At 42.6% G+C, this 115,343-nt stretch carries 106 protein-coding genes (2 of these 106 running past the window's edge); 61 read left to right on the top strand and 45 right to left on the bottom strand.

Annotated elements, in window-relative coordinates; all coding sequences use genetic code 11:
• Positions 1–593: the 3' portion of a lycopene cyclase family protein gene (locus tag BUC10_RS11935; RefSeq protein ID WP_073179848.1), read on the top strand. It extends 550 nt beyond the left edge of the window; only the last 593 of its 1,143 coding nucleotides appear in the window; its start codon lies off the left edge, out of view; its stop codon occupies positions 591–593.
• Here BUC10_RS11935 and BUC10_RS11940 read toward each other — a convergent pair.
• On the bottom strand, positions 590–1,573 hold the full coding sequence (locus BUC10_RS11940; RefSeq protein ID WP_073179850.1) for a polyprenyl synthetase family protein: 984 nt from the start codon (positions 1,571–1,573) through the stop codon (positions 590–592). The two genes, BUC10_RS11935 and BUC10_RS11940, sit on opposite strands and share 4 nt — an antisense overlap.
• Before the next feature lie 146 nt (positions 1,574–1,719).
• Between BUC10_RS11940 and BUC10_RS11945 the strand changes: the two genes are divergently transcribed.
• From BUC10_RS11945 to BUC10_RS11970, 6 genes are all read left to right on the top strand, one after another.
• Complete coding sequence (locus BUC10_RS11945; protein WP_073179853.1) at positions 1,720–2,268, top strand: RNA polymerase sigma factor; 549 nt, start codon at positions 1,720–1,722, stop codon at positions 2,266–2,268.
• A gap of 4 nt (positions 2,269–2,272) precedes the next feature.
• Positions 2,273–2,695 (top strand): hypothetical protein, encoded by a 423-nt coding sequence (locus tag BUC10_RS11950; RefSeq protein WP_073179855.1) that lies wholly within the window; start codon positions 2,273–2,275, stop codon positions 2,693–2,695.
• 216 nt (positions 2,696–2,911) lie between these two features.
• Entirely contained in the window at positions 2,912–3,517 is a 606-nt protein-coding gene (locus BUC10_RS11955; protein ID WP_073179857.1) for a TetR/AcrR family transcriptional regulator, read from the top strand.
• A complete protein-coding gene (locus BUC10_RS11960) occupies positions 3,518–4,852 on the top strand; it encodes a TolC family protein (RefSeq protein WP_073179859.1) in 1,335 nt (444 codons plus the stop codon).
• Between the two features lie 18 nt (positions 4,853–4,870).
• Positions 4,871–6,061 (top strand): efflux RND transporter periplasmic adaptor subunit, encoded by a 1,191-nt coding sequence (locus tag BUC10_RS11965; protein ID WP_073179861.1) that lies wholly within the window; start codon positions 4,871–4,873, stop codon positions 6,059–6,061.
• Positions 6,062–6,120: 59 nt separating this feature from the next.
• Positions 6,121–9,630: an efflux RND transporter permease subunit gene (locus BUC10_RS11970; protein ID WP_073179863.1), complete on the top strand. Its 3,510-nt coding sequence runs from the start codon at positions 6,121–6,123 to the stop codon at positions 9,628–9,630.
• A 70-nt stretch (positions 9,631–9,700) separates the two neighbouring features.
• Here the strand turns inward: BUC10_RS11970 and BUC10_RS11975 are convergent, their stop codons facing one another.
• Entirely contained in the window at positions 9,701–10,051 is a 351-nt protein-coding gene (locus BUC10_RS11975) for a toxin-antitoxin system YwqK family antitoxin (protein ID WP_073179865.1), read from the bottom strand.
• 375 nt (positions 10,052–10,426) lie between these two features.
• On the opposite strand from BUC10_RS11975, the gene aspS reads away from it, so the two are divergent.
• The 5 genes from aspS to BUC10_RS12000 all read left to right on the top strand — a co-directional run bounded on the left by aspS (position 10,427) and on the right by BUC10_RS12000 (position 16,163).
• Complete coding sequence (aspS, locus tag BUC10_RS11980) at positions 10,427–12,175, top strand: aspartate--tRNA ligase (protein WP_073179868.1); 1,749 nt, start codon at positions 10,427–10,429, stop codon at positions 12,173–12,175.
• A gap of 10 nt (positions 12,176–12,185) precedes the next feature.
• Entirely contained in the window at positions 12,186–13,763 is a 1,578-nt protein-coding gene (locus BUC10_RS11985) for a hypothetical protein (RefSeq protein WP_073179871.1), read from the top strand.
• Positions 13,764–13,933: 170 nt separating this feature from the next.
• A complete protein-coding gene (locus BUC10_RS11990) occupies positions 13,934–15,634 on the top strand; it encodes a chloride channel protein (protein ID WP_116465773.1) in 1,701 nt (566 codons plus the stop codon).
• A gap of 2 nt (positions 15,635–15,636) precedes the next feature.
• Entirely contained in the window at positions 15,637–15,888 is a 252-nt protein-coding gene (locus tag BUC10_RS11995) for a hypothetical protein (RefSeq protein WP_073180135.1), read from the top strand.
• 80 nt (positions 15,889–15,968) lie between these two features.
• Positions 15,969–16,163: a cold-shock protein gene (locus BUC10_RS12000; RefSeq protein WP_073179873.1), complete on the top strand. Its 195-nt coding sequence runs from the start codon at positions 15,969–15,971 to the stop codon at positions 16,161–16,163.
• Between the two features lie 71 nt (positions 16,164–16,234).
• On the opposite strand, the gene BUC10_RS12005 is transcribed toward BUC10_RS12000, so the two are convergent.
• The 3 genes from BUC10_RS12005 to BUC10_RS12015 all read right to left on the bottom strand — a co-directional run bounded on the left by BUC10_RS12005 (position 16,235) and on the right by BUC10_RS12015 (position 18,429).
• Complete coding sequence (locus BUC10_RS12005; protein ID WP_131819075.1) at positions 16,235–16,600, bottom strand: hypothetical protein; 366 nt, start codon at positions 16,598–16,600, stop codon at positions 16,235–16,237.
• A gap of 190 nt (positions 16,601–16,790) precedes the next feature.
• Positions 16,791–17,240, bottom strand: a complete 450-nt coding sequence (locus BUC10_RS12010; RefSeq protein ID WP_073180137.1) for a nucleoside deaminase — start codon at positions 17,238–17,240, stop codon at positions 16,791–16,793.
• A gap of 103 nt (positions 17,241–17,343) precedes the next feature.
• Positions 17,344–18,429 carry a hypothetical protein gene (locus tag BUC10_RS12015; protein ID WP_073179877.1) on the bottom strand — a complete coding sequence of 362 codons (1,086 nt, stop codon included), beginning with the start codon at positions 18,427–18,429 and terminating at the stop codon, positions 17,344–17,346.
• 134 nt (positions 18,430–18,563) lie between these two features.
• Between BUC10_RS12015 and dxs the strand changes: the two genes are divergently transcribed.
• Entirely contained in the window at positions 18,564–20,345 is a 1,782-nt protein-coding gene (dxs, locus tag BUC10_RS12020) for a 1-deoxy-D-xylulose-5-phosphate synthase (protein WP_073179879.1), read from the top strand.
• Positions 20,336–21,394, top strand: a complete 1,059-nt coding sequence (locus tag BUC10_RS12025) for a DUF3078 domain-containing protein (RefSeq protein ID WP_073179881.1) — start codon at positions 20,336–20,338, stop codon at positions 21,392–21,394. Before dxs ends, BUC10_RS12025 begins: the two co-directional genes overlap by 10 nt.
• Here the strand turns inward: BUC10_RS12025 and dgt are convergent.
• A complete protein-coding gene (gene dgt / locus BUC10_RS12030; RefSeq protein ID WP_073179883.1) occupies positions 21,391–22,749 on the bottom strand; it encodes a dGTP triphosphohydrolase in 1,359 nt (452 codons plus the stop codon). The two genes, BUC10_RS12025 and dgt, sit on opposite strands and share 4 nt — an antisense overlap.
• A gap of 150 nt (positions 22,750–22,899) precedes the next feature.
• On the opposite strand from dgt, the gene BUC10_RS12035 reads away from it, so the two are divergent.
• Genes BUC10_RS12035 through BUC10_RS12045 form a run of 3 tightly spaced genes read left to right on the top strand, consistent with a single transcriptional unit; the run spans position 22,900 to position 27,004 of the window.
• On the top strand, positions 22,900–25,179 hold the full coding sequence (locus BUC10_RS12035) for an inorganic phosphate transporter (RefSeq protein WP_073179886.1): 2,280 nt from the start codon (positions 22,900–22,902) through the stop codon (positions 25,177–25,179).
• Positions 25,180–25,184: 5 nt separating this feature from the next.
• A complete protein-coding gene (locus BUC10_RS12040; RefSeq protein WP_073179888.1) occupies positions 25,185–25,898 on the top strand; it encodes a DUF6503 family protein in 714 nt (237 codons plus the stop codon).
• Positions 25,895–27,004 carry a glycoside hydrolase family 130 protein gene (locus BUC10_RS12045; RefSeq protein WP_084732634.1) on the top strand — a complete coding sequence of 370 codons (1,110 nt, stop codon included), beginning with the start codon at positions 25,895–25,897 and terminating at the stop codon, positions 27,002–27,004. Before BUC10_RS12040 ends, BUC10_RS12045 begins: the two co-directional genes overlap by 4 nt.
• Before the next feature lie 23 nt (positions 27,005–27,027).
• Here the strand turns inward: BUC10_RS12045 and nadD are convergent, their stop codons facing one another.
• From nadD to BUC10_RS12075, 6 genes are all read right to left on the bottom strand, one after another.
• Entirely contained in the window at positions 27,028–27,612 is a 585-nt protein-coding gene (gene nadD, locus BUC10_RS12050; protein WP_073179890.1) for a nicotinate (nicotinamide) nucleotide adenylyltransferase, read from the bottom strand.
• Between the two features lie 3 nt (positions 27,613–27,615).
• The gene (gene gmk / locus BUC10_RS12055; RefSeq protein ID WP_073179893.1) at positions 27,616–28,215 is read right to left on the bottom strand and encodes a guanylate kinase; all 600 of its coding nucleotides are present in this window, start codon (positions 28,213–28,215) and stop codon (positions 27,616–27,618) included.
• Positions 28,212–29,069 (bottom strand): YicC/YloC family endoribonuclease, encoded by an 858-nt coding sequence (locus tag BUC10_RS12060; RefSeq protein WP_073179895.1) that lies wholly within the window; start codon positions 29,067–29,069, stop codon positions 28,212–28,214. Before BUC10_RS12060 ends, gmk begins: the two co-directional genes overlap by 4 nt.
• A gap of 77 nt (positions 29,070–29,146) precedes the next feature.
• On the bottom strand, positions 29,147–29,872 hold the full coding sequence (locus BUC10_RS12065) for a 3-keto-disaccharide hydrolase (RefSeq protein WP_245812828.1): 726 nt from the start codon (positions 29,870–29,872) through the stop codon (positions 29,147–29,149).
• A 35-nt stretch (positions 29,873–29,907) separates the two neighbouring features.
• Positions 29,908–30,669, bottom strand: coding sequence for a 3-keto-disaccharide hydrolase (locus BUC10_RS12070; RefSeq protein ID WP_073179900.1), 762 nt, complete (start codon positions 30,667–30,669; stop codon positions 29,908–29,910).
• Complete coding sequence (locus BUC10_RS12075; protein ID WP_073179902.1) at positions 30,666–31,718, bottom strand: sugar phosphate isomerase/epimerase family protein; 1,053 nt, start codon at positions 31,716–31,718, stop codon at positions 30,666–30,668. Before BUC10_RS12075 ends, BUC10_RS12070 begins: the two co-directional genes overlap by 4 nt.
• 142 nt (positions 31,719–31,860) lie before the next feature.
• On the opposite strand from BUC10_RS12075, the gene BUC10_RS12080 reads away from it, so the two are divergent.
• Entirely contained in the window at positions 31,861–33,564 is a 1,704-nt protein-coding gene (locus BUC10_RS12080) for a GMC oxidoreductase (protein WP_073179904.1), read from the top strand.
• Positions 33,565–33,573: 9 nt separating this feature from the next.
• Positions 33,574–34,038, top strand: a complete 465-nt coding sequence (locus BUC10_RS12085; protein ID WP_073179907.1) for an ASCH domain-containing protein — start codon at positions 33,574–33,576, stop codon at positions 34,036–34,038.
• A 46-nt stretch (positions 34,039–34,084) separates the two neighbouring features.
• On the opposite strand, the gene BUC10_RS12090 is transcribed toward BUC10_RS12085, so the two are convergent.
• From BUC10_RS12090 to BUC10_RS12110, 5 genes are read right to left on the bottom strand one after another with little or no spacing between them, the layout of a single operon-like run.
• Positions 34,085–35,221, bottom strand: a complete 1,137-nt coding sequence (locus BUC10_RS12090; protein ID WP_073179909.1) for a Gfo/Idh/MocA family protein — start codon at positions 35,219–35,221, stop codon at positions 34,085–34,087.
• A 13-nt stretch (positions 35,222–35,234) separates the two neighbouring features.
• Entirely contained in the window at positions 35,235–36,410 is a 1,176-nt protein-coding gene (locus BUC10_RS12095; protein WP_073179911.1) for an MFS transporter, read from the bottom strand.
• 21 nt (positions 36,411–36,431) lie between these two features.
• Positions 36,432–37,658, bottom strand: a complete 1,227-nt coding sequence (locus BUC10_RS12100; RefSeq protein WP_073179913.1) for a nucleoside permease — start codon at positions 37,656–37,658, stop codon at positions 36,432–36,434.
• A gap of 7 nt (positions 37,659–37,665) precedes the next feature.
• A complete protein-coding gene (locus BUC10_RS12105) occupies positions 37,666–38,109 on the bottom strand; it encodes a DinB family protein (protein WP_073179915.1) in 444 nt (147 codons plus the stop codon).
• Between the two features lie 21 nt (positions 38,110–38,130).
• Entirely contained in the window at positions 38,131–39,114 is a 984-nt protein-coding gene (locus BUC10_RS12110) for a sugar phosphate isomerase/epimerase family protein (RefSeq protein WP_073179918.1), read from the bottom strand.
• Between the two features lie 126 nt (positions 39,115–39,240).
• Between BUC10_RS12110 and BUC10_RS12115 the strand changes: the two genes are divergently transcribed.
• The 3 genes from BUC10_RS12115 to BUC10_RS12125 all read left to right on the top strand — a co-directional run bounded on the left by BUC10_RS12115 (position 39,241) and on the right by BUC10_RS12125 (position 43,294).
• On the top strand, positions 39,241–40,959 hold the full coding sequence (locus BUC10_RS12115; protein WP_073179919.1) for a GMC oxidoreductase: 1,719 nt from the start codon (positions 39,241–39,243) through the stop codon (positions 40,957–40,959).
• The gene (locus BUC10_RS12120; protein WP_073179921.1) at positions 40,959–41,609 is read left to right on the top strand and encodes a gluconate 2-dehydrogenase subunit 3 family protein; all 651 of its coding nucleotides are present in this window, start codon (positions 40,959–40,961) and stop codon (positions 41,607–41,609) included. Before BUC10_RS12115 ends, BUC10_RS12120 begins: the two co-directional genes overlap by 1 nt.
• Before the next feature lie 173 nt (positions 41,610–41,782).
• Positions 41,783–43,294 (top strand): Kelch repeat-containing protein, encoded by a 1,512-nt coding sequence (locus tag BUC10_RS12125; RefSeq protein WP_073179924.1) that lies wholly within the window; start codon positions 41,783–41,785, stop codon positions 43,292–43,294.
• Between the two features lie 288 nt (positions 43,295–43,582).
• On the opposite strand, the gene BUC10_RS12130 is transcribed toward BUC10_RS12125, so the two are convergent.
• Positions 43,583–46,060 carry a ribonucleoside-diphosphate reductase subunit alpha gene (locus BUC10_RS12130; protein WP_073179926.1) on the bottom strand — a complete coding sequence of 826 codons (2,478 nt, stop codon included), beginning with the start codon at positions 46,058–46,060 and terminating at the stop codon, positions 43,583–43,585.
• Between the two features lie 129 nt (positions 46,061–46,189).
• Positions 46,190–47,176 carry a ribonucleotide-diphosphate reductase subunit beta gene (locus tag BUC10_RS12135; protein WP_073179928.1) on the bottom strand — a complete coding sequence of 329 codons (987 nt, stop codon included), beginning with the start codon at positions 47,174–47,176 and terminating at the stop codon, positions 46,190–46,192.
• Between the two features lie 903 nt (positions 47,177–48,079).
• Here BUC10_RS12135 and BUC10_RS12140 point away from each other — a divergent pair.
• The gene (locus BUC10_RS12140) at positions 48,080–48,814 is read left to right on the top strand and encodes a LytR/AlgR family response regulator transcription factor (protein WP_073179930.1); all 735 of its coding nucleotides are present in this window, start codon (positions 48,080–48,082) and stop codon (positions 48,812–48,814) included.
• Between the two features lie 15 nt (positions 48,815–48,829).
• Positions 48,830–50,797: a tetratricopeptide repeat protein gene (locus tag BUC10_RS12145; protein ID WP_245812822.1), complete on the top strand. Its 1,968-nt coding sequence runs from the start codon at positions 48,830–48,832 to the stop codon at positions 50,795–50,797.
• Here the strand turns inward: BUC10_RS12145 and BUC10_RS12150 are convergent.
• A complete protein-coding gene (locus BUC10_RS12150; RefSeq protein WP_073180141.1) occupies positions 50,787–51,359 on the bottom strand; it encodes a DUF3109 family protein in 573 nt (190 codons plus the stop codon). The genes BUC10_RS12145 and BUC10_RS12150 overlap by 11 nt on opposite strands.
• Positions 51,360–51,466: 107 nt before the next feature.
• Here BUC10_RS12150 and BUC10_RS12155 point away from each other — a divergent pair, with 107 nt between their 5' ends.
• On the top strand, positions 51,467–52,045 hold the full coding sequence (locus BUC10_RS12155; RefSeq protein WP_073179933.1) for a MarC family protein: 579 nt from the start codon (positions 51,467–51,469) through the stop codon (positions 52,043–52,045).
• Between the two features lie 18 nt (positions 52,046–52,063).
• Positions 52,064–52,267 carry a hypothetical protein gene (locus BUC10_RS12160; RefSeq protein WP_073179935.1) on the top strand — a complete coding sequence of 68 codons (204 nt, stop codon included), beginning with the start codon at positions 52,064–52,066 and terminating at the stop codon, positions 52,265–52,267.
• A 53-nt stretch (positions 52,268–52,320) separates the two neighbouring features.
• On the opposite strand, the gene BUC10_RS12165 is transcribed toward BUC10_RS12160, so the two are convergent.
• The 4 genes from BUC10_RS12165 to BUC10_RS12180 form a co-directional block, all read right to left on the bottom strand.
• Positions 52,321–53,946 carry a S41 family peptidase gene (locus tag BUC10_RS12165; protein WP_073179937.1) on the bottom strand — a complete coding sequence of 542 codons (1,626 nt, stop codon included), beginning with the start codon at positions 53,944–53,946 and terminating at the stop codon, positions 52,321–52,323.
• A 16-nt stretch (positions 53,947–53,962) separates the two neighbouring features.
• A complete protein-coding gene (locus BUC10_RS12170) occupies positions 53,963–54,400 on the bottom strand; it encodes a deoxycytidylate deaminase (RefSeq protein WP_073179939.1) in 438 nt (145 codons plus the stop codon).
• Between the two features lie 85 nt (positions 54,401–54,485).
• Positions 54,486–55,070 carry a HupE/UreJ family protein gene (locus BUC10_RS12175; protein WP_073179941.1) on the bottom strand — a complete coding sequence of 195 codons (585 nt, stop codon included), beginning with the start codon at positions 55,068–55,070 and terminating at the stop codon, positions 54,486–54,488.
• Positions 55,071–55,136: 66 nt separating this feature from the next.
• The gene (locus BUC10_RS12180; protein WP_073179943.1) at positions 55,137–55,877 is read right to left on the bottom strand and encodes a TerB family tellurite resistance protein; all 741 of its coding nucleotides are present in this window, start codon (positions 55,875–55,877) and stop codon (positions 55,137–55,139) included.
• A gap of 124 nt (positions 55,878–56,001) precedes the next feature.
• On the opposite strand from BUC10_RS12180, the gene BUC10_RS12185 reads away from it, so the two are divergent.
• The 4 genes from BUC10_RS12185 to BUC10_RS12200 all read left to right on the top strand — a co-directional run bounded on the left by BUC10_RS12185 (position 56,002) and on the right by BUC10_RS12200 (position 59,382).
• A complete protein-coding gene (locus BUC10_RS12185) occupies positions 56,002–56,412 on the top strand; it encodes a BrxA/BrxB family bacilliredoxin (protein ID WP_073180145.1) in 411 nt (136 codons plus the stop codon).
• 97 nt (positions 56,413–56,509) lie between these two features.
• Positions 56,510–57,250: a lysophospholipid acyltransferase family protein gene (locus BUC10_RS12190; RefSeq protein WP_073179945.1), complete on the top strand. Its 741-nt coding sequence runs from the start codon at positions 56,510–56,512 to the stop codon at positions 57,248–57,250.
• A complete protein-coding gene (locus BUC10_RS12195) occupies positions 57,247–57,897 on the top strand; it encodes an HD domain-containing protein (protein WP_073179947.1) in 651 nt (216 codons plus the stop codon). The genes BUC10_RS12190 and BUC10_RS12195 overlap by 4 nt, the downstream gene beginning before the upstream one ends.
• A gap of 60 nt (positions 57,898–57,957) precedes the next feature.
• The gene (locus BUC10_RS12200) at positions 57,958–59,382 is read left to right on the top strand and encodes a Gfo/Idh/MocA family protein (RefSeq protein ID WP_073179950.1); all 1,425 of its coding nucleotides are present in this window, start codon (positions 57,958–57,960) and stop codon (positions 59,380–59,382) included.
• Between the two features lie 4 nt (positions 59,383–59,386).
• On the opposite strand, the gene BUC10_RS12205 is transcribed toward BUC10_RS12200, so the two are convergent.
• The 3 genes from BUC10_RS12205 to BUC10_RS12215 are packed head-to-tail and all read right to left on the bottom strand — an operon-like array spanning position 59,387 to position 61,400.
• Positions 59,387–60,628 carry an RNA polymerase sigma factor gene (locus tag BUC10_RS12205; protein ID WP_073179952.1) on the bottom strand — a complete coding sequence of 414 codons (1,242 nt, stop codon included), beginning with the start codon at positions 60,626–60,628 and terminating at the stop codon, positions 59,387–59,389.
• A 54-nt stretch (positions 60,629–60,682) separates the two neighbouring features.
• On the bottom strand, positions 60,683–61,036 hold the full coding sequence (locus tag BUC10_RS12210) for a YciI family protein (RefSeq protein WP_073179954.1): 354 nt from the start codon (positions 61,034–61,036) through the stop codon (positions 60,683–60,685).
• 10 nt (positions 61,037–61,046) lie between these two features.
• Positions 61,047–61,400, bottom strand: coding sequence for a YciI family protein (locus BUC10_RS12215; RefSeq protein WP_073180147.1), 354 nt, complete (start codon positions 61,398–61,400; stop codon positions 61,047–61,049).
• Between the two features lie 157 nt (positions 61,401–61,557).
• Between BUC10_RS12215 and BUC10_RS12220 the strand changes: the two genes are divergently transcribed.
• Positions 61,558–62,220: a hypothetical protein gene (locus BUC10_RS12220; RefSeq protein WP_073179957.1), complete on the top strand. Its 663-nt coding sequence runs from the start codon at positions 61,558–61,560 to the stop codon at positions 62,218–62,220.
• Here the strand turns inward: BUC10_RS12220 and BUC10_RS12225 are convergent.
• From BUC10_RS12225 to BUC10_RS12255, 7 genes are all read right to left on the bottom strand, one after another.
• Entirely contained in the window at positions 62,217–63,290 is a 1,074-nt protein-coding gene (locus tag BUC10_RS12225; protein ID WP_073179960.1) for a PA0069 family radical SAM protein, read from the bottom strand. The two genes, BUC10_RS12220 and BUC10_RS12225, sit on opposite strands and share 4 nt — an antisense overlap.
• A gap of 77 nt (positions 63,291–63,367) precedes the next feature.
• Positions 63,368–64,924, bottom strand: coding sequence for a hypothetical protein (locus BUC10_RS12230; RefSeq protein WP_084732636.1), 1,557 nt, complete (start codon positions 64,922–64,924; stop codon positions 63,368–63,370).
• Positions 64,925–64,947: 23 nt separating this feature from the next.
• Entirely contained in the window at positions 64,948–65,730 is a 783-nt protein-coding gene (locus BUC10_RS12235) for an enoyl-CoA hydratase/isomerase family protein (RefSeq protein WP_073179962.1), read from the bottom strand.
• Positions 65,731–65,749: 19 nt separating this feature from the next.
• Positions 65,750–67,156, bottom strand: a complete 1,407-nt coding sequence (locus BUC10_RS12240) for a sensor histidine kinase (RefSeq protein ID WP_073180151.1) — start codon at positions 67,154–67,156, stop codon at positions 65,750–65,752.
• A gap of 160 nt (positions 67,157–67,316) precedes the next feature.
• On the bottom strand, positions 67,317–67,862 hold the full coding sequence (locus BUC10_RS12245; protein WP_073179964.1) for a CopD family protein: 546 nt from the start codon (positions 67,860–67,862) through the stop codon (positions 67,317–67,319).
• A 50-nt stretch (positions 67,863–67,912) separates the two neighbouring features.
• Positions 67,913–69,688, bottom strand: coding sequence for a MutS-related protein (locus BUC10_RS12250; protein ID WP_073179966.1), 1,776 nt, complete (start codon positions 69,686–69,688; stop codon positions 67,913–67,915).
• A gap of 91 nt (positions 69,689–69,779) precedes the next feature.
• Entirely contained in the window at positions 69,780–72,914 is a 3,135-nt protein-coding gene (locus BUC10_RS12255) for a WD40/YVTN/BNR-like repeat-containing protein (protein WP_073179968.1), read from the bottom strand.
• Positions 72,915–73,003: 89 nt separating this feature from the next.
• Here BUC10_RS12255 and BUC10_RS12260 point away from each other — a divergent pair, with 89 nt between their 5' ends.
• The 12 genes from BUC10_RS12260 (at position 73,004) to BUC10_RS17770 (ending at position 85,910) form a co-directional block, all read left to right on the top strand.
• A complete protein-coding gene (locus BUC10_RS12260) occupies positions 73,004–74,128 on the top strand; it encodes a DmpA family aminopeptidase (protein ID WP_073179971.1) in 1,125 nt (374 codons plus the stop codon).
• Between the two features lie 64 nt (positions 74,129–74,192).
• Complete coding sequence (locus tag BUC10_RS12265; protein ID WP_073179973.1) at positions 74,193–75,326, top strand: SPFH domain-containing protein; 1,134 nt, start codon at positions 74,193–74,195, stop codon at positions 75,324–75,326.
• A 3-nt stretch (positions 75,327–75,329) separates the two neighbouring features.
• On the top strand, positions 75,330–76,421 hold the full coding sequence (locus BUC10_RS12270; protein WP_073179975.1) for a TFIIB-type zinc ribbon-containing protein: 1,092 nt from the start codon (positions 75,330–75,332) through the stop codon (positions 76,419–76,421).
• Between the two features lie 4 nt (positions 76,422–76,425).
• Entirely contained in the window at positions 76,426–76,926 is a 501-nt protein-coding gene (locus BUC10_RS12275; RefSeq protein ID WP_131819076.1) for a hypothetical protein, read from the top strand.
• A 47-nt stretch (positions 76,927–76,973) separates the two neighbouring features.
• Complete coding sequence (locus BUC10_RS12280; RefSeq protein WP_073179979.1) at positions 76,974–77,735, top strand: LytR/AlgR family response regulator transcription factor; 762 nt, start codon at positions 76,974–76,976, stop codon at positions 77,733–77,735.
• A gap of 93 nt (positions 77,736–77,828) precedes the next feature.
• Positions 77,829–80,054, top strand: coding sequence for a DUF5916 domain-containing protein (locus tag BUC10_RS12285; RefSeq protein ID WP_073179981.1), 2,226 nt, complete (start codon positions 77,829–77,831; stop codon positions 80,052–80,054).
• Between the two features lie 8 nt (positions 80,055–80,062).
• A complete protein-coding gene (locus BUC10_RS12290) occupies positions 80,063–80,518 on the top strand; it encodes a hypothetical protein (RefSeq protein WP_073179983.1) in 456 nt (151 codons plus the stop codon).
• A gap of 14 nt (positions 80,519–80,532) precedes the next feature.
• On the top strand, positions 80,533–81,000 hold the full coding sequence (locus BUC10_RS12295) for a nuclear transport factor 2 family protein (RefSeq protein ID WP_073179986.1): 468 nt from the start codon (positions 80,533–80,535) through the stop codon (positions 80,998–81,000).
• 84 nt (positions 81,001–81,084) lie between these two features.
• Positions 81,085–82,473, top strand: coding sequence for an MBL fold metallo-hydrolase (locus tag BUC10_RS12300; protein ID WP_073179988.1), 1,389 nt, complete (start codon positions 81,085–81,087; stop codon positions 82,471–82,473).
• 6 nt (positions 82,474–82,479) lie between these two features.
• Complete coding sequence (locus tag BUC10_RS12305) at positions 82,480–83,592, top strand: alpha/beta hydrolase (RefSeq protein WP_165614895.1); 1,113 nt, start codon at positions 82,480–82,482, stop codon at positions 83,590–83,592.
• Positions 83,593–83,683: 91 nt separating this feature from the next.
• Positions 83,684–84,943 (top strand): SMP-30/gluconolactonase/LRE family protein, encoded by a 1,260-nt coding sequence (locus tag BUC10_RS12310; protein WP_073179992.1) that lies wholly within the window; start codon positions 83,684–83,686, stop codon positions 84,941–84,943.
• Positions 84,936–85,910 carry a TolB family protein gene (locus tag BUC10_RS17770; RefSeq protein ID WP_165614896.1) on the top strand — a complete coding sequence of 325 codons (975 nt, stop codon included), beginning with the start codon at positions 84,936–84,938 and terminating at the stop codon, positions 85,908–85,910. Before BUC10_RS12310 ends, BUC10_RS17770 begins: the two co-directional genes overlap by 8 nt.
• Here BUC10_RS17770 and BUC10_RS12320 read toward each other — a convergent pair.
• Positions 85,907–87,004 carry a lactonase family protein gene (locus tag BUC10_RS12320; protein ID WP_073179996.1) on the bottom strand — a complete coding sequence of 366 codons (1,098 nt, stop codon included), beginning with the start codon at positions 87,002–87,004 and terminating at the stop codon, positions 85,907–85,909. The genes BUC10_RS17770 and BUC10_RS12320 overlap by 4 nt on opposite strands.
• Before the next feature lie 82 nt (positions 87,005–87,086).
• On the opposite strand from BUC10_RS12320, the gene BUC10_RS12325 reads away from it, so the two are divergent.
• From BUC10_RS12325 to BUC10_RS12335, 3 genes are all read left to right on the top strand, one after another.
• Complete coding sequence (locus BUC10_RS12325) at positions 87,087–88,106, top strand: helix-turn-helix domain-containing protein (protein WP_165614897.1); 1,020 nt, start codon at positions 87,087–87,089, stop codon at positions 88,104–88,106.
• A 74-nt stretch (positions 88,107–88,180) separates the two neighbouring features.
• The gene (locus BUC10_RS12330; protein WP_073180000.1) at positions 88,181–89,353 is read left to right on the top strand and encodes a PQQ-dependent sugar dehydrogenase; all 1,173 of its coding nucleotides are present in this window, start codon (positions 88,181–88,183) and stop codon (positions 89,351–89,353) included.
• Between the two features lie 2 nt (positions 89,354–89,355).
• Positions 89,356–89,781, top strand: coding sequence for a nuclear transport factor 2 family protein (locus BUC10_RS12335; protein ID WP_165614898.1), 426 nt, complete (start codon positions 89,356–89,358; stop codon positions 89,779–89,781).
• 5 nt (positions 89,782–89,786) lie between these two features.
• On the opposite strand, the gene BUC10_RS12340 is transcribed toward BUC10_RS12335, so the two are convergent.
• Both BUC10_RS12340 and hemH read right to left on the bottom strand, forming a co-directional pair.
• On the bottom strand, positions 89,787–91,172 hold the full coding sequence (locus tag BUC10_RS12340) for an MATE family efflux transporter (RefSeq protein ID WP_073180153.1): 1,386 nt from the start codon (positions 91,170–91,172) through the stop codon (positions 89,787–89,789).
• Between the two features lie 79 nt (positions 91,173–91,251).
• On the bottom strand, positions 91,252–92,283 hold the full coding sequence (gene hemH / locus BUC10_RS12345) for a ferrochelatase (protein WP_073180005.1): 1,032 nt from the start codon (positions 92,281–92,283) through the stop codon (positions 91,252–91,254).
• A 133-nt stretch (positions 92,284–92,416) separates the two neighbouring features.
• On the opposite strand from hemH, the gene BUC10_RS12350 reads away from it, so the two are divergent.
• Positions 92,417–93,262: an N-acetylmuramoyl-L-alanine amidase-like domain-containing protein gene (locus tag BUC10_RS12350; RefSeq protein WP_073180007.1), complete on the top strand. Its 846-nt coding sequence runs from the start codon at positions 92,417–92,419 to the stop codon at positions 93,260–93,262.
• Here the strand turns inward: BUC10_RS12350 and BUC10_RS12355 are convergent.
• Positions 93,248–93,994 (bottom strand): ThuA domain-containing protein, encoded by a 747-nt coding sequence (locus BUC10_RS12355; protein WP_073180009.1) that lies wholly within the window; start codon positions 93,992–93,994, stop codon positions 93,248–93,250. The genes BUC10_RS12350 and BUC10_RS12355 overlap by 15 nt on opposite strands.
• Positions 93,995–94,004: 10 nt before the next feature.
• The gene (locus BUC10_RS12360) at positions 94,005–94,883 is read right to left on the bottom strand and encodes an AraC family transcriptional regulator (RefSeq protein ID WP_073180011.1); all 879 of its coding nucleotides are present in this window, start codon (positions 94,881–94,883) and stop codon (positions 94,005–94,007) included.
• A gap of 211 nt (positions 94,884–95,094) precedes the next feature.
• Here BUC10_RS12360 and hemA point away from each other — a divergent pair, with 211 nt between their 5' ends.
• Genes hemA through BUC10_RS12420 form a run of 12 tightly spaced genes read left to right on the top strand, consistent with a single transcriptional unit; the run spans position 95,095 to position 105,660 of the window.
• A complete protein-coding gene (gene hemA / locus BUC10_RS12365) occupies positions 95,095–96,351 on the top strand; it encodes a glutamyl-tRNA reductase (protein ID WP_073180013.1) in 1,257 nt (418 codons plus the stop codon).
• Positions 96,348–97,274 carry a hydroxymethylbilane synthase gene (gene hemC, locus BUC10_RS12370; RefSeq protein WP_073180015.1) on the top strand — a complete coding sequence of 309 codons (927 nt, stop codon included), beginning with the start codon at positions 96,348–96,350 and terminating at the stop codon, positions 97,272–97,274. The genes hemA and hemC overlap by 4 nt, the downstream gene beginning before the upstream one ends.
• Positions 97,252–97,917, top strand: a complete 666-nt coding sequence (locus tag BUC10_RS12375; RefSeq protein ID WP_073180017.1) for a uroporphyrinogen-III synthase — start codon at positions 97,252–97,254, stop codon at positions 97,915–97,917. Before hemC ends, BUC10_RS12375 begins: the two co-directional genes overlap by 23 nt.
• Positions 97,910–98,935, top strand: a complete 1,026-nt coding sequence (hemE, locus tag BUC10_RS12380) for a uroporphyrinogen decarboxylase (protein ID WP_073180019.1) — start codon at positions 97,910–97,912, stop codon at positions 98,933–98,935. The genes BUC10_RS12375 and hemE overlap by 8 nt, the downstream gene beginning before the upstream one ends.
• A 12-nt stretch (positions 98,936–98,947) precedes the next feature.
• Positions 98,948–99,508, top strand: a complete 561-nt coding sequence (locus tag BUC10_RS12385) for a GNAT family N-acetyltransferase (protein WP_245812823.1) — start codon at positions 98,948–98,950, stop codon at positions 99,506–99,508.
• Positions 99,505–99,999 (top strand): DUF6973 domain-containing protein, encoded by a 495-nt coding sequence (locus BUC10_RS12390; protein WP_073180021.1) that lies wholly within the window; start codon positions 99,505–99,507, stop codon positions 99,997–99,999. Before BUC10_RS12385 ends, BUC10_RS12390 begins: the two co-directional genes overlap by 4 nt.
• Complete coding sequence (gene hemF / locus BUC10_RS12395) at positions 99,996–100,898, top strand: oxygen-dependent coproporphyrinogen oxidase (protein ID WP_073180023.1); 903 nt, start codon at positions 99,996–99,998, stop codon at positions 100,896–100,898. The genes BUC10_RS12390 and hemF overlap by 4 nt, the downstream gene beginning before the upstream one ends.
• 16 nt (positions 100,899–100,914) lie before the next feature.
• Positions 100,915–101,703, top strand: coding sequence for a PhzF family phenazine biosynthesis protein (locus BUC10_RS12400; protein ID WP_073180025.1), 789 nt, complete (start codon positions 100,915–100,917; stop codon positions 101,701–101,703).
• Positions 101,704–101,709: 6 nt separating this feature from the next.
• Positions 101,710–102,699 (top strand): porphobilinogen synthase, encoded by a 990-nt coding sequence (gene hemB, locus BUC10_RS12405; RefSeq protein WP_073180027.1) that lies wholly within the window; start codon positions 101,710–101,712, stop codon positions 102,697–102,699.
• Between the two features lie 9 nt (positions 102,700–102,708).
• Positions 102,709–104,031, top strand: coding sequence for a serine hydrolase domain-containing protein (locus BUC10_RS12410; RefSeq protein ID WP_073180029.1), 1,323 nt, complete (start codon positions 102,709–102,711; stop codon positions 104,029–104,031).
• 37 nt (positions 104,032–104,068) lie between these two features.
• A complete protein-coding gene (locus tag BUC10_RS12415) occupies positions 104,069–105,190 on the top strand; it encodes a CNNM domain-containing protein (protein ID WP_073180031.1) in 1,122 nt (373 codons plus the stop codon).
• A complete protein-coding gene (locus tag BUC10_RS12420; RefSeq protein WP_073180033.1) occupies positions 105,190–105,660 on the top strand; it encodes a methylated-DNA--[protein]-cysteine S-methyltransferase in 471 nt (156 codons plus the stop codon). The genes BUC10_RS12415 and BUC10_RS12420 overlap by 1 nt, the downstream gene beginning before the upstream one ends.
• Here BUC10_RS12420 and BUC10_RS12425 read toward each other — a convergent pair.
• On the bottom strand, positions 105,657–106,760 hold the full coding sequence (locus tag BUC10_RS12425; RefSeq protein WP_073180035.1) for a hypothetical protein: 1,104 nt from the start codon (positions 106,758–106,760) through the stop codon (positions 105,657–105,659). The genes BUC10_RS12420 and BUC10_RS12425 overlap by 4 nt on opposite strands.
• 81 nt (positions 106,761–106,841) lie before the next feature.
• On the opposite strand from BUC10_RS12425, the gene BUC10_RS12430 reads away from it, so the two are divergent.
• Positions 106,842–107,555: a 3'-5' exonuclease gene (locus BUC10_RS12430; RefSeq protein ID WP_073180037.1), complete on the top strand. Its 714-nt coding sequence runs from the start codon at positions 106,842–106,844 to the stop codon at positions 107,553–107,555.
• 12 nt (positions 107,556–107,567) lie between these two features.
• Here BUC10_RS12430 and BUC10_RS12435 read toward each other — a convergent pair whose 3' ends face one another.
• On the bottom strand, positions 107,568–109,760 hold the full coding sequence (locus tag BUC10_RS12435) for a S8 family serine peptidase (RefSeq protein ID WP_073180039.1): 2,193 nt from the start codon (positions 109,758–109,760) through the stop codon (positions 107,568–107,570).
• 160 nt (positions 109,761–109,920) lie between these two features.
• Positions 109,921–110,865, bottom strand: coding sequence for an endonuclease/exonuclease/phosphatase family protein (locus BUC10_RS12440; RefSeq protein WP_313785889.1), 945 nt, complete (start codon positions 110,863–110,865; stop codon positions 109,921–109,923).
• A gap of 94 nt (positions 110,866–110,959) precedes the next feature.
• On the opposite strand from BUC10_RS12440, the gene hflX reads away from it, so the two are divergent.
• Positions 110,960–112,171 carry a GTPase HflX gene (gene hflX / locus BUC10_RS12445; protein WP_073180041.1) on the top strand — a complete coding sequence of 404 codons (1,212 nt, stop codon included), beginning with the start codon at positions 110,960–110,962 and terminating at the stop codon, positions 112,169–112,171.
• 7 nt (positions 112,172–112,178) lie between these two features.
• On the opposite strand, the gene BUC10_RS12450 is transcribed toward hflX, so the two are convergent.
• From BUC10_RS12450 to BUC10_RS12460, 3 genes are all read right to left on the bottom strand, one after another.
• Entirely contained in the window at positions 112,179–112,601 is a 423-nt protein-coding gene (locus BUC10_RS12450) for a hypothetical protein (RefSeq protein ID WP_073180044.1), read from the bottom strand.
• Between the two features lie 35 nt (positions 112,602–112,636).
• Positions 112,637–113,608 carry a carboxypeptidase-like regulatory domain-containing protein gene (locus BUC10_RS12455; RefSeq protein ID WP_073180046.1) on the bottom strand — a complete coding sequence of 324 codons (972 nt, stop codon included), beginning with the start codon at positions 113,606–113,608 and terminating at the stop codon, positions 112,637–112,639.
• 142 nt (positions 113,609–113,750) lie between these two features.
• Positions 113,751–115,343: the 3' portion of a tetratricopeptide repeat protein gene (locus BUC10_RS12460; protein ID WP_073180048.1), read on the bottom strand. Its footprint extends 1,341 nt past the window's final position; only the last 1,593 of its 2,934 coding nucleotides appear in the window; the start codon falls outside the window, past its right edge; its stop codon occupies positions 113,751–113,753.

Here is a 115,343-nt window from a genome sequence, read left to right on the forward strand (position 1 = left end):
ATTTTTCCATCCCCCAAAAAGGCAATACGCGGTTCATGTACGTGCTTCCTTTTTCCGAAACCGAAGCCTTGTTGGAGTATACGTTGTTTTCAGAAACCCTTTTGGAAAAAAGCGAGTATGAAAATGCCATCAAGGATTACATTCAACATAAATTGGGCGGAGTGGGTTACGAAATTCTGGAAGTGGAACAGGGAAGCATTCCCATGACCTGTTATCCCTTCCATCATAAAAATTCAGAACGCATTTTTCATCTGGGCATTGCGGGCGGTTGGGCAAAGCCCAGCACTGGATTTACCTTTTACAATACCCACAGAAACGTCAAGCAATTGGTGGCTACATTAAAGCAAGGATCATCGCTTAAAAGATTTTATAGAAGGGACCGATTTTGGTTCTATGATTTGCTGCTGTTGGATATTTTGTACGAGAAAAACCACTTGGGAGGTGCCATTTTTGAATCCATGTTCAAAAAGCGAAAGGCATCACTGATCTTGAAATTTTTAGGGAACGAAACTTCGTTTTGGGAGGACTTGAAAATCATAAGTGCCTGTCCCAAAAAGCCGTTTTTGCGAGCTTTGCTAAGACGTCTCTTTTAAACGGTACGGCGCATCAGGTTTTCCCCAAACTGTTTTAGGTTGGTCTTGTTTTTATCTGAAATTGCAAGGCCTTCCAATTGGGCAAAGGCCTTTTCGGTGTAGTCTTGAATGAGCTGCTTGGCCACATCCACCGCTCCACTTTCCAAAAAGATGTTTTTGACCGTTTCAATCTTTATCAAGGCGTCTTTGGATTGAATGGAATACAGATGAAGCAACCCTTCGCGGTCTTCCTTGGGAGCCAGTTCCAGCGCTTTTAGGTACAGAAAGGTTTTTTTATTCTCCATAATATCTCCGCCAATCTGTTTCCCAAAAGTTTTGGGATCGCCGAAGGCGTCCAAGTAGTCGTCTTGCAGTTGAAAGGCAATTCCAAGGTTCAATCCAAAATCATAGATGGCATCCATATCCTTTTCTGATGCTTCTGCTATAATGGCACCCATTTTCATGGCCGCGGCAACCAATACCGCAGTTTTATAGGCAATCATTTTCAAGTACTCAGGGATGGTAACATCGTCCCGGGTCTCAAAATCCACATCATACTGCTGTCCTTCGCAAACTTCAATGGCGGTTTTGCTAAAAAGTGCCGTAAGCTGTTTGAAAACTTCGGGGGGATATCTTTCAAAACATTGATAGGCCTGGATCAACATGGCATCTCCAGATAAAATGCCTGTATTAATGTCCCATTTTTCATGCACGGTCACCTTCCCCCTTCGCAGCGGGGCATCGTCCATAATATCATCATGCACTAGGGAAAAGTTATGGAACACCTCAATGGCCAGGGCGGCATCCAAAGCGGAGTTCACATTTCCTCCAAACAGGTCACAGCTCATCAAGGTCAGTACAGGCCGCATGCGCTTCCCACCCAAACCAAGGATATAAGTAATGGGAGCATAGAGGTTCGCAGGATCCTTTTGGGTCTGATTTTGGGTTAAGTGCGAAATAAATAGGTCTCGGTAGTAACCTATGGCGTCTGAGTTCGTCATGTATCAAAAATACGGTCATTTTAAGGAGTATCCCAATCCTTTAAAAACAACAATTCAGCAAGAATTGAAAAAAGTTTCATCAAAAAACGCAATAGATTTGAAAGTCTTCGTCTTTATGTATGAAGACCGATAACAGGCTTTACTAAATGGCAGCCAACAAGGAAAACTATACAAGGCTTAGTGCTTTTTTTAACGAGGAATATCATTCGCTACGGGGGTATGTACAATCCCGAATCGATGATACCACGGAACGTGATGCAGAGGATATTGTCCAGGATGTTGCACTCCGATTGTTTTCAAAAGCCGCTGATTATTCACCTATAAACAATATTGGTGGGTTTGTATACAACTCCATTAGGAACAAAATCATTGATGTAATGCGTACCAAAAAAGAAACAGTGCATGAAACCGAAGGTTTTGAACGACAGTGGGCAGAATTTGCCGAGTTGTTTTATGGTGAAGCGGACAACAACTATTCTGAAAACCTCAAGCAAGCGTTGAAGATTGCCATAAAATCCCTAAAGCCCGTATACCAGGATATCATCTTGGCCGTGGACTTTGAAGGTTATTCCTATCGTGAAATTTCGGAAGAAACCGGAATTTCTCCTGGGACATTAATGTCAAGAAGGCACCGGGCACTCTCGCTGCTTTCCAAATATTTAGAAACAGAAAAAAACATGAGTAATAAAAAATAAGAATATGGAACCAAAAGAACGATACTACGAAAAGAGGGTGGAAAAGTATGTGACCAAAGGATTTAAAATCTTCTTTGCCGCAATATTCTTCATTGGACTTGTGCTCCTAGCAGGCTATGTGATGATGCTACTATGGAATTGGTTGATGCCAGATTTGTTTGGACTTACCACCATTGGATACTGGCAGGCACTTGGAATTATGCTACTGGCCAAAATAATCTTTGGTTTTGGAAACCATTCGTCAAAAAAGTCCAATTACAAATCCAAAAAACGTCATAGTAGTGACAGATTTTGCAGAACTAAAAAGGAATTCAGCAAATGGCAGCACTACGATCAATTCTGGAAAGAGGAAGGGGAAGATGCCTACAATGCATATCTAGAACGCATACAAAAGGAAAAATCAAATGAATCCGCGCAAGAGAACTAAGGCACTTCAAAAAATAGAGAACTACCGGCGCAGGGCTTTTTTCTGGCGCTCAACCCCTAATTCAACAACTCAGCCCCATGCGGTTACAGAATTACGTTCTCTTAATGTTGATTAGCGGCATATAATCTCTCATGATTAAACATTCGTTAAAAAAATGCAAAACCTTGGAAACTTTTTTTGTTTTTTAAGTTTCCAAGATTATTTTTGACGCCGATTATGAGAGAAAAGATTTTACATAAGGCAACGGATATGTTCTTGACCCTCGGTTTTAAGAGCGTTACAATGGATGATTTGGCCAATGAAATGGGGATTTCCAAAAAAACAATCTACTCCCATTTTGAGAATAAGACCAAGTTGGTGGAGGAAAGTGTGATGGACCTTTTCTGGTTTATCTCCAATGGTATTGATGAGATTGTATCTGTTCAGAAGGACCCCATTGAAGAGCTTTATGAAATCAAAAAGTTTGTCATGTGCCATTTAAAGGATGAAAAATCATCTCCACAGTACCAATTGCAGAAGTACTACCCCAAACTACACGACACTTTAAAAAAGAAGCAGTTTGAGGTAATGCAAAAATGCGTACTTGACAATATTAAAAGAGGTATAAAATTGGGAATATACCGTGACAACCTCAACGTTGAGTTTGTCGCCAGAATTTATTTCTCCGGGGTAATAAGTATAAAAGACCCCAGTCTTTTTCCTATGAGCATGTTTTCACACCCCCTATTGGAAGATAGCTTTTTGGAATACCATTTAAGAGGAATTGTAACTCCCAAAGGAAGAAAAAAATTAAACTCAATCATCAATTCAAATCAAGAATAAATGCGAACAACCATCACCAGTTTATTTTTAATCCTTACATGGCTTGTCCAAGCGCAGGAAAGCACACCATACAGCTTTAGCCTGGACCAAGCCATTGCACATGCGCTGGAGCATAATTACAGTGCCATTAATGCGAATAGGGATATTGTGGATGCCCAAAAGCAGAAATGGGAGACCATTGCAGACGGACTACCCCAAATATCGGGTGCCATTAGTTATCAAAACCAGTTGAAACAACCTGTGAGTCAGATTCCAGCGGAATTTTTTGGAGGGGAACCAGGTACTTTCCAAGAAGTTGTATTCGGCCAACCTCAATCTGCAAGTGCCACGGCAACCTTGACCCAACAAATATTTGACGGAAGTTATATTGTTGGCGTACAGGCAACCAAAGCCTTTTTGAGCTTCAGCCAGAACAACAAGGAAAAGACAGAGTTAGATGTGCGAAAATCAGTAGTTGAGGCCTATGGCAACGTATTGTTGGCGCAAGAAAGTGTTTTGATTTCAGAGAACAACAAGGCCACCTTGGAGAAGAACCTCTATGAAACCGAAAAGATTTTTGAAAACGGTTTGGGAGACGAAGAGAGCGTTGACCAGTTAAAAATCACGTTGTCTTCGGTAGAAAACCAGCTGAAGAACGCGAAACGTTTGGAAAAAATCACACTTCAAATGTTGAATTTGGTGTTGGGCCTTCCAATTGAGACAGCGACAGTTTTAACAGAAAATCTGGATGACCTTACCCAAAAGCAAATCGATTTTGGGCTATTGGATTCCGTCTTTAATATTGAGAACAACGTGGATTACAAGTTGGCCATCAACCAAGAGGAGCAACGTTACTTTGAACATAAATTGGCAAAAAGCAGGGCTCTTCCCACACTTAATGCCTTTGTTAACTACGGCGGAAACTCCTTCAGCGATCGTTTCAACTTCTTAAGCAATGGTCAGCAATGGTTTGGGTCTTCCGTTTTAGGTTTCGACCTTAACATTCCAATCTTTAGTTCCTTCAAAAGAAGCGCGGGCACACAAAGGGCCAAAATAGCTTTGGACAAGGCAAGAACACAACTCAATGAGGCGGAAGAGCAGATTCGACTGCAACTTGAAAGCGCAAAGAGCGATTATATTCTGTCCATTGAAGAATATGGGACATCCAAAGAGAACTTATCCCTTGCAGAGCGTATTGAAAACAAAAATCAGGTGAAATACACAGAGGGGTTGGCTACGAGCTTTGAATTAAGACAGGCACAGACCCAGTTGTATTCCACACAACAAGAATACCTTCAGTCCATGGTGGACGTCATTAACAAGAAAACCGAATTGGAAAATATCCTAAATAAATAGTATTAAACCATCTCAATCATGAAAAAAATAACATATATCGTACTTGCAGCAGTAATCCTTTCCTCTTGTGGAGGTGGTGACAAAGGTTCTGTTGAGAGTGTTTTGGCCGGAAACAATCTTGAGGCCATTCGCGCTAAACGAAGTGAGGTTTCAGATCAGCAGAAAGCCTTGGAACAACAACTTCATGCACTGGATTCGGCCATCGCCCAATTGGATGACAACGCCAAGCTTCCCTTGGTGACCACTATCGAGGCCAAGACAGAAAAATTTGATCACTATTTGGAACTGCAAGGTGATGTAATGACCAAACAAAACGTATTGGTGTATCCTGAAATGGGAGGAACCTTATATCGCGTTTATGTCAAAGAAGGCCAGAAGGTTTCCAAAGGACAGGTTTTAGCCTCTATTGACGACGGAGGCCTATCCAGCCAATTGGCCCAAATGAAAACGCAGGCCGCTTTGGCAAAGACCACTTTTGAACGTCAAAAAAGGCTTTGGGATCAAAGCATTGGTTCGGAAATCCAGTATTTGGAGGCCAAGACTTCTTATGAAGCCCAGGAAAGTGCCGTAAAACAGATGCAAAGCCAGGTTGGAAAATCAACCATCAGAGCTCCTTTCTCAGGTATCATAGATGATGTGATCAAAGATCAGGGCACCGTGGTAAGCCCAGGGCCTGGTTCCGAGGTGTTCCGAATTGTGAACCTTTCCAATATGTACATCGAGGTGGAGGTGCCCGAGAGTCACCTACCCAATGTAACCCCAGGAAAGAATGTCAATGTTTACTTCCCTGTTTTGGGTGATAGTGTATCCACTAAAGTAAGACAGACCGGAAACTTTATCAATCCAGGGAACCGTTCGTTCACGGCCGAGATTCCAGTACCTAGCCAAAATGGAAAAGTAAAACCAAATTTGACAGCCAAGGTAATGATCAATGACTACACCAATGAAAATGCTATTTTGATTCCTCAAAGTATCGTTTCTGAAAATGCAGAAGGAGAGCAATATGTGTATCTCGTGGAAGCTGATTCGGCCTCTTCCGATGCTATCGCCATAAAAGCCATCATTGAAACTGGAAAGACCCAAGGCGACTATGTTGAGGTCCTTGAAGGAGTTGAAAGTGGTGATGGTGTCATCAATGAAGGAGCAAGAAGTGTCAAAGAAGGACAAAAGGTTCGGATAAAAAATGGCGACCAAGGCCATGGAAAGTAGTCAGCAAACAACAACTATCAACTAATGTCTATCATCAATAGACTAAAGACCGACATAGAATGAGTAAGCAAAAGAAAAAAGTAGATAAGGAATTTAAACTTTCATCTTGGGCCATCGACAACAAAACAACCATGTATGTTTTGATTGCCGTGATTTTGTTCCTCGGAGCATCCGCCTACTTTAGCATGCCAAGGGAAAACTTCCCAGAAATCAAGGAGACCAAAATATATATCAGCTCTGTTTATCCAGGAAACACGGCAGAGGATATTGAAAAATTGATTACGGACCCGCTAGAAGATGAACTGAAAACGGTGAGCAATGTGGTTGAAATTACCTCCACCTCCCAGGAAGACTATTCCATCATTATCGTGGAGTTCGATGAGAATATCTCGGTAGAGGCCGCCAAACAAAAAGTGAAAGATGAAGTGGACGGTCAGACCGCTGGTGAAGATTGGCCCACATTCAACGGAGCGAAAGTGGAACCCAATGTATTCGACCTCAGTATGTCAGAGGAAATCCCCATTCTGAACATCAATATCTCCGGGGACTATCCCGTGGACAAGTTGAAGGAATATGGCGAATATCTGGAGGATGAAATCGAAGGCTTGCAGGAAATTAAACAAGTTGATATTAGAGGCGCGCAGGAAAAGGAAGTGGAAGTAGCGGTTGACATCTATAAAATGATGGCCGCCCAGGTCAACTTTGATGATGTTATCAATTCCATCAACAGGGAAAATATGACAACTTCTGCGGGTAACCTAATTACCAGTGGACAACGAAGGACTATCAGAATTGTTGGGGAAATTGACGAACCAAAGGATTTGGACAACTTCGTGGTGAAATCGGAAAACGATGATCCCGTCTACCTCAAGGATATTGCCAAGGTCACTTTTAAGGAAGAGGATAAAACCACCTATGCCAGGGAATTTGGACATCCGGTAGTGATGTTGGATGTAAAGAAAAGAGCTGGCAAAAACATGGTAGCCGCTGCAGAGCAGATTCAGGTCATTGTGGATGACGCAGTGAAAAACGTATTTCCGCAAGATTTGTCGGTGACTATCGCCAACGATCAATCTTCCAAGACCATAGGACAAGTGGATGACTTGGTGAACAATATCATCTTCGGTATCATCTTGGTGGTGACCGTTTTAATGTTCTTCCTAGGATTTAAAAATGCACTATTTGTTGGTTTCGCCATTCCCATGTCCATGTTCATGTCCTTGATGATATTGAGCACTTTGGGCTATACCATGAATACCATGATCCTTTTTGGACTTATTATGGGATTGGGAATGTTGGTGGACAATGGTATTGTGGTTGTTGAAAATGTTTATCGACTGATAGACCAGGAAGGAATGTCCCGTTTGGAAGCGGCCAAAAAAGGGATTGGCGAAATCGCTTTTCCCATTATCATATCAACCTTGACCACCGTAGCAGCTTTTGTTCCGCTTGGACTATGGCCGGGGGTTATGGGACAGTTCATGATCTATTTCCCAGTGACATTGTCTGTGGTGTTGGGGTCATCCTTGTTCGTGGCCATCTTTTTTAACTCCGTATTGGTATCGAGATATATGACTACTGAGGACAAAAAAATGCCTTTGAAACAGATCATCCAGCTTACATCCATTGTGGCCGGAATAGGTTTATTGATTATTCTTTTCGGAGGAACGTATCGTGCTTTGGGTACCCTAATGGTGGTTACCGCTGTATTATTGTGGATTTATCGACTCTTCTTACGGGGTTGGGCCAACGGTTTCCAAAATACAATCCTTCCAAAATGGGAAAAATTCTATGAAAGAACCTTGCGTAGGGCACTGGCAGGAAGAAAGCCCATATTTATTGCCGTGGGAACCTTTGTGCTCTTGTTCTTGGCCTTCATGGGCTTTGGGGCATCAGTTGGAAGTCAACGGACCAAGGTGGAATTCTTCCCGGATAACACCCCTAACCAAATCATTGTCTACATAGAGTATCCAGAAGGTACCGATATTAAAAAGACCAATGAGATTACTGCTGAGGTAGAACAACGAGTTTACAATATCATTAATGAAGATGCTTATTTACATGGAGATTATAATTTTTTAACGGAAAGTGCGGTTTCCCAAGTGGGCGAGGGTGCAGGGAATCCTCAGACTGATGGAGGTTCTTCAGCTGAGATGCCGCACCGAGGAAAAATAACCGCCACAATGCGTGAATATAAATTTCGCGAAGGTGCGGATAGTAACGACCTGCTGAAAAAAGTTCAGGAGGCCTTGAAAGATGTCTACCCTGGTGTTGCCATCTCCGTTGAAAAGGATGCGGTTGGACCTCCGGCTGGTTATCCCATCAATATTGAGTTGGAAGGAAACGATTATTCCGAATTGATTGCTACGGCAGAGAAAATGAGGAATTATATCAATTCCAAGAACATTCCTGGAATCGATGAGCTGAAAATTGATGTAAACAAATCCAAGCCCTCCATGTTGGTTGAGGTAGATCGTAAGAAAGCTGGGGAGTTGGGTGTATCCACAGGACAGGTGGGACAACAGTTGCGTAATTCCATCTTTGGCGCCAAAGCGGGTATTTATAAAGAAGACGGTGAAGATTACGATATCTATGTTCGCTTCAATGAAGAAAACAGGTACAATACCAGTGCTATCTTTAACCAAAGGATAACGTTCAAAGACCAAAATTCTGGACAGACCAAGGAAGTCCCTGTTTCGGCGGTGGCCAAGCAAACCAACAGTTCTGGTTTCAGTGCCATCAAGCATAGGGACGTAAAACGTGTGGTGACCGTATATTCCGCCTTAGCTCCAGGATTCACGGACGCAGGTGCCATTGTGAGCAAGGTACAGGACGAAATGGAGAGTTTTAGTGATCTCCCCGCGGATATCAAAATTGATTACACGGGGCAAATCGAGGAACAAAACAAACAAATGGCATTTTTAATGGGTGCCTTCTTTACCGGATTGGGATTGATTTTCTTTATCCTGATTTTCCAGTTCAACTCCATTTCAAAACCTGGCATTATTATGTTGGCGATATTCCTAAGTCTAATCGGGGTATTTGGTGGTATTGTGGCCACGGGTAGTGCCTTTGTGATCATGATGACCATGATGGGTATTATTTCACTTGCCGGTATTGTGGTAAACAATGGTGTGGTACTGTTGGATTATACCCAGCTGCTGATCGATAGAAAGAAAGTAGAGCTGGAATTGGAAGAAGATGAATTGTTGGAGTCCAAAGATTTCTTGGAAGCAGTGGTGAAAGGTGGAAAAGCAAGGTTACGCCCTGTATTGTTGACAGCTATCACAACCATCTTAGGTTTGATTCCATTGGCTACAGGATTTAATATCAACTTCTTTACCCTGTTCAGTGAGTTCAACCCGAATATCTATTTCGGAGGGGACAACGTAATCTTCTGGGGGCCCTTGGCCTGGACGGTGATTTACGGACTGTTGGTGGCAACTTTCTTAACATTGATTGTGGTACCTATCCTATTCAGTTTGGTGTACCGCGTTAAAGTGCGAATCCAAAAAAGAAGAATCAGAAAAGAAGAAAACAACAAAGAGGTGTTGGATATTGCGGCGTAAGATTAAAGTTGTTTTCAAAAAAAAGCCCCCTGATATATCAGGGGGCTTTTTCATTAAACACTGTATGTAGTTACTTGTCAACAGAAACTATTTCGGATTGGTTCCAATTCTTCACGTGCATAATGCGATTGTCCACAAAATCCACTTCCTTCAAAATATCTCCTTCCCAGAAGAACCATTTTCCTGATTTTTTGCCTTCCATATACTTTCCAGCAGCAATTTTTTTGCCGCTCTCATCGTACATGAGCCATTGACCATGTAATTTATCCTTTAAAAAAAAGCCGGTTTGGGCTATATTACCGTTTTCGTGAAAATATGTAGCTTTTACCATTTTCCCCACTTTTTCCAAAGTCGGTTCTGTTCCTTGAGGGTACATATAAACCGAAAACATCATCGCTAATAAAAATATTGCTTTCTTCATTATGATATGGGTTTTATCTATTGCTGTTTGCTTTAACTAACGTTACAAAGTTACTATTATTTTACATTAAATATATATTTCAATAACATTTAATTTACATTAAATTAACTTTAAATCCATAAAAATCTACATATCAGCATTTTAAATATTATCATTTCAAGACGTTAGAGGCCGTTTGTCGATAATTCTGTACCAAAAAACAAAGGGTTTTACATGTAAATTTAAAGTTAAATGAAGGTTATCCCAGTATTACTTTCAGGTTATGAAGACAGAATTGGGTTTATCGTAATTGAATCTTTACCAGGCCAGAAAATGTATATATCTGGCAATAAATCCTAACATTCCTATTAAATTTGCCCCTCTATAATTAATGTCATGTACAGAAGTAATACTTGCGGTGCCCTAAGGGCTTCCAACATCAATTCAGAAGTTGTTTTAAGTGGTTGGGTACATAAGGTAAGAGACAAAGGCTTTGTGGTTTGGATAGACCTAAGGGACCGGTACGGAATTACCCAATTGGTATTGGATCAAGATCGTACTCCTAAGGGGTTGTTGGAAGAAGCAAGGGAGCTTGGCAGGGAAACCGTGATCCACATTAAAGGTCAGGTGATTGAGCGTGCCTCCAAAAACCCAAATATTCCAACTGGAGATATTGAAGTACTTGTGCAGGAACTGCAGGTTTTAAACGAATCCATTCTTCCTCCCTTCACCATAGAAGATGAAACTGATGGAGGTGAGGATATCCGAATGAAATATAGATACCTTGATATCCGAAGAAACCCGGTCAAGGATAATCTCATTTTCCGCCACAAAGTGACCATGGAAGTGCGCAAGTACCTTTCCGATGAAGGTTTTATTGAAGTGGAAACACCGTATTTGATAAAATCCACACCAGAGGGTGCCAGGGATTTCTTGGTCCCAAGTCGAATGAACGAAGGTCAGTTCTACGCCCTGCCCCAATCCCCGCAGACCTTTAAACAGCTGTTAATGGTGGGCGGAATGGATAAATATTTTCAAATCGTAAAATGCTTTAGGGATGAAGATCTAAGGGCGGACCGTCAACCGGAATTCACCCAAATAGATTGCGAAATGGCCTTTGTGGAACAGGAAGACATTTTAAATGCTTTTGAAGGTCTAACCAAACATCTACTTAAAGAAGTTCATGGTATAGACTCTGGTGATTTTCCAAGAATCACCTTTGACGAAGCCATGCAAAAATACGGTAACGACAAGCCGGACATCCGGTTTGGAATGGAATTCGGAGAATTGAACAGCGTTGCGCAACACAAAGATTTTAATGTCTTTAATTCAGCAGAATTAGTGGTCGGTATAGCTGTTCCTGGTGGAGCTTCATATACCCGAAAGGAAATTGACAAACTTATAGATTGGGTAAAACGCCCACAAGTTGGCGCCAAGGGTATGGTCTATGTCAAATGTAATGAGGATGGTTCATACAAATCGTCCGTAGACAAATTTTACGACCAAGAAGATTTGGCCAAATGGGCCGAAGTTACCCAAGCCACGACGGGGGATTTAATTTGTGTACTATCTGGGAATACCGGCGAGACAAGAGCGCAATTGAGTGCGCTTCGTATGGAGTTGGCCGAGCGGTTGGGCCTTAGAAAACCAAATGAGTTCGCACCCCTTTGGGTAATTGATTTTCCACTATTGGAATTGGATGGGGAAACCGGAACTTACCATGCCATGCACCACCCATTCACTTCACCAAAACCTGGACAATTGGAATTACTGGAAACCAATCCCGGTGATGTAAAGGCCAACGCCTATGATCTGGTCCTGAACGGAAACGAAATTGGAGGAGGATCCATACGTATACATGATAAAGAAATCCAAGCCACCATGTTCAAGCATTTGGGCTTTACTCCTGAGGAGGCCAGGGAACAGTTTGGATTTTTAATGGACGCTTTTCAATACGGGGCGCCACCCCATGGAGGTATCGCCTTTGGATTGGATAGATTGGTGTCTATTTTGGGCGGACAGGAGACCATTCGTGATTTTATTGCTTTCCCTAAAAACAATAGTGGTAGGGACGTTATGATCGATGCGCCGGCAACAATTGATGATGAGCAATTGAAGGAATTAGGTTTAAAGTTAATGTCGTAATACAGTGAACATGGTCGCCCAAAGCCCTATTTTAAACAAGTTTTTAGCCCTAGTATCCCTCGCTTTTCTAATTTCTTGTTCTACCGATGGAGACAAGGAAATTGCAGGGGATGATACTCCCATAGTTGAGGACACCACTCCTCCTACCATAAGTCTCCAAGGACTTGTAACCAATCAAGTTTTAAGTGAAGTAATCCAGATTTCGGCTAACATATCCGATGATATTGATCAAAACGTCAATCTAAAAGTCCTTCTGGAATCAGAAGAAATCTATGATAGTAATTCTACTTATTCCTTTGAATTTGACCCGAATTTATATGCCCCGGGTGAAAAAACACTACGATTTGTTGTAACCGATGGCTCGACCAACTCCAATGCCATCGAAATTAAAATCAAAATTCAACGCATACTACTTCGATTGATGACCGAGGAGAATTATATACGGAATCCCATAGAAGAGGCCTATGCTTTTCTTTCCGACCTCCAAGGTAACCCACTGGATAGTATTGAGCTTGGTAACCAAACAGACCATACTTTCCTTGCCCCTTTTAGCTTTGATGCCCAACAAGATTTTATTTTGACCGTGGTGGCCAAAGAAGTGAACGGTGCCATTAACATAGAGTCCACTCCCCATCTAAACCGGGGAAAAGTGACGGATTTTTATCTAAAAAATCAAGGTAGGTTTGATTTTGAATCCATCCAAATTGAATTTGGCTCCACAGGGTTTTCCCATCTTGAAGGGCTTGGATATGGGTATTTTGTTTTTACCCCTGATCAGAATATTGGTACTCTAGATTTGCTCGATAGGCAAAACCCCACCGAAAACATCTTTATTCTATCCCCTGGAGGCCCTGTAAACGGAACACATTTTGTAGCTAGGCTTAAAAGAGATACCATTTCCGACCCTTTGGTATTAACTTCGGGTGATTTCAGTTCAGATAATATATCGGTCGGGAACTTTCCGTACACTGATACTTCCCAGATTGGTCTGCTCGGCTACGAAAATGAAGATGATTTTCAAAATTATAGATTTCACAATGTATTGTTTGGAATTGGACAAATTGTAAATTCCAATAGAATTCTACACCCCTATGTGGATGACCTTCCCTTTTACAGTCACTCCTATACGGACCTTTATGGTGCCAATTTGGATGGTTATAGATATCTTGGTGAAGGACTCCCATTAAATGAATACAATCCTGCAGAAACTGACCTTGTGACCGCTTTAGGCAACGCATCAATAAATATATCCTTTACGCCCATAAGTAATTTCTTTAGTGGGAAAATCCATCTAAAATCTGAAAATCAAAACTCCAATTGGACAGTTGGTTTTAATGCTAATACGGACAAGAATCTAGCCCTGCCAAAAATGCCCAACTTGGGGGGGTTGGAAACTCTTGACCTTACCGACTTTTCGATTAAATCCTCACGAATTTCCAAGTATGCCAATGTTTCATCTTATGATGAATACATTACGAAAGTAAAAAGTATGGCAATCAACTATTACCAACATTCTTCGTTTGTGGAACATATTACCGTATGGCCAGAACTGGATAATCGTGAAGAATTCCTGGATCCACTACAATAAGTTAGTATTGAATTCCCCTACTCCGACCAATCTATCCTTTTTTTTGCGAATTTTGGTTTTAATTATTCCTTAAGCTAAGCTTTAGTAAAGTGGTTTATGCCAAAAATGCGCTGAAAAAATTCCTAAAGTGGAGATATAAAAACATCTCCAACAAAACCTTTGTGCATCTAATGAGCGTGGTTGTGGGTTTTTTGGCAGGTCTTGCAGCCGTAACCCTAAAGAACATCACCTATTTTATTCAAGCTTTGTTGGAAGGTGGAATCGTAATTTCAAAAAACCAGCTCTACTTCATTCTTCCGGTAATCGGTTTGACCTTGGTTTACCTTTATGTGAAATTTGTACATAAAAGACCCATTCAGCATGCGGTTTCTTCCATAATATTCTCGCTCTCCAAAAAAGGGGGGTTGTTGTCGACCAAAAACATTTACACCCCACTTATTGCAGCGCCGTTGACGGTAGGTTTTGGTGGTTCGGTAGGGTTGCTGGGGCCAGCTGTTAAATCGGGCTCGGCCATAAGTTCCAATCTGAGCCGGTTGTTTCATATTGATGCAAAGACACGGTCGCTTTTGGTGGCCTGCGCCTCGGCTGGGGCCATTTCGTCCATTTTCCAATCCCCTATTGCGGCCATTATTTTTGCTGTGGAGGTATTCACCTTGGATCTCACCATGCTTTCCATGCTTCCTTTGTTATTGGCCTCTATTTCGGGAGTACTTACTTCTTATTTCTTTTTGGGGAACGAGATCCTTTTCAGTTTTTCTCTATCCGAAGGATTTGAACTGAAGGATACTTTCTTTTACGTCGTATTGGGTGTAGGTACTGCTTTTGCCTCTATCTATTTTACCAAAATGTATTTTGCGATTCTGGGTTTTTTTAAACGATTTAAAAGCCCCAAATACAAACTGCTGGTTGGGGGAATCGCCATAGGAATAATGCTGTACGCCATTCCACCACTTTATGGGGAGGGCTTTGGGTTTATCAATAATTTACTGGAAGGCAATCACCTTAAAGCACTTGGGAATACACCTTTTGATGCATTTACAGATAATATTTGGGTCGTTATAGCCCTTTTATTTGGGATTACAATTTTTAAGGCCATCGCCATGACCACGACCTTTGCGGCAGGTGGAGCTGGGGGAACCTTTATTCCAACAATGGTTATGGGGAGTGCACTGGGGAACGTAGTCGCCAAGGTCATCAACAATCTTGGACTGGGCTTTGAGGTTTCCGAAAGTAATTTTACGCTTATTGGAATGGCAGGATTGATTGCCGGGGTAATCCATGCACCGCTTACCGCCATATTTTTGATTGCCGAGATTACTGGTGGCTACCAACTCTTTGTTCCCTTGATGATTACGGCTTCCATATCTTACCTTATCACCAAAAATGCATTGGACTATACCATATACACAAAAGAACTGGCAAAAATAGGAGCAGTTTTAACCCATAATAAAGATCAAATGGTCCTGGGCTTGATGGAAATGGACAATGTGATAGAGACTAATTTTAAATCGGTACACCCGGAAATGTCCTTGGGCGAAATGCTCCATCAATCTGTATCAAAATCTAAAAGAAACATTTTTCCAGTACTGGATGAACAGCAAAAACTGATAGGTATCATTTTGTTGGATGATATTCGGGAGTTTATGTTCGATACTGACCTGTATGGGACCATCTTTGTGAAAAATCTGATGCATGCTCCCCCAGAACATATTTTTTACGACTCGGACAACATGAAAAAGGTCATGCAAAAGTTCCAGGATAGTGGTGCTTGGAACCTTCCGGTAATCAAAGATGGAAAATATCTTGGCTTTATATCCAAGTCAAAATTGTTGACAGCCTATAGAAGAAAACTGATAAACTATACAAGATGAAAATGAAATATATTGTTCTATTGGTACTCTTGGCTTCCGCAACTTCCATTATCTATGGTTTTAACATTAAAGAGGAGAATCCAAAGGGGGGCAACAAATTTATTGGCGCGGGGACCGTAGGACTTTTCTTGGTGGCAATGCCGCTTTTTTTGATAAAGGAAAGTAAGGGTAAAGACATGAAAGATTATATGTTAACCCGGGAGAATATTAAAAAGATGCAAGAAAAGGAAGAGAAAAATGCTGAGAATCAATAATTTTCTTAAGATTTAAAGTGGAATTCTCCCAAAGCAATCCAAAAAAAGCTACATTAGTACTTTAACAATTATTTATTTTAATGACTGGCACAGTAAAATTTTTTAATGGATCTAAAGGTTATGGGTTCATTACCAACGACGACACAGGAAAGGACATTTTTGTTCATGTAACCGCATTGAACGGAGTGGAACTAAACGAAGGCGACAAAGTAGAATACCAAGAAGAAGAGGGAAGAAAAGGAATGGTTGCTGCACAAGTGCAAGTAATCGGATAACAATATTTTATTTTGATTAAGTTGAAACCCTGATGTAAACATCAGGGTTTTTTGATTAATAGAAGCAAGGCCTATTGTTTTTCTTTGTCCTTTTTATCCAAAGGGCAAGAACATAAAGCTGCGTAAAGTGCCGAATTTTTTTTCTTGTCCAATTTTGAACAAACAGTGGGCTTTCTGCAACTTTTCTTAGCGCCACTTTTCTTGACCGGACTTTCTCCAGATTTGCACCTGGCAATTCCATCCATGATTCCTTGGGCATACTCGATTTGTCCCTTACTTCTCCACTCATCTGCATGCCTTTCACCTACTCGCATTGCTTCAGAACTATTACAATACATCTTAGCTGCATTCAGTCCTTGTTCAAAAGTCCACTTCTCCTGGGCACTTGAAAAGAAGACCATCGTTAATCCCAAAACCAAAGTCATGTAAATTTTCATATCCATTATTTATTAGTTAACACCAATAAATATAAGTAATCTTTTTCTTGCAATTTGATATGTGGTTCACACTAAAACCGCTAACACCTCAACTTACTTCTGAGTGCGATATAGGCCTAAGGCTTGGTTTAAAATTATTAAAAGGGAATTGGGCTAAATTGTCCCAAAAATTTGGTTAATGGTCAAAGCCTCAATTCAAATTCCGCCGCTGGATGAAAAACCGTTTCAGCATTTCTGAAGCTTCATTTTCCATAATTCCACCAACTACTTCCGTTTTGGGATGCAGATGCCCCCCCATTACATTGAATCCTCTTTCCAAATCCTTTGCACCGTAGACCACTTTGGAAATCTGGCTCCAATACAATGCCCCGGCGCACATTTGACAGGGTTCCAATGTTACATAAAGAGTGCACCCATGAAGATATTTGCCTCCCAGAAAATTGGAAGCAGCGGTAATGGCTTGCATTTCGGCATGCGCGGTAACGTCCATTAACCGTTCCGTGAGGTTATGGGCCTTACCTATTATTCTATTGTTGACCACCACAACGGCACCTACAGGAACCTCTCCACTTTGATAGGCAAGTTCTGCCTCCTGTAGGGCTTTTTTCATGAAGTAGTTATCATCAAAAGGTGTTACCATTGCCATCTTAAAAATTGAAGCACAATAGTAGTTATTAATCCCATTGAAAACAAAAAACCCTCTGTAAAAACAGAGGGTCTTTCTAATTCTTAGTTAAACGAATTTATTCTTTTTCAAAGTAAACTATATAGGTTTCACCCTGACCAAAATCTTCATTTATGATCATGCTGTTCCCATCCAATTCTATAATCCCATCAAATACCAGTTCTCCCTCACCTGCATCTAGAACTTCGGTATCTGTTTCTTCTTTGTATGTTTCCGTATACTTATATTCGACGATGGTCAACCTTTTGGTGTCCGCTACATAAGCCCAATTACCCTCACCTCTATAACTATAGTCATATTCCTTGTAAGTAACATCGCAAGTCTCTTCAAAAACAGCGTTATCCAGGAACTCATCAACACCACTTGATTCGGCAACATAGGAGCCATCTTCGTTCAAAATAAGTACTGCGGCATCCAAAGTTTCGCACTCAGTGACCGACTTATACGATTCATCAAGAATACAATAGGTGGAATATTCATCGCAGTTTTTTTCTCCGATTATCTCAATAGTGGTTTCACCATCATAAGTGTCTTCATATTTTTTTATGTTCCATGACCCAGAAATGGCGCTATTGCCTCCCCAACTCTCTACAGTAACACAAACTTCTTCTGGCGCACTGATATTACCTTCGGCATCATAGACACAGATTACGTAGCAGAACGTTCCTGGTTCAATATTGGTGTTGAAGTCAACATCCAATTCAACCTCGGTATCTTCCTTGGCAGTTCTTGAAGAAAATCTACCTTTCTTACCTGTCGCCTTATTGGAAGAGTTGGCAGCCAAATCAATGTCATAATACGTATCGGACACAGTCCCATCATTAGATTTGAATTGAATATAGGCACCGGTAATTACCCCATCAGAACTTAGCGGAACTTCAAAGCCTTCACCCAATAATGCAGTTTTGGAAGCTTTGGATACATCCAGGGAAATTGCCTCGTTTGGAGTTGGAGGTGTTCCGGTTTCCTTTTGTCCTCCAGCAATCACCACATTATCTGATACTACATCTATCTCTAGAGGGGTTTGTTCAAGTGCTTCAATAGCCTGATCATTGTCTGTATTAGGGCTCGAAGATTCGTCTTTGCTACAGGATGCCAAAAGCACCAAAGTAGCCAAAGTCAATGTTTTAAGGTTGTTGTTCATTTTGAAAAAAAAGTTTTATGGTTTCAGGAACCTAAACTAGCTCAGTTTACCAGCTTTTAACAATCTTTGTTGTAGAGGATGTACAAACCCGTTGTCAAAGCTTAAAAAATGTAGTTTTGCATTTTAATCCCATAATGGACTACCCTTTATTGCGCAACATAAATAGCCCCAAGGATTTAAAAAAAGTCCCAGAAAACAACCTCTCTTCCCTTGCGAGGGAACTTCGTAGGTTCATTATTGATATCATTTCTGCCAAGGAAGGACATCTTGGCGCAAGTCTTGGTGTTGTGGAACTCACCATTGCCCTCCATTATGTTTTCGACACTCCAAACGATAAATTGATCTGGGATGTGGGCCACCAAGCCTACGGGCATAAAATCTTAACCGGCAGAAAAGAGATTTTTGATACCAACAGACAATTGGGCGGCTTAAGCGGTTTTCCCAAAAGAAGCGAAAGTCCATATGACAACTTTGGAACCGGGCATAGTTCCACCGCCATTTCGGCAATTCTAGGAATGGCCCTTGCCTCCAAGCTCCAAGGAGACAATACCACCCAACATATTGCTGTTGTAGGAGATGCCTCCATTGCAAGCGGGATGGCTTTCGAAGGATTGAACCATTTAGGGGTAACCAACACCAACGTCCTTATAATTCTAAACGACAATGCCATTGGTATTGACCCCAGTGTTGGGGCCCTTAAAAAATACCTGACCAATGTGAAGGCAGGTACCGCAAAAGATGAGAACATTTTTGAATGTCTTAACCTAAATTACTCAGGGCCTATCGACGGACATGACCTAAAGGCATTGATTTTTGAGCTTAAGCGATTACAATCGCTTTCCGGACCAAAACTTCTACATGTGATTACCACCAAGGGCAAAGGACTCAAAAAAGCGGAGGAAAACCAGGTGGTTTACCATGCGCCCGGGAAATTTGACAAACATACTGGGGAACGCATCAAAAAAGACAGTACCGCCCAACCGCCCAAGTATCAAGATGTATTTGGACACACTATTGTAGAATTGGCCAAGAAAAATGAAAAAATTGTAGGGATTACCCCTGCAATGCCCACGGGAAGTTCCCTAAAATTTATGATGGATGAGATTCCAGAAAGAGCATTTGACGTGGGAATAGCAGAACAGCATGCGGTAACCCTGGCCGCTGGAATGGCATCGGAAGGTTATGTTCCATTTTGCAATATCTATTCCACTTTTTTGCAAAGGGCATATGACCAGGTTATCCATGATGTAGCCCTGCAAAACCTACCCGTCATTTTTTGCTTGGATCGTGCTGGTCTTGTTGGACAGGATGGGCCAACCCATCATGGTGTTTTTGATTTGGCCTATTTAAGATGTATTCCAAACCTCACGGTCTTTGCGCCAATGAACGAAATGGAGCTCAGAAATATTATGTTTACGGCCCAAAAGGAGTTAAAAGGACCAATCGCCATTAGATACCCTCGCGGAAGAGGTGTCAACATGAACTGGGAAAACGAATTTGAGTCCATTGAGATGGGTACCGCAAGGTGCTTGAAAAAAGGATCGGATATAGCTATTTTATCCCTTGGGCATATTGGGAACACGGTGACCAAAATTTTGGAAGGTTTGGACCAAGACAAGCGTGTGGGACATTACGATATGCGATTTGCCAAACCTTTAGACCAAACCATGGTCATAAGGATTTTTGAAACCTATGACCATATTGTCACTGTGGAAGATGGTTGTGCCCAAGGAGGCTTTGGATCGGCAATTCTTGAGTTCGCCAATGCGCAGAATTATCGAAATCAAGTTAAAATTTTTGGTATACCGGACAAGTTTGTTGAACATGGAACAATGGGCGAAACACACACCTTGGCTGGTATAGATTTTGATGCGATATTTTCCTATATAAAATCAACCTTAAACCAATGCGATTAATCTGTTTTCTAATTTTATTCCTTACCGCCTCCTTTTGCATGCAGGCCCAGGTAAATCCACTTCAAGTATTCGAAAAAGATAGTGTGAAACCTGGATTTAGAGTTGTTAAAATAAAGGATGTAAAACTCAAGTACCTCACCAGGAGTGCCAAACTTACCGATCCAAGAACGCCCTTGAACCGGGTTAAGCCACTCTTAAAAAAGTATAAGAAATTTGTTCCGCAATCCTTTTGGACCAAGACCAATGAGTTTGGAATGAATATTAACGAGGTTGCATTTGTGAATTGGAATGCGGGGGGCGACAATTCGGTTTCCGCCCTGGCCAATGCCAGGTTTACCCGAAATTACAAATTCAGGTATCTAAACTGGAACAATGAGCTACGGCTTCGCTACGGATTGAATGCACAGGAAGGGAGGCAGCTCAGAAAAACGGATGATCAAATCCGAATCGCCTCGACGATCGGTTTCAGAAAGGATACCATAACCAACTGGTACTACTCTGTAAAGGCCAATTTTAATACCCAGTTTTCCAATGGATTTAAATACCCGGATAGGGATACACCTATATCTCGGTTTATGTCTCCGGGTTATCTGTTCCTAGGTGCGGGGACCTCTTATATTCCCGAAGGGAAAAAATTCAATCTTTACATTTCTCCCATTACACAAAAAGCAACTTTCGTGTTGGATGAAGACCTATCGGACCAAGGTGCCTTTGGAGTGGACCCAGGGGACAATCTATTTATGGAGCTTGGTTTTTTGATTACGAACACCTGGGAAAAAGAAGTGCTTAAAAACATTCTTATGAACCATCGGATAAGCCTGTATACAGACTATCTGCTAAGTTTTGGAAATGTTGATATAGACTGGGAACTCAATTTCAACCTAAAAGTGAACAAGTACATACAGACCAATATCGGCACCCATATCATTTACGATGACGACATTAAATTTGATGAATTGGTCGCCGATGACGGAACCGTGTTGGATCCTGGCGGCGCAAGAGTCCAGTTCAAACAACTATTGGGCGTTGGCCTTACCTACGCCTTTTAAAGTTGTTTGCCCATGAGCTTATTATGGATATGAACCGCAGCACTATCCGATAAACTGGCCACAAAGCAACAGGTATCCAGTAAAATCTTATAGACGGAATTCTCGGTGTTCCTATATGTTTCCGGAAGGCTTTTAACCAGCAGTCTATCATAATTGGTTGCTGTCCCTTCTTTAGTGCGAATCAGTGCTTGGGTATAGGCATCCAAAATATCCGAAATGATTTTATAACCCGCAATTTCCTTGTCGATGACTTCTGTGGATTGGTATACTCTTTCGACACTTAATTTGATGATATCATCTATTTGGGCTTTATATCTTCCCCGATCTAACAAAGCCGTATTAAACTCCCCTTTTAGAATTTCCGACTCGTGCCTTTCAAACACTTCCGCAGCATCCTTAATTAATGTATTGATGGCCAAGGCCCTCAAGTAGCTCAAACGATCACTTGAATGGCTCATGGTACTGTACTTTTTCGTATTGATGTTGTCCTTCACCAAATTGATCAAGTATTCCAATGCATATTCCTCAGGAATCAAACCAAGGTTGATCCCATCCTCAAAATCGATAATGGTGTAGCAGATATCGTCGGCCGCTTCCACCAAATAGGTCAACGGATGTCGTAGAAACCCAATCCCGGGATTCTTTTTGTTCTTTAGCAGGCCTATTTCCTCAATCACTTCCATAAAGAATGCCTGCTCAGACTGAAAGAACCCAAACTTCTTATCTGCAATATGTTTGGATGGTTTTTTCGGCAAAGAAGCTTTAGGATACTTCATAAAGGCACCCAAGGTGGCATAGCTCAACCGAAGCCCTCCCGGAACGCCCTCCCGTGACTCGGTTAATAGTTTAAACCCATTTGCATTTCCCTCAAAATCTACCAAATCCTGGTACTCCTCCGGAGAAAGCATTGACTTATAGTGCTTGCCGTTACCTTGCACAAAGTAGTTTCCAATAGATTTTTCCCCGCTATGACCAAAAGGGGGGTTGCCAATATCATGAGCTAATGCCGCTGCCGCTACAATAGCTCCAAAATCATTGAATTGATACCCATGAACCTCTTGTAGAGACGGGTATTTGGCCAATATCTGTTGTCCGGCCACGCGACCCAAACTTCGTCCCACAACCGAGACTTCCAAACTATGGGTAAGGCGGGTGTGTACAAAATTCTTCTTGGAGCCCACGCTGATGGGCATGGGAACCACCTGTGTTTTGTCTTGAAGACTTCTAAACGCAGATGAAAAAATAATGCGGTCATAGTCCACCTCAAAGCCCAGACGGGTCTCTACCTGTTCTTTCCTTAACCGCTTATGGGTATCACCTTGTCTTTTAAGGGAAAGTAAGCGCTCCCATTCCATGCACATAGTTATTTTGGGCGAAGATATGCCAAAAGATAAATTCCACTTCCGCCAACCCAAAATAATCGCCTCGTTCATGCGTAATTTCGTAACATTTTATTAACCTTGTTGCGAATTTATAGTGGCATTTTTGCCATATTTCAATAAACCATGGGGGAGAACATCTACATTTTTATGGTGATTGCCTTGGCTATTTTGGCAATTACCGATTTGGTAGTGGGGGTAAGTAACGATGCAGTTAACTTTTTGAACTCGGCAATAGGATCCAAAGCCATTTCCTTCAAAACTATAATGATCATTGCCAGTATTGGTATTGCTTTTGGTGCAATGTCTTCCAGTGGCATGATGGAGGTGGCCCGAAAAGGAATTTTTAACCCCGGTGAGTTTGTATTTGAAGAGATCATGTTCATCTTCATGGCGGTCATGATCACCGATATTCTACTGTTGGATTTCTTCAACACCTTGGGAATGCCGACCTCAACCACTGTTTCCATTGTATTTGAACTTTTAGGTGCTTCCGTCGCAATTTCATTGATGAAAATCCTCAAGTTGGATGGTAGTTTTTCCGATTTGGGAGCCTATATCAATACAGACAAAGCAGCCGAAATCATTTTCGGAATCCTCCTCTCCGTCTTTATTGCTTTTACCATAGGAGCCATTGTGCAGTTTGTCTCCAGATTACTTATTTCATTCGATTATAAGGACAAATCCAAATGGGTTGAGTCTATTTTTGGAGGTCTGGCCATTACCGCTATCATTTATTTCATCTTGATCAAGGGACTAAAGAGTGCAGCCCTTTTTGATGGAGCGGTTTCAGAATTTGTGGCCACACAGCCTGTACTTTTTGTGCTGGGAAATGTGGTTTTTTGGATTTTGGTTTCTTGGGTGGCAGCAAGCATCCTAAAATGGAATATTTACCGTGGAGTCATCGCATTCGGAACCTTTGCTTTGGCCATGGCCTTTGCTGGAAACGATTTGGTGAATTTCATTGGGGTACCAATCGCCGCCCTACAGTCATTCCAAGACTGGCAGGCATCAGGAATTGCTCCTGCCGAATTCAATATGCAGGGACTTTCGGCCGCAGTACAGACCCCAACCTTGTTACTACTGCTCTCAGGGGGAATTATGGTCATTACACTTTGGTTTTCCAGTAAGGCCAAAAGCGTGGTAAAGACCAGTGTTGATTTGGCGAGACAGGATGAAGGTGATGAACGTTTCCAACCCAATTACCTTTCAAGGCAGGTGGTAAAGCTAAGTATTGCTGCCTTTGAAAATTTATCCAAGGTAATCCCACCTTCAGTTCAGCGAACAGTGGATAAACAATTTGTGATCCCTTACACTTATGTCCCAAAAAGCAAGGTCCAGGATATGCCCGCTTTTGATATGGTACGGGCCTCCGTTAACCTGATGGTGGCCAGTGTTCTTATCTCCATAGCTACCAGTATGAAACTTCCACTGTCAACCACCTATGTTACCTTTATGGTCGCCATGGGAACTTCCTTGGCAGATCGCGCTTGGGGAGCGGAAAGTGCTGTTTATAGGGTTGCCGGGGTACTCAATGTTATAGGCGGCTGGTTCTTTACGGCTTTGAGTGCCTTCGTTGCCGCAGCCATTATTGCTTATATACTGCATATCGGGAGGTTTACGGGCATGTTGCTATTGCTCGTTTTTGCAGCTGTTGTATTGCTTCGGAATTATCTATCGCACAACCGAAAAACCAAGGTGATAAAAGCTGAGGACAGTTTACGAAGGGCTGAAAGTAGTTCCATTCAAGGTGTGATTGAAGAAAGTGCGGACAACATTGGAAATATGATCAAAAGAAGTAACCGTATCTATACGAATTCCATCAATGGGTTGGCACGTCATGATATTGAAACGCTTCGGAAAAACAAGAAGGGTGTCAACAAAATGTCCAATGAAATTGAAGACTTGAAAAATAACATCTTTTACTTCATTAAAAACTTGGACGAAAGCAGTGTTGGGGGCGCAAGTAATTTTTACATCAGTCTTCTTGGGCTGCTCCAAGATCTTTCCCAGTCGTTGGAATATGTCTCCACCCTTGGCTATAAGCATGTCCATAACAATCATAAAAAGCTGAAGTATACCCAGATAAAGGAACTAAAGGAATTGGACACCACATTGGAACAGCTTTTCCAGAGTACCCAGGAGATTTTCCAGAATAGAAGTTTCGAAAAAATCCAGGCGATTCTAACACGAAAAGAGGAGCTTTTTGACTTGGTTTCAGATAAGATAGAAAAGCAAGTAGCACGAACCCGTACCGAAGAATCAAGTCCAAAAAACACTACATTGTACTTCTCATTCCTAACGGAAACAAAGGACCTCATCAAATCGACCTTGAAACTACTGGAGCTTTATTATACTGAGCACGACAGTACTGTGGAACCTGCTCGTATTCCAAAAACAAACTAATCATTATGCGAATTCTGTCCATACTTTTAGTCTTTTTAAGTTTAAGTGGACTCTGCGCCCAATCCTTAACTTCGGAAGAGGTCCTGAACAAGGCCATCGCGTTTCATGACCCGGAACAAAAATGGAAGAGCTTTAAAGGAACGTTCAACATCCGGATGGAAACTCCAAATGCTGCCGATCGCTACAGTACAATTCAAATGGATTTTCCAAAAAGAACGTTCACGTTGCAGGTCAGACAAGATGGGGATTCTTACGGTTATTTTTTTGAGGGCGATTCCTGTTCTACTCAGCTTAACGGTTCTACCTCCATTTCAGATGAGGACCGAAAAGCATACCGCTTGACCTGTGAGCGCGGTAAAATGATGCAAAACTATTACACGTATTTGTATGGTTTGCCGATGAAACTGAAAGACCCTGGCAGTAACCTTGACCAGAAGGTTCAGACCAAAACTTTTAAAGGAAAGGAATATCTAGTCTTAAAAGTTTCCTACGATGAAAAGGTTGGGGATGATGTGTGGTACTTTTATTTCGATCCAAAAACCTATGCCATGGAAGTGTACCAGTTCTATCATGATGAAAGTAAGGGCGACGGTGAATACATCTTATTAAAAGATTTGGAAGAAGTCAGTAATATTAAAATGCCGAAAACCAGGGCTTGGTTTTACAATAAGGACAACAAGTATCTGGGTACAGATATTTTAACCCTCCCTCAAGAATGAAAATCAAGGGGCTACCATTATCGATAGTGTTTCTTTTTATTGCGCAAATGCTATTTTCCCAGGAATTGGAAAAACCATGGATGCTTGGTCCTTTTCTTAGACCTGCCAACGCGCAACCTTTGATACAAAAAAATAGTGAATCTACATTTGTTGACCCAATTTCTGGTAAAAGTGTGCATTGGGAGTCTATGGCAACCTTTAATCCGGCAGCGGTAGTTAAGGGAGAGGAAATTTTGGTTTTGTATAGGGCTGAAGAGAAATTGGGTGAAAAAGAAATCGGTGGACACACCTCTAGAATAGGACTGGCCATGTCCAAAGATGGAAAACACTACAGTACGAAAAAGCATCCTATTTTCTATCCCAATAAGGACGATCAACAACAAAACGAATGGCCCGGCGGAACCGAAGATCCCAGAATTGTGGAAACAGAGGATGGGTTATATGTTCTTACGTATACGCAATGGAATCGAAAAGTTCCTCGTTTGGCAATTGCCACATCCCGTAATTTGATTGATTGGAACAAGCATGGCCCAGCATTTAGTAAACATAAAAATGGAAAATACCTAAATGCGGAGACCAAGTCCGGAGCCATAGTCACCCATCTGAAAAATGGGAAACTGGTGGCGACCAAAATCAATGGTAAATATTGGATGTACTATGGAGTTCCCCATGTTTGGCTAGCGCACTCCACCAACTTAGTTGATTGGACTCCCTTGGAAACCTATGAGGGCACCTTGGCGCCTGTTTTAAGTCCTAGGCCGGGATATTTTGATTCTTGGTTAGTGGAAGCAGGACCACCACCTATACTTACAAAAGATGGAATTGTAGTGCTATATAATGCCGGGAACTCGCAAAACATCGGAGTGGACCATTTGGGCAATAGGGTCTATACTGGCGGACAGGCATTATTTGACTCCTCTGAGCCTTGGAAACTGTTAGATCGCTGTCAAGCTCCCTTTATCAAACCTGAGCTTCCATTTGAAAAATCGGGTCAGTACGAAGACGGCACCACTTTTTTGGAAGGTCTGGTATTCTTTAAAAATATATGGCACCTGTATTATGGGACGGCAGATAGTATGGTTGGAGTGGTTACAAGCAAGAACTAGGGTGTCATTTTGGAAAAAATCCTTCAGCGATAAAAGTTCATCTCGTCCATATAAATCCAAACGGATTCTGGCAATAACGGCTTAATATTTTTTCCCTCCTTGTGGGCTTTTCGAATAAATGTGGAGGATATTTCCATAATTGGCGCTTCTACCCAATGTATTTTAGGGTGATTCGCAAATCTATGTTCCACCTGCCCTTTAGAAATTCTGGGATACACATAAATATTATGGAGTTCCAGGATGGCTTCATAGTTCTTCCACTTGTGAAAGCCCTTTAGGTTATCCTCACCCATAATCAAGGAGAATTGATGTTCCTTACCATATTCCTCCCCTAAATGCACCAAGGTATCGATAGTGTAGTTGGGCTGGGGCAAATTAAACTCTATTTTACTCGGCTTTAGTTTGGGGTAATCCTTGACGGCCTCAAATACCATTTGATAGCGATGATGATTATCCAAAAGTGATTGCTTGGTCTTGAAAGGGCTTTGAGGCGTGATCACAAACCAAACTTCATCCAGGTCCGAAAACTCCACCATATGGTTGGCTATGGCCAAATGGCCTATATGAATCGGATTGAAGGTGCCAAAATAAAGCCCTACCTGTTTCATGTATTATTCCTCTTCTGCCTTTGGGATTTCGGCTCCAACAAAATCTGCTACCAATTTGTGTGCTTCTTCCAAGGCCATGTCAAGGTCGTAGTTTTTTATCACCTTATCAAATTGGGGAGCGGTTGCCAGTTCTACTGAAGCTTTGGCCACCCTCATATTGATTTTATCATCGCTCTCCGTACTCCTTTTCTTGAGCCTGATTTTAAGCTCGTCCACACTGGGAGGTTTCACGAACACCGCTAGCGTTTCCACGGGGAATTTTTTCTTGATTCGAAGGCCCCCTACCACATCAATATCGAAAATAACATTTTTGCCCTCGGCCCATAATCGTTCCACCTCGCTGTTAAGCGTTCCGTAGAAGTTATCACGATAGACCTCTTCCCATTCCAAAAAATCCCCACTTTTAATGTGTTTCTTAAACTCAGGAATGGACATAAAGTAGTAATTGACACCATCTCGTTCTTCTCCCCTTCGTGGTCTTGAGGTTGCCGAAACAGAAAAGGCCAAATTAAGTTCAGGTTGCTTTAAAAGATGCCGAACAATAGTGGTTTTACCGCTCCCTGAAGGGGCTGAAAAAATAATGAGCTTCCCCCCTTTTTTCATAAAACATTCAGCATTTGTTCCTTAATTTTCTCGAGCTCATCTTTCATCTGTACCACTAATTGCTGCATTGGGGCATAGTTGGCCTTGGAACCAATGGTATTGATCTCCCTTCCAATTTCTTGGGCAATAAAGCCCAATTTTTTTCCATTGGAATCTTTGGATTTCAGGGTAGTCTCGAAATATTTCAAATGGTTGTCCAAACGGACTTTTTCTTCGGTAATGTCGTACTTCTCCAGATAATAGATCAATTCTTGTTCAAAACGGTTTGCATCCACCTCGACCTTAAGATCAGCCACGGCCTTTTCCAAACGTTCGCGAACCGTATTTAGGCGTTCTGGATCCATGTCCTGTACTTTCTCCAATAAACCGCCAAGACCCAAAAGACGTGACTTAAAATCCCGCTCTAGGACGTTTCCTTCTTCGCTACGGAACTTTTTAATTTCGCTTAGAGCCTCTTTTACAGCAGTAGTTATGGCACCATATTCTGTGGCATCAATGTCGTTTTTATCCGTTTTCATGGTATCGGGCATTCTGAGTGCCAGTTCAAGGAGTTTAATGTCTTCCCCTTGAACAATACCTGCCAATTGCTTCATATACTTTTTAACCACTCCTTGGTTCACTTCGGCAGTGGTTTCCTCTCCGGTAATTTCAACATAAAGCCCAAAGTCGACCTTACCTCTTACCAGAGTATCTGCAATCATTTTACGCAATTCTAGTTCCTTCTCTCTATAGGATTGGGGAATTCTGGCATTGATATCCAGGTTTTTGCTGTTGAGGGACTTGATTTCAATGGTGATTTTTTTGGATGGAAGTTGCACTACGTGCTTTCCAAAACCAGTCATGGATTGAATCATATGGAATGATTAAATTTTGGCAAAGGTAACCAAATTAGGGTTTGGCCCCTTCCAATTCTACATTGGGAACTGAATTTCTAATCCAACTCCCGGACCCAGATATTTCTGTAGCTCACCCGGCTGTTGTCCCTATGATCTTGGAGTATCAAAGGCCGTTTTCCATGAGGTTGGTAGGTTGGCCATCCAATGTATTCTGAAGGCCCTTCCACCTCAAAATGATCTTGGATCAAGACGCCGTTATGTATTACGGTTATGGTGGCTGGTTTTTTCAGGTTCCCACCCCTACTGAACTTAGGAGCATGGTAGATGACATCATAGGTATTCCATTCCCCTGAAGGAACAGAAGCCATGGCCAAAGGAACCGATTGCTTATAAATGGACCCCACCTGACCGTTGACATACGTGTTGTTATCATTGTTGTCCAACACCTGTACTTCGTAAAGCCCTTGCAGAAAAACCCCGCTATTGGCCCTATTCTGTCCTGACATTTGGACTTCTGCCGGTGATCGCCATTCGATATGGAGCTGAATACTTCCAAAAGCCTGTTTGGTCTCAATATTACCCGTCTTATCCTTTACGGTCATACTACCGTCCTGGTTAAGATGCCATTTCGCCGCCGTACTGTCGGCACTACTTATCCAGGCATCCAGACTGGAGCCATCAAAAAGGACAATGGCATCACTTGGTGGAGCTCCATTACTTCCAGGAACCACCTTTGGAGGAACCGGCTCATAAACTTCCGTTGCTTCCGGGTCCTTGGGCTCCACTTCCTGGGCGGACAACCCGATTCCAAAACCCAACATCACAAACAGCAAAAAAGTTGCTTTTCTCCCCATTATTAGAGCTCTTTGATTTTGATATTTCTGTAGGCCACTACGTCACCGTGGTCTTGCAGTCCAATATTTCCTGTTCGGTACGCCCCGAAACCTTCCCAATCCGCAAATTTAGAATTGGCCACCATCTCATCCCATGCCTCTCCATGAACCGGAAAATCAATAATTTTTTTGCCGTTCAAAACCACATGGCCCTCATTTGTTTCATGATTGACCAGAATCTCAACCAGGTTCCACTCGCCAGCAGGCTTAACAGCTTTCTCACTCGGCGCCACCATATCATATAGAGCCCCGGCCTGATGCGTTGTGCCATTTTTTGCATCCGGATGACCTTCATCATCCAATACTTGGATTTCAGGACCAGTGAGATACGGTTGCCCAAACTTTTCATTCTCATGAACTCCCCAAAAAATTCCGCTATTCCCATTGGCAGCAACCTTCCATTCCAAGGACAGCACAAAATTGGTAAATGTCTTGTCGGTAACAATGTTATAGCTAGCGCCTTCGGGTCTTTCCTCAGGTGGGTAAAAAACCATGGCTCCGTCCTCCAGTTTCCAAGGCTCTGCGATGCTCTCTCCGTTGTAAAAATGCCATCCGTCAAATGAAGTGCCATCAAATAAAACCGCCCATTGTGGTTCCTCTAAAACCGGTGGCTGAACCTCTTCGGCTCCTGAGAGCGGATTCGAATCCGCTTCTTCTGACTTGGACTCTTTTCCGCGACATGCAAACACTGCAATCGCCAATACCAGCAATCCTATTTTTTTCATAATCCCAATATTTTTTTCAGTTTTTCCTCATCGGTTGATGCCCCTGCAAAGTCATCAAAGGTCTTGGTGGTAGCCTCAATAATATGATCTTGAATAAACTTGGCCCCTTCCCTGGCTCCCTGTTCTGGGCTCTTTATACAACATTCCCATTCCATTACCGCCCACACATCACATCCGTACTGTGTGAGTTTGGAAAAGATGGTTTTAAAATCAATTTGCCCGTCACCAAGTGAACGATATCTTCCTGCCCGATCTCCCCAATCGTTATAGCCTCCAAAAGCACCTTTCTTACCCGTTGGATTAAATTCGGAATCTTTCACATGGAAAGATTTAATAAATTCATGATAGTGGTCTATGTAAGCAATGTAATCCAATTGTTGGAGCACAAAATGACTTGGGTCGTACAAAATATTCACTCTTTTGTGATTCCCCGTGGCTTCCAAAAATCGCTCAAAGGTATCTCCGTCGTGAAGATCTTCTCCAGGGTGGATTTCATAACACACATCTACCCCCTCTTTATCGAAATGATCCAGAATGGGCGTCCACCTCTTGGCCAATTCCCCAAATCCCATTTCCACCAAACCAGGAGGTCTTTGCGGCCATGGATGGGCCGTATGCCAGAGCAATGAGCCTGAGAAAGTGGCATGGGCGCTAATTCCCAGTCTTCTGCTGGCAGTTGCCGCTTTTTTAACTGTTTCCACGGCCCATTCCTTGCGTGCCTTTGGATTGTTTTTTACAGCATCTGGAGCGAAATTATCGAACATAATATCATAAGCAGGATGAACAGCGACCAACTGTCCTTGCAAATGTGTGGATAGCTCCGTTATCTCGAGACCATAGGAATTTATTTTTCCTTTTAGTTCATCGCAATAATCCTGACTCTCTGCCGCCTTGTCCAAATCGATGAGAAAGGATTCCCAAGTGGGAATCTGAATACCCTTATACCCTAAATCGGAAGCCCATTTACACAGGCCGTCAAGGGAGTTGAACGGGGGTTGGCTATCTACAAATTGCGCCAAAAAAACAGCAGGTCCTTTAATTGTTTTCATTCAATGTGATTTACTAACTCTTGATAAATCCATAAAATTTTAGGATTTATCGCCTATATTTAAGAAAAAATCAGGGATGTTTTTGTTTTCCCTTCGGGAGGTCATAAATATAGCGATAAGTAACAACTAAAATAACACAATTGTGGACGAAAATGTGGTTTACGATGCCATTGTAGTAGGCACTGGAATAACTGGCGGTTGGGCTGCCAAGGAACTTTGCGAAAATGGATTAAAGACCTTGGTACTGGATCGTGGACCCATGGTGGAACATATCGTAGATTACAAGACCATGAACCTCGATCCTTGGGATATGCCCAACAATGGAGAACTATCAAGAATAGATAAAGAAAAATACCATAAGCAAATTCGCGTCGGATGGGCCCCAAAAGAAGATGTAAAGCATTTTTTTGTCAATGACTTGGAACATCCTTATCAGGAAACCAAACGTTTTGACTGGATTCGGGGCTATCATGTTGGAGGACGGTCAATTACCTGGGGTAAACAAAGTTACCGTTGGAGTGATATTGATTTTGCAGCCAACAAAAAAGAGGGCATAGCTGTGGATTGGCCGGTTCGGTATAACGATATTTCACCTTGGTATGACAAGGTGGAATCTTATATAGGGGTCAGTGGGGAAAATTTGGGATTGAAACAACTCCCGGATGGAAAATTTCAACCTCCCATGGAACTCAATTGTGTAGAAAAGGAGTTGCAGCAATCCTTACAAAAAGGCTTTGATGATGGCAGACTTCTTACCATTGGACGGGCGGCCCACATCACTGAGAAAACAACAAAATTTGAAGGACGGGGCACCTGTCAATACCGAAATAGATGCTGGCGAGGGTGTCCTTTTGGCGGTTACTTTAGCAGTCTTTCCTCCACCTTGCCCGCGGCAGAACGTACAGGTAATATGACCTTAAGAGCCAATTCCGTTGTCCACGAAGTCATCTATGATGAAAAGACCAAAAAGGCCACCGGAGTTAAGGTCATTGATGCCGAGACCAATGAAAAACTGGAGTTCAAAGGAAAGATTGTTTTTCTATGCGCATCCGCCATGGCCTCTGTTGGCATTCTTTTGCAATCCAAATCCAAATCGTTTCCAAATGGACTTGGAAACAATTATGACGAAGTGGGCAGAAATATCATGGACCACCACTATCAATTGGGGGCATCAGCCAAGGTGGACGGTCATTTGGACAAGTACTACAAGGGAAGACGACCCAACGGTTTCTACATCCCAAGATTTGTGAACTTGGATGACAAAACCAAACGACCCCAATTTTTGAGAGGGTTTGGTTATCAAGGTGGTGCCAGCAGAAATAATTGGTCGGAGTCGGTAGCTGAAATGGGTTATGGAGCGGTGCTTAAAGAAGCTATTCTTAAACCTGGGGGATGGGAAATTGGCATGACCGGATTTGGCGAAATGTTACCCTATCATGACAATAGAGTAACCCTGAGCAAGGACAAAAAAGACCAATGGGGATTACCCCAGTTAGACTTTGATGTGGAGTTTAAGGAAAATGAACTTAAAATGAGGGATGCCATTAAAAAAGAAGCCGTGGCCATGCTAAAATCGGCAGGGTTTAGAAATGTCACCGAATGGGACCGAGAAACAGGACCTGGCCTGGGCATTCATGAAATGGGCGGCGCCCGTATGGGACACGACCCCAAAACCTCTGTCCTTAACAAACACAATCAATTGCATGATGTGCCAAATGTTTATGTGACCGATGGCGCCTTTATGACCTCCGCAAGCTGCGTCAACCCGTCATTGACCTATATGGCCTTCACGGCAAGGGCCGCAAACCATGCCGCCGAACAGTTCAAACAAAACAAATTTTCTTAAATACCTACTATGGAAAATGCTTCCGCCCGAAATTTATGGGGTGATTTTTTAGACGCCCATTTAGAGTTTGCATCAGAAGATGCGCCTAGGGTAATCCACTTTTGCGATAATGAAAAAGATGCCAACACCTGCGCCGATCTGGTAAGCAAAGATATTAAGCGGGCCACCTCGCATTCACTGCTTGGTCTTCAGTACCGTAAGGAAAAACTCCCAAAGATTGGGGATTTTGCCGTGGTCACGGATTGGGCCGGAAAGGCCAAATGCATCATTAGGACAACCTCTGTGAAATTGGTCCCTTATTTTGCCATTCATGCTGAACATGCCCGATTGGAAGGGGAAGGCGATAAAAGCTTGGACCATTGGCAAAAGACCCATTGGGACTATTACACCAGAGAATTATCTGAATTTAACCGCAAACCGCGGGAAAGTATGATCGTGGTATTTGAACGGTTTGAAAAGATCTTCCAAAGATAATGGCCGCTTAAGCGGCCATCTCATTTTGTGTTATTAATCGTTGGGGTTAATCCAGATCTACCCAGATATTTCCCTGCTTATGGGAAGCAACGGTACTTTCAATAAAGTTCATTCCGCGAACCCCATCTCTCATGGTCGGGAATTCTCCATCGTTATAATCTTCGCCACGGATTGCCCTAGCGGCTCCTAGATAAATATTGGCCATGGAATCAAAAATGCCTTCTGGATGTCCTGCAGGTATTTTCGAGGCATTCAACGAAAGCTCAGTGTTATAGGCATGACCTGGCTTGTAAACCTGAAGCGGTTCAGTGTCGCTCATTTTGTAAAGAAAATTTGGCTTTTCCTGTTCCCATCGAAAAGCGGCTTTTTCCCCGTAAATGGCAATTGCCAATCCATTTTCTTCACCGGTGGCCACCTGGCTTGCCCTAACTACTCCTTTAACGTGCTTGTCCATACGGATCAAAACAGTTCCATCCACATCCATCTGGTTATCATCGTACAGATAGTTGAAATCACACAACACTGATTTGATCTGTAATCCCGTGGTATACTCAATCAAGTTGGATGCGTGTACCCCTATATCCCCAATACAGGAACTGATTCCCGCCTTGGTTGGATCCAATCGCCATACCGTGGAACGTTTTTCTTTATCGTGAATAACGGTATTGATCCAGCCTTGGTAATATCTTGCGTCTACTTTATGGATTCTTCCCAGTTCCCCGTTTTTAATCATTTCCCGCATCTGACGCACCATGGGATATCCCGTGTAAGTGTGCGTTAGCGCGAATACTTTTCCAGACTTTTGATGCACCTCTTGCAGAGTTTTTGCCTCTTCGTAATTCATGGTCATCGGCTTTTCGCAAATGACATGAAACCCGTTTTCCAACAGTTTTTTGGCCATTGGATAATGCAAAAAGTTGGGGGTTAAAACTGAGCAAACCTGGATGCGCTCATCTTCTGGGAGTTTCAGCTCCTCCTCCACCAAAGTGTCAAAATCTGTGTAGATCCTGTTAGTGGGCACATCAATCTCTTTTGCAAAAGCAAGGTTTTGTTCATAATCGGGGTTGAACACTGCTCCAACAATTTCATAGTTGTCATTTATGAAGGAGGCCACCCTGTGGAGCACTCCAATTAGGGAATCCCCACCACCACCAATAATTCCTAATCTAATTTTTTTTGGCATTCTATTTCTTTTTTTAAGCTTCTTGAGTATTTGGTTTTCGTTTTTTCATGTAGACATATAATCCAATAAATGCCACAATTAAAATTGCTGGCAAAATTGACATTGTTCTTAGTGCTTCCATGGCATTTGCATTATCCATCAATTTACCCATTACAGGCAGCACCACAGAAACGGAAAGCATTCCGGCTCCACCCATTATGGAAAGCCCCAAAGCTCCGGTTTCTGGAAGATATTCGGCCACAAAACCCAACATTGTTGGCCAGAAAAAAGTAACTCCCACTGCAAAGACGGCGGCAGCGGCAAAAGTCATTCCTCCACTGGTAATGGTCAACAACCAAAGTCCGATAAAGGTGAATATTGCAGAAAACAATAACATCCCAGCTGGTTGCAATTTATGTATGACCTTGCCGGCAAAAGCCCTCCCAAGGGCCATTATACCATTAATAAATGCAAGTACCAACAAGGGCACAGCCACGGATTCCTTCAGCAAAGATTCTATTCGTTGTGTCGTTCCCAATTCCGAAGCGGCGGTCAAAAACATACATAACACCATAAAGATGAATAGGGGCTTGCCCAAACTAGCAATCATTTTATTGTTGCTGACACCCATTTGAACCCGTTCCGTAACCGGAAAGTTCTGGCCCAAAAACATAAATCCGTAGATAATCAGCGGAATAAACAATACGCCTACCATAATCTGCCAACCCAGTCCCATCACATCCATTATTAGCCAGCCCACCAATGAGCCAATTACAATCCCTCCAGGGAACCATACATGAAACCGATTCAACATTTTGGTTTTGTTGTTGGTATACATGGAGGCAATCATAGGGTTAAGGGCTGCCTCAACCATTCCATTTCCAATGCCCACAAATAAGGTTGCCAAGAACAAGGAAGTTTGATCTTTGGCCAAAATGGTCCAAACAATCCCAATAGCATGGGTAATAAAGGCCATCCATGTAATTTTTTTGATTCCCAGTGAATCAACCAAAGGTCCACCAATAATCATCGCAATTGTAAAACCCCAAAACGCAGGGGTAAAAGCCCAGCCGATTTGCTCCAAGGTAAGACCCACACCTTCGGGTCCAAAAACTGTTTCCAGTCTTGCTCTTATTGCAAATGTCATCGACGTTACCAATAGCGCAACGCATGAAGCATAGAACAGCCTATTCTTATTGATGTTTTCCATTTAAATCAAAGTTTTAGTTAATTAAGGTTTATAAGTTACCTCTTCCTTCTTAAAGAAAAGGGCAAACAGCACTAACACAACAAAAGCAAAGAGAGATGGGATAATCCAAACATTTTCCCAGTCGTGAACATTTTCGGCCACAAGGTACATGTCCGTAATTTTTCCGGCAATCCAGAAGCCGATCAACATACCCACCCCATAAGTGGCTAAAGTAATCAGCCCTTGTGCAGCGCTTTTGTATTTTTCCCCCGCTTTGGAATCCGTGTAGATTTGACCCGACACGAAGAAAAAATCGTAACAAATACCGTGTAATGCAATACCCGTGAGCAGCATAAAGACCATCTCCCCGGCATTTCCATAGGCAAAAAGCAAATAGCGGACCGTCCAAGCCAACATTCCCGCCAAAATTGTTTTTTTGAATCCGAAACGCTTGAAAAACACTGGTAACAGCAGCATAAACAAGACTTCTGAAATTTGACCTATGGTCATTTTGCCCGCCGGATTGGACACCCCGATTTCCCCTAAAAATTGTCCTGCATGCTGATAGTAGAAAGCCAGCGGGATACAAATAAGAATAGAGGCCAGGAAAAAGATAAGAAAGTTTCTATCCTTAAGGAGTTTCAATGCCTCCAAGCCCAATATTTCCGAAACGGTCACCTTTTCCTTTCCAGAAGATTTTGGGGGAGTCTTTGGCAGGGTAAAGCTAAAAAGTCCCAAAAGTGCCGAAGCTCCTGCAACCATTAAAAAGGTGTTGCGGAGCAATCCACCACTTACACCCTGTTCGCTGTCCCAGCCTAAAAAGCTAATGGTCAAACCGGCTATGATCCACCCAATGGTTCCGAACACTCGGATGTAGGCAAACTCCTTTGAAGGGTCGGTCATTTGGTTAAAGGAAACGGAATTTACCAGGGCCAAGGTGGGCATGTAGACTATCATATAACCCAGCACATAGGGATAAAAGGCCCCAAAATCCACGGCGTTGGCCAATTGATACATCAAGAAAGCACCTATTAAATGGGATACACCCAAAATACGCTCGGCATTAAAGTACCGGTCTGCAATAAGGCCAATAATAAAGGGAGCAATAATCGCCCCCCAAGATTGTGTGGAATACGCCAAGGCAATCTCACCTCCACTTGCTTTTAGGGTATTGGGTAAATAAATCCCCATGGTCACGAACCAACCTCCCCAAATAAAAAATTCGAGGAACATCATGAACGAGAGTTGGATCTTGATTTTTGGACTCATGAAGTAACTATCTTTTGTAAAATATATAATCCAGTGCATCAGGGGTAATGCCCGAAGTCCTAAACTCTGAAAGAATCTGTCCCCTATGATGGGTGGAATGGTTTACCACATGAAACAAAATGTCCTTTAGGTCATTGGCATAGGTTCTGCCCGCGCTATTTTGGTACTCTATCCTTTTGTTGAAATCGTCCGTATTGGTTATAATCTCAAATGATGTTCTTTGGTTTTCGTAATGGATATCTTCCCATCGCCCTATATCATGAACTTGCCACACCTCAAATTCCGACGGCTTTCCCAGAATCCTGTGGTTCCATGTATGATGTGCATTAAGTACGTGACTAAAAAGCCGAAGGCACTTTTCTGGAACCTCATCCAAGGCAGTGCATTGTTCTATCAGCTTTTTGTTGCAATAGAAATTATAGTCGAAGAGCTGGTGCAAAAATCCCTTCATAAACCAAAGGTTGGATAATAACTAGTTCTGAAACTTCTCTAATAATTTTTTTGTGGCTATAATACCCTCTTCCTCACTTAATGCGCTTCCTTCATATTCCACGCCAATGAATCCAGAGTACCCTGCATCCTTAACAATCTTGAGCATACGGCTGTAATCCGAATGAACCTCATCCCCGTTTTCATCAAAATCATGTGACTTGGCACTTACTGCTTTCGCATAGGGCATGATCTCCTCCATTCCTTTATATCTGTCATACCATTCTAGGCATTCGGGCCACTCTCCCCAAGTAATACAGAAATTGCCAAAATCTGGCAGCGTTCCACAATTCTCCATATTTACCTCTTTAAAGACGTTGGCCAACAACGCCCCCTTGGAGGACAAACCTCCATGGTTTTCAACAATGATGTTGACGTTTTTGTCCTTGGCATATGTAGATAGCTTGGTCAAGCCATCCACGGCAGCAGCTGTCCATTCTTCAGGTTCGGAGCTTCCACTCAAATTCACTCTTATGGAATGGCATCCCAGCGCAGCGGCGGCATCCACCCATTTGTGATGGTTTTCCACGGCAGCATTTCTTTCTGATTCATTCGGTGTGGCCAAATCTCCCTGGCCATCTATCATAATGATCAGGTTTTCCAGACCATGTTTTTTACTCTCGGCCAAACTTTTATCCACAAAATTCTTCATGGCCTCCTCGGAGAAATTATCTTTCTCCAATTCTGGGTAGTACAGCCCACTTACGTACTCCAGTCCTTCAAAGCCCCACTCTTTTGCTTTTTCCGCAAATAGATAGGGGTCCATTCCATCTTCCCGTATCATTCTATGCATGGACCACTGGGCCAGCGATATTTTAAACCATGGTTCCGCAGTGGTTTCCACTTCCATGGATGTTTCTGGTTCTTCCACTTCTTTTTTCTCTTTTTGCTTACAGGCGGTTGTTCCGATAAGGAATATGGCCATAAGCGCAAATGTGGTATTCCTATTAAATTTTGTTCTGTTCATAATGGTTGATTGCGTGAAATTAAAAAACTACAACGTTATAGTACTGAATTCTCAATAAACATAGGGTTTAAATGTAGAAAATTAATTCAATAATTAATACATTTATGAAATAAACAATCCTAATAGATGAGCAAATTTTATTATAACGAAGAGCAGGAATCATATGATGCTATCGTAGTAGGAACGGGCATTAGCGGCGGTTGGGCTGCAAAAGAATTATGCGAGAATGGACTAAAGACCTTGGTCCTGGAACGTGGGAGGATGGTAAAGCATAGGGAGGATTACCCCACTGCAAATCTAGATCCGTGGGATTTTCCCAACAATGGACAGCTTTCCCGTGAAGAAGCCGCGAAGCAAGAAAAACAGGCCAGAACTGGATACACCGTAAGGGCTCCACACAACTTTTGGTTTGTGGATGACCAAAAGCATCCCTACAATGAGACCAAGCGTTTTGACTGGATGCGTGGTTATCACGTAGGTGGGCGTTCCATTATGTGGGGAAGACACAGCTACCGATGGAGCGACATAGATTTTGAGGCCAACAAAAAAGATGGTATTGCCGTGGATTGGCCCGTTCGTTATAAGGATATTGCCCCTTGGTACGACAAGGTTGAAAGCTATATAGGTGTCACCGGTGAAAAGTTGGGTCTGCCCCAACTTCCAGACGGACAGTTTGAGCCCATGATGCAATTGAACTGTGTGGAACAACATGTCCGGGAAAAAGTTTCCGAACATTTTGATGGCAGGGTAATCACAGCCGGAAGAGTGGCACACATCAACAGTAATAAAAAATTTGAAGGTGATGGTAGAACACGATGCCAATTTAGGAACCGATGTATAAGGGGATGTCCTTTTGGTGCATATTTCAGTAGCGTATCCTCTACATTGCCCGCAGCGGAAAGAACCGGAAATATGACCCTGCGTCCCGATTCCATTGTTCATGAGGTTATTTACGACCCGGACACCAAAAAAGCAACTGGGGTCAAAGTAATCGATAGGGTCACCAAAGAATCCTATGAGTTTAAGGCCAAGGTGATTTTCCTATGTGCCTCGGCTATTGCTTCCACATCCATTTTGATGCAATCCAAATCGGATAGGTTTGAAAACGGTCTTGGAAACGATTCGGATCAATTGGGTCGAAACATCATGGACCATCATTTGGGCGTAGGTGCTTCAGGTAAATTTGATGGCTTTGAGGATAAATACTATAAGGGCAGAAAGCCAAATGGTATTTATCTACCTCGATTCAGAAATCTAGGTGGCGACTCCAATACAGACAAGTTCATTCGTGGCTATGGGTATCAGGGTGGCGCAGGAAGAGGCAATTGGGAAGACATTATTGCCGAGGTATCGCACGGAAAAGAATTGAAGGATGCCATTCTCAAACCAGGAGGCTGGACCTTCGGAATGGGTGGCTTTGGCGAGGTACTTCCTTACGAAGATAACCGCATGACCATGGATTATGATAAGGTAGATGAATGGGGCTTACCCACGGTGACCTTTGATGCCGAGTTCAAGCAAAACGAATGGAACATGCGCGAGGACATGAAAGACCAAGCCGTTTCCATGTTGGAGAAGGCCGGTCTTAGAGATGTAGAACCTTTTGATAATCCTGGTGCCCTTGGATTGGGTATCCATGAAATGGGAACTGCCAGAATGGGTAGGGACAGAAAAACTTCCGTGCTCAATGGCTTTAACCAAGTGCACGATTGCAAAAATGTATATGTGACAGATGGTGCATTTATGACCTCAGCCAGCTGTGTCAACCCATCGTTGACCTATATGGCCTTTACAGCCAGAGCTGCAAATCACGCAGCAGAAGAACTTAAAAAAGGAAACCTATAATGGAAAGAAGAGTAGCACTTAAAAATATGGGGCTTGTTTTTGGCTATGCCGTTGCAACCCCAACACTATTGGGAATTGTTCAAAGCTGTAAGGGCAAAAAGGTCCTGGATTGGACCCCGGAGTTCTTTACAAAGGACCAGGGTACCGTACTGCACAGCTTACTGGATATTCTATTGCCCAAAACGGATACTCCTTCGGCGACCGATGTGAACGTGCATTTGTTCATGGATAAATTTGCCAATGAGGTCTTACCGGTGGAACAACAAGAGTTCCTTAAGATGTGTATGGGCAAGTTTACCGATAAGGTCTTGGCTGATACCCAAAAAGAAACACTTGCCGACCTATCCCCTGAAGATTTGGAGCCTGTGTTTGCCACTTATCTAAAGAAACAAACGGACGAAGTGGAAGAAGCACATGCTGAGGCCCTTGAGGCCTACTTTATGGCGATAGAAGAAAATGGCAATGCTGTTTTGGACGATGAAATTGCCAGATATCAATTTGCGAGCAATGTTAGAAATACTGCGATTTGGGCCTATAAAAGCAGCGAATTTGTAGGCGAAGAGGTATTGGCTTATTTGCCGGTACCTGGTGAATATATAGGATGTGAGGATGTGGAAACCCTTACGCAGGGCAAAGCCTGGTCCCTATAGAAAAAGGAAGTCCATTTAAGTTTAAGTAAAAAAGCCGCTGTACAGCGGCTTTTTTTATTTTGTCAATTCAAAACGCACATCCATGGCCCAGCAATGGGCATTTATGAATTTAGACCCGGACTACTCTGGCAGTTTTACTTTCTTTAATGAGTTGATTCCTAAATCATTCCATTATGAAAAAAAACTACCTGCATGTAATTTCCTTATTTGTTCTAGCTTTCCTATTGATTCATTGCAAAGATGATGATGACTCCCTTCCGGCAGACGATGGTCCTCCCACACAGGTGGAAGACCCTAATCCCGATATTATCAGTTTTACCCCTGCCTTGGGAAAAAAAGGAATCCAGGTGACTCTCAAGGGTGTCGACTTTGATGCGGAACCCGGCGGGAATACCGTCCGGTTCAATGGGGTGGCCAGCCAGATAGACACCGCTTCCGAGACCACTTTAGTGGTCACCGTTCCCGAAAACGCCACAACGGGAAAGATTACACTGGAGTCCCATGGCAAAACGTATACCTCTTTTCAGGATTTTACGGTTCTGCTGCCACCCCCTATTATTAGTGACTTTCAACCCAAAGAGGGGGTGGAAGGAGATGAAGTGACCATAACGGGTGAAAATTTTGGAGAAGATGCCAGTGCCGTGATCATACTTTTCCATGGTTCTGATCCCGTGGAAATACAAAGTATTTCCGACAATAAAATTGTTGTAATGGCACCAGATGCTTATTCCGGCCCTATCCAAATGGGAGTAAAAGACCAATACACCATAACCAGCGATGATTTTACTTATCTCCCATGGAGGCAAATGAAGGATTTTGAGCAGGGAAGACGATGGCATGGATTGACAGTCGTCATTAATGATAAAATATATATTGGCTTGGGTTATGTGCCCGATAGTAATCTAGCAGATTTATGGGAATACGACCCAAAGACAGACTCGTGGAAACAGATGGCTGATTTTATAGGAACCGAAAGAACCGATCCTTTTAGTTTTGTCATTGATGGGCATTTATACATAGGGGCGGGAGATGATGGAGTTTCCACAGAAGGTCCCAACGATTTTTACAGGTTTGACCCTAACACCAATACTTGGACCCAACTCGATGATTTTCCCGGAAATCCCAATCAAATGAGGGAAGTAGCAGCAACATTTACAATCAATGGCAAGGGATATGTGTATGGTGGCAGGCAAGGTATTCCAAACACACCTATTTACAATGATCTATGGGAATACGACCCAAAACTAGATACTTGGAAGGAAAAAAATGGCTTTGAAACAGCCGGAAGGACCGGCGCGGTAGGTTTTTCCCTAAATAGCAAGGGTTATATTGGACTTGGCTATAAAGTTGATTTATTATTGAACGATTTATGGGAATATAATCCCATAGATGATACATGGATAGAAAAGACATCTTTACCAGAAGGAATGGAAAGATATGGGGCCCGAAGTTTTACAATTGACAACAAGGCCTATGTTGGAATGGGAAACCATAAAACTGATTTTTGGGAGTTCAACCCTGAAGGTAATGGAACATGGAAAAAGAAATCAGATTTTCCGGATGAAGCTCGTTTTTGGCCCTTTGCGGCCCAAGTTAATGGAAAGGCCTATATAGGTTTTGGAAGAGATGACAGTCTTAGTTATTTAAAGGACATCTGGGAATATACCCCAGCACATGATCAATAAAATGATATTGACATATACGGTCAGTTCGAGTGGATTTTGCCCATTGCGATGGGCGAAATTTGTATCGAGAACCAAATTGTTCCACCACATCATAAGTTCTCGATACGATTTTCCACAGAAAATCACTCGAACTGACATCACAAATAAAAAAGCCGCTGTACAGCGGCTTTTTTTGAGGTTGAATCTTGCAATTCAAAAACAATACCTTGACGGTTACTTGAGTGGGGTGAACCCTTCAAGGTATCTAAGCAATAAACACTATCACATACTGATAAAGTTCAGTACCAACTATGATCCACACATAAGGCAGTCGTCATCCGCCTCGCCTTCTTTGGCCCGTGCTATAAGTTCTTTCATTTCCTCCGGGGTCATGGGTTTTATATCCACCTCCTGTTGTTCCACAGTAGTAGCCTGCACTTGAATTCCCTCTGCCCCTTTTGGTGTGGCCGCAACCACTTCCGCTTCAGCGGCAACACTAACAGGGACCTCCTTTTTCTTGGTGTTGTCCAAGGTAAATTTAATGGCATCAACTGCAGCCTTGGTCCTCAAGTAATACATTCCGGTCTTAAGTCCACTCTTCCAAGCGTAAAAATGCATGGAGGTCAATTTAGAGTAGTTGGCATTCTCCATGAACAGGTTCAACGATTGGCTTTGGTCAATGAAATACCCTCGTTGTCTGCTCATATCAATGATATCCTTCATGCTCAGCTCCCAAACCGTCTTGTAGAGTTCCTTAATGTCATCCGGAATCACATCAATGTGTTGGATGGACCCGTTGGCACGCATCAATTCCTGCTTTAGGTTTTCGTTCCATAGACCCAATTTTACCAAATCTTCCAAGAGGTGCTTGTTCACTACAATAAATTCCCCAGAGAGTACCCTTCGGGTATAAATGTTGGAAGTATAGGGTTCGAAACATTCGTTGTTCCCTAAAATTTGGGAAGTGGATGCTGTAGGCATGGGAGCAACCAACAAAGAATTACGTACTCCATGCTTCTTTACATCCTTTCTCAACTTGACCCAATCCCAACGCCCAGACAATTCCTCGTCCTTGATGCCCCAGAGGTTGTGCTGGAATTCTCCATTGGAAATAGGAGACCCTTCATAGCTGGAATAAACACCATCCGTTTTGGCTTCTTCCATGGAAGCGGATACTGCGGCAAAATACAAGGTCTCAAAAATCTCCTGGTTCAGTTGCTTGGCCTCATCGCTGGTAAACGGTAGGCGAAGCATGATAAAGGCATCCGCCAGCCCTTGAACACCCAAACCAACCGGACGATGGCGCATATTGGAGTTTTCGGCTTCTTTTACGGGATAATAATTACGATCTATGACCTTGTTGAGGTTTTTGGTAACACGCTTGGTCACCTTAAAGAGTTCTTTGTGATCAAACTTACCGTTCTTCACAAACATCGGTAAGGCGATGGACGCCAAATTGCATACGGCAACCTCATCAGGAGAAGTGTACTCCAGAATTTCGGTGCATAGATTGGAAGACCTTATCGTACCCAAGTTTTTCTGGTTGCTCTTTCTGTTGGCAGCGTCCTTGTACAGCATGTAAGGAGTTCCCGTTTCTATCTGGGATTCCAAAATCTTTTCCCAAAGGTCGCGTGCCTTAATGGTCTTTCTTCCCTTGCCTTCTGCTTCGTATTTGGTATATAGGGCTTCAAATTCTTCACTATGGTTGCTGAACAATCCAGGGCATTCATTAGGACACATGAGGGTCCATTCCCCATCCGCCTCTACGCGTTTCATGAACAAATCCGGTATCCACATGGCGTAGAACAAATCGCGTGCGCGCATCTCCTCTTTTCCATGGTTCTTTTTCAGATCAAGGAAATCATAGATATCGGCATGCCAAGGTTCCACATAAATGGCAAAACTTCCCTTTCGCTTACCACCGCCCTGATCTACATAACGGGCCGTATCATTAAATACCCGAAGCATGGGAACGATCCCGTTGGAAGTACCGTTGGTTCCGGCAATATAAGATCCTGTAGCCCTAACATTGTGAATAGAAAGTCCAATACCTCCTGCCGACTGGGAAATTTTGGCAGTCTGCTTTAGGGTATCATAAATGCCATCTATGCTATCGTCCTTCATGGCCAGCAAGAAGCAGGAAGACATCTGGGGTTTTGGAGTCCCAGAATTGAACAGGGTAGGCGTGGCATGGGTAAAATACTTTTTGGACATGAGCTCATAGGTCTCTATGGTCGAATCCAAATCATCCAAATGGATTCCCACGGCAACACGCATCAACATATGCTGCGGGCGTTCGGCAATCTTCCCATTTAATTTTAAGAGATAGGAACGTTCCAAGGTTTTAAAACCGAAATAATCGTAGCCAAAATCTCGGTTATATATAATCGTAGAATCCAGTTTTTCCGCATTTTCCGATACCACTTTGAAAACTTCATCGGATAAAAGCGGAGCTTTTTTACCGGTTCTTGGATTTACGTATTCGTATAAATCCTTCATGGTTTCGGAGAAGGACTTTTTGGTGTTCTTATGCAGGTTGGAAACCGAGATGCGCGCAGCCAACTTTGCATAATCTGGATGCGTAGTGGTCATAGTGGCCGCTATTTCTGCTGCCAGATTATCCAACTCAGATGTGGTCACCCCATCGTATAGCCCTTCAATGACTCGCATGGCTACCTTAACGGGATCGACCAGATTATTCAATCCATAACAAAGTTTTCTTACTCGAGCCGTGATCTTGTCGAACATCATCGGCTCTTTTCTTCCATCTCTTTTTACTACATACATGGGCTACAATTTTTTTTTAATGATACGCTTTTTGGTTTCGCCAATGGCACGCGCTCGCAGATTCATCCACAAGGTCAGAGGTCAAGTTTTCATGGTGTCCGGGGTAAGAGCACCTAGTTTGAAAGGTTGTTAGAAATCTGCGTCGAAGCTGATTTTTTGGGAGTCTGAGTCCTTTTCCTTATTCAGAACACCCGCTTTTTGGTATTCAGATACCCGTTTTTCAAAGAAATTGGTTTTTCCTTGAAGTGAAATCATATCCATAAAGTCGAATGGATTGGTTGCGTTGTATACCTTCTCACATTGCAGTTCCACCAAAAGTCGGTCCGTTACAAACTCAAGGTACTGGGTCATCAACTTCGCATTCATGCCAATTAAACTTACCGGCAAGGATTCGGTGATAAACTCTCGTTCAATATTCAGGGCATCAGTGATGATTTCAGTAATACGCTCCTTTGGCACTTTGTTCACCAAATGTTGATTGTGCAGATGTACCGCATAGTCACAATGCATCCCTTCGTCACGGGAAATCAATTCGTTGGAAAAGGTCAACCCCGGCATCAATCCTCTTTTCTTCAACCAGAAAATGGAACAGAAAGCCCCTGAAAAGAAAATCCCTTCCACTGCTGCAAAGGCGATCAACCGCTCTGCAAAACTTGGCGACTCGATCCATTTAAGTGCCCAATCTGCTTTTTTCTTGATAGCAGGAAAGTTTTCTATGGCTTTAAAAAGCACTCCTTTTTCCTTTTCATCTTTCACATAGGTGTCAATAAGCAAGGAATAAGTCTCCGAGTGGATGTTTTCCATCATAATCTGGAATCCATAGAAAAACTTGGCTTCCGAGTACTGCACTTCGTTGACAAAGTTCTCGGCCAAATTCTCATTTACAATACCATCTGAAGCGGCAAAAAAGGCCAAGATATGCTTGATGAAGTATTGCTCGTCATCGCTCAACTTATTGTTCCAGTCCGTTAAATCCTGGTGTAAATCAATTTCTTCAGCAGTCCAAAAACAAGCTTCACATTTCTTATACCATTCCCATAAATCATGGTGCTGGATGGGGAAAATGACAAATCTATCTTCGTTTTCTTCTAAAATGGGCTCTATAGCTGCTGACATAAATGGCGTGTTTAAAATTATGAACTGAGAGGTAATTTTCCCTACGAGAAGGGCTAACAAAGATTCAAAATTGAAACCAGAATCTAAAGCTGCATTTATTAAAACCAGCTCAAAGTTTTTAACACAACATGTTGAAATCTAGGTTGGGAAGTGATGTTTCTTAGGGTTGGGGGTTGTGGTAAAAAGTTGGGATATCCATCCTATGAACCCATGAATAAAAAAAGACCAAGAAGTATAAAAAAGTATACCTTTTGGCCTATGTTTTAATGGAAATTGCGTTTAGGTCGGTGTCTGTTTGATTACATCACCAAAAGTACGGCCATTCCCTGTTCCAATTCCGGAAAGTTGAGTCCTCAGGTAGTTCCCCCGAAACCTAAGAATCAACCGATGCCGTTCATTAACTTGGGATAAATTTTGCAAGCAGTTTCTAAAATCAAGAGGTTGGTTGCTACGGCCGTACGCTTGTTGGTAATGTATATGAACTTTTGGTTGGGGAAGTTATTCGGAAACCGCAACTTTCTCCCAATCCGTTTGCATTTTCAATTCCTTACTCTCCGATATTGCCGCGAAAATCAAAGCAACAATCAATAGAACAAATAATATTGCACATTTCTTCATTGGAGTAGGGTTTGATGGTCATTCATTATGACTAGACCAAAGTAAAAAACAAATCATCCGGGAATGTCCCGCTATGTATAAACGGTGCTCTTTTGTGTATAAATGGTTTTTTGATATTTTAATTTCCTACGGGGCCATAAGAAAAGAATTACAGAAAGAGGGAAGACCCGGGATTTTCCACTTCGTATCATTTTCTACCAATTATACGCACAAAACATCCATTAACACATAATTTCTATACCTTAATCATATTAATCCTAACTTTGATTCTTATTTAAACCGAGCATGTTAGAAGCTGTAATTGTAGATGACGAGGTCAAGGCCCTGCAAAGCTTAAGTTGGGAATTGACCAATCTATCCGATGAGGTGGATATAGTCGCATCCTTTACTGATGCACATGAGGCATTGTCCTATTTGGAGCGCAACACCCCAGATTGCCTTTTTCTGGATATTGAGATGCCCGCCATGGACGGTTTTCAGTTCATCAAAAACCTTAAGAACAAAAATTTTCCCGTTGTGATTACCACGGCCTATAACCAATATGCGTTGAAAGCGCTAAAGAATGAGGCCATTGATTACCTCTTGAAACCGATTGACACGGACGATTTGGAGGTGACCATAGAAAAAATAAAGAAGTACAATACCAAAAATATTACCTCTGAAAAACTGGAGAAAATCCTGCTGAATTTCAATGCGGATTCGCATAATAAGAAAATCACCATCAACACGGATGGAAAATTGCTGTTCTTAAACAGCGACGATATTCTTTATGCCGAATCTGATGGGAACTACAGCACTATTTTCTTGAGTGATGGACAAAAAATCCTTCTTACCAAGAAATTAAAGGAGGTGAACAACTTATTGCCCGACACCAGTTTTTTTAGGATTCACAATTCGTACATCATCAATCTCAATAAGATCAAAGAATTTTTAAAGACAGATGGATATGTGGTCTTGGAATCCAACCATAAAATCCCTGTCTCCCGGCAAAAGAAATCCGATTTTCTGGATATGCTGTAACTCCCACCAAAACCTGTGTTCCCTATACGACCTATACTAACCATCCCACAGATTAGTTTTCAAAAGAATACACTGATATTTCTTTTGCTGCTTTTGATGGGTTGGTTTTCCCAAGCACAGGAAGTACCTGAAGCTTTTAAGGAGAAAACGGAACGGCTCATCCAAATGCGTCCAAAGACCTATCTGGTCTTAAACACCGAGCTTAAATCTGAAAAAAGGGACACCACATTACTCCGCTATTTTGCCAATCAGTGTGAAGAAAACAACTATCTGGAAGGTCAAGCCTATGCCTTAGATCATATTGGAACCAAATACCGGAACATTTCCAGCTTTAAAAAGGCCGCGGACCTTCATCAAGAGGCATTGCAAATAGCGGAACAGGCCAACAACGTTGAGTTAAAAGTGCTAAGCTTAAACATGCTCGGCGTAGTTTATAGACGAAGTGATGCCATAAAAACAGCATTGGATTACAACCAGCAAGCGTTGGAACTTGCAGAGGAAGTGGAGAATCCATCACACCACATCCTCAGAAGTATCAATGTTTCCCTGAACTGTATTGGGGGGCTTTACCAAACCCTAGAGCAATACGATTTGGCCATTTTACAGTTTAAGAGAGCCCTAAAGTTAGAAGAGGAACTGGGAAATAAGCTTGGGCTGGCCATCAACCATCAAAATATTGGTGACTGCTTGGAGAACAAGGGGGATTTGGATGGAGCCTTGGAAAATTACCGTAAATCACTGGCTTATAACGAGGATATCAATTCTGCCTTCGGAAAGGCATTCTGCAAAAATAGTTTGGCCCAAATCTATCTAAAACAGGATATGCCCTATGCAGCACTTGTGCTGCTGGAGCCACTTCATGAACAAGCACAATCCATCGGGGATTTTTATTTGACCTCTTCCGTTTTCATAAATACAGGTTGGGCCCAAACAGCACTAGGTAGTTTTAATAAAGCTGAAAAACTTATCCAAGATGGGTTGGAAATGGCACAAAACCACAATTTACCCAGCAATATTCTGTACGGTTATCAAAAAATGTCCGATTTGGAATCAGCGCGGGGCGATTTTAAAGCAGCTTACGATTACTATAAAAGGGCAGATGAGTATGACGAAGAGATTTCCAGCGCTACGAATTTCAGGTACATGAACGATGTAATCGTGCGCTACGAAGCCGATAAAAAGAACAACCAAATTTCCGTATTGGCCAAGGAAAACGAGATTGTCCGGTTAAGATTGCGAAAAAATCAGACCACGCTTTTGGTCAGTGCCTTGATAGTTGGACTTATCTCCTCCATTCTTTACATTTTATACCGACAATATCAGAGCAAGAACGAAAAACGGGTGCTCAGCTTGGAGCAGAATATGCTCCGCAGTCAAATGAACCCCCATTTTTTGTTCAACTCCTTGAATTCCATCAAGCTATACATCATCAACAACGAGCAAAAAAATGCGGTACATTACCTCAACAAGTTCTCCAAACTGGTGCGAAAAATATTGGAAGCTTCTTCGTTAAAAGAAATTTCCCTGGCTGAAGAATTGGAAACTGTTGAGCTCTATATGAACATAGAGAACATCCGTTTTTCCAACGAGATCGATTTTAATATCAACATTGGCGATGGTATTAATCCAGAGAACATCAAAATCCCATCTCTGGCACTACAACCCTTTTTGGAAAACTCTCTATGGCATGGACTTTCGCCGAAGGAGGGTGAAAAAAAGATTTGCCTGAATGTAAAACAGAAGAGCCCGGGCCATATCACTCTTGAGATTATTGACAATGGCGTGGGAAGGGGTGCAGCCCAGGTTAACAAGGAGAACCGGGTGCTCAAAAGAAAATCTGTTGGGATTCGGATTACCAAGGAACGTTTTGCAAATTTCTCCAAGGACTATCAGAACAATTTTGATGTGGACATTGTGGACCTTTTTGATGAGCAGGGCAAACCCAAGGGCACCAAGGTCGTTTTGGATATTCCTACGATTTAGTTTTTTCCTGGGCCACTTCTTCCAACTCAGCGTACCAAGCTTCTCCAAATTTTCTTATCAAAGCCTCCTTCACGAACTTATAAATGGGTACTTTCAGTTCCTCCCCCAATTGGCATGCTGGGTCGCAGATTTCCCATCTGTGATAGTTGACAGCGGTAAATTCGGAATATTCCCGGGTGCGGACAGGGTATAAATGGCAAGATATCGGCTTTTTCCAGTCAACAGCCCCATCAAGATAAGCGGCCTCAATGCCACATTTGGTGATTCCTTTTTCGTCATAAACAACATAGGCGCACTCACTTTTGTTGACCAATGGGGTTTCCCATTCCCCATCCTCTCCTTTAACAAAGGCCCCTTGCTCCATTATGGCTTCCACTCCTTCCGACCTGAGGTAAGGTTTGACCTGGGGAAAGATGTCGACCAAAATTTCTGTTTCCTCCTCCTCAAGGGGCGCACCGTACTCCCCATCCACACAACAGGCCCCTTTGCATGCATTCAGATTGCATACAAAATCATGATCTATGATCTCTTCGGATACAATGGTCTTTTCAATTTGGAACATGTTGTTTGCCGTATTTTTCGCAAAGTTAAAAATTGATAATTTATTCATTTAGATGATAATCCAAAAGCACTTTTAACACGTACATTTGCGTACTAAATTGAGGTGTTATGAACTTTAGTTTTAAAGAAATAGTTACCGCAAGCATGGTACTGTTCGCCGTTATAGACATTTTAGGTAGCATCCCTATCATTTTATCGCTTCGAAAAAAGGTTGGGCACATTCAATCCGAGAAAGCATCCATAGTAGCGGCGGTGATCATGACCGCATTTCTATTTGTTGGAGAAAGTATTTTGAAGCTCATTGGTATCGATGTAAACTCTTTTGCCGTTGCAGGGGCGTTCGTTATCTTTTTTCTAGCATTGGAAATGGTATTGGGCATAACGCTGTTCAAGGACGATGAGACCGAGACTGCCTCTGTGGTCCCCATAGCTTTTCCTTTAATTGCCGGGGCAGGAACGCTAACCTCAATTTTGGCTTTGCGGGCAGAATATCATGTGGAGAATATTGTGGTGGCCATAGTGGTAAACATTATCTTTGTATACCTTGTTTTGAAATCCAGTGCTAAAATTGAGAGGGTTTTGAGCAAGAATGGCCTAAGTGTTATTCGAAAGGTGTTTGGAGTAATTCTACTGGCCATAGCGGTGAAACTTTTCGCCACCAACGTCAATCAGCTATTAGCACATTGATGCTCCAATATTTCGCATATGAATAAAACCTTGACGATCGTCTTAATTCTATTGGCCTTGGGTCTTATAGCCTACAACATAACCTTGGTGGATTTTTCCAATCCCTTTCAAGGTGACAGCACCATCGCCTTGATCGGTATAGTGGCGCCGTTGTGTGCCATTGTACTATTGCTCATTTTTGCCACTTCCAAGAAAATAGATAAAAAACTTAAAGAGGATTGAGGGATTGCCCAAATAGGTATCACAACTCTGAACTGATAATTCGATAAGTTTGCTTAATCCTTTAGTTTGATGGCTCCTACTTCGGCCTGATTAAAAATATCCTGGTCCAGCTCCTTTACCTTGTCCAACATGGCATCGTGCTCCCCCTTTATTTGAGCTGATAGATTGGGTGAGAACAGTTGTTCGGCTATGTTGGCCTTTAAGAAATCCTTGATTTTATCTTCTTGTTCGTAGAAATCCAAACTGATCTTTCTGTTCAACACAAACTGGATGAACTCATCAAACAAAATATCATCCACCCTAAAATCGTCCAGAAATTCGTTTTTGCTCAGATAGGAGTAGCGGGTTCTGTCTTGTTCCAAATGTTCAAATACAAATCGGGAAAAGAACTCGGCCCCATCCATGCTTTCCACAGCTTCTTCCTCATTGGTTCCGATGGGTACGAACACATCGGGAATAATTCCTCCTCCACCATATACAATCTTACCTCCCGGTGTAACAAACTTTAACGAATCGGCCACCTTTATGCTGTCCACGGAGACCATTTCCCCATTTCGGTACCGTTCCATAAAGGTTTGATAATAATCCCTATGTCCCTTTTTGTATGAACGTTGTATGGAACGTCCGGTAGGGGTATAGTATCGTGATACGGTCAAACGCACGGCCGAGCCATCACCAAGATCCATTTCGCGTTGCACCAATCCTTTTCCAAAGGAGCGTCTTCCTACTATGGTTCCTATGTCATTGTCCTGGAGTGCCCCCGCAATAATTTCGCTAGCGGAAGCGGACCGTTCATTGATCAACACGTAGACCGGCTTGTCCTCAAAGTCTCCTTTTTTGGTGGCAAAGGCCTTTTTCACCCTTCCTTTTTTGTTTTTGGTGAATAAAATCAATTTATCATCCTCCAAAAATTCATCGGCCAACTTTTCGGCTATGCCCAGGTATCCTCCCGGATTGTCCCTTAAATCCAAAACCAGTTTTTCCGCACCTCTAAGTTTTAATTTTCTTAGTGCATCTTTGAACTCGCCAAAGGTGGATTCGGCAAAGCGGTTGATTTTGATATAACCCATATCACTGGTAAGCATATAATACGAATCCACACTCCGGATTGGCACCCTATCCCGGGTCACCGTAACATCCAATGTTCGATTATCCGATTTGCGAAAGACCTTAAGGTCAACCTTGGTACCAATTTTTCCTTTAAGGGTGGAAACTATTTCATTGTTCGCGATTCTTCGTCCGAACAAGGTGTCCTTATCGGCAATTAGAATTCGGTCTCCCGCTTTGATGCCGCTTTTATGGCTTGGACCATTTTTTATGGTCCGGATTACGGTAATGGTATCCCGGTACATATAGAAACTAATCCCGATGCCCACAAAATCGCCTTTCATATTCTCGGACACCTCTTCCATTTCACTTCGTGGGATATACACCGAGTGCGGATCCAACTTGCCTAGAATATTGTTTACGGTTACATCAACAATGCTATCCGTATCAATATCATCCACATATTCGTAATCGATATAATCAATAAGGCGATTGAGCTTGTCTTTTTTGGAGTTGGTGCTGAAAAGTTTTTCAGGGCTATCATCAAAGTGAAGTTTGCCTCCAATAAAAATCCCTACGGCCAAAACAAAGGCCAGCAGGGTAGGTACAATATATTGATATTTCTTTTTCATAGTTTAAATGGTGGGGTTAGACCATTTCTTCCAAAATGGGTAGATGATGTGTCTCCACTCCTGCCCGTTCCAAAAACCGCAATCCGGAATCATCCTTGTAGGCGGTTTGATATACCACACGTTTTATGCCAGCCTGATGCACCAGCTTGCTGCATTCCCTGCATGGCGAAAGTGTGATATATAGTGTGGCACCTTCACAGGATTGGGTGGAGGACGCAACTTTCAAAATGGCGTTGGCCTCAGCATGCAAAACATACCACTTGGTATATCCTTCTTCGTCCTCACAATAATTTTCGAAGCCTGTGGGGGTTCCGTTGTAACCATCAGATATGATCATCCGGTCTTTTACGATTATGGCACCTACTTGTTTTCGTTTACAATGGGACAGTTTTCCCCATTCCTTGGCCATTCGCAAATAAGCCTTATCGTATTTTTCTTGTTTGGACTCCTTCATACGGCGAAAAATCGCACTTTATCTTTTAAATATACCGGCTTTGAAAGACCCGTACAACCTTATTCAATTAATTTTAACGAAGGCCCTATTTGGGAAACGTGGCAATCAGCAACGGTATTGTGATGGCTACGACCAAAATGGATGCAATTCCGATAAAAAGCTTTCTTTTCACCTGTAACAAGTCCAAAACCACAAATGCCAGTCCAAGAACGACCAGGATAATGGCAATCTGGGAAAATTCAATTCCCGTGGCAAAACCAAGGAGTGGTATTACCTTATCTTCCTCGCCAGCCATCATCATCTTAAAATAGTTGGAAAACCCAAACCCGTGCACCAAACCGAAGAAGGCAGTCGCCAAAACATGAACGTAGGCTCCAAGTCCTTCAGCTTTACCAAGTACATAGGTGAAATTGAATAGGGCGGTCAATAAAATCGTGACCGGAATCAAGAATTCTATGAGGCCAACATCCACCGTGGCCACTTCAAAGGCCGACAAGGCAAGGGAGGTACAATGGGCGATTGTAAAAATTGTGGCTAAAATGACCACTTTTTTCCAATTTTTAAATGTAAACGGGATCGCCAAGGCCGATAAAAATAAAATATGGTCGTATGCCCCTAAGTCGAGCACATGACTAAAACCCAATTTAATGTAGAACCAGAATTCTTGCATTTTTTATGATTTGATTGATGATATTACGCTGTTCTCCTTACCAAAAGGAAAGTATACATTTTAACCCTAGCTCATTCCCCGTTCTTTTTGAATGGTTTCATAAGCTTTCTGCACTTCCTTAAATTTCTCCTCCGCTCCCCTTTTTATGGCCTCGTTTTCCATGACCACCTTATCTGGGTGGTATTTTTTGGCCATTTTGCGATAGGCTTTTTTAACCTCATCATCGGTGACCGTTTTTTCGATCTCCAATATTTTATAGGCGTTGTCGGCCGATCTGATGAACATGGCCATTATACTTTCAAAATCGTACCGGCCTACCCTAAGATAACCCGCCAATTCTCTCAACTTGTCTACCTCGGCCTTGCTCACCTGCCCATCAGCCTGCGCTATTCCAAATAGGAAATGAAGCAGCTGCAGTCTCACCTCATATCGAGTACGTTGCACCAGATAGGAACATATGTGTTGGGCAGAAACCTCCCTTTTCTTGATTACATCATTGAACGTACGGAAGATGGCGTTGGCCTTTTCTTTACCATATGTACTCAAAAAATACTGTCTTACATAATCGAGTTCCCTCTGGCTTACCTGTCCATCGGCCTTAATAACAATCGAGCAAAGTGACAGCAGGTTGAGTTCAAAATCGGCAGGAGAAACTGAGGGCCTGGTAAAATCTGAAAATACCGAACCTCCACGCCTGGAACCTGAGCCTCCAAAGCTATCCAAGACACTCCCAACAAAAAAGCCAATAATAGCACCTGCAAAACCTCTGATAAAAAATCCAACAAAGGCTCCTGCCCACTTGATCATCTAAAATAAATTTAAAGCCCAAATATAGGCTTTTGCCCCTGAAAGAAACCCCTTTACCTTGTTAAGGGTGCTGTAAAAAATGCGACAAAAGCCGTATCTTTGAATGCTAAATAAAAACAAGATTATGTATCCTGAAGAATTGGTAAAACCTATGAGAGCCGACCTGGCAACTGCTGGGTTTGAGGAACTATATACAAGCGAAGCCGTTGAAGACGCATTGAAACAAGAAGGAACTACCTTGGTAGTGGTAAACTCAGTTTGCGGATGTGCTGCTGCAAACGCTAGACCTGCAGCTAAGTTGAGCTTGCAGAATTCAAAAAAACCAAATCATTTGGTAACCGTATTTGCCGGTGTGGACACTGAGGCGGTAGACACTGCCCGTAGCCATATGGTCCCGTTTCCACCCTCATCTCCAAGTATGGCCCTGTTTAAGGATGGTGAGCTGGTACACATGATAGAACGGCACCACATTGAGGGAAGACCAGCGGAGATGATTGCAGAAAATTTAATGGAAGCGTACAACGATCACTGTTAAACCAACTTCCATAAGAATTTAAAAACCACCCAAGAGGTGGTTTTTTCGTTTTTGGGATTATGTGGTAAATTGGCTTTCCAAAAAAAGCAACTAGGTTTTGCATAAACTGTTATCATATCCTCTTACTCTTATCTATTTTGTTTGTTTCGGGCTAACCTTGGTGATTTTCCATCCCATACAGTGGGTCTGTCTAAATGTATTTGGATATAGAGCGCATAAGGGAAGTGTAAGCATCCTAAATTGGTTCTTGATGCGGTGTACCAATCTTTTGGGAACTCGCTATCATTTTGAAAATGCCCATGCAATACCTAAAAACAAGCCCTTGATCATTGTTACCAACCATCAGAGCATGTATGATATTCCTCCCATTATTTGGTACATGCGAAAGCACCATCCCAAATTTGTGAGCAAAATAGAATTGGGAAAAGGCATCCCAAGTGTCTCCTACAATCTACGACATGGAGGTTCAGCCCTGATAAACCGAAAAGACCCCAAACAATCCATTGAGGCTTTACAGGAACTAGGGCAATATATAGAAAAGCACAACCGTAGCGCAGTCATATTCCCAGAAGGCACCCGAAGTAGAACAGGTGTCCCAAAACCTTTTCGAACCACTGGATTAAAAGTACTGATGAAACATGCCCCTTCGGCCCTTATTGTCCCTATTAGCATCAACAATTCTTGGAAGATGTTGCGTTTTGGGCAGTTCCCGATGGGATTGGGAGCATTTATCAAATTCAAAGTGCACCTTCCAATGGCAATTCAAGGAGATGCGGAAACACAGATTGCCCAAGTTGAAGAACAGATTAAAAATGGCATAATAGAGGTCAAATCATGAATGATTTATTGATAGAGGAAACCAAGAATTTTGTAAGGGAGCAACTCAAACATGCGGAAGGTGGACATGATTGGTTTCATACAGAACGGGTCTATAAAACTGCAAAAAGAATCTCGGAACAAGAACAGGTGGATTCGCTGGTGGTTCAGCTTGCAGCCCTGCTGCATGATATTGCCGACCCAAAATTCCATGATGGTGATGAGGAAATCGGCCCTAAAACCGCCCAAGAGTTTTTAATATCCCAAGATCTTGACACTGATCGGACGGAACATATTACAAACATTATTCGGTACATGTCCTTCAAAAATAGTTTGGACAAAGGCCAGGCCGAGTTTAATTCGTTGGAATTGAAAGTGGTGCAGGATGCAGATAGATTGGATGCAATTGGAGCCATTGGAATTGCCCGGACGTTCAACTACGGTGGATTCAAAAACCGGCCTATGTACGATCCCGACATTGAGCCAAATCTGAACATGACCAAGGAGGAATATAAAAAATCCAATGCCCCTACCATTAACCACTTTTACGAAAAATTACTCCTGCTCAAGGACAAAATAAATACCGATACAGGTCGGGAATTGGCAGCGGAACGGCATCAATTCATGTTAGATTATCTAGAACAATTTTACAAAGAGTGGAATACATAACAAGCTGTATGTGTCTACGGTTGTTTTTTGTATCTTGATTGCTTAACTAAATTAGCCAAGATGCAGAGAAGAAAGTTCCTTAAAAATGCAGCAGCGGGTTCCGCTGCTTTTTCAATTGTTCCAAGCTACGTTTTAGGAAAAACACATGTTGCTCCCAGTGATACACTTTATGTGAGTGCATTTGGTGTTGGCGGACGCGGTCACGGGGTAATTAATGGCCTTGCCAATACCGGCAAAGTAAAATTCGTTTCCTTTTGTGATGTCGATGATAGACGGGCAGAAAGAACTTTTAAGGAGTTTCCCGATGTTAAACGCTATAAGGATTTTCGTAAGGTTTATGATAAGCATTTAAAAGATATTGATGCCGTAATGGTGGCCACTCCCGATCATACGCATGCAACCATTGCGCTCCCATTTATGCGTGAGAAAAAGCATGCCTATGTAGAAAAACCTTTGACCCACAATATTCATGAAGCCCGTTTGATGACCCAAGTTGCGGCTGAAAATGGTATTGTGACTCAAATGGGAAATCAAGGCGCTTCCAGTGATGACAGTCGGATAGCCAGAGAATGGGTGGAATCTGGCATTATTGGGAAAGTGCACACCATAGATTGTTGGACGAACCGACCCGTTTGGCCACAAGGTGTTCCCATACCTGTTGAAAAACAAGCTGTCCCCAAGGGACTTGATTGGGATCTCTGGTTGGGACCAGCAGCAATGCGAGATTACAATGAAGCCTATCTGCCATTCAAATGGAGAGGCTGGTGGGATTTTGGCACAGGTGCTTTAGGAGACATGGGATGTCACATTATGGAAACTCCGTTTAGCGTTTTGGATTTGGGCTATCCTACAGAAGCTGAAGCTAGTTGCACCTCTGTTTGGGTAGGCGATTTTGTGGAAGCTGATTATAGCCCCTCTTGCCCTCCTTCTTCCAAAATTCATTTGAAATTTAACCATGAACACCATGGTGATATTGCACTCAATTGGTACGATGGTGGTTTAATGCCAGATTTACCGGATGAACTTAAAGATGGTGAAGTAGTTGGGAATGGAGATGGCGGGACCGTCATGTATGGTGATAAAGGCATCTTGGTTTGCGACACCTACTCGAGAAACGCACGCTTATTACCTTCAGATATGATGGGCTTATTCAAAGCTCCAAAACCTAAATATCCAAGGGTTCCAGATAGCATGAATGGGCATATTGCCAACTTCGTTGCCGGATGTATTGATGGAGCAGATACTTCTTCCAACTTTGCCAAAGCCGGGCCATTGACGGAAACCGTGCTTATGGGTAATCTTGCCGTGAAAGCCTACCAATACAAAGTATTACAGGATGGCAAAAAGCCAGGCGACTGGGCACCATATAACTATCCCGGAAGACGTAAATTGCTTTGGGATGGTGAGAACATGAAGATCACCAATTACGATAAAGCCAATGAATGGGTGACCCGTGAGTATAGAAAGGGTTGGGAACTTGGGTAGTTTGTTACTCTAATTTGTTCCTTAGATGCGCTTTCACAAGCTCATTTTGGGTTAGGTCAATAGCCTTTTCCAAGACGGAGCGGTATTGGGAATCATCCATCTCTTTTAGCAGTTCAGCTTTTATGGCATAAAACAGACCTGAGTTTTCAAAGCTGATCGTGGAGGACAGTTCCCGCAATTCTTGCAATCCTTTTTTGGGACCGTGGATTTTGGCAAAGGGAACAATTCGGTTTAGGGCTACCATAGGGGAATATTGCTGTTTCAACTGCACATCATAGAGGTGAAGGATACTTTTCCAGTTGGTCTTTTCAAAACTTTTGGCCTCACAGTGGTAATACGATCGAGCTGCTTCCAGGTGATAATTTGAGGGCATCTTATCCAAGGTTCCCGCCCGCTCTAAATGATAGATTCCTATTTGAATGAGTTCCAGATTGTATTTAGAACGGTCTTGAAACTCCAATGTGGCAAGGGTCCCGTTCCCATTCAATCTGGCATCAAAGCGAGACGAATGAAAACACATTAGAGCAATAAGCGCATTTAAATTGGGGTGTTGGCAGTACTTGTTTTCCTGTAAAAGTAATGCCAATCGCAAGGCCTCATAGCAAATATCCCGTTTAATCACTTGGGAACCGGTTGACGCGGCATAGCCTTCCGTAAACAGCAGATAAATCACTCTAAGAACAACAAACAATCTGGATTGAAGTCCCATTTGCACGGGAATCCGAAGCATCTGCACCTCTTTCCGGAATTTCTTTTTCGCCCTTGTAAAGGACTTGGCCACTGCTTCTTCCTTCTTTAACAGGGCCTCTGCCAACTCTTTGTTGCTAAAACCTCCTATCAGCTTTAAACTTAGAATAATTTGATGCTCTTCGGAGAGCGAAGGGTCACAACAGGCAAAAACAAGTTGTAGCTGGCTGTCTGAAATTACATTTTCCAACAGCACTTCATCATTAGCACTTTCCTCAGTCTCGATGGATTTATTTTCCTCGAGATGAGAGGATTTTTTTAGCCTCCGCAGCACATCAATCAGTGCATTGTTGGCGACACGATACAACCAGGCGGTAGGGTTATCGGGCACTCCTTTGTACCCCCAAACCTTCATGGCCTTTAAGAAGGTATCCTGAACTGCATCCTCGATTTTTTCGATATGGGACGTCCCATATTTGCGAAGTAGGACGGCCACCACCTTACCGTACTCGTTTCGGAAAAGGTGTTCTATGGTATTATCAAGCTGGTTGGCACTCATCTTAAATAAAAAAAGCCTGAACCGTGTCAGGCTTTCCTTTTGTCTGTTTTAAAATTAATGGATTTCCTCATCAATGATCTCACGTACTTCCAAAGAGCCCTCTTCAAACCCAAAATGGGGATTGCCCTCGGAAAGCGCTACGGCTTCTTCCATATCCTCAGCGGATATAATGGTATATCCACCCACTACCTCTGCACCTTCGGCAAATGGACCATTGGTTACCAACTCTCCCCGCTTATAGACCACTCTGCCTTCCTGGGAAAGCGGTAAGCCATCGACCAATTTACCTTGGTCTTTGAGGTCATCCAACCACTTTATCCAATCCTTGTTCAAGGTTTCCCTTGCTTCGTCCGACAATTGGTTATAATCGGTATATCCTCCTCGGAACAGCCACAGAAAATTGCTCATCGCCTAATTTCTAGTGTCCGTCCATAGACAGAATTTCCCGTACCTCTACATAACTTCCATCATAATCAAAAATCGGGCATCCCTTGGACATTTCAACAGCTTCGTCAATATCCTTGGCCACAACAATAAGGTAACCTCCTACCACTTCAGCACCTTCGGCATAAGGGCCATTGGTCACCAGCTCACCTTTCTGGTGGACCACCTTTCCATCCTCTGCCAACGGGAGACCGTCCAAAAGCTGGCCCTTTTCCTTTAGACCTCCCATCCACTCCCCCCACACCTGCATATGGGCTTGTTTTTCCTCTTGCGACAATTGGTTATACGTTTCATGTCCTCCTCGAAATAAATACAAAAAATTACTCATCGGTTTCAGTTTATGTCCATAATCTTGGACTGGTTTATACTTTGTTACGTCTTTATGACGAAGACCACGCAACAAATTGGACATCCCCTATAAATTTATTTAAAATTAAGCAGCCTTGCTACTTTCGTATGGCATGTTTATTGATTCGAAATGAATCATGAAAACGCTAACCTCTTTTTTGTTCATTTCCTTTGCATCTTACTGTTTCGCCCAACTGCAACCTCCTGAAGCCTACATATCTTTTTCTGGTTTTTATGAGGATGAATTTGAACCCTCGGCCTACCTCAACTTTTCGGTGGGTACTGAACTTTTTGCCCTAAAGCACGTTGCGCCCGAGGTGGACATAACCTATTATTTTGGTGGACGGTCAGATGAAGATTGGGATGTTGGACCCTCAGGAGAAATTGATTTTCGCTCTTTTCTAGATCGCTTTTTTGATGCCTGGGTATGGGGTGCGGGGCCCAAGCTGTTTATACAGGACGATTATAACCGATTGGTGTTTATTCCAAAATACCACTTTGGTAACCAAAGGGCCATTGGAGACTATTTTGATTCCAATGAAATTGATGAAAGACAAGAGGTCAAAAGCAAGTTTAATTTTTGGACCTTCTCTCTGGGGTATGAGTTTCTTGGGGTTGATAAAATTGGAAAACTAGGACTTTATCTTACATATACCGCTTTCAATGCGGGAAAGTCTTTAAACCAATTGGATTTCTCGGAATTGGGGTATCACAAGCAAAATTTCAACACAAAAGCCATAGGAGTAACTGTACGGTTGTCTACCGGATTCGGAAAACGAAAAGAAGTAAAACAATCTTAAAACAATTTCATCTGCCCAGTTTTATATTGTTCGTGCAGCTCGTAATTTAATTTAGGAAAGACCTTGTCCTTAAAATATTTCTGCCGAGCCAGACGTGCCATATCATGAATCTGCTCGGCAATTTTTCCTTCGCCACGGTTCCGCAACCCAAACCGACTGTCATTCACCGTTCCACCATGGCAATCTTGAATCTGATGTAATACCTTTTCTGCTCTATCCGGCATGGCCCTTCTTATCCAATCGGAAAAAATCTGACCAATGGCTCCGTTTAATCGAACTACCGTGAATCCAAAGGAAAGTGCACCATGGTCTGCGGTGGCCTGTGCCAATTTTAAAAGTTCATGACTATTGATCCCTGGTATCATAGGTGCCAACATTGCATTGACTGGAATCCCATTTTTGGTCAACTCACTAATTGTTTTAAGTCTTTTCTGAATGGAGGCGGTTCTGGGTTCCAGTTTTCTTCTGGTTTTTTCGGAGAGGGAGGTCACGGAAATATTAACGCCTACAAGTTGGTCAGACCCAAGTTCTCTGAGGATGTCCAAATCTCGTAAAATCAATGCATTTTTTGTAATGATGCCCACTGGATGGCGGTACTTTAGAAAAACTTCAAGACATTTTCGGGTGATTTCAAATTTTCTTTCTGCGGGTTGATAGCAATCCGTATTCCCCGACAATACAATGGTTTTTGCTTTCCAGTTCTTATGCCGAATTTTGCTTTCCAAAAGTTCAGGAGCGGCTTTTTTGACCAAGATTTTTCGCTCAAAATCCATTCCTGCACTATAGCCCCAATATTCATGCGCATTTCTGGCATAACAATAAATACAACCGTGTTCACAACCTTGGTAAGGGTTCATGGAATACTCCATTCCCACATCCGGACTAGCCACCTTGTTTACAATAGTCTTTGGAAAAATAGGGATATACTCGATGCTATTGCTCTCAGCCTCTTCACCCTCTAAACGACAGAATTCCAGAAAGTCCTCGCGGATTTCATATACATGCTGCAAGAACCGATTATGCGGGTTTTTTTGGGCACCTCGCCCCTTTTGTAGGTTGTTGAGTTTCATAAAATGGATTTATTCCAAAATTATGGAAATAATCCAATTATAAATTAATGCCCTTAAAAGATATTTACAGGATTACGTTATAGGAAAGATACTTTTACAAGTTGTTTTTTGCTTCCTCTTTTGGCATAGAACAGCATCTTACTTTCATCTATATCCTTTAGGGGTTTGGAGACCATTAAGGGCAGTCGCGCTTCCTGATTGTCTATGATTTTCTCGTAATCCATGACTCCATTTTCATCCAATGAAATCATAAAGACATTTCGGTTACGGCTCAATCCCTGCTTAAAGATCAAACGTTCATTGTTGATCAATTGCGGGTTTTCTGAGGCTGTGCAAATGAAGAAATAGGTTTTTCCATCCTTGCAATACGAACTGTAAGAGGCATAAGCCCCATCGCCCTGGGTCACCTCGGACTTGTTTATGTTTCTAGCCCAGGCGAGCTCTCCATTGGTCTTTAGTTTGGCACTTACAATGTCGTTGTGATGGAAACGTTCCAATTTTACGCGCTGTCCCGCACCGGTAACTTCCATTCCCGTGGTTACAAAGTACTCTTCTGCATTAAAAAATATTTCATTTTCATCGGTAACTTCAACCCCCTTAAAAACAAGGTTTTTGACTACTTTTTCTTCATCCCTACCAAACTTATCCTCCATGAATTGTTGGGAAAATGGATTGTATTTTTGGTTCTGAATCGCCAAGCTGGTCGGATTCACATCAAAATAGGCTATTCCATTGTATCGGTTATCCTTTCTATCGGCGTAAAAACCTGCACAGACCAGTCTGTTCTTTAAAATAATCGGGTATAATGCTTCAGGATATTTCCCAGGGTCTACGAAGGACTGTGTTTGACTTCCATTGGCGGAAACTTTTACCAATTCGTACTGGAACTTTCGCTCATCTACCCTAAAACGCTTTTTCTTGAAGTAGGCCTTACTTACTATATAGGCTGTGGATAAATCCGTGGAAATCGCCACATTTTCAAAGGCATAGTTTTTTTCCTCGATTTCATGCGAAAAATCGTGCTCAAACCTTTTGTTGAGCGAGGTATCGAACAGATGGATGATATGTTTGTTGTTCTTCCCTCTTTTGTGATGCGTGCTGATCACAAATCCTGTCTTTTCTTGATTGAAAAGGATCGAGGTAGAAAATCCGCTGGAGAAATTGCGGTTGTAGTAATTCTTGTCCACCGGGTTCCTTACCTCCTCCGAAGCAATGGACAACAGTTTTTCCTTTTTAAAATTAAAGGCGATAATGGGGCTTGTATGTACCCAATATTCATATTGTCCACGATCGTAGTTATAGTTTAGGAACAGCAGGTTCAACTGGCCATTCTTTAGGAATCCATCCACAAAATCCAGTCCGCGTAGCTTGTAATTGTATTCAGATACCAATTCCAGGTTACTATTGTACTGCTCAATGAGGTATCCTTTTGGTTTCAAGATCAAGCCCTGAAAATAGGCCCTTACCAAAATATAACCCCCGGCCCCATCTTCTGAGATGTTCAACAAGTTGGAGTATCGGTATCTATCATTGAATTTTTCGCCGAAATCATAAGAAACCGGCATTTTTTCCTGGGCATGGAGCCATACCCCAATAAACAACAAGGCTAGCAGTATGATTCTAGATTTCATCATAGTCTGGTTTGGTTATACCATGGCTATGATCCCGGAAAATCTGCTTTTCGCTTTTCAAGGAAAGCTGTTGTTCCTTCTTTGAAATCGTCTGTTCCGAAGCAGGTTCCGAAAGCATCAATCTCCGTTTCATAACCATTTACATCATACTTAAAACCAGCATTTACTGCTTTTATTGCGTATTTTATGGCCACAGGGGAGTTATTCGATATCCTGCTTGCAATTTTAAGACTTAGGGGCAATAATTCGTCTTGGGGAACCACATGATTGACCAAACCATAATCCAGCGCCTTTTTAGCATCTACCATACCTGCGGTCATGATGATTTCCATAGCCCTCCCCTTACCAATGAGTTGGGCGAGACGCTGTGTGCCCCCATATCCAGGGATAACACCCAAAGACACTTCCGGTAATCCCATTTTAGCATTGTCACTTGCTATCCTAAAATGGCACGACATGGCCAATTCAAGGCCTCCACCCAAAGCAAAACCATTTACCGCCGCAATAACGGGTGTGCAGAGGTTGTCCACAAAGTTGAATAGCAGCCTTTGCCCTTCGGCCGCCAAAACCTTGCCTTCTTCCTGTGAAAAATGGGCAAATTCCGAGATATCGGCCCCTGCCACAAAAGCCTTTTCCCCGCTGCCGGTAACCACAATCACTTGGATGTCCTTGTCATCATCCAATTCCTTGAAAGCTTCGTGCAGCTCAGCTATTGTACGCTTGTTCAAAGCGTTTAGCTTTTTGGGACGATTTATGGTAATCGTTGCAATGTTGTTCTCTTCTTCTATGTAAATGTTTTCGTAGTCCATTTATATTTTAATTATAGCTTTATTCCTTTGGGAATCTCACCGCAAAAACGGTTCCCTTACCCTCTTGGGAAGTAAAATCGATACTCCCTTGATAATTCTCCACGATATTTTTAACCATGCCCAAACCGAGTCCCATGCCGCTTGATTTGGTAGTAAACTTGGGTTCAAAAACCTTTTCCTTGAAATCATCCGGAATTCCAATGCCATTATCCGCAACAGAGATTTTAACCTGAGCACCTTCAGATGCCACAGTTACCAAAATCCGGGGAGCATCCACTTCCGGAACAGCCTGAATGGCATTTTTGACCAAATTGGTAACCACGCGGATAAGCTGGGTTCGGTCTAATTTGGCGATGATTTCCTTTTCATCCGAGATAAAATGAATATAATCCTCATGGAAAATTTCCAATGCCAGCTTCACGATTTTGACCACGTTCAAGGTCTCATTTTGTTGTGCGGGCATATTGGCAAAATTGGAAAAGGCCGAGGCTATATTGCTAAGGGTATCTATTTGCTGTATCACCGTCTTGGAAAACTCCTGGATTTTCTGTTCCGCCTTGGGATCGTTGGGATCAAACTTTCGCTGAAAGCTCTGAATGGTCAGCCGTAAAGGTGTCAATGGGTTTTTTATTTCATGGGCCACCTGTTTTGCCATTTCACGCCATGCTTGTTCCCTTTCGCTACGTGCGAGTTTCACCGCACTTTCTTCCAACTCGTCGATCATTCCGTTGTAGGAGTCCACCAGTTTTCCAATTTCAACACTAGGTCGGTCAATATGGATTTTTTCGTTCCGCTTGGTCAGGTTGGTCTGCTCCATTTTGTCTGATATGGTCTGAAGAGAACGAGTAATATATTTCGAAATGAAATAAGCAAATATGATGGCAGAAAGCAACATGAGCAGGTATACCCCGCCTAAGCGAAACAAGAATTCCCGAAGCTCCATGTTGTTAAAGGAATTATCCTCAAAATAGGGCAGGTTAACAATACCTATGGGTTTGGACCTTAGGTCATTGATGTAGGTATAGGATGCCTGATAGTTATCTCCAGCGGCACGTTTTTTCTCCACATAGCGCTTGTTCAGGTTCATATCCAGATTGTTCAGGATTTCGGCATCCAAACAATTGGAGATGGAATCGGCCTCAAAGGCTGGTCTGGAACTTTTGATCAATCCGCCTTCCAGATCATAAATGTTGAAAGGGACATTTTGAACATCGGCAATCTTATAGATTTCATCCCGGAAAATATTCTCAAGATTCTCAGTGCTAACTGGGTAGGTAGTCTCCCTTAAAACGTATGAAATACTCTGGAGAATCTGTTCTTCCTTACGTTCCAAGCGGTTTTCATGATAGTCTTTGCTCTGCTCCCTGTATTGATAGATGGTCACTCCAGCGATAAGCACCGAGGCTATTACCACCAACATGATCATGGTGAAAAAAATGCGGGAACGAAGCGATAATTTTTTAAACAATCCTTGGAAGTTTGGGATTAAAGTTAGCAATAATCGAGCCATTTCAGGTCCAAGTTCAAACCCAATCTACAAGTTCAAAAATTGGTGTTGGAACCAGTGGCGTTCTATCATAACTTTTTTAGGCATTGGGATTTTTATCCCGGATTCTTTTGTATAATCGGATTCCCAACATGAGCAATATGGCCAGCACTAGTATCCCAACGGTTCCGTAAATCCAGTTGAATGCATTTTTCAACACTACCAAAAATACTACCGCAAAAAGTACCAAAGTGGCCACCTCGTTCCAAATCCGCATAAACCGTGAAGTGTATTTTACCTCATCCCGTTGCAATTGTTTAAAAATTTGGTGGCATTTTAAATGGTAGACTATGAGCAATCCCACAAATGCCAATTTTATATGCATCCAAGATTGATTTAACCAACCGGGCATCAAAACCAATAACCAAATAGCGAAGACCGTGCATAGAATGGCAGAAGGCCATGTAATTATGTACCACAACCGTTTGGTCATTAGTTTCAGTTGGTCCGATAAGATCTCCTTATCAGGAGAAGGTTTTTGCCAAGCTTCAATATGGTAAATGAACAAGCGGGGAATGTAGAACAGACCTGCAAACCAGGTTACCACAAAAATCAAATGCAAAGATTTTATATAAGGATATAACATTCCGTCAGTTACTTATGGCCACTGTAAATTTAAGGCTCCGTGTTCCTAAATCAATCCACCAATCCCATTTTTTTAAGCAAAAAGCTTGCATTCATGTTCTGACAAATGCCTTCTTGGAATTGGTAATCAAAGAAAAGTTCACCATCTACAATTCGTGCATCGAAGAAGTAGTTGGACACTTTTTTCTGTTCTTCCGCTACCGTGCATAAACTTAAATCATGGGTGGCTATTATCCCAGTTCCTCCTAAGCGCACCAATTTGTCCACGAATTTTTGCGAACCCAAGGCCTTATCCTTGCTGTTGGTTCCTTTTAATATTTCGTCCAAAACGATGAAGTACTTGTCCTTTCCCATTTCCTCCATGATAAACTTCAGTCGTTTTAGCTCACTAAAGAAATAACTTTCCTCGTCGGCAAGGCTATCGGTGGTCCTCATACTGGTTATCAATTTAATTGGGGAATATACTACTGAGTGTGCGCAAACCGGAAGGCCAATATTGGCCATTACCAATTGAAGGGAAACTGTTCGTAAAAAAGTACTTTTCCCGGCCATATTTGCGCCGGTAACTATGAAAAACTCATCATTTGCAATGCTTATGTCATTTTGGATGGCTTTACCAGGGTCAAGCAAAGGGTGGGTCAGCCCCTTACACTCCAAAGTTTTTGAGGTAGTTGCAATTTTGGGATATGTATGATTCTGATGATTAAAGGCATAATTGCCCAAACTGTTGAAAGCATCAAAAAAAGAAATGGCCTCGAACCATTTTGGAATCCGGTCTTTGTTATCCCCAATCCAATTTTCGATAGCATGGCAAATCATCAAATCCCTCAGAAAAAAACCATTCAAAATAAACCCAACCAGGACGTTGTTACGTTGGTCTAGTCGATCTAGCAATCTGGAAAATTTCTTTAGCACTTGGGAGCTAGTGTAATCTCCCTCGTCTACCTTTCCTTTTTGTTCATGCAAAAGTTCAGCTCGGAATTCTTCATTTTCAATAAGTGCGAGCAAGCGTGAATATTGGGTAAAGGTGTTTTGGATTTTGGATGCATCAGCCGAAAGTTTGTTGGTCTTTTTCAAAAAGCGACCAGTGATTCCCAATCCCAAAACAAAAACCAATAACAACCAAAACCAGGATATCATGCTCATAAAACATCCTATGGTCACCGCTATGGAAATCGATGAAAAAATATATGCCAAGGTGAGTATGGACGGTGGGATAAATGATATATATCCGCTAAGCCAAGAAACAATTTTGGAGGCTGGGAGCTGCGTTTTTACCAGGACGGCAGTTGCACCAAATTCCTGTCGCCATTCAGGTTTTGTGGATAGCTCTTTGATAGCGGCTTGTTTTACTTCTATCTGTTCAATATTGTTCGATTGCAGCAGGCTCGCCAGTCGTTTGGCACCGCTTTCCAAGGCTGTCCTATTCAGATATTGATAAAAAGACCCCCGTCCAAACAAATCGATATCAGAACCAAACCAATGGTCGGCGTCCATGTATTCCTTTCCATCGGGCAAATCGTAAAAATCCCTCTTGAGTACCTTCAACTCCTTTTGGTTCCGTGACAAAAGTTCGCCCGTCAGCTCATACTGATACCGCAACTTGTTGTGCCGTAACACCAAGAAAACAAAAGTCCCGATTCCGAAGAAGAGTATTGGAACTAAAAATTGAGCCTTGTCCCAGCACAAATAGGTTCCTAAAATTGTGAGCACCACAACCAAAAGTCGTATGCTGCTGGAAACATCGAGTTTTTTTTTGATTTCACTGAGCCGCGTTTCAAACTTCCGCAGCTGGGTTTCATAAAAAGAATGGGGATTCACACTCATAAAATCGCCTAAACCTATACAGGTAGTTCTCGTCCTTTATAGGAGGCGATAAATTTAGGCGAATTCATTGGAATCCCCATTTTTGGGCGGCCTATTCCTCTATAGACAGGTAATTAAGGTTTAAACTGTTGAATTGCCGGTTAAACTCTTGCATTTCTTTATCAACCAGGGCATCAAATGCATCCAATTCCGTATTGATTTTTGATGTCAACTCGTTTTTAACAGCTACATCCTGTGCCGTTGGCGGGAAATCGTCAATGGAAACCAGGCTATTGAGATGCCCCAATTTATTGGTCAAACGAATTGGGAAATTCAAGGGATCTTGATTACTCCGGTTCTTGGTCTGGTACAGCGCTTTTTCTATTGCGCCGAAACGCTCCTTCATTTCGTTTGCTTTTTTCACCAATTCCTTGGTTTCTTCATTGTCTTTGTATTGCTTCGCGAATGCCGCCAAGAGCTCATTGATCTTTCGGATTTTTTTGATGGATTGGTGTGCTTTATCCACAGTGGAATTGATATCCGAAATAAAATCATACTGTCTTTGCATATCGGCTATCGAAACTTCTGCCCTTGGGTCTGCCAAAATCTTGAATTCTTGGGTTTGATCAGCCCCATTAACATTGAGGTGTACCTTATAAGAGCCGGGCACCGCCTTGGCACCGTTTAGGTTGGCCCACCAAAGAATCATTCCCTTCAACTTTTCTGCGCCCTTGCCCCGGGTATCCCAAACATGGGTGTTCCCTCCTTTTTTAGCTTTCAGTTTCTTTTTGTCCTCTTTGGCGAAAGAACTATAGGATGCCAAGGTATCCCCGCTCATAGAGGTATAGGTGAGTTGAATACTGTCTTTTTCAGATTTATTCTTGAGATAGAAATGCGTAATCACACCATTGGGATGATTTTGTCCTTCGGTTTTTGAAGGTTCTTTGGCTGCTGATCCTTTGGTTCTGTAGCTATCCTTTGGCCTATAAAGAATATTTCCTGCGCTTTTCTTGGAAGCGTCCAGTTGGTGTAGCACTGTTAAATCATCAATAATCCAAATACTTCTTCCTTGGGTGGCCACCACCAAATTATTGTCTTTTATGGTCAAATCCGTGATAGGAACAATTGGCAAATTCAATTGGAACTTATCCCATCTTTGTCCATCATTGAAAGAAATATACATGCCGGTTTCCGTGCCTGCATACAGTAAACCCTTTCTTTTTGGGTCTTCCCGAAGGGCTCTTGTAAAATGCTCTGAGTTTATACCATTCGTTATTTTTGTCCAGGTTTGCCCATAGTCAGTAGTCTTGTACAAGTAGGGTTGGAAATCCCCTAACTTATATCTTGTGGCAGCCACGTAGCAAGTTCCCTCATCAAAAGCAGAAGGTTCCACGCTATTGATCATGCTCCATTCTGGTAAGTTGGGAGGCGTTACATTTTCCCAATTCGCCCCTCCGTCCTTGGAAACATGGATAAGTCCATCATCACTTCCTACCCAAAGTAGACCTTCCTTTATGGGACTTTCATTGGCAGCAAAAATGGTGCAGTAGTATTCTACTCCAGTATTATCTTGGGTGATGGGACCTCCACTGCTCACCAACTTTGTTGGGTCGTTTCTGGTAAGGTCGCCACTTAACAGTTCCCAGCTCTGCCCTTCATTGGTGCTCAGGTGCACATGATTGGAAAAGGTGTACAGTTTCTTGGGATTATGTTTGCTGAAAATGATGGGAAAGTTCCATTGAAAACGGTACTTCATTCCTTCCGCTCCATACCCCATGGGGTTGTCCGGCCATACGTTTATGCCACGCACAGTTCCCTTATCATGGTTGACTCGGGTCAAAAATCCGCCATAACTACCCCCGTAAACAATATCATTATTGGTGGGGTCCACCGCTATATGGGCAGATTCACCACCTGCGGTGGGTTCCCAATCTTCCTCACTAATAGATTCGTCATCGCTTCTATGATTGATTCGAATTGTGGAATTATCCTGCTGCGCCACATAAATGCGATACGGGAATGCATTATCCGTGGTCACCCTATAAAATTGTGCTGTTGGTTGGTTGTAATATGTACTCCATGTTTCTCCTCCGTCATAACTTACCTGTGCGCCGCCATCATCACCAATAATCATGCGTTTGGAATTTTCTGGTGATATCCATAAATCGTGATGGTCCCCATGAGGTGCATTGAAGGTATTGAATGTTTTTCCTCCATCGGTAGATTTATGGTAACGAACATTCAGCACATAAACGACATCTTCATCCTCTGTATCGGCATAAACGCGGGTGTAATACCATGCGCGTTGTCGTAGTTTACGTTCGCTGTTGACCTGAGCCCATTTTTTTCCTCCGTCTTCGGAACGGTAAAGTCCCCCTTTTTCCTTGTGTTCAACAATGGCCCATACCCGATCACTATTTTTGGGAGAAACGGTAACTCCTATAATACCAAGTGTATCTTTGGGAAAACCCTCGTTTTTGGAAATCTCTGTCCAAGTTTCACCACTGTCGGTACTTTTCCAAAGTGCAGAACCATCTCCTCCGCTACTCAAACTATAGGGTGTCCTCTTGGCCCGCCATGTTGACGCGTACAAAATTCTAGGATTGTTCGGGTCTATGGTGAGATCAACTGCACCTGCCTGATCATTTACAAATAGAACCTGTCTCCAAGTGTTACCACCATCTGTACTTTTATACACTCCTCGTTCCTTGGTAGGCTTATAAATATTTCCCAGAACCGCCGCATACACGGTATTGTAATCTGTTGGATGAATCCGGATTCTTGGGACATGTCGACTCTTTTCAAGTCCTGCCTTTTCCCAAGTTTTTCCGGCATCCTCGGTTTTCCAAATGCCATATCCACTGGATACGTTTCCGCGTAAGGTCTTCTCGCCCCCGCCAACATAAATCACATTGGGGTCACTTTTGGCTACTTCAACAGCGCCTATGCTTCCCCCAAAATATCCGTCGGAAATATTCTCCCATGAACGACCGCCATCCAAAGTTTTCCATACTCCCCCACCGGTGGCTCCAAAGTAAAATAGATTGGGTTCTCCAGGAACACCGGTCACTGCGGCAGAACGACCGCCACGGAAAGGTCCAACCAAACGGTACTCAAGACTTGAATACAGTTCCTCAGGATACTCCGGTCCACTTTGATTGTTCCTTTTTCTTTGGGATTGGACAGATGTTGCAAATAGGCAACAGGCCAGCACTAAAATGCCGGCTTTGACAAAAGATAATTTCATTTTCAAGGTGTTGAATTAGTCGATCTTAAATGTAGGGAAAAAGCCGCAATGATTTCCCCTTACATTTCAAAAATGGTAATTTGGTCTTCATGGTCAAAAAATCAATCTTAATAGTACTGTTGTTCGCATTTTTTTTAAGTTCCGCACAACAAAAACGTCTCAGGGACCACGGAATTGAAATCGGAGTGCTAAATCCGGGTCCATTAAATGCGGTTACCGATGTTCCCGGAGTACGTGTAGGACATACCACTCTAATCAAAGGAGACAATGTTAGAACAGGTGTGACCGCCATTCTACCGCATTCGGATAATATTTTTCAAAAAAAAGTCCCTGCGGCTATATTTCTGGGTAATGGATTTGGAAAATTGGCTGGATATTCCCAGGTCAAGGAATTGGGAAATTTGGAAACCCCTATCGTCTTAACAAATACTCTAGGAGTGGCAACAGCGGTTAATGCTGTTGTGGATTACACCCTAAACCTTCCCCATAATGAAGCTGTGCAATCGGTCAATGCGGTTGTAGGTGAGACCAACGATGGTTACCTAAATGACATTCGTGGTAGACACCTAACCGAAAAGGACGTGCTATTGGCCATAGAAAACGCAGAGCCCGGACCCGTTAAAGAGGGGAATGTTGGAGCTGGAACCGGGACCGTTTGTTTTGGCTTTAAAGGCGGTATTGGAACATCCTCTAGGGTAGTTCCCAAAGAAGCAGGTGGTTATACCGTTGGTGTACTAGCGCAAACCAATTTTGGCGGAATGTTAAAGATAGCAGGAGTAGATGTAGGAAAGCAAATGGGTCATTATTCGGACAGTTTTAAATACGCCACCGACGGATCCTGCATGATGGTTGTCCTTACCAATGCTCCACTGAATTCCAGAAACTTAGAGCGATTGGCCAAGAGGGCCATGTTGGGTTTAGCAAGGACTGGAGGAATAGCAAGCAACGGCAGCGGCGACTATGTAATTGCAGTTTCCACGGCTGAAGCTTCAAGAATTCCTTATGTAAGTGAACAGCTGGCCACATCTGCACCAGCCATGAGAAATGAAGCCATGACCCCACTGTTCTTAGCCACAATTGAAGCAACGGAGGAAGCAATTTTGAACTCGCTTTTTACAGCAGAAAGTATGATCGGTAGAAAGGGACACAAAATAGAAGCTCTGCCCAAAACGGAGGTGTTGGAGATGCTAAGGGAAGCCGGAAAAATTCGCTGATTATTATTTCCTTCAATCTTACCTTTTTTATAGCTTTAGAAACAAATACAAAAAACACTGCACCATGGATATTTTTAGCAAGATCAAAGAAAAGCTCACCCATGAGTTTATAGACATTATTGAATGGTTGGATTATACCGATGACACTATCGCCCATCGGTTTGAACGCTACCAAAACGAAATAAAGAACGGAGCCAAACTTATTGTCCGGGAAGGGCAGACAGCCGTATTTGTCAACGAAGGGCAATTGGCCGATGTCTTCACTCCAGGAACCTACGACCTTACCACTAAAAACCTACCTATTTTAGCCACTTTGAAGGGGTGGAAGTATGGATTCAATTCTCCTTTTAAGGCTGAAGTTTATTTTGTGAATACCCATTTGTTTACGGATGAAAAATGGGGTACCAAAAGCCCAATAACCCTAAGTGATGATCGTTTTGGGCTTGTTGAAATCCGTGCCTTTGGAACTTACGCCTTCAAAATATCGGATGCAGGAAAGTTCATTGTTGATATTGTTGGGACCGACAATAACTTCACCAATTTTGAAATCAATGAACACCTCAAAAGTCTTATCGCGACCCGATTTACGGATACTGTGGGGGAAGCCAACCTTCCTATAGAATTATACGCGGCAAATACCTCCGAACTCTCAGAAACTTGTCAAGAGGTGATGAAACCTGAATTCTTGTCGGTGGGAATCTCACTGGAGAAATTTTACATTGAAAACGTTTCCATGCCGGAAGACCTTAAAAAGGAAATCTTTGAATACAGCCGAATTGACAAACTGGACCTGGACAAACTCACTAAGTTTAAAACGGCCAAGGCTATTGAGGCCGCGGCCAAAAACGAAGGTGGAACCGCCGGTGCCGGAATGGGCATGGGTATGGGCTTTGTCCTGGCACAGCAAATGGGTGGGATGATGTCGCCCCAAATGGGAGGCGCCGCGCAAAGACCACAGCCGGGAGCTGCTGTACCCCCTCCAATGCCAGTTCAAGTCCAATACTTTTATGCCGTCAATGGGGCACAACAAGGGCCAGTCTCCTTCGAACAACTTCAAGCACTCTTTGCAGGTAGGACCATTAACCGGGATAGTTTGGTTTGGAAGCAGGGAATGGCCAACTGGACCGCTTTAAAAGATGTGGAAGAACTAAAATCGTTCCTCGGTGGAAACACCCCTCCTCCATTGCCAAATTCTTAATTTTTGGAACCATCAATTCAAGAAACGGAACTCAAGAAGTCTTGCGTAAATTGCGGGGCGGAGCTCAAATATAAACCTGGCACTACCGCTATAAGCTGCGAATATTGCGGGCATCAAGAATCCATTCAAGTCAATGAAAATGGATTTGAGGAATTGGAACTCTATCCCTACCTCAGGGATATGGGTGCCCAGAAGCACAGTGAGGAAATATCCATGCTCCATTGCAAAAACTGTGGTGCCAACCAACATGTGGAGGAGAACTATAAATCTTTACATTGTGTGTATTGCAGCATGCCGTTAATTCTTGAAGATGCCTACAAGGAAGAATGGATTTTACCAGGTGCTGTATTACCCTTTCAAATAGAAAAGGAAAAGTCCTTTCTTATTTTCAAAAAATGGGTGGACCGATTATGGTGGGCGCCCAACAAACTAAAGAAAGCATCCCTCGATCCCCAATTCACAAAGGGACTCTACCTACCCTATTGGACCTTTGACGCCCAATTGGCTGCACGGTATACAGGGCAACGGGGCGAATACTATTACGAAACCCGACGGGTTCGGGACGCCAATGGAAAAATGGTAAGCAAGCGGGTACGAAAAACACGGTGGTATCCGGCTTCGGGAAGGGTATCTGGCTTTGTGGACGATACCTTGATCAAGGCCTCGCAGCAACGTTCGGGGAGAATCCCGGGGAAAATAGCTAGATGGAATTTGAAAAAACTCCAGCCTTTTAGCAGTAGTTTTTTGGCTGGATTTGTTACTGAAAAATATACCATCCCTCTAAAGGAAGGACATTTACATTCCAAAGAAGTGGCGCGAGATATTGCCAAGCGATGGTGTAGACGAGACATTGGGGGAGATACCCAACGTGTTACGAGCATGGACATGGAACTTAGTGATGAGACATTCAAGCATATTTTGCTTCCGGTTTACATCAGCGCATACAGATATAATGGTAAGGAGTACCATTTTTTTATCAATGGGGAAAATGGGCAAATTTCCGGGTCTCGACCTTATAGTTTTTGGAAAATCTTTTTAGCTGTGGTCTTTGCTCTCATATTGATAGGAATTTTAATATATTTTGGTCAAGGATAACACCATGAAACGGATTTTTTTCTTCTTCTTTATCAGTTTGATCTTGGCATGCAATACCACAACTTTAACCGAAGACAATTGGCGGGTGGTTCTAAAAACAGATCGTGATGGAAGCGTATTAAGTGGAAGCAAAGCCAATCTGATGGATGCCATCAGAGCCGGGCAGGATTTAAAAATAGGTTGGGGAGTAAAACGCGAAGATTTGTCCATTGAACACATTTCTTCTCCCATTTGGCTGGCCATTTTAAGCGAACAAGAGGTCATGGTACACTTGGACCCCCAGGTACTTTCCACTATAGAGTGGGATAGTCTTAATGCCCATTACAAGAACTCTGACCTATTGCAGCAAGAATGGCGGGTAGTGCTCACCACAAAAGGTGACTTTGATGCAGTTTGGTATGACAAAAAAGCGGATACACTTGTACGAAGGTGGCCTCAAAAACACAGAATGACCTGGTTTGCAGAGGGCAAAAAGCCAGTAAAACCGGTTCCATTTTTTAACTAAATCTTAAAATTCTGGCCTTCAGGAATTGGATTGCTTACCTTTAAACCATGGCCAAACAAATAAGCTTAGTGACCATTTTTGTGCTTTTGAACATGGGGCTTGGTCGCATGTTCCAAGCAAGTTTGGATGCAAGCTGTTTCTCGGAACTTTCCATTTTGGCCATAACCAGCTTTGTGTTTTGGAATTTTTCGGCCAAACAAATCAGAACATGGGGCGGTAAATGGGCTGTGACCAGCACCGGAAAAAACCTCCTAATTCAAAGTGGGCTTGGGTTATCAGCCTCCATGGTGAATATTATAATTGGACAGGTTTTGGTAGTTTTCCTAATGACCACCATTTACAATTGTACCTCACCAAGCTTCAATGTGCTGAATGCCAGCCTTACCAATAATGTTGCGGTAAATCTTCTGTGCTATTTTGCTTTACTTTTCTACTTTATCCAAAAAGGACGAAACCCTGAACCTATTCAACAGGATGACATCCAAAAAACGAACCATAGAATTTCGGTTTCCAAAAAAGGTTTTCAATTTTTATTGGAACCCCATGAGATCATCTATGTGGAAACCAGTAATAATTGCGTAGTACTTCATACCGAAAAAGGGAAATTTGTAAAATATCAAAGCCTTAAATCCTTATCGGAACATCTTTGCCCAGATACCTTTAAGCGTGTGCATAGATCATATTTGGTCAATGCCGATTTTGTAGATCGGATACAGAAAAACCAAAGTGGGGATGGCAGATTGCACCTAAAGACCGGAGATCACATAAAATTCAGTCGCACGTACCAACAGCAGCTGGTCCAAATCTGACCCGCGACTGGCCCTTTTTTTTCCGCAGCTTGCACCACTACTTTTTTTTGCCTTGACCGACCTATCTAGATTTGACCAAAACGGTTGAATCTTATGCGAAATATTTTGGGTCTTGTGTTAGCTTTTTTCCCCTTGGTGGTACTCTCCCAGGAATACCTGAATAGCACAGAAAACATTCATGCCACCACTAAAGAACTTAAATTGGATGGGTTTTTGGACGAAGACCTCTGGAAGGAAGCCAAGAACTTTCCATTTGTGGAATGGCGCCCCGATTGGGGAGCAAAAGACAGCCTTACCCAACTCTATATCACATTCGACAATGATTTTCTCTATGTAGGGTTAGATGCCAAAGACCAAAATCCGGAGCAGATCATTGGTAGAAATTTGGTGCGGGATGGTTGGTACGGAGACGATTATTTCGCCTTTCAAATTGATCCCAACAGAACCCGAAAGAACGCTTTTATTTTTAGTATTTACCCCACCGGAAGTAGGTATGACGATGCCATTTACAATGACAATGTACCCTTGGGCAATGCGCCCTCAACACCAGCTTACGACATGATTTGGGAGGGTAAGACCCAGATTACAGACAAGGGTTGGCAGGCCGAATACAAGATTCCGTTGTCCAACCTAAGGTTTGAAATCCGCAATGGGGAAGTACTCGGGGGTATATCTGCCCATAGGACCATTAACTACGACAACAAATTGATGGTCTATCCAGAAGTACCACAAAACATAACTGGGGCAAATGGGAAACCTTCACTAAAAAAGCCGGTACGATTTGTTGGGCTACAGCCTAAAAAAGACCTTCAGATTACACCTTACCTTTTGGCATCGACCCAAAATTCTTTTAACCTAAACGGAACCGGAGCCGAATATGAACAGAACGCGTTCCATGAACTGGATGCCGGTTTGGATGTTCGCTATGGAATTACACCTAGCTTGACCTTGGACCTCACACTGAACACTGATTTTTCGCAGGTGGAGATTGATGATCAAATCGTAAATCTGGGTCGGGTTTCCATTTTTTTCCCCGAAAGACGAAAGTTCTTTTTACAACAATCCGGACTCTTTGATTTTGACGTAGGCATCCTTTCCCAACTTTTTTATAGCCGCACCATAGGTATCAATAATGGGCAGCTTACTCCCATTCTTGGGGGTGCCAAATTTAGCGGGGAACTTGGAAACTGGGATTTAGGATTTCTCTCATTACAGACCGAAGGCACCCGGATAAATGAGGAGGCGCTTCCAACCGAAAACTTTTCTGTACTTCGACTGCGGAGAAAGGTTTTTAACGACCGTTCCTTTATTGGGTTTATGGCCACAAACAGGGCACGAAAAGACTATATCAATACCGCTTTGGGTGTGGATGCCATGATCGATGTGGGCGATGAGAACTTTATAATCACTTCCGTGGCCACCACCGTGGAAGGGGAAAATTTTTCGAGTGCGGACTACAACCTTGTGGATAATTCCCGTTTTGCCTTTCAATTTGCACGCCGCAAACGGGACGGATGGTTTTATAGAAGTGCCTATGAGTTTTCAGGGAAGGCGTTCAATCCGGGTATGGGGTTTTTGCTTCGCGAGAAGCACCACAATTTTTATTTGGGGTTGAATCATGGCAAGTTCAACACGGACAGAACCAAAAATACATTGCAATACAGAAGGTGGATGCCCATTAATTCGGATCTGTACTTTACCCCCGACTTTTCGGACGTGCTTACCTGGTATAACAGAAGTCATTGGACGGGACGTTTTTTCAATAATGATGAAATTACCATCTTTGGTCAGGTCCAATACGAGTATCTACAGGAACCACTTCAGTTCTCCAACACCATCATAATACCTCCAGGCGATTACTTCTACACTTATTATGGTGCATCGTACTCAAGTGGTTTTCAGCGAGCTTTTAAATTCCCAGTTTCTGCTGAATATGGCAGCTTTTTTGATGGGGGAAACCTTCAATTTGAGCTGTCCCCAGAATGGAGCATCAACGAACATTTCACTATAGAAGGTTCTTGGCGGTTAAACTACCTGAATTTCAAAAACAGAAACATAAATGAATGGATCAATGTGCCACAGTTGAGAATGAATTGGGCCTACGACTTACATCTTTCCGGTAGCATAACGGCCCAATACAATTCCATTCAAGATCAAATATTTACAAGTGCAAGGCTCCGATATAATTTCCGGGATGGGCACAACCTATATATAGTTTACAATCAAGATTACAACACAGACCGAATGCAGTTCTCCCAGGAACTTCCGCTTTTCAACAATCAACTGGTCACCTTAAAATATGTATATACCTTCTTTTAATCCATCATATGAAAAAAACTATTTTAATCGCATCTTCTTTACTTATACTCAGCAATTGCTGTACTAAAAACGAGCAACAACAACCCGCTGCGGTTTTGGCAACCGTTCAAAATACAAGCATACGGGGTGTCTGGGATTTGGTGAGCACCTATAGTTATGAAAACAACCAGGTTGTAGACACATTTTATGTTCCACCGAACCCAAGAATGGTAAAGATTTTCTACAAAACCAAGTATATGTGGTCCCACAAACCCAAGGACTCCTTGGAATGGCATGCATTTGGGACCTATGAAATGGTCGGCGACACCCTGATTCAAAAAAGGGAATATTGCTCCAGACCAATGGAGGGTCATTCGGTAGAGACAAAATTGAAAGTAATCCTGGAAAAGGATACGTACACCCAAATACATTTTGACCCCAAAGGGGAAGCTTTCTACGCCGAAAACTATAAACGAATTGAATAATAAATCAGAAACAGATGAAGAAAACAGCAATGATAGTATTGGTCATGCTTTTAATAGCCTCTTGCCAATCAAAATCCAAAGAACCCAAAATCCTATCCAGTATCATTACTGCTGAGGATGAGGGTATTCTAAGAAACCTCAAGGAAGTGCAATGGCCAAAAGCCTATAGGGAACAGGACACCATGCTATTGGACAGGATATTGGGCGAAGATTTCCAAATGATCGACGCAGGTGGAACTTGGTCCAACAAAGCCAAGGAATTGGAATATATCAAGGTCAACGCCATGCAACACGATTCCTTTTACTATGAAATAAAGCGTATGGATATCTTGGACAATGGAACCGCATTGATTTGCGGAACTGGCCACATCCTAAACGATTCTGTCGAAACCATCTATCAAAGCAGTAATATTTTGATTAAACGGGATGGTTTCTGGAAGGCCGTAGCCTCCCATGTCTCGGGTATCAAACCAATGCCATAGCATCCTGTTAAATTATTCCCAAGCCTAAGATAATAGACACTTCAAAAAAGTGATTCATCTAAATTCCATCTTCAAAGAAAACACATGGGAAAAAAGTGTATTATCGGTACATTGTTGATACTGCTAGCTGGCTGTAAGTATCAACCTAATGGAAAAGAAATTTTAGCTAAAATCAAGAGTCATTATGACCAGAAGCCGACCGCCGGTCTGCACGTTTCATATCAGCAAGTTGGCTTCAATCCGTATCAAAGTTACGATTATGAACATCCGGATAGTTTACGCTCCATGCACATGGTCAATTTGGACGGACAACGTTTTTTCGCAGAGCGAAGGGCCTGGTTTCCTGGCGGTTTTGAGTTTGGATTAAAGGAATTTCAGCAAGATTCCGTTGGGTATCAATATGATCTTAAAGGGATCGTTTTAGGGAAAAGGGTCATAAAGCAACCTAAGGAACGTATTGAAGAAGTAAGAGAAGAGCTTACCGAACTTGTGGATTTCAGATTTTCACAAAAGTTCCTTTCCCAAGAAGATAGGGTTAGTGTGGATACCCTGGATTTTCGGAAAAATCTAACCACGCTAATCCAAATTACTGATGAACAAGACACTTTAAAGGTTACGTACCAGATAGAGCCAGTAGCCTTACAATCTATCTCATTCAACGGGTCGGAAGAGGAGTGGCTGTTTAATAATATAAACGGAGGAAGTTATATGGATGGCATACAGCATTTTAAAAATGGTTCTCTCAAGGGTTTGTACACCCTTGAACAAGTGAAACAAATCAACAGTATAGCACAAGAGCATTTTTACATTCCGGAAGAATATTCAATGTACCAACCAGAGAAAAAGCAACCAAGTGTTGAAAAGATTGGTCCCGATCTTTACTTGGTCAAATCCCTCCCCGCAGACAGAAATGTTCTCTTCACCACAGACCCAAATGGAATCACAGTTTTTGGAGCCCCTATTTCAGATCGCCTTTCCCAACTGGTCATCGATCTTATAACAACCCGGTTCCCTGAGGAACAAATCCATGCGGTTTACGTTACCCATGCCCATAGTGATCATATTGGCGGCCTACCGGCCTACGCCAAACTGGGAGCGACCATCTTAGCGGATGCTTACAGCATATTGGCGATCAAAGCCTATCCAAAGTTTGGGGATACAATCGATTCTTTTGTTTTTAAGGAGGTAGTGAACGAGTCAGTTATAGGGGATGCACAATTTTTCGTTGTGGACAACTCCCATAGCAAAGGCCAGAGTTTTGTATACTTTAGGGCCAATGAAGTCATGTATCAGGGTGATTTTTTTGAGATTCCGGCCGATAACACTTTCCCTCACTATGTGCCAAATGCTACCCGGGAGTTTATGGAGTTTATTGCTACCCGAAACCTAAGTGTTAAAAGAATTGTAGCACATCACCGTAATGATTTTATCACCATGGACTTGCTCCAAATGTATTATGACTCCAAAAAATAAATGCTCTTGGTAAAGAAACGTTCTTGGCAGCTTATTGTTTTGATTCTCCTTTTGGGAGCTGGTATCCACACCCTAAAAGCACAGAAAGTCAAAAATCACTCATTGTATTCCAAGTACTTGAAAGAACGACGGAATATTCAGGTGCAACTGCCAAAAGATTATGCAGTTTCAGACCGGGCCTATCCGGTGTTGATCGTTTTGGATGGCGAGTATGTTTTTGATTATGCCAGAGGCGCTGCTTCCTTTTTAAGCAACGCCTTTGGTTTTTTTCCACAATTGATTGTTGTTGGCATTCCGAACACGGATAGAAATCGCGACCTTTTTGTGGATTTAAAACCGGATGGGCCCTATTTAAAATTCATTTCGTTTTTGGAGCATGAAGTGTTGTCCTTTATTAAGAATCGTTATCGGAGCAACGGCTTTGAAATTTTATACGGATGGTCATCAGGCGCCGGCATTGTCAACTACATCGCCGTGAAAAACCCTAAACTGTTCAATGCCTATATTTTGGCTGGAGCTGGAATTGGTCCTAAAACCGAAGCTTTTATCAAGACGGAGTTAAAACCCGAAAGTTATACCCAAGCATTTCTTTTTGCATCTGCGGAAGGCAGCACACCGAGAGCGGAAGGCCTAAAAAAACATAGGGCCTTGCTCCAAGCTCTCAATCCAAAAGGGCTTGATTGGGAATTTAAAGTTTATGAAAATCAAAGTCATGTGGCCGCTATGTCCAAAGGTCTCTACGATGGTCTGGAATTCGTTTTTAAGTCCTATCATATTCCTGAATCCATAACAACGGAAGGTGCTGAAAAAGTCATCAACTATTACCGGGACCTTAAAAGGTTTTATGGCTATCAAGTTGAAATTCCCGAAGGAGCATTGAACGAAATCAGCAGTGCATTACAACCTAAACAGGCCATTAGACTCTTGGATTATGGTTTGAAAATTTATCCGAAAAGCAGTCTTATAATGGCCGCCAAAGCAGGTCGGTATCTAGAGTTGGGGGATGGGCAAAAAGCAAAACACGAGTATCAAAATGCATTGAAACATGCAACTTCCAAACTTGATAAACACAAGTATCATTCGCTGCTGAAAGAACTTTCAAAGCCCAATAAAAATTAAGCCTGTAGGCCCTAAACGGTTTAACATAAATTTTAAATCTTATGAAAAAATATTCATTAACATTGAATAACCTATTCAACCTGAAAGCTTTATGAAACTTCTTGCTTGGAGTCTTGCACTTATGTCTTGCTCTCTTACCGCACAGACAGAACTATCATTTCAAAAGGATCTATTCCCGGAGGGAATTGCCATCCACCCCATTACTAAAAAAGTTTATCTAAACAGTTTGTTGCACAACAAAATTGTGTGTAGCAATTTGGATGGAACCCATGCAGAAGAATTCACGGGAAAGGATGAATATGGTTACCTCTCCGGGTTTGGAATGACCATAAAGGGCGACACTCTTTACGCCCTGGGAAATAGTTTGCCCAAACCCCAAAACAAGTCCGTTTTTTTGTTGCTAAATACCAAAACAGGGAAACTCATTACATCTTATGCCTTAAAAGAAACCGGTTTTGCCTACCTCAACGATTTGGCGGTTGGCGGCAACGGTGAGATTTTCATAACGGATTCTGAAAGTGAGAAAATCTATACCATCAACAAACAGGAAGACAAATTGGAAGTCTTCCTAACCCATGATGAGCTGAAACATTGCAATGGTATTGCCATTTCCGAAGACGATAAATTCCTGTATTTGGCATCCTACACCAGCGGTTTGCGCGTAGTGGATATTGCCACGAAAAAGTTGGTGAACAAACCTAACCAATACAAAGGAATAGATGGGCTCAAATGGTATAAAAACAGTCTGATTGCCCTTGTGAACACCCGAAGGGACGCCACCCAAAATGGAGTGTATCGATTTCAGCTCAATCCAAACCAATCTGAGATAACGAACGAAAAAAAGATAGCTGCCTTTCAAGAAGAAACCGATATTCCAACAACCTTCGCCATCCTAAAAGACTCACTTTATTTTGTGGACGATTCCCAAATGGATAATATGAATCAGGAAACCTACCAAATCCGTGATTCCTCCAAGCTGGAACACTACAATTTGATGGGTATTCCCTTAAGTCCGAATGTTTATGTCAAAAATTATTGCACTGAAATAGGTCGGTTCGACCTGACTTTTGACTCGGATGAAGTGGTTGGGGCCTATCTACTAAAACACAAAAATGCGCTAGGAGGCGTTTGGGGGAAACTTGAAGGTTTTAAAATGACAGGCAGATGGATGGATGCGGACGGCAGAGGGGATATCATTCTAACATTTACGGAAGATTTCTCCTTTTTTACGGCGGATTATCGAAGCGATGGCGAACCGGAAAAATGGTATATCGATTATTGGCATGGCGCCCTGCGGCCCAATATGGATACCTCATTTGATTTCAACGCTAAAACTTTTACCTGTGAATAGCCTCAAAGTAATTTCAGTACTCGTAGTTTTTTCGTTCATGAGTTGCAAGGAACAACCTCCTCAATCAGAGCTAAAACAGGAAAAGCCCAAACACTATGGGCCATTTTTCGGGGTCGTTCCATTGGACAAACCTCAATTGCTGGCTCCTGAATTACTGGCGTCCCCTGCCACGGAATACAACGGTACATTTTCCCCAGATGGCACCCAATTTTATTACACTACGGACATGCCCTACACCGCCTATATCACTTTTACGGAGATGCAGGCCGACAGTAGTTGGAGCGACCCAAGAATCGCCCCTTTTTCTGGTGAATATTCGGATTTTGACCCGCTTTTTTCACCGGATGGGAATCGAGTTTATTTTAGCTCGAGCAGACCAAAGGCGGACAATGAGAACAGTAAGATTTGGTATGTGGAGCGAAAAGATTTTGGCTGGAGTAACCCTATTCGGGTGGTTTTGACTGGAGAAGAAGACAACGAGTATTACAGTTCCCTGACGCATTCCGGGAATCTGTACTTTAATATCTGGTCCAAGGGAGATATTTACAGGGCAGTTCCCTCGGATTCTGCCTATACTGTTGAAGTTTTACCTGAAAGTATCAATGCCGGAGGAAATAAGGGCGATCCCTTTGTTGATCCCGATGAAAGGTATATGATTTTTCGTGGCTATGATGACACTTTAGGGAGAGGTGATCTTTATATCAGTTTTAATATGGAGGGTGAATGGACAACTCCTGAAAATTTAGGGGAACCCATCAACTCCAGTTCACATGAAATGTGCCCATGGGTAAGTCAGGATGGAAAGCTCTTTATTTTTGCCAGTGATAGATTGGAAACTCCAGCTGAAGCCAAGGCGCTGGACCCCATTAAAAAAATTAATGGCACCCATAACAGTGGGAAGCTAAACCTATATTATATGTCCACCGATTTCATTGAGGAAATGAAAGAAAAACACCAAGCAGATTAATCCAGAAATTCCAAACAGACAGGACTCCCCATCTGAATTTCATTTAAAAAGGTCAAAGTGCCCAGCTCCTCGTCCCTGGAAAAAATGGTGATGTGGTTGCTACGTTGATTGGCAACAAGCAAGAACTTTCCTGAAGGGTCCAAACTGAAATTCCTAGGCCAGTCCCCATGCACTGAGGTCCTTCCAACGGTACTTAATTTCCCAGTTTTTCCGTCCACTGAAAAAACCACAATAGAATTTTCACCACGATTGGATCCATAAAGGAACCTCCCATCTTCGGACAGATGAATGTCTGCACAAAAACTATCCCCTTCAAAATCCTCAGCAAGTGTCCCTATGGTTTGGATTTCATTGTAGGCTTCCCCATTCTTTTGCAAAACCGTAACCGTGGAATTCAGTTCATTGATTATATAGAGTATTCCTGTTTTACCAAAGGTAAAATGTCTCGGCCCTGCTCCCTCGGCCATGTTTATGGATACTTGTTTCGAAGGAACAAATAGCTTGTCCTGCAGTTGGTATCGCTTGACCGCATCCAGACCAAGATCGGCCACAAAAAGTCCGTCGGAGGTGAAATTGGCCATGTGGGCATGGGCAATTTTGGTGGTATCCAAAGCCTTATGGTCAATGAGCTGTGCTTCTTCTGGTAGAGAGCCATCTTCTTTCAACTTAAAAATAGAAACATTGCCGCCACTATAATTTGACGCGGCTAAAAACCCATCTTCGGAGAGGGATACATGGCATGGGTGAGCACCCCGGGTCCCAGCGCTATTTTGTAGCTCCAGTAGACTGTCCTGTAGCTTAAAGGCGGTTACCCCTCCACCCAAACTATCAAAATCGGCGGTTTCCTGAACAGCATATAGATGTTTCTTGTCCGAAGAAATCTTTAAAAAAGAGGGATTGGGCAGTTCGGCCATAAGAGTCTTTTCCCCTAGCTCCCCGGTTTCGGCATCAAAGGTAAATCGATATATCCCTTTGCTGTCCCCATCGGTATAGGTCCCTACAAAAAGTTGATGTTTTTTTACCATAGTTTTTTTCTCCGAGCAGCCCATCACCCCAAGGAGCAATAAGGCCAAAATCAAACTGAATAATCGCATCTCTATGAATCTGTTTTGCTAAAAGTAATAACTATAAATGGATTCCAGATTTTCTTTTCCTAGGTCTTTATATTTTTGGGTCATGGGTCAGGATGTTGTTTTATTGGTTTTAAGTTGTTTGGGAATCGCCCAAGCCCTGTTCTTAATCAGTTATCTGTTGACTTTAGGGAAACCGGATGACCGGACCAGTTTTTTTCTGGCCATGGTTATTTTAGGATTGACTATTCGGATTGGAAAATCCATTCTCAATGTCCATTTAGATCTTGAACCATGGCAGCGAAACCTAGGAATCTCTGGAGTTTTATTGACAGGTCCTTTTCTTTGGTTTTACACCAAGGGACTGTTGGTGAATTTTAAGGCACTCCGACGCAAAGATTATTTACATCTACTTCCTTTTTTCTTCTTTGTGCTCTTTGCCGCTATCATCCCAAATGATGGCAGGGCAATTTCGTATCTCATTTATGTTTTGGTCTTTGTTCATTTAGCCTGTTATCTTGGGTTGTCCTTGTCGGTGTTGATCACAAATGGGGAAAATGTACATAGACAACGAAGTACATGGGTCAGAAATCTAATCATAGGCGTTGGTCTTATTTGGATTTTCTATATGGGGAATCTGGGTGGTATATTCCCGTTTTATATTGGGGGTGCAGTATCCTTTTCTTTTTTGATCTATATTTTCTCTTTTCTATTTCTTCAGAAACATGCCTTTCGTTTGGGGAAGTACAATGCATCGACCATGGATAAGTCCCATTCCTCTGCGCTTTTTGGTTCCATAAAAACCATGTTGGTCGAGGAAGAACTCTTTTTGGACCCAAAACTCTCTCTGGAATCCATGGCTAAAAAAATGGGCGTATCCCCTCGCAAATTATCGCAGGCCATCAATGAAAACGGGCATAAGAATTTTTCTGAATTCGTCAACGACCATCGCATTGAAAAAGCTAAAAAACTACTGTCCGACCCTGAACAGGCTCAAGAAAAAATAGCAGGAATAGCCTATGACTGTGGTTTTGGCAATGTGACCTCTTTTAATTTGGCATTCAAAGCCAGGAACCACCAAACTCCATCTTCCTTTAGAAAAAAGGCATTGCTCGCCAGTGGGTGATTTTTCGTTTTAAGAATCATGATTTTTAAAGTCTTCTTCCAAAGATTTTGTCTCCTTTGTGCAAAATCAATGAGATGAAAAATTTGATTTGTTTAGGAGTGCTCACACTGGGCCTGTGTATTTCGTGCCAACCAAAAAAACAAGACGTCTCGGTTGCACAGCCACATAAAAAGGTAATGCTGGACGGGCTAAATCACCCATGGAGCATAGCCTTTCTCTCAGCTGATGAAGCCCTAATATCAGAGAAAGATGGTCATCTGCTCAAGGTGAACCTCAAAACCAAGGAGAAACAAATTCTAAAAGGTTTTCCTGAAGATCTAACGGATAGCATCCGGGTAGTTAATTTAGGGGACAACTCAGGTATTTTTGAGATTTTGATCGACCCCGATTTTGGGACAGTGCCATGGGTCTATTTTAGCTATACGGCCAAAAAACCAGGTTATGGTACCACCACCAAGGTCGTAAGGGCAAAATTGCAAAACGATTCTCTTTATGGTCATCAAACGCTGCTTGAGGCCGAACCCTACACCCAAGAATATTTCCATTATGGTGGTGGAATGGTCTTTGGACCCGATGGAAAGCTCTATGTCACCATTGGGGAACGTTTATTTTGGGAACGGGATGAACCTGAATTGCCCATTGCCCAAGATCTTACCGATAAGAGAGGTAAAATCTATCGCATCAATCAAGATGGAAGCATTCCCGAGGACAACCCAAATCTTGGGCCCGATGCCATTCCCGGCATCTATGCGCTAGGAATCCGGGCTGCCCAGGGCATCACCGTGCAACCAGAGTCTGATAAAATCTGGTTCAGTGAACACGGTACCATTCAGGGTGATGAAATCAATATTTTAAGAGCAGGAGCCAACTATGGCTGGCCCAATGTAACTTCCGGAAAGTTGCGCAGCACGGACTACACCCCTCCGGAAATAGAGGGAGCCACCTTTACCCCTCCGATTTGGTTTTGGCACCATACAGTGGCACCAACTGGGCTTACCTTCTATACCGGTGATGAATTTCCACAATGGAAAAACAACCTCATCGTGCCAGGTCTTTCCAGAGGTAGTTTATGGCGTTTCCAATTGGAAAATGAAACTATTAAAAGCGCAGAGGAGTTATTTATCGATGACCGTGTTCGCATACGTAAGGCTAGGCAAAGTCCAGATGGAAAACTATACATCCTTACTGATGAAGATGACGGAAAACTTATTCAAATCACACCTTTAAATTCAAAACTTAAATTATGAAAATGCGAAATTCAATATTGATCGTACTCACATTATTTTCTGCAATTACCTTAACGGCCCAATCTGAGGAATCGGAAATTAGAGCGGCCCTCCAAGAGTACGTGGATGGATCTTCATACAACAACCCCGAACAGATTACTTCTGTTTTTTATGAGGAAGCCGACCTGTTTCTGTCGAAAAGGGATGAGGAACTATGGGTACTTAGCCCTGAGGAATATGCCAATTTGTTCAAGAAAAGGGAAAAAGGAAAATTCAACGGAAGGATTGGCAAGATTCTAAAAGTAGATCAAGCGAACAACATCGCTACTGCTAAAGTAGAAATTTCGATTCCGGCAGAAAATCTATTGTTCATTGATTTATTTCTCCTGAAAAAACTGGAAGGTAAATGGAAGATCATCAGCAAAGCTGCCACGGCTATTGATCCTTGATCGAACTAAATCCGGGGAACCAACTTGGTCTTGATTTCCTTCCAGAGATAGTATCCGGTTACAATTGTGGCCAAGGTATCCGCTATTGGAAAGGACAACCAAACTCCAAGTTCACCTATTAAGTTGGGCAACAACAAAATTAAGGGAATGAAGAAAAATCCTTGTCGGGTCAATGTCAAAAGCAGGGCTGGAATGGCCTTCCCAACCGCCTGAAAATAGGCCGCTCCAATAAGCTGCAAGGCAATAATTGGGGTGGCCGCAAAAACCAATCGCATGGCATTTGGGGCATGTTCCAAAACAAAAGCATTGGTAGCCAACTCTTCTGCCGGAAGGTTTTCTTTATTGCTTAAAAACAAGGAGGTTATGGCCTCTGGAAAAACCATCAAGCCCACAAAAACGATGCTGGCCACAAGCGCTGCATATTTAATTGCGGTGTAGATCGATTCTTTCACCCTATCGTATTTTACGGCTCCATAATTGAACCCGGCGATGGGCAGGAATCCTTGCGTAACCCCGAAGACAGGAAAGAAAGCAAACATCAACATTCTACCTATTATAGCATATACGGCCACCATGGCTTCACCTCCAAGATTGAACAAAATGTTGTTCATAAGCAGGTAGGTGATACTGGTAACCGCTTGTCTGGCCAAGGTCACAAAACCCAAAGAGCCCATTTCCTTCAAAATAGGTTGGTTAAGCCAAAAATGGGGAAGCCCAATTTTGAGCTCCGAATTTTTGGAGAGAAAGAAATATAAGATATAAGCAAAGCAGAAAAGATATCCGGCGGTAGTGGCCCATGCTGCACCGTGCATACCCCAATCAAATACATAAATAAAGATGTAGTCCATGAGCAGGTTCCCTACTGATGGAATGATCATGGCAATCATGGCAAACTTGGGTTTTCCTTCAGCACGAATTACGGTATTCCCCATCATACAAAGTGCCAAAAAAGGAACTCCATAAAGGACAATAGTGTAGTAGATTTTGGCCAAGGGAAAAATACTGCCCTTTCCACCAAAAGCAGGAATAAGGTCATTCACAAAATATAGACCTAAGGCCACCATGGATACCGTGACGAGCAGTGTGAGGGTTATTTGGTTCCCGAACGTTTTTAGTGCCTTTTGTTTGTCCCCAGACCCAAGGGCCCTGGAAATAATACTAGATCCCCCCACGCCAATGGCCATTCCCAATGCGGCAATAAAAAAAGAAACAGGAAGCACCACATTAATTGCAGCTATGGCTATGGAGCCAATCCAATTCCCCACAAAAATGGAATCGACCAGCACATTAAGGGACATCACCAAGATTCCTATGGATGCAGGCACGGCCTGTTTGATCAACAATTTGCCGATAGGTTCCGTTCCCAACTGATCTGAAGAGACTTTGGCCATTATTGGTGTCCCCTCTTTTTTTGATTCGGGACTTGTTTTAAGGGTTAAGGTTCGTACTGCTGCCGAACCCAAAAATTATTTAAACTGGAAGAACCTCTTTGGCCTCCCATTGGTTGACCCATTTTGCCATTAGGGATACCCAGGCATCGTTGTCATTGAGACAGGGTATATGCTTGTACGACTCTCCTCCAGCTTCCTTGAACTGCTCCTCGCCTTCCATGGCAATCTCCTCCAGAGTCTCTAGGCAATCGCTTACAAAGGCAGGAGTGATAACGGCCAGCCTGGTCTTGCCCTCCTTGGCCAATCGTTCAAATTCAAAATCGGTATAGGGCTTTAGCCATGGATCACCAGCCAGACGGGATTGAAATGAAGAACTCACCTTTTCGTCGGGTAGATTCAATTGTGCTTTAACCAATTCCGTGGTATCGTAACACTGGTGTCTATAACAGGTATGATGGGCCACAGAATTGATCTTGCAGCAATTTCCATCAATTTTACAATGGAATTTTGTAGGGTCGGATTTGCGAATATGTCTTTCCGGAATTCCATGATACGAAAAGAGGATATGATCATAATCAAACCCTTCCAGTCCATTCGCGATACTATCAGAAAGTACTTTTACATAATCCTCGTTTTTATAAAATGCGGGTAGGGTGGTCAAACGTATTTCTGGGAAATTTTCAGCTTGAACTTCCATTGCCTTGACCACTACAGTCTCAAAAGAGGACATCGCATAGTGCGGATACAAAGGTACCAGTAAAACATCGTTCACTCCTTGATCATGCAGTTCTTGCAAAGCATTCTTTATGCTCATGGAACCGTAGCGCATACCCAATGCCACCGGCATTTTGGTTTGGTTTTTTACTTTTTCAGCAAAACGTTCTGAGATAACAATTAATGGGGAACCTTCTTCCCACCAAATTTTGGAATAGGCCTCTGCTGATTTTTTTGGTCGGGTTTGCAGAATGATGCCCCTTACAATAATATTGCGCAGCCACTGAGGGGTATCAATTACCCTCCCATCCATTAGGAACTCATCCAGGTATGGTTTTACATCTTTCGGTGTTGGGCTATCAGGCGACCCCAGATTGACCAATAATACTCCTTTCATAGCAGATTGAAATAGTTTGTTTTCAAAGCCATAAAAATACTACTTGACGCTGATTTAACATTTGATTCGTCCCATTTGTTTCCTATAACTCTATAGATAATCTTAATTTAGATGGGCAAAACCAAAATTCCACATGTTTTCCAAGGCTCCATTCCTGTTTTTATGCCTTTTTACGGCACCTCTGTTCTCCCAACTCACCTGTACCCCAAAAGATTCGCTGTTGTTTAAGGAGAAAATGCAAACAATTATGGACTTGGATGTTCCTATGGAGGAACTATCCATGGCAACTATTGGCCTAACGTTTTTGGAGCAACCCTATGTGGAAAAAACACTGGAAATTGGGGAAGAGGAAACCTTGGTCATCAACCTCAGGGGCTTTGATTGCACCACTTATGTGGAAAATGTATTGGCTTTCTCCATGATGGCCAAAAGTGAAACGGAGGATTTCGAGGATTTTGTTGACAACTTAAAAACCATTCGGTATAGAAATGGTGTTTTAAATGGTTACCCCTCTCGTTTGCACTACTTTACCGATTGGATTCGAAATAACGAACAAAAGGGATTGGTAAAAGACATTACCTCGCAAATTGGTGGTAAAGCACTTCAAAAAGCCATCAATTTTATGGGGACTCACCGATCTTTGTATCCTTTTCTACAACAAGATGAAAACTTTGAAGCCATGCTCAGCGTAGAGGAGGGCCTTGCCGAAGAAACGCTTTGTATTTTGGCCCAAGAGGACATTCAAAGGCATGAGCATTTAATACGATCTGGGGACATTATTGCATTGGCGACATCCATCAAGGGATTGGATGTTACACATACAGGAATTGCCATCAAACGCGGCGGCAGAATTCATTTGCTTCATGCTTCCAGTGCCGGCTCGGTGCGAATCACCAAAGTCCCTTTGGTGGATTATCTCAAAAAAATAAAAAGTAATACGGGGATTATTGTGGCAAGACCAAATTTATTTTCGCCCTAAACACCATTCTATCGCACCCAAAAGGTGTTGTTTAAAATCAGAATCATCAAAGGCTTCCTCTGTATGGCCAAGCCCAGTATAGAAAGATCTTCCGCCATCATACTCATGGTACCAAGCTATGGGATGGTTATCTCCATTAGTGCCACCGTCGTAGCTGCTTTCGTCCAGTTTCATCAACACATTAACATTGGGGTTCAGGTTCATAAAATTGTACCATTCGTCAAAGTGGACCCACTCCTCTTTTAGATGGGCCGTTGAGGGATGTGACCGATCTACCACATCTATCTTGGCTTTTTGTTGTTGCGGATGATTCTCAAAATAGGCCCCTACAAGCTTCCCAAACCAAGGCCAGTCATATTCTGTATCCGTTGCCGCATGAATGCCCAAAAAATTCCCACCTTTATTGATATACGCTTTGAATGCATCTTGCTCTTCATCATTTAACACATCCATGGTCGTACTTAAAAAGATGATGAGTTTGTAGTTGCTCAAATTTTGTAGATTGAAATCGGAAGACGTCTCGGTCTGCAAAACAATAAATCCATTGGCTCTTCCCAATTCCTTCAAGGTTTGCACTCCTTTTTCTATGGACTTGTGTCGATACCCTGCGGTTTTGCTGAAAACCAGAACAATTTCTGGGACTTTTTGTTTTTCTTGGGCTTGAGGATTATCCTGGGCAACGGAACCCGCGACCATAAACAAGGCCAAAAGAAAAAACAGGTAGGATTTCATGATAGGCTATTTAAGTGTTTGAAGTTAAATATTTTTTGGGTGTTGTGCCATATTTCTTTTTAAAGGATGCGATAAAATGACTTGCCGTACTGTAGCCTACCTTTAAACCCACTTCATTGACATTATGCCTGCCTGTTTCCAACATTTTACGCGCATATTCCATCTTATAATCGAACAAAAAACCATAGACCGAATCCCCATATATCTGTTTGAAACCTTCTTTCAACTTCTTTAAGCTTAACCCAATTTCTTTGGAAAGTTCAGCTAGGGTCGGCGGTTCCGCCATTCGGGAAATCATGATTTCCTTCGCCATTTTTATCCGCCGTACATTATCCTCATCCGCTAAAAAGGGACATTGTTCCAAATCTGCATCCTTAGTTTTGTTGAAGTACAATGAAATCAGCTCGTAGACCTTCCCCTTTACATAGAGTTCCTTGATGGAGGGGTGGAGGTTATAGTTCATCAACTGACTCAGTACGACCGCCATAGCTGGTGAGACCAGTTCTTGCGAATAATACTTTTTCTCTTTGTTTTCTTCACTTAAAAATGGGATGTAACCAGCTTCAGAGGAAAAAAGGGAGTGAAACTTACGAATGGTCATTACTACCGATAACAACCATGAATTTGGGGACATGCATAAATTCAAGGGCAGATCTTTCTGGGTATTGTAGAGCAACAACGAGTTCTCTTCGGTTACGTCCAATTGGTAATTGCCTTCATTGAAATTAAACTTTCCAGCCCCCTTAAGACAAAAATGAAACTGGATAAAAGAGCTATCTATTTCGCGTTCTACGATTGTATTTTCTTCCGTATCATTCTGAATTTTAAGCACATAAAATCCTTCTTCCACTAAAATTTCCTCATATGAACCTTTGGCGACACTTTCCATCAAATTTTCGAATTAATTGTTCTTAAAATTTCTATTTAGAACCGCTCTAAATAACATTTGTCATGTTCAAATTTACCAATAAATACAATGTTTTTGAAGAATTATCGCCAAAAGCACCATCATTTGCCTCTTCCGTGTTATTTATAGTTCCGCTAGCGTTATTTTTTGAACTTGAGTGCGCTTACATTTGTGTTCGATTTCATAATCCTTTATGAGGAGCTATCATATTTCGAAACATAATTCATTCTACGCTATTGGGCTCAGCTATAAAAAAGCTGACGCCGAAGTACGTGGGAAGTTTAGTTTGGATGTTCTTGGTATAGATCAGATTATGACCAATGCCAAGGAGCAGGGTATTGATGGTCTTCTCGCTATTTCCACCTGCAACAGAACTGAATTATACGGTTTCGCCCAACACCCCTTTCAATTGATAAAGTTGCTTTGTGACCAAACACAAGGTAGTGTTGAAGAATTTCAAGAGGTAGCCTATGTGTACAAAAATCATGACGCTATATCGCATATGTTCAAGGTGGGAACAGGTTTGGACAGTCAGATTTTGGGGGATTTTGAAATCATAAGTCAAATCAAACAAGGCTTTTACCGGGCCAAAAAACAACAAATGGCCAATCCGTTCCTAGAGCGCTTGTGCAATGCGGTCATTCAGGCCAGCAAGCGCATCAAAAATGAGACGGAACTATCTTCCGGTGCAACATCCGTTGCTTTTGCTTCGGTAAAATACATTCTGAACCATGTGGAGGATATTTCGAAAAAGAATATCCTGCTGTTCGGAACGGGAAAAATTGGAAGAAACACCTGCGAGAATCTGGTGAAACACTCTAAAAATTCACACATTACCCTCATTAACCGTACCCGTGAAAAGGCGGAAGATATTGCTGGTAAGTTTCACCTGACCGTAAAAGATTATGGTGATTTGCAAACAGAAATTCGGAAAACCGACATTCTTGTGGTGGCCACGGGAGCTCAATTGCCCACAGTGTCCAAAGCATTGATCTATCCAAAAAAACCACTTCTGATCCTGGATTTGTCCGTTCCCAAAAATGTATCTGACGACGTAAAGGAACTGGACAATGTGTCCTTGGTACATTTGGACCAACTTTCCCAAATTACAGATGAGACGCTGAACAAAAGAAAAACCTTTGTCCCAAAAGCAGAAGCCATAATCAATGAGGTAAGATATGATTTCTTAAAATGGTTGGAGACTAGAAAATTTGCACCAGTCATCAATGCGCTGAAAGAAAAACTGAACACCATGAAAGCTGAGGAAATCGATTTTCAGTCCAAAAAAATCTCTGACTTTAATGAGGACCAGGCTGAAATTATCTCAGGTCGAATCATCCAAAAAATAACCAAGCAATTTGCCAATCACCTCAAAAGTTCCGGCGTTGATTCCCAGGACAGTTTGGAACTCATCCAAAAGGTATTCCAATTAGAAATCGATTCGAAATGAGCAAAATCATAAGAATCGGTACCCGGGACAGTGAACTGGCCCTATGGCAAGCTACCACGGTTCAACAAAGACTGGCGGAAATAGGTTACGACTCCACCTTAATTCCCATAAAATCCGCCGGAGATCAGGTATTGGACAAACCCCTCTACGAACTTGGGATTACTGGAATATTCACCAAGACTTTGGACGTAGCCATGCTCAAGGGCCAAGTCGATATTGCAGTCCACTCCATGAAGGACGTCCCCACGCAATTGCCCCAGGGAATAGTTCAAGGTGCCGTTCTGGAAAGGGCGGTGACACATGATATTTTGGTGCACAAGGGACTCGATTTTCTGGAAAACGATTCACCATCCACGATAGCTACCGGGAGCTTACGACGAAAAGCCCAGTGGCTCAATAAATATCCCAATGACAGGGTTGTTGACCTCCGTGGAAATGTGAACACCCGTTTATTGAAACTGATAGAAAATGATTGGCAGGGAGCCATTTTTGCAAAAGCCGGATTGGAGCGCATCAAATTGTTACCCAAAGATGCTGTGCTTTTGGATTGGATTATCCCAGCACCGGCACAGGGAGCAATGTTGGTAGTAGCCTTGGAAAATGACGATTTTACTAGAACAGCCGTGGAAAAACTGAATCACAAAGAGTCTGAATTGGCCACAGGTGTTGAGCGTGACTTTTTGCGAACACTTGAAGGCGGTTGCACAGCTCCAATAGGCGCATTGGCTCGTTGTGAAAATGAAAAGCTGCACTTTGAGGGTGTGGTGTTCTCCCTTGACGGAAAGCAAAAGGTTGAAATCAAAAAAACTGTTCCACTTAAATCTGCAGATGGATTAGGCACAATGTGCGCCAACGAAGTTCTTAAAAACGGTGGACAACAACTTATGGAAAGTATACGAAATGCGAACAGTGCTCTCCACTAAAATTTTAACCCCCCAACAGCGAGAATTATTTCTGAACTCAGGACTGGGCCTGGTGGAATATGACGCACTCCAAATTGAGTTCTTAGAAGCAGCAATTCCTGCAAGTTTTCCACACCTCATCTTTACAAGTAAGAATGCGGTAAAAGCTTTTCTCGCACAAAAAACGACCCTGAAACCTGCTGCTTTTACTGTTTTTTGTGTAGGTGAAAAAACAAAAGCACTTTTAGAGGATTTTGGGCTAAAAGTGACCGAAATGGCGCCAAATGCTGTAGAATTGGCTCAACTTATTGCAAAAAACTACAAAAATGAAAGTTTTTTGTTCCCCTGCGGCAACCAACGACGCAACGAATTGCCGCAAATCTTAAAGGAAAATAACATTCGGTATAAAGAAATCGTTGTCTACAAGACCATCTTAACCCCGAAAAAATATGACCGGGTTTTTGATGGCTTGCTTTTTTTCAGTCCAAGTGGTATAAAAAGTCATTCCAGCGAGAATCCCATAACAGAAAGCTGGCTTTTTTGTATAGGAGAAACAACTGCCTATGAGGCTAGGAAATATTCCAAAAATATAATAACGGCCAATAAGCCCACAGTAGAAAATGTATTGGTGCAAGCCATAAAAAAATTGAAAGTAAATGATTAAAAACGATTTGTTCCTTCGGGCTTTGAAAGGTGAAACCGTTGATCGTCCCCCGGTATGGATGATGCGTCAAGCAGGCAGGTATTTGCCAGAATTTATGGAGTTGAAAAGGAAGTATGATTTTTTCACGCGTTGTCAGACCCCGGAATTGGCCTCTGAAATTACGGTGCAACCCATTCGAAGGTATGGAATGGATGCCGCCATTTTGTTCAGTGATATTTTGGTGATTCCCCAAGCCATGAATATTGAGGTGGAAATGAAGCCAAATTTTGGCCCATTCTTACCGAACCCAATTCGAACAGCGGCAGATTTGGATAAGGTCATCGTTCCAGATGTTGAAGATTCTTTGGGTTACGTAATGGATGCTATCAGCATGACCAAAGAAAAACTAGAAGATGAGATCCCCTTAATTGGTTTTGCAGGCTCCCCTTGGACCATACTTTGTTACTGCGTAGAGGGGCAGGGCAGCAAAAGTTTCGACAAAGCCAGGGGTTTTTGTTTTACACAACCGGAGGCCGCGCACCTATTACTCCAGAAAATTACCGATACTACAATAGCCTACCTAAAAGCCAAGGTAAGGGCAGGGGTAAACGCTGTCCAAGTATTCGATTCTTGGGGAGGTATGCTTTCCCCAACCGACTATCAAGAGTTCTCATGGAAATATATTCAGCAAATAGTTGATGCGCTAAAGGAGGAGGCTCCTGTTATCGTATTCGGAAAAGGCTGCTGGTTCGCGCTTCGTGAAATGGCAAACTCCGGAGCATCCGCCGTTGGTGTCGATTGGACCTGTTCCGCCCAAAATGCACGTTATCTTACCGGAGGGAATATCACCCTGCAAGGGAATTTTGATCCAGCCAGACTGCTCTCTCCTCCAGTGAAGATTACGGAAATGGTGACCCAAATGATTCGTGAATTTGGAAAAGATAAATATATCGTCAACTTGGGGCATGGTATCTTACCCCATATTCCCCTTGAAAATGCGCAAGCGTTCATCGAGGCAGTTAAAAACTATAAAGACTAAAAGACCAATCCTTTGGCAAGCACAATCGAATTTGAAAATTACAGCATAAGCCCCATCCAAGAGAAGGATGCATGGCGACTATGCGATTTTGTGGTTTCCAATTCGGAGCGCTTAAAGACCTATTTTCCGAAAACACTGGAACAAAACCTGACTCCCACCCTTTCGGAATTGTTCGTTGGGGCAAAGACAAAAGCCTTTCGACAAGGACATGAGTTTCTTTTTACCATCAAAGAAAATTCAGGGAGAACCATCATAGGCTTTGTCTACATAAAAGATCTTGCAAAGGATTTAAACCAAGGTGAATTGGCCTATTGCATGAGTTACCGATACGAAGGAAAAGGTATCATGGGCAGGGCAATAAAAGAACTGGTGTCATGGAGTTTTGCCCATGGGCTAAAAACGCTTCAGATTGTGGTGCACGACTCCAATCTTGCAAGCATAAGAGTTGCCGAGAAAAACGGGTTTACGTGGGTGAGGCAACTTCCCAATGACCACACCACAGGTTCAGGTGAAGTATTGGACATGGAGTTATACGAATTGGCCGGCCTACCGGCCCAAACTGACGAAAAATGAAGTTCGTTAGAATTCTTAGAAGGTTAAGCGCAAGAAGCATTGCCCGTTTGGCAAAGCTGGGCCTGCAATTTCCACGGTTCGTTTTACCAACCCTATCGGCTACAAAAAGGTGCATGAAAATTTCCACGGACTTATACCAACGAGATCATTATAAAAATGGTCCTGCAAATGCCTTCAGGCACGCGTTATGGAATTACTTGATTGCCAAAGCATGCTTTAGGCTTCGAAAAAATAGGGAAAAAGTACTCGAATGGACCTGCAAAATTACCGATTGGCATGAAGAGGCGTTTCCAAATTGGGAGCTGGCCCAACAAATGGATTTGCACAACAACGAGGTGGGTCGGTTTCTTTTTGAGAAACATCCCGCGAAAAACGAACTTCAGATGGTTCAATTGCTGCAACAAATGACGCTAAGTTCCATAAAGGTTGATTCAGATTCAGACCTGCACAAACTAAGATATCATCTCATTCATATCGCAGACGAAACATGAAGGACAAGTTCTATACGTACATCCAAAAATTGCAGGATACCATTACTTCCAAACTGGAGGAGGTTGACGGTAAGGCAAAATTCCAACAAGATTTATGGGAACGCCCGGAAGGTGGTGGAGGAAGAACCAGAGTGATTGAGAACGGACAGGTTTTTGAAAAAGGTGGAGTCAATATTTCGGCTGTGCACGGTGCACTTCCGCAAAGCATGCAGCAGTATTTTGGTGTGAAAGATGCCGATTTCTTTGCCTGTGGACTTAGCTTGGTAATCCATCCCAAAAACCCCATGGTACCTACCGTGCATGCCAATTGGCGTTATTTTGAAATGTATGATAAGGACGGTGCCATTGTGGATCAATGGTTTGGTGGCGGTCAGGACCTTACCCCCTATTTTTTGTTTGAAGAGGATGCGATACATTTTCATGCCATTTGCAAAAAAGCCTGCGATGCGCATAACCCCAATTTTTATCCGCACTACAAAAAGCGCTGCGATGAATATTTTTGGAATGCACACAGAAACGAGGCCAGAGGAGTCGGAGGGCTATTCTTTGATTATTGCAAGGCCACCGAAGAAATTTCCATGCAAAACTGGTATAGTTTTGTAACCGAGGTCGGTGATAGCTTCTTGGAGGCATATGTACCTATAGTTGAAAAGCGAAAAAAGCTTGAATACAATCAAAAACATAGGGACTGGCAGGAGATTAGAAGGGGACGCTATGTGGAATTCAATTTGGTTCATGACAAGGGCACTTTGTTCGGATTGCGAACCAATGGGCGAATAGAAAGTATATTGATGAGCTTACCGCCCCATGTGCAATGGAAATATGACCATCATCCGGCACCAGGAAGCGAGGAGGAAGAGCTAATTGAAGTACTCCAAAATCCTAAAGAATGGGTTTAATCCGTAGTTTTAGATCATGAAACTGACTTTATACCAAATTGATGCGTTCGCTGATCGGGTTTTCAAAGGAAATCCAGCCGCAGTTTGCTTGTTGGACTCATGGCTAGATTCAGATTTGATGCAAAAAATCGCACAAGAAAACAATTTGGCAGAAACCGCATTTACGGTTCAAAAAAACAACATTTTTGAACTGCGATGGTTCACGCCAGAGACAGAGGTGGACCTATGCGGCCATGCCACTTTGGCAACTGCCTATGTTTTGTTTCATTATCATGGCGTTACAGAAAATACCATTCAGTTTTATTCGCCTAGAAGTGGTCAGCTCTTCGTGGAAAGGGAGTCCAATGGCCTTATGACTTTGGATTTCCCAACGGATGAAACGGTTTCCATTCGCAGTATGATTGAAGTCAACAATGCCATAGGCCTTACCCCGCTGAAAACCATTAAGGGCAAAACAGATTATCTTTTAATTTATAATTCCCAAGCAGAAATTGAGGCCATGAAACCCAATTTCCATTTACTGGATCAATTGGATTGTAGAGGTGTTATTGTTTCGGCGCCCGGCGATTCCGTTGACTTTGTATCCAGGGCATTTTTTCCCCAATGCGGTATCCCGGAGGACCCTGTGACTGGTTCAGCCCATACCACACTAACACCCTATTGGTCCAAAGTGTTGAACAAAACCAAACTAACTGCAAAACAACTCTCACCAAGAGGAGGAGATTTGCTATGTGAGTTTTTGGGAGATCGTGTCAAAATTTCGGGAAAAGCTGTTCCCTATTTAATCGGAGAAATCGAAATCTAAATAAAAATGTACCCACTTATAAGAAATAGACGACTGCGCACATCTGCTTCCATCAGAAGATTGGTCCGCGAAACCGTAATCACCCCAGATGATTTTTTGGTGCCTCTTTTTGTGGTCGAGGGGAAGGGAGTCAAGGAAGAAATCCCATCCATGCCCAATTACTATCGCATGAGTCTCGATCATTTGGAAACCGAAGTATTGGAGCTTTGGAAAATGGGATTTTGTGCCGTGCTACTTTTTGTGAAAGTTCCTGACGAGCTTAAAGACAATAAGGGTACAGAGGCGCTTAATCCTGATGGCTTGATGCAGCGTGCCATAAAAACCATAAAAAACAGTTGTCCAGAAATGTTGGTCATGACGGATGTGGCATTAGACCCTTTTTCATCCTACGGCCATGATGGTATTGTTGCCGAGGGTCAAATCCTGAATGATGAAACCGCCGAGGTACTTGCCGAAATGAGTGTCTCCCATGCCCAAGCGGGTGCTGATTTCGTTGCCCCAAGTGATATGATGGACGGGCGAATCCTTACCATTCGTGAAGCCTTGGAAGATGAGGGTTTTCAGCACACCGGAATTATGAGTTATTCCGCAAAATATGCTAGTGGTTTTTACGGACCGTTTAGGGATGCGTTGGATTCCGCTCCAGTGGATATTGCAAATGTCCCTAAGGACAAGAAGAGCTATCAAATGGACTTTGCAAACCGATTTGAAGCCATCCGTGAGACGCAAATGGATGTGGACGAAGGGGCCGATATTGTGATGGTAAAACCTGGATTGCCTTATCTGGACATTGTCCGTGAAATAAAAAATGAAGTTGATGTTCCGGTTGCCGTATATCAAGTATCCGGGGAATACGCCATGTTAAAGGCAGCAGCTGAAAAAGGTTGGCTGGACCACGATTCGGTGATGATGGAACAATTGATTTCCATTAAAAGAGCGGGAGCCAATATTATCGCAAGTTATTTCGCTAAGGATTTTATCCGGGTAATGGGTTAACTTTGGGATATGATTTCCGGCGCCTTAAATGACCTCCGCTTTTTTTTATTTGGATTTTTGATTGTTCTGCAAACCGGCCTTGCCCAAAACCAGCTGTCCTACTCCACCCTTTCTGAAATGGGACTGGATGAAGCACGCATCAACCAGCAGGTGGATTCTATTATGACCTTGGGCATAAGGCAAGAGGCGTTTCCAGGAGCTCAAGTGCTAGTTTCCAAGAATAATCAGGTTGTTTTTCATAAAGCCTTTGGATTTCATACTTATGATAGCGTTCAGGCCGTTGGGCCAACTGATATCTATGATTTGGCCTCGGTAACCAAAATAACCGCTCCGCTGCCTGCCATAATGAAGCTGGTGGATGAAGGAAAGCTGGATTTGGATGCCCCGTTCAGCAACTATTGGAAAGCTTGGGCCAAAAGAAAGGACAAAAAAGATCTTACCCTGCGTGAAATTCTGAGCCATCAGGCCGGGTTGACTCCTTATATCATTTTTTTGAACCGGGTCATGAAAGATGATAAAATCAAAAAAAGATTTATCCGAACGAGTCCTTCAAAAAAATTCAACAAAACGGTTTACGATGGGCTCTTTATCAAAAATAGGTTCCGAAACAAGGTCCACCGCATCATTAATCGCTCAAAGGTGTCTCCAGATAAAACCTATAAATACTCCGGTCTTACATTTCTTATTTTCCCACAGTTAATCGAACAATTAACCGGCATGGATTACGAAACCTATTTGAGGCAACATTTCTACAAGCCATTGGGATGCGAAACCTTAGGCTTCAATCCTTCCAAAAAGGACTATCCGAACAACATAGTCCCCACGGAGGTGGATACCTTCTTTAGAAAAACCCTGACTCGTGATTGGGTGCATGATGAAAATGCAGCGCTCTTGGGAGGGGTTTCCGGTAACGCAGGACTCTTTGGAACCGCGGAAGATTTGGCCAAATTGATGCTGCTATATCAAAATTTTGGTAAAGTAGGCAATCAGCAATTGATTTCAGAAGAAGTGGTCAAAGAGTTCATCAAAGTGCAGTTTCCAGAAAATGAAAACCGCCGAGGGTTAGGGTTCGATAAGCCGCTATTGGGCAATGACACCTTGGATGTGGCCCAAGCCTATCCTTCTCCCTTAGCGAGTCCTAAAAGCTTTGGACATGCTGGTTTTACTGGGACTTTTATCTGGGCAGATCCGGAAAACCAATTGGTATTTATTTTTCTTTCCAATAGGGTTTACCCGTCCAGAACCCACCGAAAGTTATATGAATTGAACATCAGAACCGCATTGCAGCACACCTTTTACAATGCATTCAAGCGCCTGGAAGTTCAAAATTAATTCGTATTCGTTACCTTAGTGCAACTAGATATCACCTATGGGCATTCTACTTTTCTACGCTTTTATTTCCATCTTCTTTTCATTTCTCTGTTCTATTTTGGAAGCCGTTTTATTGAGTATCACCCCAACCTTTGTCAATGTAAAAAAACAAGAAGGAAAGGAATACGCGGCTGATCTGGAAAACTTGAAAAAAGATGTGGACAAACCACTCATTGCCATATTGACCCTAAATACCATAGCACACACGGTTGGTGCCATTTTGGTCGGGGTACAAGCTAAAGTCGCCTACGCGGATATATACGGATCCAAACCCCAAACTTTTTTAGGGTTAGAATTTACCGAAGACTTAATGGTCGGAATAGTTTCCTCGGTCATGACCATCCTTATTTTGGTAGCATCAGAAATCATCCCAAAGACTATTGGCGCCACCTATTGGAAGCAACTGGCCAATTTTACGGCCAAGGCCCTGAACATCATGGTTTTTATATTGAAGTGGACAGGACTCTTATGGTTGCTGCAACTTTTCACCAAACTCATAGGAAAAAAGGGACATCATGGGAGCGTGCTGAGCAGGGAAGATTTCACAGCCATGACCGATATTGCCCATGAAGAAGGTGTTTTTCAAGAGTCTGAATCCAAGGTGATCAAAAACCTGTTACGTTTCGATGAAATATTGGCCAAGGACGTGATGACACCCCGAACGGTCATGAAAATTGCCTCTGCCGATACCACCATTCAAGAATTTTTCGAAGCTAACCGTCCTTTGCGTTTCTCCAGAATTCCATTGTACGAAAATGGAATGGACAATATTACAGGTTTCTTTCTAAAGGATGAGCTTTTGGAGGCGATCATAAACAAGAAAGGTAAGGAACCCTTAAAGACCATAAAAAGAGAAATCCTGATCACCAAACGCAATAAGCCAATTCCAGAGCTATTCGAAAAGTTTGTAGAACAACGGGAGCACATTTCACTAGTAGTTGACGAATATGGTTCCATTAGCGGACTGGTTACCCAAGAGGATGTAATAGAGACCCTTCTAGGATTGGAGATCATGGATGAAAGTGACAATGTTGAAGACCTTCAGGTACTAGCAAGGAGGACCTGGGAGTCCAGAGCAAAGCGTCTTGGAATTATTGAAGATTCAGATGAAGTAAACTAATGGAAGTCGCTTATTTACAAACACCTATAGGAACTTCAAAGTTTGTTGGTGACAACAATGGCTTATCCGAAGTTAGTGTTCTGAGCGAAAAAATACCAATTGGAACTATTCCGGAAGCACTAAAGGATGCGGTGTATCAGTTTAGTGAATATTTTGATGGAAAAAGAAAAGTATTCGACCTAAAATTGAACCCCTCCGGCACGGATTTTCAAAAAAAAGTGTGGGCCAAACTCTTGGAAATTCCCTTCGGAAAAACAGTTTCATATATGGAACTTTCCAAGCAACTGGGAGACCCAAAAGCAATTCGCGCGGTAGCCGCTGCAAACGGTAAAAATCCACTTTGGATCATAGTCCCATGCCATAGGGTAATTGGCAGTGATGGAAGTCTTACTGGATATGCCGGCGGACTTCACCGCAAAAAATGGCTGCTGGAGCATGAAAGCCCATCACAGCAACAGTCCTTGTTTTAATCCCGCACAAAATAGTTTGGAAAGAAGGGCATGGTTACGTTGCCCAAAAGTTCTCCTTCTGGGGACATTTGCATTACCCCACCCAAAACCTCGGTACCCAAAGTAGCATATCCAATCAAAAACACTTCTTTAGATACGCTGTAAACCTGGGTAGTGAGTTGAATGCTTTGGCCCAACTCCTGTTCCACTTCATTGCCTCGTCCGAATAAATCTGGCAAAGTAATTTCCTGAGTATTGGTATCATAAATGGCCGGTCCACTGGCAAATCGAGAGGGTTGGGGGTATATAATATTGAAATACAGTTTGTCAGCCACCAAAAACGCATCGGAAACAGGGCCCAGCGCAAAACCAAAATTCCTGTCTAAGGTTCTGTTTTCCAAAAAGGTTAAACTTTTGGCATCATAAAATTCCAACAGTGGTTCAGCCTCATACTTAAAAACGGCCAAATCTCCATCCTCCGAAATCAAAAAACTAAATGGGACTGTTCCAAAATTTAGAACGGGGCCCAATGCACCTTCAAATGTATTATAAGTAGCCAGCTTATAGTTTCCTAAATTATCCTTAAACGAAACATATAGAATCCCATCGTAAAGAAAAGGTTGGTAGGCAGCTTCAACGTTAAAATCAATAGTGGTGTCCTTCTCGTTCGCACCGTCCAAATCCATTTCAAGTATCCCTAAATTTCTTGAACCAAAGGGGTCAAAATATCCGAAATACACCTTGGCCTCGGAGTTGATTCCCCATGTTATGGATTTATCCGAGGTAGCCGTGTAAAAATTGGGGTTACTGCCCACTGCTCCACTTCCCAAACTTTTGGTTGCCAAAGAAAAAGAGCCGTTAGAAAATGTATAGAACGACAAGAAATCCTCTATTTGGCGAAGGGTCAAATAGTTTGGGGCAATCCCCAATTCCGAGGTAAGGCTTATACTGGAACCTGTTTCCGAAGCTGCATCAAAAGTGTACTGGTATACGTTTTCCAAATCTTCGCCAATAGCAACAAAAGACTGCACCTGGGGCGTATCACTGGCTTCGGTTTGTGGGTCATCCGAAGAGCAACCCATAAGGCATAAAGCCAAGGTCAACCCAATCCAATTTTTCAATTTCAAAGCATTTATCAATTACAAGATACGATTTATTAGATCACCCTTATTTTGTGTCCTAGAAATTAGTATTTTATCTGCATGCTATACAAACTTAACCTAGAACATATCCTGTTTTTGGACATTGAAACCGTACCTCAGGAACCCGACTTCTCCAAGTTGAATGAAGTGGGCCAAGAACTCTGGGGCCAGAAGACACAATACCAGCGAAAGGATGAGATTTCTGCAGAAGATTTCTACCAAAGGGCTGGTATTTGGGCCGAATTCGGTAAAATCATCTGTATTTCAGTTGGCTATTTTACCTTCAAAGGGGAAACTAGAAATTTCAGGGTCACCTCTTTTCACGGGGATGAGGTTCATCTACTAAAACAGTTCAAACAGTTATTGAAAGAACATTTCAATCAAGCTAAACATCTGCTTTGCGCGCATAATGGGAAGGAATTTGATTTTCCCTACATCGCACGGAGAATGGTTATCCATGGAATCAATCTTCCCTATAAACTGGATCTATTTGGAAAAAAGCCCTGGGAAGTCCCACACTTGGATACCATGGAACTCTGGAAATTTGGGGACTATAAGCATTTTACATCCCTCAAACTCATGGCACATGTTTTAGGTGTTCCTTCTCCCAAAGAAGATATGGATGGCAGCATGGTGCGGGAAGTGTATTATAAGGACAATGATTTGGACCGGATTGTTTCCTATTGCGAATTGGATGTCATAACCACCGCCCAAGTATTTCTAAAACTGAGAAATGAAGAATTGTTGGCGGACGCAGAGATTAAAAAGGTATAAGAAAACAACTAACTAGCTTTTATAAAACTTGGTGCTCATAACCCCGGTATGGTCCTGCACCACCAAAACGTAAAGGCCGGAAGCTAAACAAGAAACATCTATGGCCCCTCTCGCCTTACCTTTTTTAATAATATTTCCTGCAGTGGTCACGATGGAATATTGGGCAAATTCTGAAAGTTTGGCATCCACAGTGATGCGTTCCACAGCTGGATTTGGAAAAACCGTTAGATGAAGCTCCTCCCCAACACCTAAAGTTTCATAAGTCATGAGTTCCGTTTCCTCTCCCTTGAACTCAAACTGAATCTCATCCGAAAACTCAGATACTGCACTCTCGGTACAAATGGATCGTAGCCGGGCCTCATAGATTTGTCCAACGGCCAAGTTGGAAAGCTCTGCTTGACTTTCCCAAAGCATTGTGGATTGCCACTCAGCTTGATTAAAAGTACGGTACTGCAATTCGTACAAGGTATCTTCAGTTGCATTCCAAAAAAGAGTTACCCCCTCTTCGCTAGCGGAAAACAAATCCAATTCTTCAGGAACTTCAATACTACAAGCCGAAACCTGAGCTCCAGAAACCAGCAATGAAAAATCCTGAAATCCATCCCTTAGGCCGCCTTTATGTGAAATAGTGATAGTATACTCCCCTTCCGCATTTTCAATCTGAATACGTTCGTATGGATCTACCAGGTTATCCCCTTTGATGGCGGCATCACCAGCTCGGGATGGATTTAGTTTCCAAGGAAAGTAGGTTTCTCCATCCTTGGTAATACGAATGTCCAAATCATTGGTCAGCGCAGTCGTTTGGTTGTTCATCTCTCCTCTATTGATATACTCCCCTTCTGGGTCGGTCCAAGAAATGGAGGCTGTAAGGGTTTCATTTTTTCTTGCTTTCAACGTAATGGAAAAGGTGTTCCCTTCTTCCAGACGCTCTTCTTGAACAAGGCTCGAGTATTCCTTATCCTGAAGTAATTCCGCTGCTGCCTTAGCATTCATCACTCCCCATCCCATTTTATAATCTGGACCAGGCGCGTCCACATCATCAGCCGTATGCAAGGCCAATCCTTTTAGGGTCGCTGCTTTCATATACGTTCCAAAAAGTTCTTCATGATATTGCTGAAGCAATAACAATGAACCCGTAACCCCCGGAGCGGCCAAGGAGGTCCCTGCCGAAGCATCGTAGCTAGTGTTGGTCTCAGAGGAGGTGGATAAAATGGAGGAACCATCTCCGGCCAGGTCAGGTTTTATTCTTCCATCATCAACTGGACCTAGACTGCTATAGCTGGCCACTTGTGCTTGTTGCAGTTCTCCCTTACTCCCAATTTTGGTATTGGCACCTGCAATCGTAAGCCCATTTTTAGAAGTGGTAAAGCCCAACAACAAATCAAAACCATCTGCATTGGTTCCGTATATGGGTGTTTCATTGTCCAAAGATCTCTGGGAGTTACCGGCTGCGGTCACCATGAGGTAATAAGGTGCACTGTACATGATCTTGTCCCAATCCTGCGATACTTTGATATAAGCTCCAAAATACCAATCCGGGACGCGGTCCGATTTTATTCCATACGAGTGATTGCTCAGCAAAAGTCCATTGGCAGCAGCTTCGGTTGCTTCTATCTTATCCCGTGTCCAGTTATGGGTCAGGGCTTCCGAACCATAGGCAACTCCTTTGGCATTGGGTTTTACTCCTTGGGAAATCAAGTGCCCTGTAACCATCGTGGCATGTGGACCTACTTCTGCGGAACCATCATTGTCAGTTGCCCTGCCATTGAATTCTTGATGTGATGTCAAAGCCACTCCCGCATCCCATACCCCTACGGACATGCCCGTTCCGTCCAGGCCTAAATCCAACAATCCGTCAGAATAAAGGGTATGGGCTCTTGAGGTTTGTCGGGTAGGGTCGTTCAAAGTGGTATAAAAAAGCGGTGTCCCATCGGAGCCAACATCTTTAAGGGCCACAACCGTCCCATCTCTAAACTTTTCCAGACTTCTCCACCCCTTGGATTGGAACTGCCTAATTTTACTTTCCTTCGTTTGTTGCTCTGTGGCAAACTCGGATATCAACCGGTCTATCCTTTGGTGGTCATAGGAGGAACGTATAATTTCTCTTTGGTCTTTGGATTGACCATAACCAAGAAAGAAGGAAAAAAGGAAAAAAATCAGGGATGAAAAAATGCCTGTTGCCCAAGTAGGTTTTTTGCAGTCCATAATATTGGTTAAGTAAGATTTGGACTACAAAAATAGATTTGATGATAAATTCATCGATAAAAAACCCTTTTATTTCGATGAATTACACGCTCATTGAAGACGAGCTGTTGTGAAAGCTTAAATAATTGTGGTGTAGTATTTTTCTTTCTGTTAGATTTTGTCAATTTTCCTTCACCACAATGTAGACCGGAAAATGATCACTATACCCTCCCAAGTACTTTTTACCCACGAAAGTCCGAAATGGATTCCCTTTGTATTTGCCGTTCCATTCCTTCAAAAATTTAGGGGCAAAAACTTTGGCCTTTTTAAAACTGTGGGTTCCTTTCTCATAATTCAGAAAGCTATGGGAAACAATAATTTGGTCGAACAAACTCCATTCCCCCTTGTAATTGGCACTGCCCGATGACGGGGACAACAACTGCTGCATAGGGTTAATAAATTGGCCCGAATCCATTAGGGTTTGAATACTTTGCGAGTTGGGGTCGTCATTAAAATCCCCCATAATAATTATATTAAGTTGCTCTCCTTCCAACCTTGCTACCTTACCCAGAACAGTTTCTGCCGCCTTGACACGCTTGTATTCGGTCTCATCCGTGCCTGCTCTTCTGGAGGGCCAATGGTTCACAAATACATGCAGTTCCTCCTGGTGCAATCGCCCATGCACATATAATATGTCCCGTGTAAAATCCCTATCCCCATCTTCATCCGAGATTAGCAAGGGAAGAATTTCAGCATTTAAAACTGTAAAATGGGACTTCAGATAAAACAGGGCAGTATCAATACCCCGTTCATCTGGAGAATTGAAATGTACATAATCATAATCCCAATCGCTCAACGCTTTGCCCTCCAACACCTTGTTCAGTGCCTTTTTGTTCTCTACTTCGGCCACCCCGACCAAAACTGGGGGAATGGTACTGTGATCCTGACCGATCAAAGAAATGGTTCGTGCCAATTTCTTGGCTTTTTTCCGAAATCTGGAAGAACTCCACTTCTTCCTTCCTTCTGGGGTAAAATCGTCATCCAGGGTATGTGGGTCGTCCTGAGCATCAAAAAAATTCTCCAGATTATAAAAGGCAATGGTAAATTGATCTTCCTGGTTTTTCAAAACAATGGCATTTATGGCTATAACAGTATGAAAAACACAAAGTACAAAAAACACCTTCCAAAACATTGATTAGATTTGCACTTTATTTGATTTGATGCTAGAGAAGAAGTCAATAGACTATGAAAAGGCGGTCCTCATTGGGGTTATGAACCGAGATCAGGACGAGCACAAAGTGAAGGAATATTTGGACGAACTTGAATTCCTTACCTATACGGCCGGCGGGGAGGTTACCAAACGCTTCACCCAAAGGGTGGAAGTGCCCAACCCAAAGACCTATATCGGTAGCGGGAAGATGGAAGAGGTTCAGCACTACGTAAAGGAAAACGAAATCGGTTCCGTTATTTTTGACGATGAGCTTTCCCCTGCCCAACAGAATAACATTGAGAAACTCCTAAAGTGCAAAATCCTTGACCGCACCAGTTTAATCTTGGACATTTTCGCGCAACGGGCCAAGACCAGCTATGCCCGTACTCAAGTAGAACTGGCACAATATGAATACCTTCTGCCTCGCTTGACGGGACTTTGGACCCACTTGGAAAGACAACGAGGTGGTATTGGAATGCGCGGGCCCGGGGAAACAGAAATTGAAACCGATAGGCGAATTGTTCGTGACCGGATTGCCCTGCTGAAAAAGAAGCTATCAAAAATTGATCGCCAAATGGAAACCCAAAGGGGTAACCGCGGCGCTTTGGTCCGCGTGGCGTTGGTAGGGTATACCAATGTGGGCAAGTCCACCCTAATGAACGTGATCAGTAAGAGCGATGTGTTCGCTGAAAACAAGCTCTTTGCCACCCTGGACACCACCGTCCGCAAAGTGGTCATTGGCAACCTTCCTTTTTTATTGAGCGATACGGTAGGATTCATCCGCAAGTTGCCTACCCAATTGGTGGAAAGTTTTAAAAGTACCTTGGATGAAGTCCGTGAGGCCGACTTGCTTTTGCATGTGGTGGATATCTCCCATCCCAATTTTGAAGAGCATATTGATTCCGTGAACAAAATCTTGGATGAGATCAAAAGTGTGGACAAAAAGACCATTATGGTCTTTAACAAGATTGATAAGTATCAACCTGAAATTTTGGAAGAGGACGACTTGATCACCGAAAAAACCAGTTCTCATTTTACCATTGAGGAATGGAAAAAAACATGGTTCAGCAAAATTGGAGATCGAGCACTTTTTATCTCTGCACTCAACAAGGAAAATCTGGATGAATTTAGAAAACGGGTCTACAATGAGGTCCGTGATATCCATGTGACCCGTTTCCCTTATAACAACTTCTTATACCCAGAACATCTGGATCAGTATTAGGTCCCGCTCAATCCGCTCCGTTGGGTTTGTCTATTCTAATGGTTGCTGCATTGCTGGAGGAACCTCCTCCTTCCAGCCGTACCTCGTACTCCACCCAATCTTGGGAACCAAATCTAAAGCAAGACGCCCAAACAATGGTGCTGCCATTATCCGTGAACTGGGTATTTGTCTTACTTTCTGATCCTCCATCAGATACTTTTGTGGTAATCTGCAGCCTATCAATGCTTACCTCCTCTGAAGCTGTATAGGGGATGGTCATAACAAACGTACTGCCAGTGCCGCTGGAGGTATTGCAATTATTGATTCCATTCACTTCAAAAGTTTGCGTATTTGCGGTTATTGAAAGCTTAGTGCCTTCATCATCCTTACTACAGTTCGCAAAGAGAAGTATTGTACTCCCCCAAATTGCAATATGTTTTACTATTTTCATTTTCGAGAATTTTGTGTGATTAAACGGAATATGGGTTATTGAAAATAAACTAGCAGGTGGACCATTTCCTCCTCATCCGGAACATGCCCACCACCAAAGGTTTTTCCATTGATATGGTATAATACAGGTATTACCAAGGCGGGTTGATTGGTGAGAATGCAAGATGAATGTACCAAAACAATGTCTATGACACCTTGAGCATCCGATATTGCAATATTTTCGGTACCATTGGACGCCCCTATCGGCGGGTTTGTTCTGAAAACAAAGTCATTAACGAAGTCAATATTTTCGCCAACTTTCTTGGTTTTGTTTAGATAAGCCAACCAAAAGGTATATGTGCCATTGGGAATCATCCCCTCCAGCATAATATGAATTTGGGCACTGCTTCCATTACAACTTACCATCAATTCCCCTTTAGCCATTCTGAATTCGGACAAAGTAACATGATGGTCATCTGGAGCCTTTATTGCTGTTAACTTTCCGAGTGGTGGGTCAAAAATGTTTGCGGCATAGAGGCGTTCATTGGAGGCCGTTGGCGTATTCCCATCTGCATCAACTATTTCCTCCAAAATCTGAACGCTTCCAAAATTCAGGTGAGCTTCAATAGGTTGCGGTTGGATAATAAAATCCACATTGGAAACCTGACCTTCCGAAATAGTCACAGGAACCACCTCTCCAGAAACCACCTTACTGGAAAGAGGCACTTTTAGCTTAAGCTCATGGCTTCCATTAAATTTAGCCTTGATCAGGAATTTTCCTTGGGTATCAGTTACTCCATTCAAGGTTTCGTCTCCTTTAATAAGACTTATCTCCACTTCTGGATAAACATTGCCATCCTCATCCTTCACCACACCAGAAACAGATCCAGGATTTTCAGCAAGTGGTGGGTTATCAGATTTATCGCAGCCGCCACCAAAAAGTAAGGCTACAGTCACCGTTGTGATTAGGAAAATCCTAAAAAAATACTTTTCAAGCTCCCCAACCATTAAGTGTTCATGTGTATTCATAGCTTCTATTTTGTATTAAAAAAAATGGAGAACATTTTTGTAATACAAAACTAGTGGGACGCTAAACGCAATACTATAATTGGGGTTCCATATGCTAACACCAAGGTTCCAGAACTAATGTATTTGGACAATCTCTTGCAAATCAGTAGTTGGATGGCGAAACCCCGTAGAGTTCCTTAAAGCACTTAGCAAAATAAGAAAGGTTGTTAAAGCCAACAGCATAAGCAATTTGAGTAACGGTATCCGCCTTTTGTCTAAGCAATTGTGCCGCTCTTTTTATCCGAAAATTTCGAAGTAGTTCCCCAGGGGATTCTCCGGTAAGGGCTTTTAGCTTGCGGTGTAATTGGGTTTTGCTTAAACCAAGAGTTGCTTGCATTTCAGGAGCGCCAAAACTGGAATTGGAATATTCTTGTTCAAGGAGCTGCAACAAATCTTCCAAAAAGGCTTGGTCCAAAGAGGAAGTTGCTATTTCTTTTGGGTGTATTCTGGATGCGGTTTGCGCAAACCGTTCTCTAAGTTTTATTCGCTGCCCGATCAAATTTTTAACACGGGCCAAAAGTTCCTTGGGGTCAAAAGGTTTGGTCAAATAATCGTCCGCACCTATTTCCAAGCCTTCAATTTTGTTTTCAATCCCCGCTTTCGCCGTTAACATTATCAAGGGAATATGGCTTGTATCAAAATTGGACTTTAACCGATGGCAAAGTTCTACTCCGTCCATTTCGGGCATCATCACATCGGTAATGATTAAATCTGGAGCGTACTTGGTCGCCTGGGCCAACCCAATTTTTCCGTTTTTGGCTTCTTTAATACGATATATACCTTGAAGATGTTCTTTTATAAAGTAAGACATATCTGGATTATCCTCTACCAATAAAATTTTTGGCGAAGTTTCTACAGCCTTGGTTTGAAATTCATAGGGTTTCTTTTTTTGGTCAAGCTGATTGTTTGTCCGGGTACTTTTATCCTTTAAGTTTCCTGGTCTTATTTTTTGAATGGGCAAGGCTATGGTAAAAATTGTTCCCTTGTTTACTTCACTTGAGGCCGTAATGGTTCCGTCCATTAATGCCACCAATTCCTTAGATAGTGAAAGTCCTATCCCCGAGCCTTCATATTCTCTGGTTGCTCCTTGGTACACCTGATAAAATCTATCAAAAATAAAGGGGATTTTATCCTCTGGGATACCCCTGCCTGTATCCGAGACCAAGATTCGAAGTTCTCCATCAGTATAGCTGGAAACAAATGAAATGATGCTTTCATCATCGCTGAATTTAAAGGCATTGCCGAGAAGGTTGTAAACAATTTTCTCCAATTTATCACGATCAAAAGAAGCCCATAGGAATTCCCGGGGAATCTGGATTTTATAATCAATCCCTCTTTGCGCGGCATGGGAACTAAAAGAGGATGCGGCTCCTCTCAGACATTTAAACACATCGCCCTCAGTCTGCTCCAACTCCAACTTACCCTTGTCAATCTTAGACAAATCCAATAACTGATTAACCAGCTGAAGCACCTTATTGGTGTTTCGTCTAATCATCTTAATACTCTCCATTCCAAGTCCCGCACCAGGATTTTGTTCTAGCTGTTCAATAGGTCCCTTTATCAAGGTTAAAGGTGTTCTGAACTCATGCGAAATGTTCGCAAAGAAATTTGATTTTAGTTCGTCCAATTCTCTGAGTTCTTTATAGGTTTTTTGCTTGATCCGATACTGATTGTAGAGCAATCCGGCAAGTAAAAG

This window comes from Flagellimonas flava (genome assembly GCF_900129665.1).
In the GTDB taxonomy this organism is placed as follows: Bacteria; Bacteroidota; Bacteroidia; order Flavobacteriales; family Flavobacteriaceae; genus Flagellimonas; species Flagellimonas flava.

Excerpts from the sequence above, each read along its gene's own strand:
- BUC10_RS12390 (WP_073180021.1), top strand. The coding sequence starts at position 99,505 with ATGAAGTTCGTTAGAATTCTTAGAAGGTTAAGCGCAAGAAGCATTGCC.
- BUC10_RS11960 (WP_073179859.1), top strand. The coding sequence starts at position 3,518 with ATGCGAACAACCATCACCAGTTTATTTTTAATCCTTACATGGCTTGTC.
- BUC10_RS12235 (WP_073179962.1), bottom strand. The coding sequence starts at position 65,730 with ATGGACTACGAAAACATTTACATAGAAGAAGAGAACAACATTGCAACG.
- BUC10_RS11950 (WP_073179855.1), top strand. The coding sequence starts at position 2,273 with ATGGAACCAAAAGAACGATACTACGAAAAGAGGGTGGAAAAGTATGTG.
- BUC10_RS11985 (WP_073179871.1), top strand. The coding sequence starts at position 12,186 with ATGGTCGCCCAAAGCCCTATTTTAAACAAGTTTTTAGCCCTAGTATCC.
- BUC10_RS12325 (WP_165614897.1), top strand. The coding sequence starts at position 87,087 with ATGGGTCAGGATGTTGTTTTATTGGTTTTAAGTTGTTTGGGAATCGCC.
- BUC10_RS11970 (WP_073179863.1), top strand. The coding sequence starts at position 6,121 with ATGAGTAAGCAAAAGAAAAAAGTAGATAAGGAATTTAAACTTTCATCT.
- hemC (WP_073180015.1), top strand. The coding sequence starts at position 96,348 with ATGAGCAAAATCATAAGAATCGGTACCCGGGACAGTGAACTGGCCCTA.
- BUC10_RS12430 (WP_073180037.1), top strand. The coding sequence starts at position 106,842 with ATGCTATACAAACTTAACCTAGAACATATCCTGTTTTTGGACATTGAA.
- BUC10_RS11990 (WP_116465773.1), top strand. The coding sequence starts at position 13,934 with ATGAGCGTGGTTGTGGGTTTTTTGGCAGGTCTTGCAGCCGTAACCCTA.
- BUC10_RS12455 (WP_073180046.1), bottom strand. The coding sequence starts at position 113,608 with ATGAATACACATGAACACTTAATGGTTGGGGAGCTTGAAAAGTATTTT.
- BUC10_RS12060 (WP_073179895.1), bottom strand. The coding sequence starts at position 29,069 with ATGATTCAATCCATGACTGGTTTTGGAAAGCACGTAGTGCAACTTCCA.
- BUC10_RS12280 (WP_073179979.1), top strand. The coding sequence starts at position 76,974 with ATGGCCAAACAAATAAGCTTAGTGACCATTTTTGTGCTTTTGAACATG.
- BUC10_RS12075 (WP_073179902.1), bottom strand. The coding sequence starts at position 31,718 with ATGAAAACAATTAAAGGACCTGCTGTTTTTTTGGCGCAATTTGTAGAT.
- BUC10_RS12010 (WP_073180137.1), bottom strand. The coding sequence starts at position 17,240 with ATGGTAACACCTTTTGATGATAACTACTTCATGAAAAAAGCCCTACAG.
- BUC10_RS12040 (WP_073179888.1), top strand. The coding sequence starts at position 25,185 with ATGCGAATTCTGTCCATACTTTTAGTCTTTTTAAGTTTAAGTGGACTC.
- BUC10_RS11945 (WP_073179853.1), top strand. The coding sequence starts at position 1,720 with ATGGCAGCCAACAAGGAAAACTATACAAGGCTTAGTGCTTTTTTTAAC.
- BUC10_RS12180 (WP_073179943.1), bottom strand. The coding sequence starts at position 55,877 with ATGATCAAGTGGGCAGGAGCCTTTGTTGGATTTTTTATCAGAGGTTTT.
- BUC10_RS12450 (WP_073180044.1), bottom strand. The coding sequence starts at position 112,601 with ATGAAAATAGTAAAACATATTGCAATTTGGGGGAGTACAATACTTCTC.
- BUC10_RS11940 (WP_073179850.1), bottom strand. The coding sequence starts at position 1,573 with ATGACGAACTCAGACGCCATAGGTTACTACCGAGACCTATTTATTTCG.
- BUC10_RS12215 (WP_073180147.1), bottom strand. The coding sequence starts at position 61,400 with ATGAGTAATTTTTTGTATTTATTTCGAGGAGGACATGAAACGTATAAC.
- BUC10_RS12290 (WP_073179983.1), top strand. The coding sequence starts at position 80,063 with ATGAAAAAAACTATTTTAATCGCATCTTCTTTACTTATACTCAGCAAT.
- BUC10_RS12095 (WP_073179911.1), bottom strand. The coding sequence starts at position 36,410 with ATGGAAAACATCAATAAGAATAGGCTGTTCTATGCTTCATGCGTTGCG.
- hemE (WP_073180019.1), top strand. The coding sequence starts at position 97,910 with ATGATTAAAAACGATTTGTTCCTTCGGGCTTTGAAAGGTGAAACCGTT.
- BUC10_RS12170 (WP_073179939.1), bottom strand. The coding sequence starts at position 54,400 with ATGAAGGAGTCCAAACAAGAAAAATACGATAAGGCTTATTTGCGAATG.
- BUC10_RS12375 (WP_073180017.1), top strand. The coding sequence starts at position 97,252 with ATGCGAACAGTGCTCTCCACTAAAATTTTAACCCCCCAACAGCGAGAA.
- BUC10_RS12420 (WP_073180033.1), top strand. The coding sequence starts at position 105,190 with ATGGAAGTCGCTTATTTACAAACACCTATAGGAACTTCAAAGTTTGTT.
- BUC10_RS12015 (WP_073179877.1), bottom strand. The coding sequence starts at position 18,429 with ATGAACAACAACCTTAAAACATTGACTTTGGCTACTTTGGTGCTTTTG.
- BUC10_RS12415 (WP_073180031.1), top strand. The coding sequence starts at position 104,069 with ATGGGCATTCTACTTTTCTACGCTTTTATTTCCATCTTCTTTTCATTT.
- BUC10_RS12125 (WP_073179924.1), top strand. The coding sequence starts at position 41,783 with ATGAAAAAAAACTACCTGCATGTAATTTCCTTATTTGTTCTAGCTTTC.
- BUC10_RS12165 (WP_073179937.1), bottom strand. The coding sequence starts at position 53,946 with ATGAAAAAGAAATATCAATATATTGTACCTACCCTGCTGGCCTTTGTT.
- BUC10_RS11995 (WP_073180135.1), top strand. The coding sequence starts at position 15,637 with ATGAAATATATTGTTCTATTGGTACTCTTGGCTTCCGCAACTTCCATT.
- BUC10_RS12205 (WP_073179952.1), bottom strand. The coding sequence starts at position 60,628 with ATGAGTGCCAACCAGCTTGATAATACCATAGAACACCTTTTCCGAAAC.
- hemH (WP_073180005.1), bottom strand. The coding sequence starts at position 92,283 with ATGAAAGGAGTATTATTGGTCAATCTGGGGTCGCCTGATAGCCCAACA.
- BUC10_RS12065 (WP_245812828.1), bottom strand. The coding sequence starts at position 29,872 with ATGTTGGGTTTTGGAATCGGGTTGTCCGCCCAGGAAGTGGAGCCCAAG.
- gmk (WP_073179893.1), bottom strand. The coding sequence starts at position 28,215 with ATGAAAAAAGGGGGGAAGCTCATTATTTTTTCAGCCCCTTCAGGGAGC.
- BUC10_RS12025 (WP_073179881.1), top strand. The coding sequence starts at position 20,336 with ATGCGATTAATCTGTTTTCTAATTTTATTCCTTACCGCCTCCTTTTGC.
- BUC10_RS12255 (WP_073179968.1), bottom strand. The coding sequence starts at position 72,914 with ATGAAATTATCTTTTGTCAAAGCCGGCATTTTAGTGCTGGCCTGTTGC.
- BUC10_RS12240 (WP_073180151.1), bottom strand. The coding sequence starts at position 67,156 with ATGATCATGTTGGTGGTAATAGCCTCGGTGCTTATCGCTGGAGTGACC.
- dgt (WP_073179883.1), bottom strand. The coding sequence starts at position 22,749 with ATGGAATGGGAGCGCTTACTTTCCCTTAAAAGACAAGGTGATACCCAT.
- BUC10_RS12400 (WP_073180025.1), top strand. The coding sequence starts at position 100,915 with ATGAAACTGACTTTATACCAAATTGATGCGTTCGCTGATCGGGTTTTC.
- BUC10_RS12220 (WP_073179957.1), top strand. The coding sequence starts at position 61,558 with ATGAAAACGCTAACCTCTTTTTTGTTCATTTCCTTTGCATCTTACTGT.
- BUC10_RS12155 (WP_073179933.1), top strand. The coding sequence starts at position 51,467 with ATGAACTTTAGTTTTAAAGAAATAGTTACCGCAAGCATGGTACTGTTC.
- BUC10_RS12225 (WP_073179960.1), bottom strand. The coding sequence starts at position 63,290 with ATGAAACTCAACAACCTACAAAAGGGGCGAGGTGCCCAAAAAAACCCG.
- hemF (WP_073180023.1), top strand. The coding sequence starts at position 99,996 with ATGAAGGACAAGTTCTATACGTACATCCAAAAATTGCAGGATACCATT.
- BUC10_RS12340 (WP_073180153.1), bottom strand. The coding sequence starts at position 91,172 with ATGGCCAAAGTCTCTTCAGATCAGTTGGGAACGGAACCTATCGGCAAA.
- BUC10_RS12100 (WP_073179913.1), bottom strand. The coding sequence starts at position 37,658 with ATGAGTCCAAAAATCAAGATCCAACTCTCGTTCATGATGTTCCTCGAA.
- BUC10_RS12330 (WP_073180000.1), top strand. The coding sequence starts at position 88,181 with ATGAAAAATTTGATTTGTTTAGGAGTGCTCACACTGGGCCTGTGTATT.
- BUC10_RS12150 (WP_073180141.1), bottom strand. The coding sequence starts at position 51,359 with ATGTTCCAAATTGAAAAGACCATTGTATCCGAAGAGATCATAGATCAT.
- BUC10_RS12295 (WP_073179986.1), top strand. The coding sequence starts at position 80,533 with ATGAAGAAAACAGCAATGATAGTATTGGTCATGCTTTTAATAGCCTCT.
- BUC10_RS12350 (WP_073180007.1), top strand. The coding sequence starts at position 92,417 with ATGTTTTCCAAGGCTCCATTCCTGTTTTTATGCCTTTTTACGGCACCT.
- BUC10_RS12085 (WP_073179907.1), top strand. The coding sequence starts at position 33,574 with ATGGAAAATGCTTCCGCCCGAAATTTATGGGGTGATTTTTTAGACGCC.
- hflX (WP_073180041.1), top strand. The coding sequence starts at position 110,960 with ATGCTAGAGAAGAAGTCAATAGACTATGAAAAGGCGGTCCTCATTGGG.
- dxs (WP_073179879.1), top strand. The coding sequence starts at position 18,564 with ATGGACTACCCTTTATTGCGCAACATAAATAGCCCCAAGGATTTAAAA.
- BUC10_RS12140 (WP_073179930.1), top strand. The coding sequence starts at position 48,080 with ATGTTAGAAGCTGTAATTGTAGATGACGAGGTCAAGGCCCTGCAAAGC.
- BUC10_RS11965 (WP_073179861.1), top strand. The coding sequence starts at position 4,871 with ATGAAAAAAATAACATATATCGTACTTGCAGCAGTAATCCTTTCCTCT.
- BUC10_RS12335 (WP_165614898.1), top strand. The coding sequence starts at position 89,356 with ATGCGAAATTCAATATTGATCGTACTCACATTATTTTCTGCAATTACC.
- BUC10_RS12245 (WP_073179964.1), bottom strand. The coding sequence starts at position 67,862 with ATGTTATATCCTTATATAAAATCTTTGCATTTGATTTTTGTGGTAACC.
- BUC10_RS12435 (WP_073180039.1), bottom strand. The coding sequence starts at position 109,760 with ATGGACTGCAAAAAACCTACTTGGGCAACAGGCATTTTTTCATCCCTG.
- BUC10_RS12185 (WP_073180145.1), top strand. The coding sequence starts at position 56,002 with ATGTATCCTGAAGAATTGGTAAAACCTATGAGAGCCGACCTGGCAACT.
- BUC10_RS12005 (WP_131819075.1), bottom strand. The coding sequence starts at position 16,600 with ATGAAAATTTACATGACTTTGGTTTTGGGATTAACGATGGTCTTCTTT.
- BUC10_RS12230 (WP_084732636.1), bottom strand. The coding sequence starts at position 64,924 with ATGATGAAATCTAGAATCATACTGCTAGCCTTGTTGTTTATTGGGGTA.
- BUC10_RS12200 (WP_073179950.1), top strand. The coding sequence starts at position 57,958 with ATGCAGAGAAGAAAGTTCCTTAAAAATGCAGCAGCGGGTTCCGCTGCT.
- BUC10_RS12360 (WP_073180011.1), bottom strand. The coding sequence starts at position 94,883 with ATGGAAAGTGTCGCCAAAGGTTCATATGAGGAAATTTTAGTGGAAGAA.
- BUC10_RS12070 (WP_073179900.1), bottom strand. The coding sequence starts at position 30,669 with ATGAAAAAAATAGGATTGCTGGTATTGGCGATTGCAGTGTTTGCATGT.
- BUC10_RS12135 (WP_073179928.1), bottom strand. The coding sequence starts at position 47,176 with ATGTCAGCAGCTATAGAGCCCATTTTAGAAGAAAACGAAGATAGATTT.
- BUC10_RS12275 (WP_131819076.1), top strand. The coding sequence starts at position 76,426 with ATGAAACGGATTTTTTTCTTCTTCTTTATCAGTTTGATCTTGGCATGC.
- BUC10_RS12175 (WP_073179941.1), bottom strand. The coding sequence starts at position 55,070 with ATGCAAGAATTCTGGTTCTACATTAAATTGGGTTTTAGTCATGTGCTC.
- BUC10_RS12310 (WP_073179992.1), top strand. The coding sequence starts at position 83,684 with ATGAAACTTCTTGCTTGGAGTCTTGCACTTATGTCTTGCTCTCTTACC.
- BUC10_RS12045 (WP_084732634.1), top strand. The coding sequence starts at position 25,895 with ATGAAAATCAAGGGGCTACCATTATCGATAGTGTTTCTTTTTATTGCG.
- BUC10_RS12090 (WP_073179909.1), bottom strand. The coding sequence starts at position 35,221 with ATGCCAAAAAAAATTAGATTAGGAATTATTGGTGGTGGTGGGGATTCC.
- BUC10_RS12110 (WP_073179918.1), bottom strand. The coding sequence starts at position 39,114 with ATGAACAGAACAAAATTTAATAGGAATACCACATTTGCGCTTATGGCC.
- hemA (WP_073180013.1), top strand. The coding sequence starts at position 95,095 with ATGAGGAGCTATCATATTTCGAAACATAATTCATTCTACGCTATTGGG.
- BUC10_RS12265 (WP_073179973.1), top strand. The coding sequence starts at position 74,193 with ATGGATATTTTTAGCAAGATCAAAGAAAAGCTCACCCATGAGTTTATA.
- BUC10_RS11975 (WP_073179865.1), bottom strand. The coding sequence starts at position 10,051 with ATGAAGAAAGCAATATTTTTATTAGCGATGATGTTTTCGGTTTATATG.
- BUC10_RS12210 (WP_073179954.1), bottom strand. The coding sequence starts at position 61,036 with ATGAGCAATTTTCTGTGGCTGTTCCGAGGAGGATATACCGATTATAAC.
- BUC10_RS12035 (WP_073179886.1), top strand. The coding sequence starts at position 22,900 with ATGGGGGAGAACATCTACATTTTTATGGTGATTGCCTTGGCTATTTTG.
- BUC10_RS12130 (WP_073179926.1), bottom strand. The coding sequence starts at position 46,060 with ATGTATGTAGTAAAAAGAGATGGAAGAAAAGAGCCGATGATGTTCGAC.
- BUC10_RS12410 (WP_073180029.1), top strand. The coding sequence starts at position 102,709 with ATGATTTCCGGCGCCTTAAATGACCTCCGCTTTTTTTTATTTGGATTT.
- BUC10_RS12320 (WP_073179996.1), bottom strand. The coding sequence starts at position 87,004 with ATGCGATTATTCAGTTTGATTTTGGCCTTATTGCTCCTTGGGGTGATG.
- BUC10_RS12160 (WP_073179935.1), top strand. The coding sequence starts at position 52,064 with ATGAATAAAACCTTGACGATCGTCTTAATTCTATTGGCCTTGGGTCTT.
- BUC10_RS12000 (WP_073179873.1), top strand. The coding sequence starts at position 15,969 with ATGACTGGCACAGTAAAATTTTTTAATGGATCTAAAGGTTATGGGTTC.
- BUC10_RS12195 (WP_073179947.1), top strand. The coding sequence starts at position 57,247 with ATGAATGATTTATTGATAGAGGAAACCAAGAATTTTGTAAGGGAGCAA.
- nadD (WP_073179890.1), bottom strand. The coding sequence starts at position 27,612 with ATGAAACAGGTAGGGCTTTATTTTGGCACCTTCAATCCGATTCATATA.
- BUC10_RS12105 (WP_073179915.1), bottom strand. The coding sequence starts at position 38,109 with ATGAAGGGATTTTTGCACCAGCTCTTCGACTATAATTTCTATTGCAAC.
- BUC10_RS12120 (WP_073179921.1), top strand. The coding sequence starts at position 40,959 with ATGGAAAGAAGAGTAGCACTTAAAAATATGGGGCTTGTTTTTGGCTAT.
- BUC10_RS12300 (WP_073179988.1), top strand. The coding sequence starts at position 81,085 with ATGGGAAAAAAGTGTATTATCGGTACATTGTTGATACTGCTAGCTGGC.
- BUC10_RS12285 (WP_073179981.1), top strand. The coding sequence starts at position 77,829 with ATGCGAAATATTTTGGGTCTTGTGTTAGCTTTTTTCCCCTTGGTGGTA.
- hemB (WP_073180027.1), top strand. The coding sequence starts at position 101,710 with ATGTACCCACTTATAAGAAATAGACGACTGCGCACATCTGCTTCCATC.
- BUC10_RS12355 (WP_073180009.1), bottom strand. The coding sequence starts at position 93,994 with ATGAAATCCTACCTGTTTTTTCTTTTGGCCTTGTTTATGGTCGCGGGT.
- BUC10_RS12115 (WP_073179919.1), top strand. The coding sequence starts at position 39,241 with ATGAGCAAATTTTATTATAACGAAGAGCAGGAATCATATGATGCTATC.
- BUC10_RS12250 (WP_073179966.1), bottom strand. The coding sequence starts at position 69,688 with ATGAGTGTGAATCCCCATTCTTTTTATGAAACCCAGCTGCGGAAGTTT.
- BUC10_RS11955 (WP_073179857.1), top strand. The coding sequence starts at position 2,912 with ATGAGAGAAAAGATTTTACATAAGGCAACGGATATGTTCTTGACCCTC.
- aspS (WP_073179868.1), top strand. The coding sequence starts at position 10,427 with ATGTACAGAAGTAATACTTGCGGTGCCCTAAGGGCTTCCAACATCAAT.
- BUC10_RS12260 (WP_073179971.1), top strand. The coding sequence starts at position 73,004 with ATGGTCAAAAAATCAATCTTAATAGTACTGTTGTTCGCATTTTTTTTA.